Raw genomic sequence first — 113,918 nt, forward strand, 5'->3', positions numbered from 1 at the left:
GGAACCATAGGTGGCCGTTACCGCAGCAATGGATATGTACACCGACAGGCCGCCATCGGGAGCAAGCCCCCTCCCACATTCGAACACCGTCAAATCCCGCATAGGTTGCGCAACAAACCGGTGTCCAAGTGCTGCTCTACCAAGTCCGCGAGCCGCTCGATATCACGCTCACGCAACCCGTGATAATCCACCTCCTGCACATCCTGCAACCCAGCCCAACGCAACAACGCACTGCACGCCGCCGGCGCCTCGAACAGCCCATGCAGATAGGTACCAAGAATCTGCCCATCAGCACTCAGTGCCCCATCGCTGCGCCCATCGTCCAGCAGCACGGCCGCGCTCAATAGGGCCTCACCCGACGTCACCCCCGCATGAATCTCATACCCACTGACCTCCGCATCCTCGAGCACCAAGCGCCCGCGTACATTACGCAGCTGCTTCTCCACCTCCAGCGTCGTAGTAAACGCCAGCAGCCCAAGACCAGCACTCGACCCGGCCACACCCTCCAGCCCAAGCGGGTCATGCACCTGCTCACCCAGCATCTGCAACCCACCGCAAATCCCCAGCACCTTGCCGCCATAGCGCAAATGCCGCGCCACGGCCGTATCCCAACCATTGGCACGCAAGAATGCCAAATCGCTGCGCACGCTTTTCGACCCCGGCAGAATGATCAAGTCAGCCGCAGGAATCGCCTGGCCCGGCCCGACAAACTGCAAATCCACCTGGGGGTGCAGGCGCAACGGGTCGAAATCCGTATGGTTGCTGATACGCGGCAACACCGGCACCACCACCTTGAGCACCTGGGCGGCCTTGTCGACCTGGCGCTGATCGATACCGTCTTCGGCCTCCAGATGCAGGTCCATCACATAGGGCAACACCCCCACCACCGGCTTGCCGGTGCGCGTCTGCAGCCAATCCAGCCCAGGCTGCAGCAGCGCGATATCACCGCGAAAACGGTTGATGATGAAACCCTTGACCCGCGCCTGCTCACTGGGCGAAAGCAGCTCCAGCGTGCCGACCAGATGGGCGAACACGCCGCCGCGATTGATGTCGGCGATCAACAGCACCGGGCAATCCACTGCTTCGGCAAAGCCCATGTTGGCAATGTCGTTGGCACGCAGGTTGATCTCGGCCGGGGAGCCCGCGCCCTCGACCATCACCACCGGGTAGGCTTGGCTCAAACGCGCGTGGGAAGCCAGCACCGCTTGCATCGCGATAGCCTTGTAGTCGTGATAGGCCACGGCATTCATGCTGGTCACGGCGCGGCCATGGATGATCACTTGGGAACCGGTATCGCTGTTGGGCTTGAGCAACACCGGGTTCATATCGGTGTGGGGCGCCAGGTTGGCGGCCTGGGCCTGGACCGCCTGGGCACGGCCGATTTCGCCGCCTTCGGCGGTGACGGCGCTGTTGAGCGCCATGTTCTGCGGCTTGAACGGCACCACCGCCACGCCCTGGCGCACCAGCCAGCGACACAGCGCAGTCACCAGGGTGCTCTTGCCGGCATCGGAGGTGGTGCCCTGCACCATCAAGGTACTCATGTGGCGTCCTTGTAGGCGGCCAGGGCCTGGTCGAGTCGCAGCCAATCGGCGTCGGTATCGGGCAGGCCGAAACGCACGCTGCTGTCATGCACAAACAGGCGCAGCAGGATGCCGCGCTGGGCCATGAACTCGTGCAGGCGCTCGGCGTGCGGCGTAATCAACCACTGGAACAACGCGCAACCGCCGTGGGGCTCAAAGCCCCGGCTTTCAAGCAGTTCGAACAAGCGCTGGCCGGCGTCGATGCAGCGCTTGCGCTGGCGGGTGTGCCCGGCGGTATCGCGCAGGCACACTTGGCCCAGCACCCGTGTCGGCCCGCTGACGGCCCAGGGCCCGACCTGTTCGGCGAGCAACTTGAGCAACTTGCGTTCGGCCAGCACAAAGCCCAGGCGCACACCGGCCAGGCCGAAGAACTTGCCGAATGAACGCAGCACGATCAAACCGACCTCATGGGTATGGCTGGCCAGGCTCAACTCTGGGGTAACGTCCATGAAGGCCTCGTCCACTATCAGCCAGCCACCGCGCTGGGCCAGCCGTGCATGCCAGTCCAGCAGGCGCTGCGGTGGCAGGCTCAGGCCGGTGGGATTGTTGGGGTTGACCACCACCAGCACGTCGAGGCCGTCAAGATAGAAATCGACCTCCTGCTCCTGCACTTCGCGCACCACGTAGCCGGCGCGACGCCAGGCTTCGGCGTGCTCGGCATAACAGGGCGAAAGCACGCCGACCTTGCCGGAACGCCGCAGGCGCGGCAGCAACTGGATCGCGGCCTGGGAGCCCGGCACCGGCAACAACTGGGCGGTACCGTAATAGTCGCTGGCGGCCTGCTCCAGGCCGTCGTCGCTTTCCGGCAGGCGCGCCCAGGCACGCAACGGGATCTCGGGGATCGGCCACGGCCAAGGCGCCAGGCCACTGGACAGGTCGAGCCAATCCGCCTCGGCAATCCCATACTCAATCGCGGCCTTTCGCAGCCGACCACCGTGTTCAAGCATAGATGTGTGCCCCTATGCACAGGACCAACAACCACAACCATACGCCGCGTTGCACCAGTTGCCAGCCGCGATCAATGGAATCGGCATCGGCCGGTAGACCTTCACCCAACGGCGGGCGCTGATGTACCTCGCCGTGATAAATCGCCGCACCGCCCAGCTCGACCCCCAGTGCACCGGCACCGGCGGCCATCACCGGCCCGGCGTTGGGGCTGTCCCAGGTCGGGCCCTGGACGCGCCAGCATTTGAGGGCCAAGCGGGTTTTGCCCAATAACGCGTAGGTCAAAGCCACCAGGCGCGCAGGAATATAGTTGAGCACATCGTCTATCTTGGCGGCCGCCCAGCCAAAGCGTTCGAAGCGTTCGTTGCGATAGCCCCACATGGCATCCAGGGTGTTGCTCAGGCGATAGAGCACCACCCCTGGCACACCGGCCACCACGAACCAGAACAGCGCGGCGAATATCGCGTCGCTGCCATTTTCCAGCACCGACTCAGTGGCGGCGCGGGCGACTTCAGTGCGGTCCAGTTCGCTGGTCTGGCGGCTGACCAGGTAGCTCACGCGTTTGCGCGCCTCGTCCAAGTCATCCCTGCGCAGAGCCTGGGCCACCGGGATCACATGCTCGCCCAGGCTGCGCATGCCAAGGGCGCAGTACAACGCCAGGATTTCCACGAGCCAGCCAATCAACGGCGCCCAGGACAAAGCCGTGGCCAGCAGGGTCAGCGGCACCACCGCGATAAACCACGCGGTCACGCCATGGCTGCGCCAGCCGCGTCCACCGGTATTGAAACGCTGCTCGATACGCCCGGCGAAATTGCCGAACGCCACCAGCGGATGCCAGCGCCTGGGCTCACCCAGCAGCGCATCCAGCGCCACCGCAGCGACACACAGCAAGGCCACACTCATTGACTCACTCCCCACTTGTTTTCATACAGCATGTCACTCAGCGGTCGCGGCTCGGTCCAGCCTTCAAGCTGCAACATCGGTGCCGGATAGAATTGCGCCACCGGTCCCAGGCATAACACCGCCAGGGGCTTGGCACCGGGCGGCAAGCCCAGCAGCTCGGCCAGGGCCTGGGGTTCGAACAGCGAGACCCAGCCCATGCCCAAGCCTTCCACGCGCGCCGCCAGCCATAGGTTCTGGATGGCACAGGATAACGACGCCATGTCCATTTCCGGCAAGGTACGGCGCCCGAAAATGTGGCGCTCGCGGTCGTCCATCAGGGCAGCCACCAACACTTCGGCACAGTCGCTGATACCTTCGACCTTGAGCTTCATGAACGCATCGGAGCGCTCGCCCAAGGCCTCGGCGGTGCGCACGCGCTCTTCTTCCACCAGTTGTTGAATCTGCCCACGCAAAGGTCGGTCGCTGATGCGGATAAAACGCCAAGGCTGCATCAGGCCGACGCTGGGCGCCTGGTGCGCGGCCTGGAGCAGGCGCTGCAGCAGTTCCGGGGCGACGCTGCCGCCGGTGAAGTGGCGCATGTCGCGGCGTTCGGCGATGGCGCGGTAGACAGCGTCGCGGTCGGCCTTGGGGAAGGCGTTGTCAGTCATGGCCTCATCGGGGGCAAGCCCCCTCCCACATTGGATTGGGTTTCAACTCGGTCAACTGTGGGAGCTGGCTTGCCTGCGATAGCGGTCTCAAGGTCTGGCGCAAACAACGCGGCGACCGCGCGCGGGTTGGACGGGAAATAAAAGTGCACGTAGGACGCGGTCATCCGCCCTTGGCGATACACCGCTTCGGCACCGCGCCCACCGTTGGGGCTCAGGCCGCGGGCAATCGGCGCCCATTCGGTGTTGGTCAGGGAATGGTGGTAGGTGTGGCCACGCAGGACACCTTCCGGCAGTTCGACGCTTTGCAGAGCCAGGGCTGCAAGTTTCTTTTGCATCACTGCATCGCCCTGCAGCAGGCCCACCAGTTCGGCACGAGAACCGTGCACATCGGTGAGCGAATCGAGCAGGTAGAGCATGCCACCACATTCAGCAAGCAGCGGTTTACCGGCGGCGTGATGCGCACGGATGGCCTCCAGCATCGGGATGTTGGCCGACAGGGCTTGGTGGTGCAATTCCGGATACCCGCCGGGCAGATACAGACTGTCAGCTTCCGGCAGTTGCCGATCATGGATCGGTGAGAAAAAGCTCAGCTCGGCGCCCATCGCCCGTAACAGGTCAAGGCTGGCGCCGTAGGTAAAGGCAAAGGCTTCGTCACGGGCTACGGCGATGCGCACGCCGGCGAGCAACGGCTCGGCCTCGATCACGGCGGGCGCGGCAAAGGTCACGGGCGGCGGCAAGGCCACTTCACAACTGCTGCCCAAGGCCTGGGCGGCGGCGTCCAGGCGCACATCGAGGTCATTTAATTCACTGGCTTGCACCAAGCCCAGGTGGCGGCTGGGCAGTTCGATGCCGGTCTCCCGGGACAACGCGCCGTACCAGCGCAAGCCCTCGGTGAGGCTGCCTTCAAGCAACTGGGCATGACGCAAAGTACCGACGCGGTTGGCCAGCACGCCAGCAAACGGCAGGTCGGGTTGATAACGTGCCAGGCCCAGGGCCAGGGCGCCAAAGGTCTGGGCCATGGCGGTGCCATCGATCACGCCCAGTACCGGCACGCCGAAATGCCGCGCCAGGTCGGCGCTGGAGGGCGTGCCGTCGAACAAACCCATCACGCCTTCGATCAGGATCAGGTCAGCCTCCCCTGCCGCTTCCCAGAGCAGACGGCGACTTTCCTGCTCGCCCACCATCCACATGTCCAGTTGATACACCGGCGCACCGCTGGCGCGCTCGTGGATCATCGGGTCGAGAAAGTCCGGCCCGCATTTGAACACGCGCACCTTGCGTCCCAGGTTGCAATGCAAACGTGCGAGCGCGGCGGTGACGGTGGTTTTGCCCTGGCCGGACGCCGGAGCGGCGATCAATACGGCCGGGCAATGACGGGGCTGATTCAAAGTTCGACGCCTTTCTGGGCCTTGATACCGGCCTGGAAGGCGTGCTTGAGCATGCCCATTTCGGTGACGGTGTCGGCCATTTCAATCAGTTCGGGCTTGGCGCCGCGGCCGGTGACCACCACATGCTGCATCGGCGGGCGGGCTTGCAGGTCGCTGAGTACCTGGTCCAGGTCCAGGTAACCGTGCTTGAGGGCGATGTTCAGCTCGTCCAGCACCACCAGGCCGATAGAGGCGTCTTGCAACATTGCACGGGACACGGCCCAGGCCGCCTCGGCGGCAGCGATGTCGCGCTGGCGGTCCTGGGTTTCCCAAGTAAAACCTTCGCCCATCACATGGAAGCGCACCTGCTCGGGAAAGCGTCGGAAGAACAGCTCTTCGCCGGTGCTGTTGCGGCCCTTGATGAACTGCACCACACCGCACTGCATGCCATGGCCCATGGCGCGGGCCAGCATGCCGAAGGCCGAGCTGCTCTTGCCTTTGCCATTGCCGGTCAATACCAGCAACAGGCCGCACTCATTCGGCGAATTGGCGATGCGCTCGTCGATCACGGCTTTCTTGCGCAGCATGCGCGCCAAGTGGCGTTCGTCGCGGTCGGGGGAATCGGTCATGGCAGCTCTCCGTTGGGGCTGGACAAAAAACGGCGGGCAGGAAAAAGACAAAACAGACAGCCAAGCATCGCCCACCGTGATGCTGTTGAATGTTCAAGGCCGGTCTCCGGACTCATGAGTGGCGCGTCTTATCGAAGCAGCCGAGGGCGCGCCTTCCCATATCGCAGGCGATACAGTGGCAAACAGCACCGTCTTGACTCATTTACCGTTGCGGGGGCAGCGCCGGAATCGTGGCAGCACTGTGTATAAATGCGCTCACTCACCGGCTTCCCTGTTTCACTCTGCCGACGCGCACGCCACAGAGCACCTGGAACAAGCCGCGAAGGTTAGTGGGTTGGGGGTGGAGCGTCAATTAAAGCTGGGCCTGTACTTGAACCATCCGTACACCCTGCTTCTCTACCCTTACAGGTATCAAGGAGAAAACCATGCATAAAACCCGAGTCGCCTTACTGATCATGCTCGCCGGTGGCCTCGTCGCCTGCGGTGAAAGCTCTACCTTGCAGGTCTCCGACGGCACCGGGCCCGCGCCCAAGCTGCCGGAACCGAACAAGACCCTGATCCCCACCGTCAATATCGCCCCGGCCATTGGCTGGCCGGAGGGCGCCAAGCCAACCGCCGCTGCCGGCACTCAGGTTGCCGCCTTCGCCGAGGGCCTGGATCACCCGCGCTGGCTCTACGTGCTGCCCAACGGCGACGTGCTGGTGGCCGAGACCAATGCACCACCCAAGCCGGACGATTCCAAAGGCGTGCGTGGCTGGGTAATGGAAAAAGTCATGGGCCGTGCCGGTGCCGGCGTGCCGAGCCCGAACCGCATTACGTTGCTGCGTGATGCCGATCACGATGGCGTGGCCGAAACCCGCACAGTGTTTCTGGAGAATCTCAATTCGCCCTTTGGCATGACGCTGGTCGGCAACGACCTGTATGTGGCGGACTCGGATAAGTTGCTGCGCTTCCCCTATCAGCCGGGTGAAACCGCGATCAAAGCCCAGGGCACTACGGTCGTGGACTTACCGGGCGGGCCTTTGAACCACCACTGGACTAAAAACGTGGTGGCCAGCAAGGATGGCAGCAAGCTGTATGTGAGCGTCGGTTCCAACAGCAACGTCGCCGAAAACGGCCTGGAGGCAGAGCAGGGCCGCGCCGCAATCTGGGAAGTCGACCGCGCCACCGGCAAGCAGCGCATTTTCGCCTCCGGGCTGCGCAACCCTAACGGCATGGCCTGGGAACCGCAGAGTGGCAAGCTGTGGACGGCAGTCAATGAACGCGATGAAATCGGCAGTGACCTGGTGCCCGACTACATCACCTCGGTCAAGGATGGCGGGTTTTATGGCTGGCCCTTCAGCTATTACGGCCAGCATGTGGATGTGCGTGTCACACCGCAAAACCCTGATCTGGTCGCCAAGGCTATCGCGCCGGACTATGCGGTAGGCCCTCATACTGCGTCGCTGGGGCTGACATTCGCCGAGGGCAACAGACTGCCCGCGCAGTTCAGCAACGGTGCGTTTATCGGCCAGCATGGTTCATGGAATCGCAAGCCGCACAGTGGCTACAAGGTGATTTTCGTGCCGTTTGAAGGGGGCCAGCCAAAAGGACAGCCGGTGGATGTGCTGACGGGGTTTCTCAACAGCGATGAGAAAGCCATGGGCCGGCCGGTGGGTGTGGTGATCGACCAGCAAGGGGATTTGCTGGTGGCTGATGATGTGGGGAATAAGGTTTGGCGGGTTTCGGCAGCCAAATAACCCCTCTTAAAAACACCACAAAAACAATGTGGGAGGGGCGGTGCGACGATTCGACTTGCTCCCGATAGCGGCCTGTCAGCTGAGTATGTGCTGACTGTTACACCGCTATCGGGAGCAAGCCCCCTCCCACATTTGGATCTATGTACGACTTAAGGGTTGCGTGCCAGATTCCCGGGCAGCACTCGCTTTGCGCTCAGGTAGGCATTTTGCCAATACGCTTTGGATAGCGTATCCAGCTTCACCGTACCGCCGGTTTGCGGCGCATGCACAAAGCGCCCTTCGCCGACATAAATCCCCGCATGGCTGACCCGTGAACCACCACCGGTGGCAAAGAACAGCAGGTCACCGGTTTGCAGGTTCTGCTCGCTGACGTCCTGGGCACGCATCACAATCAGCTCGCGGGTAGTGCGCGGCAGGGAGATCCCGGCGGCATCGCGGAATACAAAGCCAATCAGGCCGCTGCAATCAAAGCCCGAGTCCGGCGTGTTGCCGCCCCAACGATAAGGCGTGCCGACCAGGCCCAGGGCGCGGAAGAGCACGTCTTCGGCAGCGGGCGAGAAATTCTGGGTAGCGTAGTTGAACACCGGCTTTGGCTTGACCGCTACAGGCGCGGGCGGCGGTGGGCGGCTCGCGCAGGCGCTGAGCAGGGCGGCGCAAACAATAAGAATCAGGCGGGCCGAGGTCGACATGTGCAGAACAATCCTGGACTGGATGCGGCTTTCGCTGCCGAACGTTGAAAACCAGAACGCGCAAGCAAAGCTCGCGCGAACGGATGACAACAATGTTCAGGGATTCTAGCGCTTACACGTCAAACTTCAAGTATCACTTTAACTTTACTTACTAGCGGTAACCGTAGTCGGGGCCATGGCGAGTGCGCGCTTGGCTTCGATGAAGGTTTTGCTCCAGTAGCTGTCACCCAGGTTATCGACCCGGACACCACCACTGCGGCGGCTGCTGGAGTGAATAAACTGGTTATCGCCCAAGTAGATACCGGCGTGGCTGACACGCCCACGACCACTGGTACTAAAGAAAAGCAGATCGCCCGGCTTGAGGTTGTTGCGTGCGACCAACGGTGCATCCACGTTGATCATTTCGCGCGTCGAGCGAGGCAGATTCATGCCGGCTTCTTCACGGAACAGGTAGCCGATGAAGCCGCTGCAGTCGAAACCAGCTTCAGAGGTACCGCCAAAGCGGTAACGTGTACCGATCAGGGACTTGCCGCGTTCAAGAATGCTGTCGGCCAGCAAAGGCAGCTGATAAGGCTTGCTGCCAGAGAAATCGGCCAGTTCCTTCTCAGTAGCCAGCTCTTCCTCATAAACAGTGGAAGACTGTGCGGCGACGAATTTTTGTTGAGTCTGTGGTTGTGGCTTCTGCTGCTCTACCACCTGCTGAGGGTGGGAGGCGCAACCAAACAACAGGGTAACGAGTGCGAGAGGCACGAGGGGTGCGAAGCGATTTAGCATGGGCACGACCGTGGCTGATGTGTAAAGAAGCCGAGACTATGCCCTCTATCACATCGATTTGCAAATTCAATCGCGATCTATGTGACTTCTGGTTTCGACTATCACATCTAAGCCGTAATTCCATTTATCGCTGCTACTGCGTGGCCTGCTTGGCTCAAGCGCAGGTTTTCTGACGCCTGAAAAGTGCCGAACCACGGCAAATCAATCACTTACCAACCCAAGGTTTCTTTCAGGAAAGGGATCGTCAATTTCCTTTGCGCCTGCAAAGAAGCCTGGTCGAGCTGTTCGAGCAAATCGAACAACGCGCTCATGCTGCGGGTGCCACGGGTGAGGATAAAGTGCCCGACCTCGTCGGTCAGGTGCAGGCCGCGACGGGACGCACGCAGTTGCAGGGCACGTAACTTGTCCTCATCGGACAACGGGCGCATTTGGAAGATCAGCGCCAGGGTCAGGCGAGACTTGAGGTCAGCCAGCTTCACCGGCAGCTCACGCGGTGAAGTCGATGCGGCGATCAGCAGGCGCCGGCCGCTGTCGCGCAGGCGGTTGAAGAGATGAAACAGCGCTTCTTCCCATTCCGCTTTGCCGGCCACTGCCTGCAAGTCGTCGAGACACACCAGCTCGTACTGCTCAAGATTGTCGAAGATGCCGATGCCGCGATCCATCAACTCAGCCAGGGGCAGGTACACCGCCGGCTCCCCCATCTGCTCGAAACGCAGGCAAGCGGCCTGCAACAGGTGGGTACGCCCCACGCCATGCTTGCCCCACAGGTAGATCAGGCTTTCAGTCCACCCGGCGTCGGCTTCGCAGAGCCGCTCGACATAGCCGAGTGCAGCGGCATTGGCGCCTGGGTAGTAGTTGATAAAGGTAGCGTCATCACGCAGACGCACACCTAGGGGCAGCTGAATCGGTTTCATGCTGACTGAACGGCTCCCATCGAACCGTTAGTGGCCTCTATGTAAAGTTTGCAAAGTTTATACCCGTGACGCCGGGCGCACAATGCAGCAGACCACAAGCAAAATCAAAGGTTTGCGTTAACCTGGCGAATTTACGCGGATTGTTTGACGCACCCGCCGCCATAAACGACAAACCCGGCCTGAGCCGGGTTTGTGACATCACGATTACAAATCAGGCTCATCAATGCCCGTGTACACGTCCGAATCCTTATACAAGTCGTGTACGTGCCGTACCAGCACCATGATCACCGCCGCCACCGGCAGCGCGAGCAGGATGCCGGTAAAGCCGAACAACTCGCCACCGGCCAGGATCGCAAAGATCACCGCTACCGGGTGCAGGCCAATCCGATCACCCACCAGCAGCGGCGTCAGCACCATGCCTTCCAAGGCTTGGCCAACCATGAATACCGCGACAATCCCCAGCATCGGGTAAAGGTCGCCGCCAAACTGGAACAAGCCCGCCACCAGCGCCGCACCGATGCCAATCACAAAGCCCATGTACGGCACGATAGCCGCCAGGCCCGCGATCAGGCCGATCAACAGCCCCAGCTCCAGGCCGATCGCCATCAGACCGGCAGCGTAGATAACCCCCAAGGCCAGCATCACCAGCAATTGGCCGCGGACAAATGCACCGAGCACCTCATGGCATTCTCCCGCCAGCGAGACGATGCGTTCTTCACGGTCACGGGGCAGCAGGCTACGGATCTTGGCCATCATGATGTCCCAGTCACGCAGCAGGTAGAACGCCACCACCGGGATCAGCACCAGGTTGGTCAACCAACCGATCAGCGCCAGGCTTGAAGCGGTCGCCTGGCTGAGCACCACGCTGACGATGTCGGTGGTCTTGTCCATATGTTCGCTGATGGCCGCCTTGACCTTGTCGAACTTCCAGAAACCATCCGCCAGCCCAAACTTGGACTGCGCCCACGGCATTGCCGTGTGCTGCAACCAGTCGAGCATCTGCGGCGCCAGTTCATAGAGGCGAAACAGCTGCTTGGCCAACATCGGCACCAGTATCAGCACCAGCGCCGTGATAATCAGCGTGAACAGCGCAAACACCGTGACCACACCCCAGGTGCGCGACATACCGGCTTTTTCCAGGCGATCCACCACGGGATCGAACAGATACGCGAGCAGCAGCGCCACCAGAAACGGCGTCAGGATCGAATGCAGCAAGAACACAAAACCGCACAGCAGGACAATCCCGCCAAGCCACACCCAACGACGCGTATCCGCCATAAACCACTCCATCTGTTATCTATCTACGCCCTCCTTCTATATAGAAGGAGGAACATCATTTACCAACGAAAACGCAGTTGCGCCTGGGGCTCAGGTGTAGCCGCCGGTTGCGTGCCATCCACCACCGGTTGTTGAACCGGGGCTTCACCTGCGGGAATTTCCTGCAACTTGGCAAGGCTCAATTGAGTACGCAGCTGCTCGGCGCTGCCATTGACGCGATACACGATGCGATTGCCGTCCACTAATTGCGGTTGACCACCAAAGGGTTCCAGCAAGCGGCCCAGTGCGGCGTAGCGCTCCAGGTTCATGCCTTGCACCTCAAGCAGCTGCTCGCTGCTCACCCCCGGCTTGACCGCAAAGCGCGGCGCCAGCGTTTGGCTGACCGCCAGCAATACAGCATCGGCCAGTGCGGCAGTGTCAGCGCCCTGGGCAGTGCCCTGCTCGGCCTTGTCGCCCAGCCACAGGCGCCATTTGGCTTGCCACTGATTGCCTTCCTGGCGCGCGTGCACAGCGAGCAAAGCATCGGCGCCGTAGCGCTCGGAGGCTGCGCGCAAGGGTGTGGCGTCGGCACTTTCCAGGTTTGGCGCAGTGGCAACCACCTGCTCATCCAGATCGCCCAGTGGCAGACGCAGCGGCAAGCCACGGTGTTGCGCGGCCCGGCGCAGCGCCTGGGCAACCGTCTGGCCATCGCCGACCAGGCTGCTGCCTTCGGTGGAATCGTTCAGCCACCAACCGAGGATCGACGGCCGATTGCTGCCCCAGATCGACAGACCCGCGTCACGCAAGGCGCGATCAGTGCTGACCGGGTCGAAGTCCACTTGCAGGCTTTCCGGTGGGCCTGCGTCGTAGCCGTACTGACTGATGATTTGTTGCGGGTCCTTGCGGATCGCCGCCAGCCCAGGGCCGTCAGCGGCCTTGGCGTCGCCGGTCAGGCGGATCACCAGGGTCTGCACGGCACGCTGGGTGGCCTGGTCGCGCTCTTGGGGCGACTGGCTGCTGACGGGCTCGAGTACTTGATAGAGGCCATTGAGGGTTTCGGCATGGCTCGCCAGGCTGACCAACGACAAGCAGCCTACAAAGAAGAATTTACACAGACGCATGGAAGATTCCCGAACGACAAATTAGCGGCTGGAACAGACCGTGTGAAACCGGTTTAGCCAGGCTGTGACCACGCCAGCCAGCAAAACATTCACAGGGGCCTCGATAAGTTTTGGTGCTGTCATAACGATTGCGGATCCAAGGCTATACCTTAACAGCCACCCAGGCAGAGCCGATCAGGATTTTTTCAGCGGTTTTCTACCTATATGGCCCTGCCCGTCGGCCCGAGGATGGCCGCTGCCCCTCAAGCCTGATAAAATCGCGCGCCTTCGCAGACCGTCAACGGCTGGGCCTTTTACCAAAAGCGCCTGCCCGCTCGGTCGTTACCCAGAAATCCCCCCTAAAGGCCTGGATCATGAGCAAGCAACCCTCCCTGAGCTACAAGGACGCCGGTGTAGACATCGACGCCGGTGAAGCATTGGTCGAACGCATCAAGAGCGTCGCCAAGCGCACTGCGCGCCCCGAAGTCATGGGCGGCCTGGGCGGTTTTGGCGCCCTCTGCGAAATCCCGGCCGGCTACAAGCAGCCTGTACTGGTGTCCGGCACCGACGGCGTGGGCACCAAGTTGCGCCTGGCGCTGAACCTGAACAAGCACGACAGCATCGGCATCGACCTGGTTGCAATGTGCGTCAACGACCTGGTGGTGTGCGGCGCCGAGCCGTTGTTCTTCCTCGACTACTACGCCACCGGCAAGCTCAATGTCGAGACCGCGACCCAGGTCGTGACCGGCATCGGCGCCGGCTGCGAACTGTCGGGTTGCTCCCTGGTCGGCGGCGAAACCGCTGAAATGCCAGGCATGTACGAAGGCGAAGACTACGACCTGGCCGGCTTCTGCGTCGGCGTCGTGGAAAAGGCCGAGATCATCGACGGCTCCAAGGTGGCGGCCGGCGACGCCCTGCTCGCCCTGCCATCGTCCGGCCCGCACTCCAACGGCTACTCGCTGATCCGCAAGATCATCGAAGTGTCTGGCGCCGACATCGAGAACATCCAGCTCGACGGCAAGCCACTGACCGACCTGCTGATGGCCCCGACCCGCATCTACGTCAAGCCGCTGCTCAAGCTGATCAAGGACACTGGCGCAGTCAAGGCCATGGCCCACATCACCGGCGGCGGCCTGCTGGACAACATCCCGCGCGTATTGCCAAAAGGCGCCCAGGCGATTGTCGACGTGGCCAGCTGGCAGCGCCCGGCGGTCTTCGATTGGCTGCAGGAAAAAGGCAACGTCAACGAAACCGAGATGCACCGCGTGCTGAACTGCGGCGTGGGCATGGTCATCTGCGTGGCGCAAGAGCACGTTGAAACCGCGCTGAACGTGTTGCGTGAAGCCGGCGAGCAACCTTGGGTCATCGGCCAGATCGCCACTGCTCCAGAAGGCGCAGCCCAGGTTGAACTGAAGAACCTCAAGGCTCACTGATGCCTTCGACCTGTGATGTCGTGGTGCTGCTGTCCGGCACCGGCAGTAACTTGCAGGCCCTGATCGACAGCACGCGTACCGGCGACAGCCCGGTGCGCATCGCTGCGGTGATTTCCAACCGCAGCGACGCCTACGGCCTGCAACGCGCCAGGGACGCGGGTATCGATACCCGCTCCCTGGATCACAAGGCGTTCGATGGTCGCGAAGCCTTCGACCGCGCCTTGATCGAACTGATTGACGCCTTTGAGCCAAAACTGGTGGTGCTGGCCGGCTTCATGCGCATCCTCAGCGCTGATTTCGTGCGGCATTACGAAGGACGCCTGCTCAATATCCACCCTTCCCTGCTGCCCAAGTACAAAGGCATGCACACCCATCAGCGCGCCCTTGACGCCGGTGACAGCGAGCATGGTTGCAGCGTGCACTTTGTCACCGAGGAACTCGATGGCGGGCCTCTGGTCGTACAGGCAGTGGTTCCGGTAGAGTCAGGCGACTCAGCGCAGACCCTGGCGCAACGGGTTCATACCCAGGAACACAGGATTTACCCGCTGGCTGTTCGCTGGTTTGCCGAGGGGCGGTTGATTCTCGGTGACCAAGGTGCATTATTGGACGGTCAGTTACTCGCGGCCAGCGGCCACTTGATTCGAACCTAGGAGATTTTATGCGTCGCGCCCTGCTCTTCGCTTTTGCGCTGTTCGCTTTGCCTGCCGTACAAGCGGCAGACCTTCACCCGTTCTCCGTCAGCTACACCGCCGACTGGAAACAGCTGCCCATGAGTGGTTCGGCTGAACGCAGTCTGGTCAAGAATGGCGACGGCACCTGGACCTTGAACTTCAAGGCCTCGATGATGATTGCCAGCCTGACCGAAACCAGCGTGATCCTGTTCGACAAGGACACTCTGCAGCCCAAGAGCTACAGCTTCGAGCGTGGCGGGCTGGGTAAGGCGAAGAAGGTCAACCTGGATTTCGACCAGAGCGCCAAGAAAGTCACCGGCTTTGAAAACAAAGACCCGGTCAATGTCACCCTCGAAAGTGGCATGCTCGACAAGTCCACCTACCAGCTCGCCCTGCAGCGCGACGTGGCCGCCGGCAAGAAAAGCATGAGCTACCGTGTGGTTGAAGGCACTGATACCGACACCTACGACTTCCGCGTGATTGGCCCGGAAAAAGTCCAGACCAAGGTAGGCTCGATCGATGCGATCAAGGTCGAGCGCGTGCGTGACCCGTCGCAGAGCAAGCGCATTACCCAGATGTGGTTTGCCAAAGACCAGGGCGGCATCCTGGTAGCCCTGCGTCAGGTTGAGACCGATGGCAAGGAATACAACATCATGCTGCAGGATGGCACTGTTGATGGCCAGGCCGTCAAGGGCAGCTGATTGCTGATGTGCTGGAAAAGAGCCTCGCTGAATGCGGGGCTTTTTTTTGCCTGGAAATTTTGCTGTGAAGCTTCTGACGCTATCGGGGGCAAGCCCCCTCCCATATTTGAGGCTCACTGGCAGGCTCGAACATGAAACTTTTGTCATAAAACTCATGAGCCTGCGACCGAATGTCACGGTTTACGCGGCCTGCAGGATTGTTGCGTTTCCTGCAAAGAATTGTTGCGCGCAAAAGTCGTTTACTTAGCAAGCTAACAAAATATATAACAAAGGCCTGCGACGACTTGCCGCAGATCAACCAGAGATTGGAGCAAGCAGATGACTGTAAAAGTAACTGAACGCGACGATGCACATATGTCCCACGAAGCACTGGGCCATGGGATTCACATCTGGGATGTACACCAACAAGATTTGCTGGTCGGCATGTTTCACAACGAGAGCGACGCTCATAATTATAAAAACGAGCTTGAAACTCTTGAACTGCAACGCCAGGCACAAAGCTCCTGAAACCCTGACATCCGACAGCCACCCCAGCCCCACGCAGCTGGAGTGCCTGCAAACAAAAACCCCGCCTTTTCGAGCGGGGTTTTTCATATCTAAAGGTTTACCACATCAGATCATCCGGGATCTGGTAGGCGGCGTACGGATCATCCTCATCCGGCACCTGGCTTTCAGTCAGGATATTGAGCTGCACGATACGCTCAGGCGCGCGCTCCTGGATCTTCAACGCCGCCTCCCGTGGGATCACCTCGTAGCCGCCACCGTGGTGCACGATAGCCAGGGAGCCGTTGCTCAGCTTGTTGCGCATCAACGTGTTGACCGACAGGCGCTTGACCTTCTTGTCATCCACGAAGTTGTAGTAGTCCTCAGTGGTCAGCTTGGGCAGGCGCGAGGTCTCGATCAGTTGCTTGACCTGCGCAGTACGGGCCTTGGCCTCAGCTTTTTCCTGTTGCTGACGGTTCAGCTCCTGGTCCCGCTTGACCTTCTCGGCGTGGGCCTCGGCGGCCAGGCGTGCCTGGGTGTCGTCGACTTCGGCCTGGCCCTTGTGGACCAGGCGCTGCTGCTTCTGTTTCTCTTTGCCGACCTGCTTGGCCTGCTTTTGATTGACCAGACCTGCTTTGAGCAACTGGTCGCGAAGGGAAAGGCTCATGGTGCTTACTCACTTAGGCAACTGCTCAACCGCAGTTGGACACATTCTTTTCCTGGCGTTTTGCTTCGCCCCACAGGGCGTCCAACGCTTCGAGGGTGCAATCTTCTATGGGTTGGTGCGTATCGCGCAATGCCTGTTCGATAAAACGGAAACGTCGCTCGAACTTGGCATTGGCGCCGCGCAACGCAGTTTCCGGGTCGACCTTGAGGTGACGAGCCAGGTTGACCGCGGCAAACAGCAGGTCACCGACTTCATCGGCAATGGCCTGCGGATCATTATCGGCCATGGCTTGCAGCACTTCGTCCAACTCTTCGCGCACGTTATCCACCACCGGCAAGGCGTCCGGCCAGTCGAAACCGACCTGGCTGGCGCGTTTTTGCAACTTGGCGGCCCGGGACAACGACGGCAAGGCGGTTGGCACATCATCGAGCAGGGAAAGCTGCTCCGGAGCGTCGGATTTTTCCGCGCGTTCCTCGGCCTTGATCTGCTCCCAGCGTTCCTTGACCTGCTCTTCGCTCAATTGCGGGATATCCAGCGGCGCATACAGGTCGCCGGTTGGGAACACGTGAGGATGGCGCCGGATCAGCTTGCGCGTGATGCTGTCGATCACCCCGGCAAATTCGAAGCGCCCTTCTTCACGCGCCAACTGGCTGTAATACACCACCTGGAACAGCAGGTCGCCCAGCTCACCTTGCAGATGGTCGAAGTCGCCGCGTTCAATGGCGTCAGCCACCTCGTAGGCCTCTTCCAGGGTGTGCGGCACGATGGTGGCGTAGGTTTGCTTGATGTCCCACGGGCAGCCGTATTGCGGGTCCCGCAGGCGGTTCATCAGGTGCAGCAGGTCATCTAGTGAATACATCAATCTCTTTCCACTGAAGATCCAATGTGGGAGGGGGCTTGCTCCCGATAGCGGTGTTTCAGTCACCAGATGTATCAACTGATAGGCAGCTATCGGGAGCAAGCCCCCTCCCACACTTCAAACGGCGTTCACCCAGTTACTCATGGGGTGCGGTTGCGCCGCGTCTCGATGATGTTCGGCAACTGGGAAATCCTCCCCAGCAACCGTCCCAGCGCATCCAACCCAGGAATCTCGATGGTCAGGGACATCAACGCCGTGTTGTCCTCTTTGTTCGAACGGGTATTGACCGCCAGCACGTTGATCCGCTCGTTAAGCAACACTTGCGAGACGTCCCGCAGCAAACCGGAACGGTCGTAGGCACGAATGATGATGTCCACCGGGTAGGTGAGCACCGGCACCGGGCCCCAACTGACCTGGATGATCCGCTCCGGCTCGCGCCCGCCCAGTTGCAGCACCGAGGCGCAATCCTGGCGGTGAATGCTCACGCCACGGCCCTGGGTGATGTAGCCGACGATGGCGTCGCCCGGCAGCGGCTGGCAGCAACCGGCCATTTGCGTCATCAGGTTGCCCACGCCCTGGATCTGGATATCGCCACGCTTGCCCGGCTTGTAGCCGGTGGCCTTGCGTGGGATGAGTTCCAGCTGTTCGTTGCCGCGCTCCGGCTCGACCAGTTGCTGGGCCAGGTTGACCAGTTGCGCCAGGCGCAGGTCGCCGGCACCGAGGGCGGCGAACATGTCTTCGGCGATCTTCATGTTGGCTTTTTCGGCCAGCTTGTCGAAGTCCACCTGGGGCAGGCCCAGGCGCGCCAGCTCGCGTTCGAGCAGGGTCTTGCCGGCAGCGACGTTCTGGTCGCGTGCCTGCAGCTTGAACCAGTGGACGATTTTCGCCCGCGCCCGCGAGGTGGTGATGTAGCCCAGGTTCGGGTTCAGCCAGTCGCGGCTCGGCGTGCCGTGCTTGCTGGTGATGATCTCGACCTGTTCACCGGTTTGCAGGCTGTAGTTGAGCGGTACGATGCGCCCGTTGATCTTGGCGCCGCGGCAGTTATGGCCGATTTCGGTGTGCACGCGGTAGGCGAAGTCCAGCGGCGTGGCGCCCTTGGGCAAGTCGATGGCATGGCCGTCAGGGGTAAAGATATAGACCCGGTCCGGCTCGATATCCACGCGCAGTTGATCGGCCAGGCCGCCGATGTCGCCAAGTTCTTCGTGCCATTCCAGCACCTGGCGCAGCCAGGAGATTTTCTCTTCGTATTGGTTGGACCCGGCCTTGACGTCGGTGCCCTTGTAGCGCCAGTGCGCGCACACGCCCAGCTCGGCCTCTTCGTGCATGGCGTGGGTACGGATCTGCACTTCCAGCACCTTGCCCTCGGGGCCGATCACCGCGGTGTGCAGCGAGCGATAGCCGTTTTCCTTGGGGTTGGCGATGTAGTCGTCGAATTCCTTGGGGATATGCCGCCACAGGGTGTGGACGATACCCAGCGCGGTGTAGCAATCGCGCATCTCTGGCACCAGCACGCGCACGGCACGCACGTCGTAGATCTGGCTGAAAGCCAGGCCCTTGCGCTGCATTTTGCGCCAGATTGAATAAATGTGCTTGGCGCGGCCGCTGATGTCGGCATCCACGCCGGTGGCCTGCAACTCGGAACGCAGCTGGCCCATCACGTCGCTGATAAAGCGTTCGCGGTCCAGACGCCGCTCGTGCAGCAGCGTGGCAATCTGTTTGTATTGGTCGGGTTCCAGGTAGCGGAAGGACAGGTCCTCCAGCTCCCACTTGATATGGCCGATACCCAGGCGGTGGGCCAGCGGTGCATAGATATCGAAGACTTCACGGGCAACGCGGTTGCGCTTCTCGTCGTCAGCAGTCTTTACCGCACGGATCGCGCAGGTACGCTCGGCCAGCTTGATCAGGGCGACGCGCACGTCGTCGACCATCGCCACCAGCATCTTGCGCAGGTTTTCCACCTGGCCCTGGGTGCCCAGCACCATCGATTGGCGCGGGCTGAGGCTGGCACTGATGGCCGCCATGCGCAGCACGCCGTCAATCAGCTTGGCCACCACCGCGCCGAAACGCTGGCCAACGGTTGCCAACGGAATATGCCCTTCACGCACGCCGCGATAGAGCACGGCGGCAATCAGCGAATCCTGGTCCAGCTTGAGATCGGCCAGGATCTCGGCGATTTCCAACCCGGTGCGAAAGCTTGAAGTGCCTTCGGCCCACAGGTTCTTGGCCGCATTGTCTTGCTGCTCAGACTCACGAGCGAACTCGCAGGCTGCCTTCAAGGCTTCACGGTCCAGTGCCGGGTCGACACTGACGGCATGATCCAGCCATGCCTCGAGATTGATACTGCCGTCGGTGTTGATCGGCTGGTGTGCTCTCACCTGTACCATCTTGCTTACCTTCCCTACGACGCACCTTCAGTGCGCCAATGAATCATCGCTGACCTTTTGCAGCAAACTCCCTGGCGGATCAGGGCCTTGGAGAATGCAGGCCAGTCGGATTAAACGGGCATCCTAGCCCGCTTCAAATAACGCCATGGCCTCGACATGCGCGGTCTGCGGAAACATGTCGAGGATCCCGGCACGCTTTAGCCGGTAGCCTTGCTTGACTAACTCAACCGTGTCCCGCGCCAGCGTGGCCGGGTTGCAGGACACATACACCAGGCGCTTGGCCCCCAGGGTGGCGAGCTTGCGCACAACCTCCAGGGCACCATCGCGGGGTGGGTCCAAGAGTACCGCAGAAAAGCCCTGTTTGGCCCATTCCGCGTCCGTCAAAGGCTGGGACAAATCCGCCTGATAAAACTGTGCGTTATGCACATTGTTGCTTGCAGCGTTAAGTGCGGCGCGGTCCACCATGGCCTGCACGCCCTCCACCGCCACCACTTCGCGTGCTTGGCGAGCCAATGGCAAGGCAAAGTTGCCCAGGCCGCAAAACAGATCGAGCACCCGTTCGTCGGACTGTGGCGCCAGCCATTCCAGGGCCTGGGCAACCATCGCCTGGTTGACCCCGGCGTTGATTTGCACGAAGTCTCCAGGCCGGTAAGCCAATTCCAGATCCCAGGCGTCAAGTCGGAAACCCAGGGCCCGGCCGGGTTCGACGGGCTCCGGTTGCCCTTCACCCTGCAGCCACAATTGGGCGTCATGAAAGCTGCAGAATTCTTTCAGCACCAGCATGTCAGCCTCGGACAGCGGCGCCATATGCCGCAGCAGCACGGCGATCGACGAACCACTGAACAATTCCACATGCCCCAGCGCCTGTGGCTTGCTCAAACGACGCAGCATGTTCGGCAGACGCTGCATGATCGGTTGCAAAGCCTGTACCAGCACCGGGCACTGATCGATGGCGACGATGTCTTGGCTGGCCACGGCGCGAAAACCCACTTCGAGTTGCTTTGCCTTGGCGTCCCAACGCACCGCCACACGGGCGCGACGCCGATAACCGAACTCCGGCCCGCTCAAAGGCGGCGCCCATTCTTGCGGTTCGACACCGGCCACCCGCGACAGTTGCTCTGCGAGCATGCGCTGTTTCAGGGCAAGCTGCTCATCGTGCGGCAGGTGCTGCACGCTGCAGCCACCACAACGACCAACATGGATGCAAGGTGCAGGGCGACGCAGTTCGCTGGCCTTGAACACCCGCTCGGTGCGGGCTTCGACCACTATGCCGTGGGTGCCCAACACCCGCGCTTCAACTTCTTCGCCGGCCAGCGCACCATTCACGAACCAGGTACGGCCTTCAAGGAACACAATGCCCCGGCCATCGTTGGCCAGGCGCTCGATGGTCAAGCGCTGCTTCTTGCCTACGGGAATCTGTGGGACCCGGCTGCCGCCCGTCGGCTGGAAGCGCAGGCCTCTCTCGTGCTTGGCCATCAGTTGGGTTCGTCGAAAATGCCGGTCGACAGGTAGCGGTCGCCTCGGTCACAGATGATCGCGACGATCACCGCGTTTTCCACCTCTTTGGACAAGCGCAACATACCGGCCACGGCGCCACCGGAGGACACGCCACAGAAGATGCCCTCTTCACGGGCCAGGCGGCGTGTGGTGTCTTCGGCTTCACGCTGGGCCATGTCGATGATGCGGTCCACCCGCGTGGCGTTGTAGATCTTCGGCAAGTACTCTTCGGGCCAGCGGCGGATGCCCGGGATGGCCGCACCTTCCATCGGTTGCAGGCCAACGATCTGGATCGCCGGGTTCTGCTCCTTGAGGTAGCGCGAGTTGCCCATGATGGTACCGGTGGTGCCCATGGAGCTGACGAAGTGAGTGATGGTGCCCTGGGTCTGGCGCCAGATTTCCGGACCGGTGCTGGTGTAGTGCGCCTCGGGGTTATCACCGTTGGCGAACTGGTCCAGCACTACGCCACGGCCTTCGGCGGCCATGCGCTCGGCGAGGTCACGGGCGCCTTCCATGCCCTCTTCCTGGCTCACCAGAATAAGCTGGGCACCGTACGCGGTCATCGCTGCCTTGCGCTCGGCACTGCCGTTGTCGGGCATGATCAGCACCATCTTGTAGCCCTTGATCGCGGCGGCCATGGCCAGGGCGATCCCGGTGTTACCGGAGGTGGCTTCAATCAGGGTGTCGCCGGGCTTGATCTGCCCACGCAGCTCGGCGCGGGCGATCATCGACAGCGCCGGGCGGTCCTTGACCGAGCCGGCCGGGTTGTTGCCTTCGAGCTTGAGCAACAGGGTATTGCTGGTTTCACCCGCCATGCGTTGCAAGCGGACCAGGGGCGTGTTGCCGACGCAATCGGCGATTGTTGGGTACTGCAAGGTCATGGCGTATTCGCAATCCAGACTGCGGGGGCGAACATCATACCGGGAAAGGCCGGCGGGCCATATCACGCAAAGTGTGGTGCTTATGGCTTATAGGAATAAGCGAAAAAAAAGTGGCGACTGTTCGGACGCCATCGGGAGCAAGCCCCCTCCCACATTCGACCGCATTCTCATGATGGAACGCGATCAACTGTGGGAGGGGCGGTGCGACGATTCGACTTGCTCCCGATGGCCGCACCTCGATAAACCTGCTACTCCTGCCGTCCGCCGCCATGATTTCTCTGAAAAACCTCTTCCCCCATCGCCGCAATCTGCCCTTCGATCAGCGCTTCAAAGGGTTTGAGCAGCGGCTCGAACGATACCGGCACTTCCAGTACCTGCAGCGCTTGCACGATCGCTTCGAGCGTCGACAAGGCTCCAGGCTCCGGCGCCTTGCGCAAGCGATACCGGGAGACGCCGCCGTTGGCCAATGTCACCCGGGGCAACGCCGCCAGCAACGGGTTGAGATGCAGCAATTTGCGCGCCTTGCGCCAGGTGCCATCGGGCACCACCAGCAACAGCGGCTGGTCATCGGGCGCATAGGCTTGCAACGGCTGGGCATCATCGGCAGGAAACAACAGCCGCACCTGATACCCAGGCGCACTCAATAACGTCGCCAGGTCATCAAACACCTCGCCCACCAGCAACTGCGCATTATTCAAGCCCAACGCCGCCAACCGCGCGGTATTGAGCGCATGGTTGACCTCGCTCGGATGCTGCAACAGCAACACGCGGGTACGGCTGTCGAGGTGGGGGATCAGCGCACAGAGACAGTGAGTGGTCGGCCGCAGGCAGCGCGGGCATTGGGGTCTGGACATGTGTTTTCAGGCCTGGTTGAGCTGGGTCTTGAGCAAGTCGCGGAAAGTCTGGATCAGCGGTTCACGGCTGCGACCGCGGCGCATGATCATCGAAAACGGTGCCTGGTAGCCAAACGTGGCGGGCAGCAATACACGCAGGTCGCCCTTGTCGGCCCACGCCTGGGCATAGTGCTCGGGCAGGTAGCCGATGTATGCGCCGGACAGCACCAGGATCAGTTGAGCCTCCATACTTTCCACCGTCGCGGCACTGTGCTTGAAGCCGTGACGCGCCAGCTCGGCCTGGCTCCAATAGCCACGGCCGACCATGCGCTGCTGGGTGATCACTTGTTCAGGGATACGCCGCTCATTGAACAGCGGATGCCGGGTGCTGCAATACAGCCAGTGCTGTTCGCGGTACAGCGGCATGTAGACCAGCCCGCTCATGCGATTGGAAAACGCGCCGATGGCCAGGTCCAGCCGGTTGTCCTGTACACCCAGTTGCAGTTCATAGGGGCTCATCACCGACAGGTGCAGGTGCACTGCCGGGTGCTCCAGGCTGTAGGCGCCGATCACCTCGGCGAAGGGCAAGGCCTTGTCGCTGACGGTGGAGTCGAGCACGCCCAGCTTGAGCGTGCCGCGCAACTCGCCTTTGAGCGCGGCGGCGTATTGCTCGAAGCCCTCGAGCTCGCCCAACAGGCGCAGGGTTTCCTGATGAAACAGCTCACCTTTGCTGGTCAGGCTGAAGCCGCCACGTCCTCGATGGCACAGCACCAGGCCCAGCGTGGATTCGAGTTGGCTCATATACGTGCTGATGGCCGACGTCGACAGGTTGAGTTCGTGTTGGGCATTGGCGAACCCCTGGTGGCGCACGACGCTGGCGAAGATGCGCAGGAGTTTCAGGTCGGGCAAGGCGTTGGCCATCGGGCCTCCAGAAGCTTCAACTAACTGTAGGAGCGAGCTTGCTCGCGAAAAACCTGAGGTCGCCGCGTACATTCTGGATGCCCGCATCATCGTTGACGCTTTTCGCGAGCAAGCTCGCTCCTACAGGATCTGGGAGTTTACCTCAGGCTTTAGTTTAGAAAAATCTGAACTAAGTATTTGCCCCAGCCGATTCTTCCTACGCCAGGCTTTTCGCAGAATCGGCCACTAATAAACAAAACAATGATGAGGCAATCCCGTGGACAAGATTTTCCACCAACCACTGGGCGGCAACGAAATGCCGCGCTTCGCCGGCATCGCCACCATGATGCGTCTTCCTCACCTGCAAACGGCCAAGGGCCTGGACGCCGCCTTTATTGGCGTGCCCCTGGATATCGGCACCTCATTGCGCGCCGGTACGCGATTCGGCCCACGGGAGATCCGTGCCGAGTCGGTGATGATCCGTCCGTACAATATGGCCACCGGCGCTGCACCGTTCGACTCGCTGTCGGTGGCCGATATCGGCGACGTGGCGATCAACACCTTCAACCTGCTCGACGCCGTGCGCATCATCGAAGAGGCCTACGATGAAATCCTTGAGCACGATGTGATCCCCCTGACCCTGGGCGGCGACCACACCATCACCCTGCCGATCCTGCGGGCGATCCACAAGAAACACGGCAAGGTCGGGCTGGTGCACATCGACGCCCACGCCGACGTCAACGACCATATGTTCGGCGAGAAAATCGCCCACGGCACCACCTTCCGGCGTGCCGTGGAAGAAGACTTGCTCGATTGCGACCGCGTGGTGCAGATCGGCCTGCGTGCCCAGGGCTACACCGCCGAAGACTTCAACTGGAGCCGCAAACAGGGCTTTCGAGTAGTACAGGCCGAAGAATGCTGGCACCACTCCCTCGCGCCGTTGATGGCCGAAGTACGCGAGAAAGTCGGCGGTGGCCCGGTGTACCTGAGCTTCGACATCGACGGCATCGACCCCGCCTGGGCGCCCGGCACCGGCACCCCGGAAATCGGTGGGCTAACCACCATCCAGGCCATCGAGATCATCCGCGGTTGCCAGGGCCTCGACCTGATTGGTTGCGACCTGGTAGAAGTTTCGCCGCCCTACGACACCACCGGCAACACCTCGCTGCTCGGCGCCAACCTGCTGTACGAGATGCTTTGCGTACTGCCTGGCGTGGCGCATCGCTGATGAGCGCGCACGAGGTATGAAAATAACAAGAACCGTCTTTACACACTGACAACCAAGGGGGTCGTAGAGCCCCCTCCTCGATATACCTGACTTTTGCTCGCGTGTTTACGGAGCCGGCTGCCGCCTGATCGACCATAAAAAATATAATCGGAGAATCACCGCCATGGCTTTGGATTTATTCGTCGTACTCCTCTACGCCGCCGGCATGCTCGTGCTCGGCTACTACGGCATGCGCCGTGCCAAGACCCACGAAGACTACCTGGTGGCCGGCCGTAACCTCGGCCCGTCGCTGTACATGGGCACCATGGCCGCCACAGTTCTGGGCGGCGCGTCTACCGTCGGCACCGTGCGCCTGGGCTATGTGCACGGCATTTCAGGTTTCTGGCTATGCGCCGCGCTGGGTGCGGGGATCATTGCGCTGAACCTGTTCCTGGCCAAGCCGCTGTTGAAGTTGAAGATATTCACCGTCACCCAGGTCCTGGAAAAACGCTATAACCCCATGGCGCGCCAGGCCAGTGCGGTGATCATGCTGGCCTACGCGCTGATGATCGGGGTGACTTCGATCCTGGCCATCGGCACTGTGCTGCAAGTGCTGTTCGACCTGCCGTTCTGGGTGTCGGTATTGGTAGGCGGCGGCGTGGTGGTGGTGTATTCGACCATCGGCGGCATGTGGTCGCTGACCCTCACCGATATCGTGCAATTCGTGATCAAGACCGTCGGCCTGATGTTCATCCTACTGCCGATCTGTTTGTACCGCGTCGGCGGCTGGGACGAACTGGTTGCCAAGCTGCCAGCGTCGAACTTCAGCGTCACCGCCATCGGCTGGGACACGATCACCACCTACTTCATGATCTACTTCTTCGGCATCCTGATCGGCCAGGATATCTGGCAGCGGGTGTTCACTGCCCGTGATGAGAAGGTCGCCCAATACGCCGGCACGTTCGCCGGTGTCTACTGCATCCTCTACGGCTTGGCCTGCGCGCTGATCGGCATGGCCGCCCATGTGCTGATACCGAACCTGGACAACGTCAACAATGCCTTCGCCGCCATCGTCAAAGCTTCGTTGCCGGATGGCATTCGTGGCCTGGTTATCGCCGCCGCACTGGCCGCGATGATGTCCACCGCCAGCGCAGGCCTCCTCGCCGCCTCCACCGTACTGACCGAAGACCTGCTGCCACGGCTGCGCGGTGGCAAGCAATCGAGCTTGCGCATCAACCGTTTGTTCACCCTGCTGACCGGCGTTGCCGTATTGGGTATCGCCCTGGTGGTGAACGATGTGATCAGCGCCCTGACCCTGGCCTATAACCTGCTGGTAGGCGGTATGTTAGTGCCATTGATTGGCGCGATTTTCTGGAAACGTGCGACGACCTCCGGGGCGATAACGTCCATGACCCTGGGCTTTGTGACCGCGTTGGTATTTATGTTCAAGGATGGACTGGACGCAAACACGCCGATTTACTACAGCCTGGCGGTCGCGCTGGTGAGTTTTGTGCTGGTGAGCTTAGTGTCGCGCCGACCGGATACAGTGGCGGCTCGGACGGTTTGAGCTATAAAAGGATTTAGCGAGTTTCTTCAGCGGGCGCGACGTCGGAGGTCGCGCCCGTTTTTTTCGCCTTGAACAAACAAGTGCGAGAGCGAGTAATTAGCGGCGACGTGGCCGACGCTGCTCATCATCCGTACGGATCGGCACCGGTTGCAGCGGTGGCTCGATCAAGCCCAGCGCAACGCCAAGGTCATGGAGCCAGTTCTGGATTTTCTCTTTCATGGTTGCCCCCTTTGAGGGTAGTGCTGGTCGGCGTGAGTTCTGTCGCCGTTTCCTACAGTGATAGTAGCCCTAAGTCCTAGGTATTGCTTGAACGAAACCACAACGAACTATTACTGGATTGATCTGAATCCTGACGGATCGTTCAAGCAATCGCACGGGTATCTGGCAAAGACTCGGCCCTACCCTCTTGCTGCAGGTCGATCCATGCGTTGAGGTTAGCGCCGAGCATACCCTTTCGCCACATCAGCCAGGTGGTTGCAGTGGCAAAAGGCCCAGTCAGCGGATGAACGGACACGCTGTCCTTGCCTGGCAGGCTGTCGAGCATGGATTCGGACATCAACGCCACGCCGGAACCGGCGATCACGCAAGCGAGCATGCCTTGGTAGGACTCGATCTCGATCGCCCGCCCCATGGCGACGCGATCATGGGAAAACCAGGTTTCCAGGCGGGTACGGTAGGCGCAGCTGCGTCGAAAAGTGAACACCGAACGGCCAGCCACATCCTGTGGACCGCGCACCGGCGGGTGATCAGCCTCGCAAATCAGCACCAGGCGCTCTTCGCATAAGGGCACGCCATCCAAGGTGGCGATAGTCATCGGACCGTCCACAAAAGCTGCGTCCAGACGTCCAGTAATCAAACCTTCCAGCAGCTCCCCGCTGGGTGCCGACTGCACCTGCAGGTTCACCATGGGATAAGTCTTGTGATAACGCGCCAGCAGTTTCGGCAAGTGGACTGCCGCGGTGCTGTACATGCTGCCCAACACAAAGTCACCGGCCGGTTGCCCGCCTTGTACGGCGCCGTGGGCTTCGTCATGCAGCGCCAGCAGCCGAGTGCTGTAGTCCAACAGCACCTTGCCCGCAGGAGAAAGCTGCAAACGCTGGCGTTCGCGAACGAACAGCTCGATGCCGAGCTGTTCCTCCATCTGCTTGAGCCGGGTCGAGAGATTCGAAGGCACGCGGTGCAGACGCTCAGCCGCACGGGTAATGGAGCCCTCTTCGGCCACGGCCTGGAAAATCCGCAATTGACTGAACTCCATACCTTTCTCCAAAACTGAATAAGTTACTCACTATTATTCATTTTTACAGAAAGTCAATCCGTCTTAGCCTGCAAGTCATTCGCTTTTTTGCAGGAACCCTGAACATGTCACCGCTGATTCGTTTACTCGCCAGTTTCATCGCACTGATGATGGCCATGGGTATTGGCCGCTTCGCCCTTACCCCACAAATGCCACATTTGCTCAGCGAAGGTCAGATCGACCTGACCGGCGCCGGGCTGATCGCAGCCGCCAACTACCTGGGCTACTTCGTAGGCGCGGTGGACTCGATCTTTGCCCGCAGCCACCACCATGTACGCGGGCGCCTCTACGGCGGGCTATGGCTCTGCGTATTGTTGACCCTGGCATCGTACTGGGCCAACGGGTTCTGGCCGCACCTGCTGTTGCGCTTCGGCACCGGCGTGGCGAGCGCCTGGGTATTGGTGATGATCACCAGTTTGAGCCAACCTCTGGCGATTGCCGCCGGCAGACCACGCCTGGGCGCGTTGATCTTTGCCGGGCCAGGGCTGGGGATCTTGATGACAGGTTTGCTGGCGCTGGGCTCGAACCTCAGGGGGCAAAGTTCTGCCACGCTGTGGTTGATTTACGGCGTGGTGGCGCTGCTGATGCTGCTGGCGATCCTGCCGTTTTTACCGAAGCCGACCCTCGCACCTGCACAGGCCGCCAGCCCAGGTAATAACGGCAGCATCGCGCACCTGTGCTGGATCTACTTTTTATTCGGCCTGGGCTACATCATCCCGGCGACCTTTCTCTCGCAGATGGCCAACGCACAGTTCAAAGGCGCCTGGCAGGCCGATCTATTCTGGCCCTGCTTTGGCCTGGCGGCCGCACTGGGTGTGGGGGTGGCAAGCTTGCGCCGCAAGGACCCGCACACCACCCGTCACTGGCTGATGGCAACCTTGTGGCTGCAAGCAGTAGGCGTGTTTGCCTGCCTGCTCGGCAATAGTTGGGGCCTGGCGCTTGGTGTATTACTGTGCGGTGCGCCGTTCCTGGCCTGCATGCAATTGGTGATGGCACGCTTGCGGGAAGTCGCGCCCCACGGCTACCAACGCAGCACCGGGCTGTTGACCGCCAGCTTTGCCATCGGTCAACTGAGCGGGCCATTGCTGGCGTCGGTGAGCAGCCACCTCAGTGGTGGCCTGCAACCGGCGCTGGTCATCGCCGGTGTCGGTTTGTTATTGGCGGGCTCAGTCTTGATCAACCGTCGATTACCGACGCAGCCGATGTGCACACAGATGGCCGACGGTGCAGCACATCGCGGTTAGGCAGGTGCCCCACGCCATGTCCATCACTGCCAGCCCGGCTGACCAGCCTTCAAGCGTGGCCCAGTTGCTCAGGTCATAAGTGCCATAGGCCACCAGGCCAAGCAAGGCGCCCAAACGCGCAGCGCGTTGCCACGTTGCGCTGGGCAAGATCACCAGCACCACACAACCGAGCACATACAGCAGATAGAACAATACCGCCGGCAACAAGCGCGGCTGATCAAGCATCAGCGGGCCGAGCAAAGATTTGTAGGTGGGCCCCATGAGCACGCCCAGCCACAGGCCGTCGAGTACCAGGAAGGCGATCAAGGTGCCAAGGTAGGCAAAAAGCGTTCTCTTGAACATGACACAAGCCTTTGTAGGAGCGAGCTTGCTCGCGAAAAACGTACATCCGACGCCACGCTGCGCCTGGAATATTTTCGCGAGCAAGCTCGCTCCTACAAAGAGCCAGGCACACTCAGCTTAGTTCAATGCGATCGGCATGAATCACAATCTGGCCCTGCTTGTAGAGCGCACCAATAGCCTTCTTGAAGTTGCCCTTGCTCACGCCGAACAAGTTGCTGATCACGGCCGGATCGCTTTTATCGCTGACCGGCAGGGTGCCATTGTTGTCGCGCAACTTGGCGAGGATCTTGGAGTTCAGGCTGGAGGCCGCTTCCTGGCCGACCGGTTGCAGGCTCAGGCTGATGTTGCCATCGGCGCGGATCTCCTTGATAAAACCTTTTTCTTCCTTGCCCGGGCGCAGGAACTTGAACACTTCGTTCTTGTGGATCAGGCCCCAGTGCTTGTTGTTGATGATTGCCTTGAAGCCCATGTCGGTGGCTTCGGCCACCAGCAGATCGACTTCCTGGCCCACTTGGTAGTTAGCTGGCGTCTTGTCCAGGTAGCGGTCAAGACGTGCGGTGGCGGTGATGCGCTTGGTGTGCTTGTCGAGGTAGACATGCACCACGCAATACTCACCCGCGGTCAATTGGCGTTTTTCTTCCGAATAGGGCAGCAGCAGATCCTTTGGCAACCCCCAATCGAGGAATACACCGATGCTGTTGACCTCCACAACTTTCAAACTGGCAAATTCGCCGGCTTGAACTTTGGGTTTTTCGGTGGTGGCGATAAGTTTGTCATCGCTGTCCAGATAAATGAAAACGTTAAGCCAGTCTTCATCTTCACTGGGAATATCTTTAGGGATATACCGATTAGGCAAGAGGATTTCCCCATCTTGCGCACCATCGAGGTACAAACCGAAGTTAGTGTGCTTGACTACTTGCAAGCTGTTGTAGCGCCCGACTAAAGCCATTTCCAATACCCTCATTGCGTGGGCGGCATTCTACCCGAGTTGCGCCTTGCACGCGCGCAGGCCTGAAAATTCACAAGCTGGCATGGCGTTTCACTGGCAACACTCCACTCGTCTGATCAATCGGTTGAGTTTTGCCCTGTCATCAACCCCGGCCCGCCCAATGGTTTCGAGCTAAAACAGCAAGTTAGCGCTTTATTTCATCGATTAACTGAGATTATTTCGGATCTCAGCACTTATTCTCCGGGGATATTTGCCAAGCAATTGTCAAGTATTTCCTGTACGATGCCTGGCCAAGTTAATTTTCTACAGGTTAGTGGCCGCCATGCGCGTAAAAGCATCCAACAGCAAAGCAAAGCCAGCTCCCGCCGTTGAAACCAGCGAATCGATCAACAGCCAGATTGCTGCGTTCCTCAAGTCCGGTGGCGAAATCCAGCAGATTGCCAAGGGCGTGAGCGGCCAGACTTTCGGCCCGTCCAAGCAGATCAGCCTGGGCAAGAAGTAATACCTGCGCACTGCATCTGGTCCCTAAGCGTCTTGCCCTCAAGGCGCTAGGACTAGAGTTTGAAACACCCTCGCACCGCATCCAATATCAAGCTAATCGACGAACGGGTCTCAACACCTGGCATTCGCCGGTATCCTTGCACACGTCTAGCACGGGCATCTGCTCGAACCCATCCGTTACTGCTCCTCGCTTTTCATGGAGTGAAGCATGCTTAAACGCTGCATTTTCCTGGTCAGTATCCTGGTCGCCAGCCCATTGGCCGAAGCGCAGATTTTCCAGCGCGAACTGGGTGACTTCGACCTGAAATTGGGCACCACCCCCAGCCGGAGCATGGCCCAGGGCCTGGTCAAGCCGACCTCCCCTGGTAGCGACTCGTTCCACGGCGGCCTGGACTTGAGCCACGACAGCGGCCTGTATTTCGGCCAGTTTTCACCGAACATGGGCCTTTCCTCACCCAACAATCTCGAAGTCGACTCCTACCTGGGTTTCAAACGCCCTTTCGACCAGACCCTGGGCTATGAAGTGGGCTTGATTCACTATAGCTACCCCAAGGTCAGCCCCCTCGACAGCCAGGAGGTCTACGGCGGCCTGAATCTGTTGGGCAACCGCTTTGGCGTGTCTTTCAGCAACGACCCCGACCGCCAGGACAGCACCCTGTTTGCCGACCTCGGCGGCACCCAGCCTTTCGGTATCGGCGTCAGCATGAAGTACACCACCCACCAATTGGGCACACCGGTCTCGGTGGAAAACGGCGCCATCAGCAGTTTCAGCGATTGGTCGGTGCAATTTTCCCGGGCGTGGAAAGGCATTGACCTGGACCTGATCTACAGCGATTCCAGCCTCAGCGGCGGTGACTGCTCGGCCTACTCCGGACACAATTCGCAATGTGACGGTCTGTTGACCTTGAAGGCTGTCCGGCCGTTTTATTGATGGGCTGAACTGTCGCACCCCGCGCAGGTTCACATGCATTAACCCCATCCGTGCAAGGACTCGCCCATGTTGCGCCGGCTCAAACTCCTGATGGTACTGTTGACCCTGAGCCTGGTGCTCGCCGGCTGCAATCGCGTGGGCCTGGCCTACCGTAATCTCGACGTGATCATCCCCTGGACCCTCAACGACTACCTGGACATGAACGCCGGGCAAAAGAGCTGGTTCAACGATACCCTCAAGGAACACCTGGCCTGGCATTGCACCACACAATTGCCGGGTTATCTGGACTGGCTGGACCGCCTGCAGCAAATGGTCGACAGCAACCAAATCACTGACGCCGCGCTGCAAACCCGAACCGTCGAAGCCAAGCAGGCGATTGCCGAGATCGCACGGGAAATCACCCCGTCCGCTGTGCAGTTGCTGCAAGGTCTCGATGATCAGCAGGTCAAGGACATGAGCGAGGCCCTTGCCAAGGACCTGCGCAAACGCCAGGACGAATACCTCAAGCCACCGCTGGCCCAGCAGGTCAAGGAGCGCGCCGAGCGCATGAGCAAGCGCCTGGACGCCTGGATCGGCCCGCTGAGCGCCAGCCAGCAACACCGCGTAACGGCCTGGTCCATCGCCCTGGGTGAACAGAACCAGGCGTGGATCGGCAACCGCGCCCATTGGCAGGCGCAGTTTATCGAGGCCGTCGAGCACCGCCACGACGCCGACTTCCCGCAGAAGATGCAACGTTTGCTGGTGGACAGGGAGAGCTTATGGACGCCTGAATACCGTGCTGCATATGCTCAGACCGAAGCGGCAGCGCGCAGCCTGATCGTGGACCTGATGGCTGAGAGCACGATGCAACAGCGGCAGAAGCTGAAGCAAAAAATCGACGGCGTACGGAGCGATTTCAAAGCACTCAAATGCCTCAAGGCCGGCGCAAATCAATAGGGAAGGGAGCAGGGCTCCCACCCACATTGGATTCGGGGGTTAGATAGCGCCACCGGCAATCGCAGCTTTGGAAGAGACTTGATCGAAGGTCGCCTCCTCCAGCGCGTCCTCCTGCTCGTCCATCACTTGACGGGGGTGCTCATTGCCAGGAATCGAACTGTCGATCAACGCCAGCAGGCTTGCGCCCCGCGGGGTCAAGATGAAGTTCTCACCGTTGCCGCCCTCCTCTTCGGGACGCGACTCAATGAACCCGCGCTTGAACAGCAGCGCCTCGTAGTCCGCAGCAGTCTTTTTCAGCGCATCCAGATTCCCGGTGTCCTCGCCAGCCGTCGCTTTATCAGCAGCTTCCTGTTCGGCGTATTTACGCGGGGCAAAGCTACCCTCGCCGTTCTGCACTTCATGCAGCAGACGTTCGATCAGATCCCAGTTGTAAGTCGTCATCCTGATTCCTCCTGCAGGCCGATGGAAAATTAGCCCGTCATAGGTAGTGACACGTGCGGGCACTGGCCGTTCACCCGGATAGACGGGCGTCATTTCTCTGAACTTTCCAGACGTTCGCCGCCTCAACTGCCTATACCGCCAAGGAGGTCCGACCATGAAAACCCTGAGAAACCTGGCCATCGCCGCCACGTTGCTTGCCGCCCTGCCCGCCTGGGCTTGTACGCTCGACGAGGCCACGGCCAAGCGCGAAGAACTGGCCAAGGAAGTGACCAAGCTCACCGAGCAGAACCCAACCAAGGCCAAGGAGATGAATGACGAGTTGCAGAAAATGGATCTGGATACCGAAAGTGCCGAGTTTCCGGACAAGTGCCAGTTGATTGATGCCCGGCTTAAGGAATTGAAGGAAGCGGCCGCCAAAACAGAAAACTGATGGCGAAAAAAAACCGGACATCGTCCGGTTTTTTTATGCCCAGCTGCTTATTCGGCAGCCGGTGCTTCTGGCTTGCGGCGCTTGAGCGGCGCCATGCCGTCCTTGCTGACCAGCGACAGGTTGTCGGTCTTCGGCCGGTTGGCGATCTTGCGCTTGGTCGGCGATTTGGCGCCGGCCTTTTTCTTGTCACCCTTGGCGTCGGTCTTTTTCTTCTTCACGCCCACGGCCTTGCCCGAAGCCTTGACCTTCTTCGGCCCGGTGTAGGTGCCTTTGACTTCCTTGATGATGCGGCGCTCGAACGACTGCTTGAGGTAGCGCTCGATGCTCGACATCAGGTTCCAGTCGCCGTGGCAGATCAGCGAGATGGCCAGGCCATCGTTGCCGGCACGTCCGGTACGGCCAATACGGTGTACGTATTCGTCGCCGCTGCGAGGCATGTCGAAGTTGATCACCATGTCCAGGCCGTCCACGTCCAGGCCGCGGGCGGCGACGTCGGTGGCCACCAGGACCTTCACGCCGCCAGCCTTGAGGCGGTCGATGGCCAGCTTGCGGTCCTTCTGGTCTTTCTCGCCGTGCAGCACGAACGCCTTATAGTCCTGCGCCACCAGGCGACCGTAGATGCGGTCAGCCGCGGCCCGGGTGTTGGTAAACACGATGGCCTTCTGATAGGTCTCGTTGGCCAACAGCCAGTTGAGGATCTGCTCTTTGTGCACGTTGTGGTCGGCGGTGACGATCTGCTGGCGCGTGGTCGCGTTGAGATCGCTGACGTTGTTGACCTGCAGGTGCTCGGGGTTGTTCAGGACCTTGGCGACCATGTCGCGCAGGGTCGAACCGCCAGTGGTGGCGGAGAACAGCATGGTCTGCTGGCGATTGACGCACTCGGCCACCAGGCGCTGCACGTCATCGGCGAAGCCCATGTCGAGCATGCGGTCGGCTTCGTCGAGCACCAGCACTTCGACTTCCTTGAGATCAAGGTTACCGGCATTGAGTTGCTCGATCATGCGCCCCGGAGTGCCGATCAGGATGTCCGGCACCTTGCGCAGCATGGCGGCCTGGACCTTGAAGTCTTCGCCGCCGGTGATCAGGCCGGACTTGATGAAGGTGAACTGCGAGAAGCGCTCCACTTCCTTCAAGGTCTGCTGGGCCAGCTCGCGGGTCGGCAGCAGGATCAAGGTCTTGATGCTCACACGGACTTTGGCCGGGCCGATCAGGCGGTGCAGGATCGGCAAGACAAAAGCAGCGGTCTTGCCGCTGCCGGTTTGAGCCGTCACCCGCAGGTCACGCCCCTGGAGCGCGAGCGGGATGGCCGCTGCTTGCACAGGCGTAGGCTCGACAAATTTAAGCTCGGCCACGGCTTTGAGCAGGCGTTCGTGCAGGGCGAATTGGGAAAACACGGGTGCTACCTCGAAGAAATACAAAATATCAGCGGCATAGGTTACCGGTTTCGCGCGTCCAAACCGAGTTTCTTTACGCGAACAGGGCTAATCAGCTGCTTTTTTGTCAGCGTATTTGTCTAGAACGTCAACTTTGTTGCACTTAAATGCTCTAATCCCCCCGTCTCGCCTTACAGAAGAATCGGTTTCATTCATGGATATCAAACAGCTCTGGCTCAACGCCCAGGACCTCTGGGGCACCCTCGATGAACATCCGCTGCTGCACGCCGGCCTCGGCTTGCTGGTGTTGCTGGTGATGGCCCTGCTACTCGGACGGGTAGCACGCTACCTCATTATTCACGCCATCAAATTGCTTGGCCGGCAACCGGCCCTGCACTGGCTCAACGACCTGCTGCACAACAAAGTCTTCCATCGCCTGGCGCAGATGACCCCGTCCCTGGTGATCCAGTTCGGCCTGTACCTGGTGCCGGGCCTGAGCAAGACCGCCATCCTGTTTATCGGCAATGTGGCCCTGGCGATCACCATTCTGTTCCTGGTGCTGGCCATGAGCGCGCTGCTCAATGCCCTGCTGGACATCTACGCCCGTACCGAACACGCGCGCACCCGCTCGATCAAGGGCTATGTGCAACTGGCGAAGATGGTGTTGTTCGTGTTTGGCGCGATCATCATTGTCGCTACGCTGATCGACCGTTCGCCGCTGCTGTTGCTGTCGGGGCTGGGTGCCATGTCAGCGGTGATCCTGTTGGTGTACAAGGACACCCTGCTGTCATTCGTCGCCAGCGTGCAGCTGACCAGCAACGACATGCTGCGGGTCGGCGACTGGATCGAAATGCCCCAGGTCGGCGCGGACGGTGATGTGGTGGATATCACCCTGCACACGGTCAAGGTGCAGAACTTCGACAAGACCATCGTCTCCATCCCCACCTGGCGCCTGATGTCCGAGTCGTTCAAGAACTGGCGCGGCATGCAGGCTTCCGGTGGGCGGCGCATCAAGCGCAGCCTGTATATCGACGCCAGCGGCGTCCGTTTTTTGCGCGATGACGAAGAAGTGCGCATGACCCAGGTGCACCTGCTCACCGGCTACATCGGTCGCAAGCAGGCCGAACTCAAGGCCTGGAACGAAGCCCAGGGCCACAGCGCGCAACTATCGGCCAACCGCCGGCGCATGACCAACCTCGGCACGTTCCGCGCCTACGCACTGGCGTACCTGCAAAGCCACCCGGACATCCAGCCGAACATGACCTGCATGGTGCGCCAGATGCAGACCACCGCCCAGGGCGTGCCGCTGGAGATCTACTGCTTTACCCGCACCACGGCGTGGGGCGATTACGAGCGGATCCAGGGGGATATCTTTGATTATCTGTTGGCGGTGTTGCCGGAGTTCGGGTTGAGCCTGTATCAGCAACCGAGCGGCAATGACCTGCGCGCCGGCGTATTGCCTGCCTTGGTCGGAGCCACCCAGGTGTCCAACGTCGAAACGGTGTGATGTGACCCAAACGGGATTACGGCAGTGATGCCGTAATCTCTTTGCGGCACACCTCAAGCACTTCATCGGCGAGGGCGGAATCATCCGGACACGCCCGCGACAGCATAATGGCGCCGATGGCGTGGGCCATCCTGTTGAGCATTTTCGCGCGCACGTCTTCCTGTGGTTCGTCCTGCGCCGCGTTGTACTTTGCCTGCAGGGCCTGCAGCGTGTTTTCCAACCCGTTGGCGAAGGTCTCCTTGAGCGTGTCCGATTGACGCGCAGCATCTGCACACAACGCCGCCAAGGTGCATCCGCCGCCGCGGTGGTCGCGGTGCTGCCTGGACAGGTACACCTCGAAAAACTGCTCCACCTCCAGGTGTTTGCTGTCGGCAAGCGACTGCGCCAGGCTGTTGGCGGCCGCTTCTGCCATCAAATCCGCCTTGGAGCCGAAATGCTTGTAGAAGCCGCCCTGGGTGAAACCGGCGGCAGCCATCAGTTCGGCCACACCCACACCATCGAAACCGCGTTCACGAAACAGCTCGGAAGCCGTCGCGACGATATGCGCTCGATTGCTTTGTGATTGTGTCTTGGTGATCTTCATTTTTTGCGCTCCTGCTGCCCTGCGATTGCCCTGCAATATAGGCATCTTACTATGATGTTGATCGTAATCAAAACCGTTGACAGTTTTGATTATGATCGACATCATAAAACCTCATCGCATCCACAGAGCATCACACCATGAGCACTTCCACTACCGTTCTCATCACTGGCGCCTCGACCGGCATTGGCGCCGCCTACGCCGAGCGTTTTGCCCAGCGCGGCCACAATCTTGTATTGGTCGCCCGTGACACCCAGCGCCTGGAAGCGCTCGCCGCCCGCCTGCGTGAACAGCACGCCATCAGCATTGATATCCTCCCCGCCGACCTGACTCAAAGCGCTGACCTGGCAGCGGTTGAAGCGCGCCTGCGCGAGGACGCCAGCATTGGCACGCTGGTGAATAATGCCGGGGCCGCGCAGTCCGGCAGCTTTATCGAACAGTCCAGCGACAGCGTCGCTCAGTTGGTTGCGCTCAACACCACGGCGTTGGTGCGACTTGCCAGCGCCATTGCCCCGCGCCTGGCAGCAGCAGGTGACGGCGCTATCATCAACATAGGCTCGGTAGTGGGCCTGGCGCCGGAGTTCGGCATGACGGTGTATGGCGCCACCAAGGCGTTCGTACTGTTCCTGTCCCAGGGTATGAGCCTTGAGCTGGCTCCCAAAGGCGTCTATGTGCAGGCCGTGCTGCCGGCGGCCACGCGTACCGAGATCTGGGAGCGGGCTGGCATTGACATCAATACCCTCACGGACGTGATGGAAGTGGGTGACCTGGTCGATGCGGCGCTGATCGGCTTTGACCGTCGCGAGCCCGTGACGATCCCGCCGTTGCAGGACGGCGCTCGCTGGGATGCCTTGCAGGCAGCGCGACAAGGCTTGCTGGCGCAGATCAAGCAGTCCAAGGTGGCTGACCGCTACTTGGTCAAAGCCTGATCAACCCTTTTGCAGGCGTGCTGTGCTACTGCGATGCATAGGCGCCTGCCCTTCCCGTCGAAGCGATGAGCGTTGAACCATGAAGGCATTTTCAATCGAGCGTTACGGCAAGCACACAGGCCGCATCACCGAAGCCCCGGCACCGGTGGTGGGTGAACATGACGTGCTGGTTCAAATACATGCCAGCAGCATCAATGTGCTGGATGCAAAAATCGCCAAAGGCGAATTCAAACTGATCCTGCCGTATGCGTTGCCGTTGACACTGGGCAATGACTTGGCCGGTGTGGTGCTCAGCGTGGGGTCGGCGGTACGACGCTTCAAGCCGGGTGACGAAGTCTATGCTCGCCCTCCCCAGCAGCGCATCGGCACGTTCGCCGAGCTGATTGCGGTACGCGAAGACGCAGTGGCACGCAAACCTGCAAACATCACAATGGAGCAAGCCGCCTCCCTACCCCTGGTCGCGCTGACCGCGTGGCAGGTGCTGGTTGAAACGGCGAGGCTGAAAAAAGGCCAGAAGGTCTTCATTCACGCCGGCTCCGGTGGTGTCGGCAGTATCGCCATCCAGCTCGCCAGGCATTTGGGCGCTTTTGTCGCTACGACCACCAGTACCGCCAACGTCGAGTGGGTCAAGGCGCTGGGCGCGGATGTGGTGATCGACTACAAGCAGCAAGACTTCGAAACCGTGCTCAACGACTACGACGTGGTCATGAACAGCCTCGGCCCGGATGCGCTGGCAAAGTCACTCGACATTCTCAAGCCGGGCGGCCAGCTCATCTCCATCTCAGGGCCACCGACGCCGGCATTCACTCGCGAGCAAAACCTGTCGTGGGGATTGGGCTTGGTCATGGGTGTCTTGAGCAGTGGCATTCGCCGCAAAGCGCGCAGAAAAAACGTCCGTTATGACTTCGTCTTCATGCGCGCCAGTGGTGCCCAACTGGATGAACTCACCGCGCTGGTTGAGTCCGGCATTATCAAGCCGGTGATCGACCGTACCTTCCCTTTCGAGTCGACGGCCGAGGCCTTGAGTTATGTCGAACAAGGCCGGGCCAAAGGCAAAGTCGTGATCACGATAAAGGAGACGATACCGCCTGACGCACACCCAGCCGGCTGATCCACACCGCCGCCAGAATCACCAGGCCGCCCAAGGCCAAACGCCCCAGCGGCTCGTGCTGGTTCCAGATCAGCAGGTTCAGCAGCAGCCCCACCGGCACATGCAAGTTGTTCATCACCGCCAGGGTGCCGCCATTGACCAGGCAGGCGCCCTTGTTCCACCAGTACATGCCCAGCGCGGTGCTGACCACTCCCAGGAACACCAGCACGCCCCATTGCAGCGGCGCTTGCGGCAGGAAATCAGCCTTGCCGAACAGCAGGAATGCGGGCAACACCACCAGCAGGGCGCCCAGGTAGAAATAACCGAAACGCCGGAAATGCGGTTGGTCACTCGGATAACGCGCCACCAGGTGCTTGTACATGACTTGCCCGGCCGCGTAGGTGAAGTTGGCCAGCTGCAACAGCAAGAACCCCATCAGGAAGTGGGGCGTGATCTGATCAAAACGAATCACTGCCGCACCGCTCACCGCCACCAAGGCTGCGACCAGCGCCCAAGGGTTGAAACGGCGATTAAGCGCGTCTTCGATCAGGGTCACGTGCAACGGCGTGAGGATGGTGAACAGCAGCACTTCCGGCACCGTCAGCACCCGAAAGCTCAGGTACAGGCACACATAGGTCACACCGAACTGCAATGCACCGATCAGCAGCATGCCGCGCATGAACGCAGGCTCCACCGAGCGCCAGCGGGTCAGCGGGATAAAAATCAGCCCCGCCAGCACCACGCGCACCAGCACCGCAAAGTAGCTGTCGACGTGACCGGCGAGGTATTCGCCGATCAAGCTGAAGGAAAATGCCTGAATCAGGGTGACAACCAGTAGATAGCCCATGCGCGCCTCATGTCGAATGGTCGCGACATTAAAGCTTTTCGCGGTTTGAAGAAACTCGACGCAAAAAAAACCCGACCTCGCTCAAGCGGCAGTCGGGCAGGAGCACTCAGGAGCTACAAGTGCAAAGGGAGGTTCGATACGCGTACTTGAAGGGTTTGCGTGGCGCTATATAAACAGCGCGGGATTATCTGGCGATTAACGCTTCACGCCACCTGCGCCAGCAGTGCTTTAGCCTGATTGACGCCCTTCTCCTGGAAGCCCGCCCCCAGGTTCACCCCTTCGGCGTGAATGAAGGTCACGTCGTGGATGCCGATAAAAGCCATGACCTGGCGCAGGTACGGTTCCTGGTGATCCGAGGTGGCGCCGGCGTGAATGCCGCCACGAGCAGTGAGTACGATGGCACGCTTGCCGGTCAACAAACCCTGTGCCCCGGTGGCGGTGTACTTGAAAGTCACACCGGCCCGCAACACGTGATCCAGCCAGGCTTTAAGGGTGCTGGGGATGGAAAAGTTGTACATCGGCGCAGCCATCACCAATACATCGGCAGCCAGCAGTTCGTCAGTCAATTCATTGGAACGGTCCAGGGACACCTGTTCATCGTCGTTGCGCTGCTCGGCGGGTTTCATCCAGCCACCCAGCAGGTTGGCGTCCAAGTGGGGAACGGGATTGCGCGCCACGTCACGCAGGGTGATGCGGTCGGCCGGATGGGCTGCTTGCCATTGACTGATGAACTGTTTGGTGAGCTGGCGGGAGATCGAATCCTGCTGGCGCGCACTGCTTTCGATGATCAGGACATTGGACATGGCTTGGTAGGCTCCATCGGTAATTGCTGTAAGTCGATGGAGCGAAGGTTAACCAGGGCCTATTCGATAAAAAAGCGCAAAAAACTGCTATAACCCATCTAGAAATTTGTTGTTAAGCGGAGTATTCCTGTCTGGCATGCTCCGCTGCTTTATTTTGGAGCGCAGTCCAAAGCAATACGCATTTTGATAATCGCGCGGTTGAACTTGGCCGTGGTGTTAGTGCTTTTGCCGGCGGGTACGGTCACGGTGCGACGGCGCGGCGATTCCGGGCCGTTGGTGAAGATTACCGAACACAGCACATCGTTGGTGCCGTAGTTACTCAACTGGATCGAACTGATGTCGGCGTCCACATCGGATGCGGTGTAGTCCACGCTTACGCCGTTGATCTTTTTAGTCACGTCGATGGGGTAGGCAAACGCGCTCATCGGCAGCAGCGCCAGCAACACACAACAGAATTTTCTCATTCGGCAGTCTCCAATAAGGACCGCCAGCTTAGGACAAGAGGAGCTCATCTTGAAAGCGCCCCGCGTTACCCTCGATCAATGGCGCACATTGCAAGCCGTGGTCGACCACGGCGGCTTCGCCCAGGCCGCAGAAGCGCTGCACCGTTCACAGTCCTCGGTGAGCTACACCGTGGCCCGTATGCAGGACCAACTGGGTGTGCCGCTGCTGCGCATCGATGGGCGCAAGGCGGTGCTTACCGAAGCCGGTGAAGTGCTATTGCGCCGTTCCCGCCAGTTGGTGAAGAACGCCAGTCAATTGGAAGACCTCGCCCACCATATGGAACAGGGCTGGGAAGCTGAAGTGCGCCTGGTGGTGGACGCTGCCTACCCCAACGCGCGCCTGGTGCGCGCCCTCACCGCGTTTATGCCCCAAAGCCGCGGCTGCCGCGTGCGCCTGCGCGAAGAAGTGCTGTCGGGGGTCGAGGAGCTGCTCATGGAAGGCGTGGCCGACTTGGCGATTTGCGGCTTCAGTATCCCCGGTTACCTGGGCACGGAAATGAGCGCGGTGGAATTCATTGCCGTCGCCCATCCCGAGCACGCCTTGCACCGTATGGGCCGCGAACTCAGCTTCCAGGACCTGGAAAGCCAGATGCAGGTGGTGATCCGCGACTCCGGCCGCCAGCAACCGCGGGATGTTGGCTGGCTCGGCGCCGAACAGCGCTGGACCGTCGGCAGCCTGGCCACCGCCGCAGCCTTCGTCAGCAGCGGCCTGGGTTTTGCCTGGTTGCCCCGGCACATGGTCGAGCGCGAACTGAACGAAGGGGTGCTCAAGCAACTGCCTTTGGCACAGGGCGGCAGCCGCCACCCGACGTTCTACCTGTATTCAAACAAAGATAAACCCCTGGGGCCGGCGACGCAGATCCTCGTGGAACTGCTGCGCACCTTTGACACCGCTCCCCTGGACGCGCCCTTTGCCGCGCCCCTGCAAGCCTGAAACGGAGTTCATCCATGGCCTGGTTCGAGCATGAAGGCTGCAGCCTGCATTACGAGGAATACGGCCACGGCAACCCGCTGATCCTGATCCATGGCCTGGGCTCAAGCAGCCAGGATTGGGAGCTGCAAGTGCCGGTACTCGCCCGGCACTATCGCCTGATCGTGGTCGACGTGCGCGGCCATGGCCGCTCCGACAGACCCCGCGAGCGCTACAGCATCCAGGGGTTCACCTTCGATCTGATTGCCCTGATCGACCACCTGGACCTGCCTGCGGCCCATGTAGTGGGGTTATCCATGGGCGGCATGATTGCCTTCCAACTGGCCGTAGATGAACCCGCACGGGTCAAGAGCCTGTGCATCGTCAACAGCGCGCCCGAGGTCAAGGTGCGCAGCGCTGGTGACTATTGGCAGTGGGCCAAGCGCAGGACCCTGGCCCGCGTGCTCAGCCTGAGCACCCTCGGCAAGGCCCTGGGCGAACGGCTGTTCCCCAAACCAGCGCAGGCCGACCTGCGGCGCAAGATGGCCGAACGCTGGGCAAAGAACGACAAACGTGCTTATCTCGCCAGCTTCGACGCGATTGTGGGCTGGGGCGTGCAGGAACAACTTTCGAAGATTACCTGTCCAACCCTGGTCATCAGCGCCGACCACGACTACACCCCCGTGGCGCAGAAAGAAATCTATGTAAAACTGCTGCCCGATGCGCGGCTGGTCGTTATTGAAGATTCCCGCCATGCCACGCCCTTGGATCAACCCGAAGTCTTTAACGCGACCTTGCTCGATTTTCTAAAGACCGTCGAAACCACTACCCAGGATCACTGACCCATGCTGAAAAAAATCGCCTTCTTTGCCGGTTCCGTTCTGTTCGCTGCCAACCTGATGGCGGCCGAACCTGCCAAGGCGCCCCACGTATTGATCTCCACTACCAACGGTGACATCGAAATCGAACTGGACCCGGTCAAGGCGCCGATCAGTACCAAGAACTTCCTTGCCTATGTCGACAAGGGTTTCTATACCAATACGATCTTCCACCGCGTGATCCCGGGTTTCATGGTCCAGGGCGGCGGCTTTACCCAACAGATGTCGCAAAAACCGACCGAAGCGCCGATCAAGAACGAAGCCAGTAACGGCCTGCATAACGTGCGTGGGACCTTGTCGATGGCGCGCACCAATGACCCGAACTCGGCCACCAGCCAATTCTTCATCAACGTCGCCGACAATGCCTTCCTCGACCCGGGTCGTGATGCCGGTTATGCCGTGTTCGCCAAGGTTGTCAAAGGCATGGACGTAGTCGACATCATCGTCAACTCCCAGACCACCACCAAGCAAGGCATGCAGAACGTGCCAATCGATCCTGTCCTGATCAAGTCGGCCAAGCGCATCGACTGAGGTCAGCAGCAAGCTTCGCGCGCAGCCCACAAGGCAGCGCGCGCATTTGAAAGGAGAGCCCGCACGGCGGGCGTCAAGCCTAATGCTCTATCGTCGTTTTGAACAACTGATCGATATTTTCCGCGACGCGCCCAGCGCCGCGCCTCCCGATAAAGTCCTGCCCTTCTATCTCTACTACCTGCGCCAGGTGTGGCCGCATTTCGCCGCCCTGCTGGTGGTGGGCCTGATTGGGGCGCTGATCGAAGTCGCGCTGTTCAGCTATTTGAGCCGCATCATCGACCTGGCCCAGGGCACGCCGCCCGCCGATTTCTTCCAGATCCACAGCACCGAGCTGATCTGGATGGCCGTGGTCGCCCTGCTCTTGCGCCCGATTTTCGGCGCCCTGCACGACCTGCTGGTACATCAGACCATCAGCCCCGGCATGACCAGCCTGATTCGCTGGCAGAACCACAGCTACGTGCTCAAGCAGAGCCTGAATTTCTTCCAGAACGACTTCGCCGGGCGCATTGCCCAGCGCATCATGCAAACCGGTAACTCACTGCGCGATTCCGCCGTGGCGGCGGTGGATGCGATCTGGCACGTGGCGATCTACGCCATCAGCGCCCTGGTGCTGTTCGCCGAGGCCGACTGGCGCCTGATGATCCCGCTGGTGAGCTGGATCATCTGCTACAGCCTGGCACTGCGTTACTTCGTGCCGCGTGTGAAGGAACGCTCGGTGATTTCCTCCGAAGCACGCTCCAAATTGATGGGCCGCATTGTCGACGGCTACACCAACATCACCACCTTGAAACTGTTCGCCCATACCCAATACGAGCAGCAGTACGCCAAGGAAGCAATCATCGAACAGACCGAAAAAACCCAGTTGGCCAGCCGCGTGGTGACCAGCATGGACATCGCGATTACCACCATGAACGGCCTGCTGATCGTCACCACCACCGGCCTGGCGCTGTGGTTGTGGACCCACTCGCTGATCTCGGTGGGCGCGATTGCCCTGGCCACCGGCCTGGTGATCCGTATCGTCAACATGTCCGGCTGGATCATGTGGGTGGTCAATGGCATCTTCGAGAACATCGGCATGGTGCAGGACGGCCTGAAAACCATTGCCCAGCCGCTGGCCGTGATCGACCGCGACAACGCCCCACGCCTGAGCGTGCCCCAGGGTGAAGTGCGCTTCGAACAGGTAGATTTCCACTACGGCAAGAAGAGCGGAATCATTGGTGGCCTGAACCTGGAGATCAAGGCCGGGGAGAAGATCGGCCTGATCGGCCCGTCCGGAGCGGGCAAATCGACCCTGGTCAACCTGCTGCTGCGCCTCTACGACCTGCAGGGCGGACGCATCCTGATCGACGGCCAGAATATCGCCGAAGTCGCCCAGGAAAGCCTGCGCGAACAGATCGGCATGATCACCCAGGACACTTCGCTGCTGCACCGTTCGATCCGCGACAACCTGCTGTACGGCAAGCCCGACGCCACGGACGAAGAGCTCTGGGCCGCGGTGCACAAGGCCCGCGCCGATGAGTTCATCCCACTGCTGTCGGACTCCGAAGGCCGCACCGGGCTGGACGCCCATGTGGGTGAGCGCGGGGTGAAACTCTCCGGCGGTCAGCGCCAACGTATCGCCATCGCCCGCGTGCTGCTCAAGGACGCGCCGATCCTGATCATGGACGAAGCCACCTCGGCGCTGGACTCGGAAGTGGAAGCGGCGATCCAGGAAAGCCTGGAAACCCTGATGCAGGGCAAGACGGTGATTGCCATCGCGCACCGGTTGTCGACCATTGCGCGCATGGATCGCCTGGTCGTGCTGGAGAAAGGCCAGATCGCCGAGAGCGGCAGCCATTCCGAATTGCTGGCACATGGAGGACTTTATTCGCGGTTATGGCAGCATCAAACCGGAGGGTTTGTCGGTATAGACTGATTTTATTGGGTAAACCGCCGTTCAATTCCGAACAATTCTGACAGCTTTCTCCATCTGGCTGGTCGTGCGACACAATCCTGCTGTACTGCAATCAGGCCCCAGGAGGGCCCTGATTTAAGGCGGCAGGGAAGCCACACAGACCGTTAATCAGATAGAGCAATCTAAGGAAGTGTTCATGTCACTGTTCAAACGTTCCGTAACGGAAGGACTGGGTACGTTTTGGCTGGTGTTAGGTGGCTGCGGGAGTGCGGTGTTGGCCGCAGCGTTCCCCAACGTCGGCATCGGCCTGCTCGGCGTGTCCCTGGCCTTTGGGCTCACAGTGCTGACCATGGCATTTGCCATCGGGCATATCAGCGGTTGCCACCTTAACCCGGCCGTCTCGGTGGGGCTGGTGGTGGGCGGCAGATTCCCGGCCAAGGAATTGCCAGCCTATATAGTGTCCCAAGTGATCGGTGGCGCCATCGCCGCCGCACTGCTGTACTTCATCGCCAGTGGCAAACCCGGGTTCGAACTGGCCTCCGGGCTGGCAAGCAATGGTTATGGCGAGCATTCACCCGGTGGTTATTCAATGGCGGCAGGCTTTGTCTGCGAGCTGGTGATGACAGCGATGTTCGTGCTGATTATCCTTGGCGCCACCGACCGCCGTGCCCCGGCGGGCCTCGCGCCTATTGCCATTGGCCTGGCGCTGACGCTGATCCACTTGATCTCGATCCCGGTCACCAACACGTCGGTCAACCCAGCCCGCAGCACGGGGCCTGCGTTGATTGTCGGCGGTTGGGCAGTCCAGCAGCTATGGTTGTTCTGGCTCGCACCGATCCTCGGCGCGGTGATCGGCGGCGTGACCTATCGATGGCTGGGCAAGGATGAAGGGGCCTAAGGCAAACGGATCAGCCCTGCCGATAAGGCAGGGCTGAATTCAATTCAATGTTGCTCAACCCTGATGGGCCTGCATGTATTGACGCAACAGTTGATTGATACGTGTCTGGTATCCAGTACCTTGCCCCTTGAACCACTCGAGAACGTCGGCATCCAGTCGAATAGTCACCGCCTGCTTCACCGGGACACGAAGCTCGGCACGCCGGAAAAATTCGGCGTCCAGCTCGGGGATATCACTGGTATCGATTTCTTCTTCATTCATCTTGGCCAAGCGCTTCCAATCAGTTTTCGATGTTTGCGTCATAGTATTTGGCCTCCTTCTTGGTTGCTTTTCGGGCCCAGATGATACGGATCACATCACCACGCCGCTCGGTATATACGACCACACCCATTAACAATTTGATCTAGCCAATACTGATCCAACGCTCTTCGCCATAATCCGCCCGATCATCGCGCTAGGCCAGCATTGGGTGTCTAAAAATATCAGGGACGTCGTTAAAATCGATGCCGTGCTTAGAAATATTGGCTTTGTTCTTGGCTTCATCCCACTCAAAATGCATGGCACATCCTGTATGTACTTTTGTACATACAGAATAGCGATTTGACCGTTCACCTGCAGTACTGCCAGACCGATGCTTTAGCCCTGCCGATAAGGCAGGGCTGACCTCGCCTCTTCGGCATACGCCAGAATCCCCACCCGTTCACGCTCAAGAAAATCCTCCACGGCACTCTTCAACCCCGGATGGCGCAGGTAGTGCCAGGACCGTGTAATCACCGGCTCAAACCCGCGAATCAATTTGTGCTCGCCCTGGGCACCGGCGTCGAAGCGTTGCAGGCCGTGGGCGATGGCGTAGTCCATGCCCTGGTAAAAACAGGTTTCGAAGTGCAGTCGGTCGAATTCCGCCAGGCAGCCCCAGTAGCGGCCGTAGAAGCTGTCGCCACCGATCAGGCTGAAAGCCATGGCTACCGGGCGCGAGCCTTGTTTGGCCAGCACCACGCGGATGGCCTCGGGCATGCGTTCGGCCAGCAGGCTGAAAAACGCACGGGTCAGGTAGGGCGATTGGCGGCGGACTGCATAGGTGTTGGCGTAGCAGGCATAGACAAAATCCCATTGAGCTTCGCTCAGTTCATGGCCTTGCAGCCACTCGAACTCAATGCCCTGCCCTGCCACTTGTTCGCGCTCCTTGCGCATCTGTTTACGCTTGCGTGAACTCAAGGCATCGAGAAAATCCTGGAAGTCGCGGTAGCCGCGGTTCTGCCAATGAAACTGGCAGCCCAGGCGTTGCATCCAGCCCGGCTGCAGGGACAACGCCTCATCGGCCAAGGCGTCAGTGAAATTGATATGGGCACTGGAGAGCCCTTCGATCTCCAGGTAGCCCGGCAGACTCTTGAGCAACTCGAAGCCGTCCTCGGCATTGGCGGCCAAAATACGTGGGCCGCTGACGGGACTGAACGGCACCGCCGTCAGCAGCTTGGGATAGTAGTCAATACCGGCGCGCTCACAGGCATCGGCCCAGCCATGGTCGAACACATACTCGCCGTAGGAATGCCATTTGCGATAGCTCGGCAGTGCCGCCACCAGGCGCTGCCCTTCCCAGTGCAGCAGATGCTCCGGCTGCCAGCCCGATTGCGGCCTCAGGCTGGCGCTGTCCTCCAGCGCGCTCAAGAACCCATGCCGTACAAACGGCTGGGCCTGCGGCACCAGGGCGTCCCAGACCTCTGGGGCGATTTCGGACAGGCTGTCCAGGCGTTGCAACGGCATCGGCATCCTCACTGATTCTTGGCGTTAAAGCCTGGCGAGTATCGCTTATCGCAACCCAGTGCACACCTTGAAAACACGCTGACAGACTTGGAAATAAATAGTTCCAACCTCAGCCCATTTGTCATCTAGATGAAATCACTTAGCCACTACTCCGTCATAAACGGTCGCGATACTGACGCCAGTTTTTAGAGCGCCTGGGTCTACCGGGTGACATTTTTTCCGTCCGTCATTGGTCGGTTGTGTCCTGGATGGTTTGCCATCCCTCCTCACTTTCGGAGATTGATATGCGTCTTGCTTCCACTAAAACTGCGGCGGTCCTGTGTGGCGGCCTGTTGCTGGCCCTGAGCCTACCGGCCAGCGCTGCAGTCGACGCTAAATTGCTCGACATGCTCAAGGCCAACGGCCAGATCACTGCGGCGCAGTACAGCGAACTGCAAGCAGAGCTGGCCAGGGACCAAAAAGAACAGCAGATCGCACGGCAAGCTCAACAAGAGACCAACGAGCAGATCGCGGCCACCGCGAAAAAAACCAACGAGCTGAGCAGCTTCGACCAGAAGCTGGCCTGGGCCGCCAAAACCCAGTTCAAAGGTGACGTACGCTTCCGCCAGGAAACCATCAAGATCGATGGCGAGCCCAACAACGGCGGGCGTGACAAGGACCGTCAACGTATCCGTGCCCGCCTGGGTGCCTACACCGAGATCAACCCACAGGTGGACACCGGCATCCGCATCGCCACCGGTGGCGGCGACGACGCTCGTTCCACCAACCAGGATCAGGATGGCTACTTCGATAAAAAATCGATCTGGCTGGACCTGGGCTACATCGACTACCACCCGGACCAGATCAAGAACCTGCACGTGATCGGCGGCAAGATGCTCCAGCCATGGGTGAGCATGGGCGACGTGATCTGGGATAGCGATATCAACCCGGAAGGCCTGGCCGTTACCTACAAATACCCACTGGGCAGCAGCGCCGAACTGTTCGGCAGCCTTGGCAACTACAACCTCAAGGACAACGTCGACGGAGACGGCGTGCAGTTCCGCCACGACCTGCGCCTGACATCCGGCCAGCTGGGTACGCGTTTCTCGGTCACCGACAACCTGAAAATGACCTTGGGCGGCAGCGTCTACGCCTACAAAAATGACGAGGACAGCCGCTGCACAACCACCACCACGCCTTGCGCGTTGGCGGTCAACGGCAACTCGGCCAACAACGAATTCCGCCTGTATGAAGGTTTTGCCCAGGCAGATATCGGCGGCCTGGCAGTGCCCCTGGCGTTCTACGGCCAGTACGTGAAGAACAACGATGCTGTGACCGACCAGGACACCGCGTGGTTGCTGGGTGCCAAGTCCAAGGTGTTCGGTTTCAACCTGGACTACAACTACCGCGACGTTCAACGTAATGCCGTCGTAGGCGCCTTCACCGATTCGGACTTCGCCAACGGTACCACCGGTTCGCGCGGCCACAAGATGAAGGTCAGCTACGACATCGACAAGAACTTTGCCCTCGGCGCCACGTACTTCCTGACCAAGGCTGACTACGCCAGCCGCACGCAGCGTGATGCCAATACCAACACCTTGCAGTTGGATGCTGAAGCCAAGTTCTAACCCCCCCGTTGTAGGAGCGGGCTTGCTCGCTCCTACAGATCTTTCAGCCGTTCGGCTGCCAATCGTTCAGCCAGCGCATCGACATCCTTTACCGGCTCCTGCGGCAGGATCTTCAGCGTCGCCTGCATCAGGCGCATCTGACGGATAAAGCGTCGGCAGTTCGGGCAGAACATCAAGTGATGACGCACGAGCAGACGCTCGCGAAAGGTCAATTGCCCATCGAGATAATCACTGGAGCGAGCGACTTGTTCCTTACAGGTCAACATTCTCCCGTTTCCTCAAAATGCTCCACCGTGGCGAAGACTTTAAGCCGCGCTCGATGCAACAGCACACGTACATTGGAAAGTGAAAGGCTCAGAAGATTACAGATTTCTTCCAACTCCAATCCCTGGCGTTCACGTAGCACCAGCACACTGCCCTGCAATTGGGACAAGCTCAGAATCGTGTGCTCCAGGCATTCGCGCAATTCATCCTCGGTCAGCAGCGCTTCCGGGGTGTCCTGGTGCCAGGCATACGGCGCGACTGCCCAGTGGCCGTCATCCGGGCTGAATCGCTCATCACCAATGGTGCCATGGGGCGAAGGCAAATCGTCGAGCAGCACTTCCCGGCGATTCTGTTTATAACGCCCTTTGGCGGAGTTGGCGGTGATGGTCAGCAGCCAGGTCTTGAGACTGGAGCGTCCTTCGAACCTGGCCAGGTTGCGCACCACCGAGAGCCAGGCGTCTTGCACCACCTCGTCGGCGTGGCGCTGGCCGACAATGGCATAGGCCACCGCGCGCATTGCGCTCTGGTAAGTGCTGACCAATTCCTTGTAGGCCCGCTGCTCTCCCTTGAGCAAGCGTTCAAGCAGGTGCGCGTCGTCCGCTGCAGCCATTCAAACCTCGATCTTGCTGAAAATACGGCCAGTTCTTACAGATCAGCGCTTGCGCAGGATCACGCTGCCAATCGAATACCCGGCGCCGAACGAGCTAAGCACCGCCACGGTGCCCTTGGGCAAGTCGTCCTGATAGGTGTGAAACGCAATCACCGAACCGGCGGAGCTGGTATTGGCATACGTATCGAGGATCACCGGCGCTTCTTCCACCGACGCGTCGCGCCCCAGCAGCTTTTTCACGATCAGGTGGTTCATGCTCAGGTTGGCCTGGTGCAGCCAGAAGCGCTTCACATCGGTGACGTCCAGCTGGTTTTCCGCCAGGTGTGCACCAATCAACTCGGCCACCATCGGGCAGACATCGCGGAAGACCTTGCGGCCTTCCTGCACGAACAGCTTGTCAGGGGCGCCGACACCTTCTTCCGCCGTGCGGTTGAGGAAGCCGAAATTGTTGCGGATGTTGTTGGAGAACTTGGTCAGCAGCTTGGTGCTCACCACCTCGAACTGGTGCTCGGACGTCGCCAGGTCAGCGCGCTCCAGGACCACCGCGGTGGCGGCATCACCAAAGATGAAGTGACTGTCGCGGTCACGGAAGTTCAGGTGGCCGGTGCAGACTTCCGGGTTGACCATCAGGATCGCCCGGGCCTGGCCCAACTGGATGCTGTTGGTTGCATTCTGGATGCCGAAGGTGGCCGAGGAGCACGCCACGTTCATGTCGAAACCGAAGCCCTGGATACCCAAGGCTTCCTGGACTTCGATAGCAATCGCCGGGTAGGCGCGCTGCAGGTTGGAGCAGGCGACGATCACGCCGTCGATATCCGCGGCAGTCTTGCCGGCGCGTTGCAGGGCCTGTTCGGCAGCGCCGACGGCCATCTGGCAGAGCACCGACCATTCGTCGTTGCTGCGCTCGGGCAAGCGTGGGGCCATGCGCTGAGGGTCGAGGATGCCGTCCTTGTCCATCACAAAACGGCTCTTGATACCGGACGCTTTCTCGATGAATGCCGCGCTCGACTCCGTCAGCGCTTGCACATCGCCACGCTCGATGGCGGCAGCGTTGTCAGCATTGAACTGTTGTACGTAGGCATTGAAAGACTGCACCAGCTCTTCGTTGGAGATGCTGTTGGCCGGGGTATACAGGCCGGTGCCGCTGATGACGACGTTATGCACGGTCGTTCCTCTAAATCTGTCAGGCAGAAGATATTGGTACCGTCGTACCAAACTGTAAGTCGTTTGAGTCCATCAGGCGGGCATCAAACTGGCAATTCGTTATTCAATCTTGTGACCGCGAAGTTTGCCACAATGCCGGGGATTTGGCGCCATAGGCCACACAAACACCTTGAATGTGGGACCTGCCCAGTTCGGGAAACCGGGAAGGTTCAGGGCTCTACCTGGCTCCACTGCTTGCTCAAGCGTTTATCGGAAATCGGCACCTTGGTGCCCAACTGCTGGGCAAACAACGACACACGGTATTCTTCCAGCCACCAGCGGTACAGCTCCAACTGCGGGTCGCGCTTGCCTTCCTGGGTGTGTTTGTTCAGGCGGTTCTGGTATTGCGCCCACAGGCCGCCCAATTCGGTACTCCACACCCGGTCCTTCTGCACCTGGCTCGGCAGTTTTTCCAGGCGCAGCTCGATGGCCTTGAGGAAACGCGGCAGTTCCTTGAACCATTGCGCCGGGGTTTCCCGTACAAAACCCGGGTACACCAGGTTGCCCAGTTGCTGCTTGATATCGTTCAAGGCTACCGCCTGGGCCAGGTCGATCTTGCCTTTGAAGCGCTTTTGCAGGCCGTGCCACAGCTTCAGCACGTCCAGGGTCAGGCGCGCCAGGCGTTCGGCGTGTTCGGTCCAGCTGCCGCGCTTGCGTTCCGCCAAAGCCGCCAGGCCGGCGCCATCACGAGGCAGGCTGGCTTCGCCCTCCAGTACGCAGGTGTCGAGGCTGGCCAGCAGGATGTCTTCCACCAGCGCGTCGATACGCCCCAGCTCGCGGTACATCAAACCCAACTCGGTCAGGCCCGGCAATTTGCCGCGCAGGAATTTCGCCGGCTCGGCCAATTGTTGCATCAGCAGACGCTGCAACGCGCGGCGATGCTGGAACTCAGCCTCGGCGGCGGTAGAGAACCGGCCTTCCTTGACCGTACCATTTTCTTCCACCAGCGCCGGGTACACCGTCATCGACAGGCCGGCGATGTTTTGCTGGGTCTTTTCAGCAACCGCCGCGAACACCTTGGCTTCCACCGGCTGCTGGCTTTTCGCGGTCTGCGGCACGGCCAATGCGGCATGGCTGGCTTCGGCAAACCGTGCGGTCAGCTCGGCGAGGTCGCGGCCTTCGCCAAGGAACTTGCCCTGGCCGTCGACCACCTCCAGGTTCATCTTCAGGTGGCTTTCCACCTGCTGCGCCGCTTCGGCCCAGGCTTCATCGCTGACCCGCGCACCGGTCATGCGCAGCAGTTCGCGCCCCAGCGCCTGGGGCAGCGAGCCCTGGCCGAATTCGATGCGTTGCAGCGCCGCCTTGACGAAGTCCGGCACCGGCACGAAGTTCTTGCGCAATGCCTTGGGCAGGTTGCGTACCAACGCGATGCATTTGGCTTCGATCACGCCCGGCACCAGCCACTCCAGGCGCTCGGCCGGCAACGCCGGCAGCAACGGCGCCGGCACGCGCAGGGTGACGCCGTCGCGGGGGTGATTGGGTTCGAAGTGGTAACTCAAGGCCAGGGCCAGGTCGCCCAGGTGCAAGGTGTCCGGATAATGCGCGGCGGTGACTTCACTGGCCTCACGGGCCAGCACGTCTTCTTCGCGCATGATCAGCAATTGCGGGTCTTTCTGGCTGTTGACCTTGTACCAGCTGTCAAAGGTGGCCGTCTGGTGGATCTCCGCCGGCAAGCGTGCGTCGTAGAAGGCGTAGAGGGTTTCTTCGTCGGCGAGGATATCGCGACGACGGGCCTTGGCTTCCAGTTCGTCGAGTTGCTCCAGCAGGCGCTGGTTAGCTGTCAGGCACTTGGCGCGGGACTGAATCTCACCGCGTACCAGGCCTTCCCGGATAAACAACTCGCGGGACACCACCGGGTCAATCGGCCCGTAATGCACCGGCCGACGTCCGACTATGATCAACCCGAACAGAGTGATCTGCTCAAATGCCACCACCTGGCCGCGCTTCTTCTCCCAATGGGGCTCGAAGTGATTTTTCTTGATCAGGTGCCCGGCCAGCGGCTCGATCCAGTCGGCGTCAATCTTCGCCACCATGCGCGCATAGAGCTTGGTGGTTTCCACCAGCTCGGCAGTCATCAGCCATTGCGGGCGCTTCTTGCCGATGCCGGACGAGGGGTGGATCCAGAAACGCCGCTGCCGCGCACCGAGGTAATCGCCGTCTTCGGTTTTCTGGCCGATCTGGCTGAGCAGGCCGGACAACACTGCCTTGTGCAGCTTGGGGAAATCCGCCGGCTCTTTATTGACGCTCAGCTGCATGTCGCGGCAGATCAGGCTCAACTGGCGATGGGAGTCGCGCCACTCGCGCAGGCGCAAGTAGTTGAGGAAGTTCTTGCGACACCAGTTGCGCAGCGGGCTGGCGGTCAGTTCCTGGCGCTGCTCTTCAAAGCCACGCCACAGGTTGACCAGCCCGGCGAAGTCCGAATCCGGATCCTTCCACTGAGCGTGGGCCTGGTCGGCGGCCTGTTGACGCTCCGGTGGGCGCTCGCGCGGGTCCTGGATCGACATGGCGCTCGCGACGATCAGTACTTCCTGCAAGCTGCCCAGCTTGGCCGCTTCGAGCAACATGCGGCCCATGCGCGGGTCCACCGGCAGGCGTGCAAGCTGGCGCCCCAAGGGGGTGAGCTGGCTGTTACGGTCCACCGCCGAGAGTTCCTGCAGCAGGTTGAAACCGTCGCTGATCGCCTTGCCATCCGGCGGTTCGATAAACGGGAAATCGGTGATCTCGCCCAGGCGCAGGTGCAGCATCTGCAGGATCACGGCGGCCAGGTTGGTGCGCAGGATTTCCGGGTCGGTAAATTCCGGGCGGCCGATAAAATCCTCTTCGCTGTACAAGCGAATGCAAATGCCCGGCTCGACCCGGCCGCAACGGCCTTTACGCTGGTTAGCGCTGGCCTGGGAAATCGCCTCGATCGGCAGGCGCTGCACCTTGGCGCGGTAGCTGTAGCGGCTGATGCGCGCGGTGCCGCTGTCGATCACATAACGAATGCCCGGTACGGTCAGCGAGGTTTCCGCGACGTTGGTCGCCAGCACCACGCGCCGACCCGGGTGGGATTGGAAAATGCGCTGCTGCTCGGCCGGCGACAGGCGCGCATACAGCGGCAGGATCTCAGTGTGCTTGAGCTGGGCCTTGCGCAGCATGTCGGCGGCGTCGCGGATCTCACGCTCGCCCGGCAAAAACACCAGCACATCGCCGGGGCTGCGGCGTTCGCTGCGCTCGTAAGCGGCGATTTCATCGAGGGTGGCGAGGATCGCCTGGTCGACAGTCAAGTCGTCCTCGACGCGGTTGCCCTCTTCGTCCTGTTCCAGGGTCAGCGGGCGATACCAGGTGTCCACCGGGAAGGTGCGGCCCGACACCTCGACAATCGGCGCGTCGTCGAAGTGCTTGGAAAAGCGCTCCAGGTCGATGGTCGCCGAGGTGATGATGACTTTAAGGTCGGGGCGACGCGGCAGCAGGGTCTTAAGGTAGCCGAGCAGGAAGTCGATGTTCAGGCTGCGTTCGTGGGCTTCGTCGACGATGATCGTGTCGTAGCGTTCCAGGTAACGATCATTCTGGGTTTCGGCCAAGAGGATGCCGTCGGTCATCAGCTTGATCAGGGTGTTGGAATCGCTCTGGTCCTCGAAGCGCACCTGATAGCCGACCAACGCGCCCAATGGCGTGGCCAACTCTTCTGCCACACGGCTGGCGACACTGCGCGCTGCAATCCGGCGCGGTTGGGTGTGGCCGATCAGGCCGTATTGGCCGCGGCCGATTTCCAGGCAGATCTTCGGCAACTGGGTGGTCTTGCCCGAGCCGGTCTCGCCAGCAATGATCAATACCTGGTGCTTGAGCAGCGCGTCCTTGATCTCATCGCGCTTGGCGGCAATCGGCAGGCTGTCGTCATAGCGAATCACCGGCAGGCTGGCGCGCCGTGCCGTGACCTGGGCACAGGACGCTTGCATGCGCGCCACCCACTGCGCCAGCTTGTCCTCATCGGGCTTCTTACGCAGCTCGAGCAACTGCCGGCGCAAGCGGTGGCGGTCGGCGAGCATGGCGTGATCGAGGGTTTTGAGCAGTTGGTCGATGGTGGGTGCTTGGTCAGTCATCAGCTACTTCGACGGTCATCTATGTTATGCGCGGCCGGCAAGTGTGGCAGAAAAGCGACTCATCTGGCAGGTCAAACATGTGGGAGGGGGCTTGCTCCCTCCCACACCGGGATGCGTTATAGCGGGTCCTTTCTGCGATAGGGGAACACATCGATGACCTTGCCGGCGCGAATCGCATCTTGCAGGCCCTTCCAGTAGTCGGCGTTGTACAGCTCGCCATGCAGCTCGTCGAACAGCTTGCGCTGGCCGGCGTCGGCAAACAGGAACGGCGGGAATTCCTCGGGGAACACATCCAGCGGGCCGATGGAGTACCAGGGCTCGGAGGCCATTTCATCCTCGGGGGTGCGCGGTGCGGGGATATGCCGGAAGTTGGCTTCGGTAAGGAAACAGATCTCGTCATAGTCGTAGAACACCACGCGGCCGTGACGGGTGACGCCGAAGTTTTTCAGTAGCATGTCGCCGGGAAAGATATTCGCCGCTGCCAGTTGCTTGATCGCCAGGCCGTAGTCTTCCAGGGCTTCGCGTACCTGGGCGGGGTTGGCGTTGTCGAGGTAGAGGTTGAGCGGGGTCATGCGCCGTTCGGTCCAGCAGTGGCGGATAAGGACCGTGTCGCCTTCGACCTGGACCGTGCCGGCAGCGACTTCCAGCAGCTCGGCCAGGCACTCTGGCTCGAACTTGCCCAGGGGGAAGCGAAAGTCGGCGAACTCCTGGGTGTCGGCCATGCGCCCGACCCGGTCGACACTCTTAACCAGGCGATACTTCTCGATCACCGTGGCGCGGTTGACGTTTTTCGACGGCGAAAAGCGGTCCTTGATGATCTTGAATACGGTGTTGAAGCCCGGCAGCGTAAACACGCTCATGACCATGCCGCGCACGCCGGGGGCCATGATGAACTGGTCATCGGTGGTGGCCAGGTGGTTGATCAGCGCACGGTAGAACTCGGATTTGCCGTGTTTGTAGAAGCCGATCGAAGTGTATAGCTCGGCAATGTGCTTGCCCGGCAGGATGCGCTTGAGAAAGCCGATGAATTCGGCGGGCACCGGTACATCGACCATGAAATAGGAACGGGTGAACGAGAAAATGATCGACACGTCGGCTTCGTCGGTAATCAGCGCATCGATCTGGATGCCACGGCCTTCGCGGTGCAGCAGCGGAATGACCAGGGGCCATTGTTCGTCACGTGTGTAGATGCGCCCTACCAGGTAGGCACCTTTGTTGCGGTAGAGCACCGAGGAAAACAACTCGACGTTGAGGTCCGGGTCTTTGCATACCCAATCCGGCAGGTTTTCCCGCAGTTGGGCTTCGAGGCGTTGCAGGTCTGCCGGCAGGTCGGCGTAGGGCTCGCTGAAACTGTAGTCAGCAAACACCTGCGCGAGCATCTGCGCAATATTACCGGTTGGCGTGTAGATCCGGGTTTGCGCCGCCCTTGCACGGCGCTGGCTTGGTCGAGTGGTGTGGATGAACATGCAGCGGTCACTGATCAGGTCATGACTGAACAGGCCGCAGAAGATCGAGTTGTACCAAGTCTCGGACAGTTCATCGTCAAAGCGCAGGTCGATCAGGTCGATATAGGCGCTTTTCACCTGTGGCCACAGGTCGATGTCCAGCAGCGCGACCGCTTCGCAGCTGGCTCGCAGGCGCGCGGTGACCTCGGCGACTTTCTCTTCATAGAGGTTGATACGCGCCGCCGAGGCGGCCTGCCCCTGCTGCCACTGCGCCTTCTCGAATCGTTCGCGGGCGCCATCGGTGATCAGGCGAAAGTGCTCACGGTAATCATCAAAACCGTCGAGGATCATCCGGGCGATAGCGAGGGCGGGCTGCGACATGCGGGAAACCTCGAGCGGGTAGCTGGAAGCCCAGAGCTTAGCCAGTGAACGGTGGCAGGAGAAGGAAGATTTTTCACGGGCCGCGGTACTTAGAGATTGTGTCGACCAGGACGCTGGGCAACACTCCCCCGCCTGATTGGCGTAGGAGTTTTCCGTGAGACCTGTTGATACCCTCTACTTGCTGGGACTGGCGGCCATCTGGGGCGCGAGTTTCCTGTTCATGCGCATCATCGCGCCGGAAATCGGCACCGTGCCGACTGCGTTTTTCCGCGTGTCGATTGCCGCCGCGGGGTTGTTGGTGATCTTGGCGATGATGCGCGTGAGCTGGGATTTCCAGGGCAAGTTCAAGACGGTACTGCTGCTGGGCGTAATCAACTCAGGGATCCCGGCGACCATGTACTCGGTGGCGGCCCAGGTATTGCCGGCGGGTTATTCGGCGATCTTCAATGCCACCACGCCGTTGATGGGCGTGCTGATTGGCGGGCTGTTCTTCAGCGAACGCCTGACACCGTCGAAAGTCGCGGGGGTAGCCCTGGGGCTGCTTGGCGTAGCCGTGCTCACGCGTGCGGGGCCGGTGGCCTTTGATCTGCAATTGTTGATGGGCGCACTGGCGTGCCTGCTGGCGACCACCTGCTATGGCTTTGCCGGTTTCCTGGCGCGGCGCTGGCTGGATCAGCGCGGCGGGTTGGACAGTCGCCTGTCGGCTCTGGGCAGCATGCTGGGCGCTACATTGTTCTTGCTGCCGTTTTTTGCCTACAGCGCCATCAGCCAGCCACCGGCGAGCTGGGGCGGCTGGCAGGTATGGGCGTCGTTGCTGGGGTTGGGGCTGGTGTGCACGGCATTCGCCTACATCCTGTACTTCCGCTTGCTATCGTCCATTGGCCCGGTCAAGTCGATGACCGTGACCTTTATGATCCCGCCGTTCGGCGTGCTATGGGGGGCATTACTGCTCGATGAACCGCTGTCCATGGCTCACCTGTATGGCGGGGTGTTGATTGCCGGGGCATTGTGGTTGGTGCTGCGCCCGGCCAAATAACCACCTCACTGTAGGAGCGAGCTTGCTCGCGAAAAACCCGAGAGCACCTCATTGATTCAGGATGCCCTCGTTATCGTTGACGTTCTTCGCGAGCAAGCTCGCTCCTACAGGGGTGGGTTTCAGTTTTTACGGAACACAAACACCAGGCCGACGATGATCAACCCCATCCCCAACAGGCTCAACACGGCCAGCCGGTTGCCGAAGATCAGGTAATCCATCACCGCCGTCACCGCCGGCACCAGATAGAACAGGCTGGTGACATTCACCAGGTTGCCGCGGGCGATCAGACGATACAACAGCAGCGTTGCCAACACTGACACCACCAACCCCATCCACAGCACCGGCAGGTAAAAGCTCGCATTGTGCTCGAAATGGAAGGGTTGGAACGGCACGAAAACCACGCACAACAACAGCCCGGCCAGGTATTGCAGCGGCAACGTGCCTAACGGATTGTCGGTGATGCGCTTTTGCATGATCGAGCCAAACGTCATGCTCGCCAGCGCCAGCAGCCCGAACAGCATCCCGGCCAGGGACATGCCTGCTAGCCCGATACCCTGGTACACCACCATGATCAACCCGGCCAGGCCCAACCCCAGGCCGAACAACCGGCGCCCGGAGCGCTGGCGCTCCATCAGCACCACGGTGAGGATCGGCTGTACGCCCATGATGGTCGCCATCACCCCAGGAGTGACTTTGAGGTCCAGGGCCAGCAGGTAAAAAATCTGATAGGCACCCAGCAGCACCAGGCCCGTCGACACCGCATACAGCATGGGCTTGCCGGGACGTGGCAGCTGCAACTTGAGGATTGGCACCAGCACCACCAGCACGGCCAGGGCGATGGCAAACCGGATCAGCAGAAAGGCAAAGGGTGAAGCATGAGCCAGGCCCAGCTTGGAGAAAATCGCCCCGCTGCTCCACAGCAGGACAAACAGGCTCGTCGAGGCCGCCGCGGCCACGGATTGTTTCGAAATAACAGACATGAGTTACCACCTGTGATCAGGCAAAAAAGCCGACTCGGTAAATACCGAATTTCAGTAGGTTTTTTTCAGGTAGGCACAGGGCTACAGCGAACAGCTGATCAGCCCGAAATGCCAACACCCGGCGGTGATACGACTGCGTACACCGGCGTGCTACTGACAGGTGGCGGGTAGTGACTGATCTGCGCAGGCTGCTTGGCGCCGCACGGCACGACCACAGCGTTGACCGCTGAATCGACTACCGCTATGGGCTGGGAAGCTGGCATGTGCTGATCTTTTTGAAGGGATAAAGACGCGTCGACTATAACCAGCCGCAAACTTACTTGGCAATCCTTTCCCTACAAGCCTTTTTGCGTGGAGGAGTTTTCATGCCGCCGAACCAGGCCGCTCGCTATAATGCCGCCCAGTTTTTTTAGAAGGATTTCACATGATTGCCCTGCCCTGGCTGTACCTCACGCTGCTTTCCATTGGCTATGTCGTGGCCTTGCTCTATGGCCAACTGGGCCTGCTGGCTGCGGTGTCCGTGGCGCTGCTGCTGGTGGCCGGTTACGCCGTACGCCAGCAACGCAACCCCTGGGCCCGCTACCTGGGCCACGGGTTGTTCATCGTCCTGGCCCTGGGCCTGGCGATGCACTGGCTACCGGGTTTCTACAACGGCCGGGGCATCGCACCCCAGCGTTTTACCCCTGACGCCGTGCCCTTCTCGATGTACCTGAACCAGGACAAACCACTGATCGGCTTCTGGCTGCTATTGGCCTGCCCATGGATTGTGGCGCGACGGTCATTGCGCCTGTCGATCTGCGTCGCTGCACTGGCCTTGACCCTGACCGCCATCGCCGCCCTGGGTGGCGCTGCCCTGATGGGCATGATCAGCTGGGCGCCGAAATGGCCGGACCAGGCGTGGCTGTGGGTATTGAATAACCTGCTGCTGGTGACGCTGGTTGAAGAGGCGCTGTTCCGTGGCTATATCCAGGGCGGCCTGAGCCAACGCTTCAAACACCTGCCCTATGGCGAGAACCTCGCGCTGCTGCTGGCCTCGTTGTTATTCGGGCTGGTGCACCTGGGGGCGGGTTGGCAGTGGGTGCTGCTGGCGAGTATTGCCGGCGTCGGCTACGGCCTGGCGTATCGCTTCGGCGGGTTGGGGGCGGCGATTGCCACGCACTTTGGCTTGAATCTGCTTCACTTCGGGCTGTTCACCTATCCGATGCTGGCCGGCTGAGCTCTAACCCGCTCGTCCGGATTGTTGCAAAAATAAGTTAAATAAATGCCCGCCATGGCCGATAACCCCTGAAAGCCTTGCGGATTGAACAATCATGCGTAATAACCAACCCGTTACCCAGCGCGAACGTACCTTCCCCGCTCAGCAACGGTTGATCTCCACCACAGATGCCAAGGGTGTCATTACCTACTGCAACGACGCGTTTGTCGAAATCAGTGGCTTCACCCGCGACGAACTGACCCGGGCCCCGCACAACCTGGTGCGTCACCCGGATGTGCCGCCGGCGGTGTTCGCGCATATGTGGTCAACGCTCAAACAAGGCTTGCCATGGATGGGCATTGTCAAGAACCGCTGCAAGACCGGTGACCACTACTGGGTTAACGCCTACGTGACACCGGTCTTCGACGGCAACCAGGTGGTCGGCTACGAATCGGTGCGCATCAAGCCCACCGCCGAGCAGATCCGCCGTGCCGAAGCGCTCTATCAACGTATCAACCAAGGCAAGTCGGCCATTCCCCAGCGGGACAAGTGGCTGCCGGTGCTGCAGGACTGGCTGCCATTTATCCTGGTCAGCCAATTGAGTTTCATGATCGGCGCCACCCTTACGTCCCAATGGGGCTTCGCCTTGGCGGCGGCGCTGTCGGTGCCGTTGGGCCTGCTGGGCCTGAGCTGGCAGCAGCGCGGCCTCAAGCGTTTGCTGCGCCTGGCCGAGCAGACCACCTCCGACCCGTTGATCGCGCAGATGTACACCGACAGCCGTGGCGCCCAGGCGCGCCTGGAGATGTCGATCCTCAGCCAGGAAGCGCGCCTGAAGACCTGTCTTACACGCTTGCAGGACACCGCCGAACACCTCAACGACCAGGCGGCACGCTCCAACACCCTGGCGCACAACAGCTCCAGTGGCCTGGAACGCCAGCGTGTGGAGACCGAACAGGTAGCCACTGCGGTCAACCAGATGGCAGCGACCACCCAGGAAGTTGCCAGCCACGTGCAGCGCACCGCCGATGCTACCCAGGAAGCCAACCGCCTGACCGGTCGCGGTCGCGATATCGCCGGGGAAACCCGCGAGGCGATTCAGCGGCTGTCGGTGGCCGTGGGCGAGACGGGTGTGACTGTCACCCAATTGGCCAAGGACAGCGATGAAATCGGCGGCGTAGTCGATGTGATCAAAGGCATCGCCGACCAGACCAACCTGCTGGCCCTCAACGCCGCCATCGAAGCGGCGCGTGCCGGTGAAATGGGCCGTGGTTTCGCGGTGGTGGCTGACGAAGTGCGCCAGTTGGCCCAGCGGACTGCGGAGTCCACCGGGCAGATCCATACCCTGATCGCCAAGCTGCAACACACCGCGGCTGCGGCCGTGCAAACCATGGACGCCGGGCATCGCCAGGCTGAAGAAGGTGTGGCGCGGGTGATGGAAGCGGACCAGGCGTTGGTGGGTATCAGTGAAGCGGTGGCGAATATCACCGACATGACCACCCAGATTGCTGCGGCTACCGAAGAGCAAAGCTCAGTGGCCGAAGAGATCAGCCGCAATATCAGCACTATTGCGTTGTTGGCTGATCAGACTTCGGAACAAGCGATGAGCTCGGCGCAGTTGAGTGAAGAGCTGACTCATACGGCGAATACGCAGTATTCACTGGTGGAGCGATTTAATCGCTGAATATGGCTACCAGGAAAAAATCCTCGATAAGCATCGGGGATTTTTTTTGCCTCCGGCATCAAGGCCAACATTTGCCAAATCAAAAAAGGGCCGATGTCTACTGTCATTTTTGACAGTAGATGAAGTCTGGTTCGGGGTGTAGTTTTCAACAAACAAACTTGACCCCCAATGGGTCTTTATCGTTTGACTGAGAAGGAGTTCATCATGAGCACATATGACATCTACATCCCACCAGCCACTCATCGCCAGAGCGATGAGTATTTTAAATGGAAAATTGGCAACAATCCTGAGACGGAGGCGGAGCGCTTGGAATTTGGCTTGAGCAGAGATATACCAACCCACCGCTGGCTATTGTCGGGAATAACCGGAAGAACCGATGAACAAAACTATTATTCTTTTTCATTTCGGATTCCTTATATAAATGAAGATCCGATAGATCGGACTTACATATTTGAAAACAGCTTATTGTTTTCCCATGCTCACAGCATCCCTCCGGTCGGTGGCGCGGACGGTGTTCGCGTCATCCCAGCCGAGTGGGCCGAGGTCCATATCAAGCTTGATCCCCGTGCCGGTACGACTGAAGGAACCTTCTCCGCACGTTTCATAGCAGACGGCCTTCCTCTTGAACCCAAAGGAAGCTTCAATATGATCAGAGATGATGTACCAAACCGGCTCTGAAGTTATCAACCCACTGGATCAATCCTGTTGGCTAGGTTAAACCGTAGAAGTAGAGTAACAGCAGCAAATAGCTTTTATTGCACAGGTGCTCGCCGAGCGATGTAACTCAGCGAGCACCGCCAAACTTACCCCACCTGAAAATCAACGCCGCAGATACTCAACAACCTTGAGTGCCGCAGCCTCCAGATGCTGCTCATGACTGAACCCCGATGCCTTCAACGGCTTCAAGTCATGATCCCCCGCCACCAGCCACATCACCTCGATGCCCGGCGACAAATCATAGCCCTCCACCGCCGCCCGATTACCCAGCGCGTCGCGCTCGCCCTGCACAATCAATGTCGGTGTCTTCAACCCGGCCAGATGCTCAACCCGTGGCTTCTGCGGTTTACCCACTGCATAGAACGGATAACCCAGGCACACCAAGCCATCGGCCCCCAATTCGTCGGCGACCAAACTCGCCATGCGCCCGCCCATGGACTTGCCGCCAATCGCCAGCTTCCCAGCGACATGACGTCGCATCTCGCCATACACCTCGCGCCAGCACTCCAGCAGTTTCGGCGCCGGGTTCGGCGGGCGCTTGCCGCCGTCCACACGGCGCTGGGCCATGTACGGGAACTCGAAGCGCAATACGTTCACGCCATGCCCGGCAAGGCGTGTAGCCATGTCATCCATGAACGCCGAGTCCATCGGCGCGCCGGCGCCATGGGCCAGGATCAGGGTAACCGGCTCGCCCGAAGCCGTGCCCGTGGCGACATCCCACAGCCAGCCGCGTTCGCGCACACACTGCGCCCATTGATCCCCGTCAATACTGGCCTTGTGCTCTTTGCCCATGCTTGCCTCGCTTTTTAGTCTGCCTATAACTCCAGCCCAAGTGCCGCATCTGCTTGGGTTGAACCGTGGATGGGGAACCATGAACACTACTTTAAGTACCGCCTATAACTACAAGGTGGTCCGCCAATTCGCCATTATGACGGTGGTGTGGGGCATCGTCGGCATGGGGCTCGGGGTTTTTCTCGCCGCCCAATTGGTTTGGCCTGCGCTCAATTTCGATTTACCTTGGACCAGCTTTGGAAGACTGCGCCCGTTGCACACCAACGCGGTGATCTTTGCCTTTGGGGGCTGCGCGCTGTTTGCCAGCTCGTTCTACTCGGTGCAGCGCACCTGCCAGACCCAGCTGTTCGCGCCGAAACTGGCAGCGTTCTGCTTCTGGGGCTGGCAGCTGGTGATCCTGCTGGCTGCGATCAGCTTGCCGCTGGGGTACACCAGCTCCAAAGAATACGCCGAGCTGGAATGGCCGATCGACATCCTCATCACCATCGTCTGGGTCGCCTACGCCATTGTGTTCTTCGGCACCGTGGCCAAGCGCAACACCAAGCATATCTATGTGGGTAACTGGTTCTTCGGCGGGTTTATCCTCACCGTGGCGATCCTGCACATCGTCAACAACCTGGAAATCCCGGTCAGCCTGACCAAGTCCTACTCGCTGTACGGCGGTGCGACGGATGCCATGGTGCAGTGGTGGTATGGGCATAACGCTGTGGGCTTTTTCCTGACCGCGGGCTTCCTGGGGATGATGTACTACTTCGTGCCGAAACAGGCCGAACGTCCGGTGTATTCCTATCGCTTGTCCATCGTGCACTTCTGGGCGCTGATCACCCTGTACATCTGGGCAGGTCCCCACCACTTGCACTACACCGCGTTGCCGGATTGGGCGCAGTCCCTGGGCATGGTGATGTCGCTGGTGCTGCTGGCCCCTAGCTGGGGCGGCATGATCAACGGCATGATGACCCTCTCGGGCGCCTGGCATAAGCTGCGCAGCGACCCGATCCTGCGCTTCCTGGTGGTGTCCCTGGCATTCTACGGCATGTCGACGTTTGAAGGCCCGATGATGGCGATCAAGACCGTCAACGCCCTCTCCCACTACACCGACTGGACCATCGGCCACGTACACGCCGGTGCACTGGGCTGGGTAGCGATGATCTCCATCGGCGCGCTGTACCACATGATCCCGAAAGTCTTCGGACGCGAGCAGATGTACAGCCTCGGCCTGATCAACGCGCACTTCTGGCTGGCCACCATCGGCACCGTGCTCTACATCGCCTCGATGTGGGTCAACGGCATCGCCCAGGGCCTGATGTGGCGTGCAGTCAACGAAGACGGCACCTTGACCTACTCCTTCGTCGAAACCCTGGTGGCCAGCCACCCAGGCTTCATCGTGCGGCTGGTGGGTGGTGCGATCTTCCTCACAGGCATGTTGCTGATGGCTTACAACACGTGGCGCACCGTGCGTTCGGCGCAACCGGCCGAAGTCACCGCCGCAGCGCAGATGGCCTGAGGAGTCGATGATGAAACACGAAACGATTGAAAAGAACGTCGGCCTGCTGATGCTGCTGATGGTGCTCGCCGTGAGCATCGGCGGCCTGACCCAGATCGTCCCGCTGTTCTTCCAGGACGTGACCAACAAACCGGTGGAAGGCATGAAGCCCTACACCGCGTTGCAATTGGAAGGCCGCGACATCTACATCCGCGAAGGCTGCGTGCAGTGCCACTCGCAGATGATCCGCCCGTTCCGCGCCGAGACCGAACGCTACGGTCACTACTCGGTGGCAGGCGAAAGCGTGTGGGACCACCCGTTCCTGTGGGGCTCCAAGCGCACCGGGCCAGACCTGGCCCGCGTCGGCGCGCGCTACTCGGACGACTGGCACCGCGCGCACTTGTACAACCCGCGCAACGTGGTACCGGAGTCGAAGATGCCGGCCTATCCATGGCTGGTCACCGCCGCCGTCGACAGCAGCCACACCGAGACCAAGTTGAAAGTGATGCGCACCCTCGGCGTGCCCTACACCGACGACGACATCAATGGCGCGGTCGCCAGCCTCAAGGGCAAGACCGAGATGGACGCGCTGGTTTCCTACCTGCAAGTGCTCGGCACTGCCATCAAGAGCAAGAGGTGAGCCATGGGATTTGAATTCGATGCAGGCACCATCCGCGGCCTCGGCACGCTGGTGGTCGCCATCGCCTTTATCGGCCTGTCGCTTTGGGTGTTCAGCCCACGGCGCAAGTCGGAGTTTGACGATGCGACCATGCTGCCGTTTGCCGATGAACCCTCCCCAACCGACGCTCAAGCAGAGCCAGCAACAAGGAGCACTCGGCCATGACCACCTTCTGGAGTACATGGATCTGCGTTCTGACCCTCGGCAGCCTGATCGGCCTGACCTGGCTCTTGGTCGGCACCCGCAAGGGCGAAACCAAGGGCAGCGTTGACCAGACCATGGGCCACGCCTTCGACGGTATCGAGGAATACGACAACCCGCTGCCCCAGTGGTGGTTCATGCTGTTCGCCGGCACCCTGGTGTTTGCCGTCGGCTACCTGATCCTCTACCCGGGCCTGGGCAACTGGAAAGGCGTGCTGCCAGGTTATGAGGACGGCTGGACCCAGACCAAGGAGTGGGACAAGGAAATGGCCAAGGCCGACGCCAAGTTCGGGCCGATCTTCGCCAAATTCGCGGCGATGCCCGTGGAGGAAGTCGCCAAGGACCCGCAAGCGTTGAAGATGGGCGGCCGCCTGTTCGCCTCCAACTGCGCGGTGTGCCATGGCTCGGATGCCAAGGGCGCCTACGGCTTCCCCAACCTGGCAGACAGCAACTGGCGCTGGGGCGGTTCGGCCGAAGCGATCAAGGCCACCATCATGGCCGGTCGCCACGCAGCCATGCCGGCCTGGGGTGAAGTGCTGGGTGAGGATGGGGTGAAGAACGTCGCCGCTTATGTGCGCCACGACCTGGCCAAGCTGCCCTTGCCAGCGGACAACACCGCTGACCTGGCCGCCGGCCAAGCCGCATTCAGCACCACCTGCGTGGCCTGTCACGGCCCGCAAGGCCATGGCGTGGAAGCCATGGGCGCGCCGAACCTGACCGAACCAAGCGGGTTTATCTACGGCACCAGCCTGGCGCAGTTGCAGCAGACCATCCGCCATGGTCGCCAGGGCCAGATGCCGGCCCAGGAGGTGCTGCAGGGTAATGACAAGGTGCATCTGCTGGCGGCTTACGTGTATAGCCTGTCCCATAACGCTGATGGTGCAACGCCAGACAGCCAGACCGAGTAACCGCTCCGCTTTACTGTAGGAGCGAGCTTGCTCGCGAAGAACCTGAGTACACCGCATTTATCCGGAATAAACGCGGCGCTCTGGATTTCTTCGCGAGCAAGCTCGCTCCTACAGTGATCCAATGTCGTCTTCATTTGCGCGACCAAGTGTCGCACCCTCGCAACACCCAACTTTCCCCCCCTCATATTCGGGTCTACGCTTGTTCCCACAGTGGAGCAATTCTGGCGTAGGCGACGGTATTCGTCGCGCCCTCTAAAATTCCTGTCCACTTGATCAGCTTTCGATTTCGGATTTAATCCTTACGCCAAACATGGAAAGGGCGCAGAATCTGGCGTGGAACGCATTGATACAGGTCAGCCATTGCGTTGCAAAGGCCCCTCGCTTTCTACATACTTGCGACCGATTTTACCTATAAAAAAACCTAAACCGTGGAACCTTAGAATGAGCACAGCAATCAGTCCGACTGCTTATAACTATAAGGTAGTCCGCCAGTTCGCCATCATGACGGTGGTCTGGGGGATCCTTGGCATGGGGCTCGGGGTGTTCATCGCCTCGCAACTGGTCTGGCCGCAATTGAATTTCGACCTGCCATGGACGACCTTCGGTCGCCTGCGCCCGCTGCACACCAACCTGGTGATCTTTGCCTTCGGTGGATGTGCGTTGTTTGCCACTTCCTACTATGTCGTGCAGCGTACCTGCCAGACCCGCCTGATCTCCGACAGCCTGGCTGCCTTCACCTTCTGGGGCTGGCAGGCGGTCATCATCGGCGCCATCATCAGCCTGCCCCTGGGCTACACCACCACCAAGGAATACGCCGAGCTGGAATGGCCGATTGCGATTTTGCTCGCGATTGTCTGGGTGACCTACGCAGTGGTGTTCTTCGGCACCATCGTCAAGCGCAAGACCAAGCACATTTACGTGGGCAACTGGTTCTACGGGGCATTCATCCTGGTCACGGCGATGCTGCACATCGTCAACCACGCGTCCTTGCCGGTCAGCCTGTTCAAGTCCTACTCGGCCTACTCGGGAGCGACGGATGCGATGATCCAATGGTGGTACGGCCACAACGCCGTAGGCTTCTTCCTCACCACCGGTTTCCTCGGCATGATGTACTACTTCGTGCCGAAACAGGCCGAGCGCCCGATCTACTCCTATCGCCTGTCCATCGTGCACTTCTGGGCGCTGATCACCCTGTATATCTGGGCCGGTCCTCACCACCTGCACTACACCGCGCTGCCGGACTGGGCACAATCGTTGGGCATGGCGATGTCGATCATCCTGCTGGCCCCAAGCTGGGGCGGCATGATCAACGGCATGATGACCCTCTCGGGCGCCTGGCATAAGCTGCGCACCGACCCGATCCTGCGTTTCCTGGTGGTGTCCCTGGCGTTCTACGGCATGTCGACCTTCGAAGGGCCGATGATGGCCATCAAGACGGTCAACTCGCTGTCCCACTACACCGACTGGACCATCGGCCACGTACACGCCGGTGCACTGGGCTGGGTGGCGATGATCTCCATCGGCGCGCTGTACCACATGATCCCCAAACTGTTCGGCCGCGTGCAGATGCACAGCGTCGGGCTGATCAATGCGCACTTCTGGCTGGCCACCATCGGTACCGTGCTCTACATCGCCTCGATGTGGGTCAACGGCATCACCCAGGGCCTGATGTGGCGTGCGATCAACGATGACGGCACCCTCACCTACTCCTTCGTCGAAGCGCTGCAGGCCAGCCACCCGGGCTTTATCGTGCGGGCCCTGGGCGGAGCGTTCTTTGCCAGCGGCATGCTGTTGATGGCCTACAACGTCTGGCGCACCGTGCGTGCCTCTGACCCTGTAGAAGCCGAAGCCGCCGCCAAGATCGCCGTTGTGGGAGCCCACTGATGAAGCATGAAGTAGTCGAGAAGAATATCGGCCTGCTGGCCTTCTTCATGGTCATCGCCGTGAGCATTGGCGGCCTGACCCAGATCGTGCCGCTGTTTTTCCAGGACGTGACCAACAAGCCGGTCGAAGGCATGAAGCCGCGCACCGCCCTTGAACTGGAAGGCCGCGACGTCTACATCGCCAACGGGTGCGTAGGATGCCACTCGCAGATGATCCGCCCGTTCCGTGCCGAAACCGAACGCTACGGCCACTACTCGGTAGCAGGCGAAAGCGTGTGGGACCACCCGTTCCTGTGGGGCTCCAAGCGCACCGGACCGGACCTGGCCCGTGTCGGCGGGCGTTACTCCGATGACTGGCAGCGTGCGCACCTGTACAACCCGCGCAACGTGGTGCCGGAGTCGAAAATGCCGGCGTACCCGTTCCTCGTGGAAAACAAGCTCGACGGCAAGGACACCGCGAAGAAGATGGAGGTCTTGCGCACCCTGGGCGTGCCCTACACCGACGAAGACATCGCCGGTGCAGCGGCCGCCGTGAAGGGCAAGACCGAAATGGACGCACTGGTGGCCTACCTGCAAGGCCTTGGCACCATCATCAAAAGCAAACGGTGACCTGCATGGATATCGGGATGATTCGTGGCCTGGGCACCGTCGTGGTGATGGTGGCCTTTATCGGCCTGGCGTTGTGGGTGTTCAGCCCACGGCGCAAGTCGGAGTTTGACGACGCGACCATGCTGCCCTTCGCGGATGACCCCGAAGCCATCAAGCACGTCGAGCAAGCGTCTAGGAGTAACAAAGAATGACTACGTTCTGGAGTCTGTACGTCACAGTCCTGAGCCTGGGTACCATCTTCGCCCTGACCTGGCTGCTGCTGTCGACCCGCAAGGGCCAGCGCAGCGAACAGACGGACGAGACCGTCGGCCACTCGTTCGACGGCATCGAGGAATACGACAACCCGCTGCCCAAATGGTGGTTCATGCTGTTCGTCGGCACCATCGTCTTTGCCCTTGGTTACTTGGTGCTGTACCCGGGCCTGGGCAACTGGAAGGGCCTGCTGCCGGGCTACAACTACCTCGATAATGACAAGCAAACCTCTTTCGCCAACGGCCAGACCGGCTGGACCGGTGTGCATGAGTGGGAAAAAGAAATGGCCAGGTCGGACGCCAAGTTCGGGCCGATCTTTGCCAAATTTGCCTCGATGCCCATTGAAGAAGTTGCCAAGGACCCGCAAGCCTTGAAGATGGGCGGCCGCCTGTTCGCCTCCAACTGCTCAGTGTGCCACGGCTCCGATGCCAAGGGCGCGTACGGCTTCCCCAACCTGACCGACGCCGACTGGCGCTGGGGCGGCGAGCCGGAGACCATCAAGCAAACCATCATGCAAGGCCGCCACGCGGTGATGCCAGGCTGGGCCGAAGTCATCGGCGAGCAAGGGGTGGCTGACGTCGCGGGCTTTGTGGTGACCAACCTCGACGGCCGCAAGCTTCCGGAAGGCGCCAAGGCCGACGTAGCCAACGGTGAGAAACTCTTCGCCGCCAACTGCGTGGCCTGCCACGGTCCGGCCGGTAAAGGCACGCCTGCAATGGGCGCGCCGGACCTGACTCATCCGGGGGCGTTTATCTACGGTTCGAGCTTTGCCCAGCTGCAGCAGACCATTCGCTATGGTCGCCAAGGCCAGATGCCGGCGCAGGAGCAACTGCAAGGGAACGATAAGGTGCATTTGCTGGCGGCTTATGTGTACAGCTTGTCCCATGGGGATAAGAAGGCCGAAGAACAGTAAAACCTCGAAAACAACAAAGCCCCGCGCAGTGAAAACTGGCGGGGCTTTTTTGTAGATGGCTGTTACAACTACCTGTTAATGCTAAGCAGCGGCCTTTATCGAGCGTCCGGGCCGGCAGTTCTTTCCTCATGTTCAGTGAACAGCGCATCCTGGTAATTATGGATATCCTGCCGATCAAACTTGCGGTTACTCTCACCTTTTTCGTCCAAGTCCAGGGAAGCCGCGAAGCCAGCGCGGTTGAGGACCTCAAGGACGAGGACCTGGTCCGCCAGGGTGAACTGGTTACCAGCCAAGCCCAAGGCTATGTACTGCAAATAATCCAGCGTCAAAAAACCCGGGGCTTCAGGGTCCACAAACCGCTCGAAGTTATCACCCAAGGTCCTGGCTAGCTCATACCGGTCCAGGCCGGCGTAAAGATTGGACATTTCACGCAACGTTGCACGTGTCTCGCTGGCAGGCAGGGGCGCAGGGCCTGGAACGTTATAAGTCGCAGGATTCGGAACGATAATCACGTGGTCACCTTACTGGTATGTAATCCCACTCCCACCATGGGCATTGGGTGATAAATGAGTGTTCATTTTCGTCGTTCCAGTTCCAGCCCATGCGTACAAGCCTACAGGGTGCTAAAAGGCGACCCCTGCCTGTTCTATCAAAATACTACTGTTCTAAAAAGCGCCCGCCGTGCGTTACGCAATGGCGCATGATAGATATCCAACTGCTCTAAAGTGCGCCTATCAATGATGCCATTCAAATTCTCCAAATCGACTTTATTAAAAACATTCATGCTATCAAGCTTACTCAAAAGACCGGGCATTATAAAAATCATTTTGGCCAGTTCAATGTTGTCGGCTGAGATGCCAGATTTACGCCCGCTGACAATATCCATCAGCGTACCCACCGTAATAGTTCCCGGGGAGCTGGGCTCTTCAAACACATTGAAATTACGCAATAGCCTTTCCACTACCTCGCCCTCTATCACCTTGGAATCCTGAGGTACCAGATTCCCCCCAAACGATGGCTGAGTGCGAAAACTTTCTAGCGTATTCGCGTAATGTGGCACACCATGATCGGGAGCCGGCAGCCCCAACGGCAAGTCGGCCAACCCAGTTAAATTAGCTGACAGCCGAGCAGCGTCATCAATAATCATTTAACACCTCAACTAAAATAATTTAGCCCATCGCACTCGATGGACAGTGAATTAGTTAAAACCCCCACCAAACAGTTCCGCCAGAAAAACGAGAACCTGTAAGCGTGTTTGTATCCATTAAACCGAGAACGTCCGTGGTGGACGAAGTTCAAACACAGGTACAAGTTAATTAAAAGCATCAACCGCAACCAGTGCGCATTGTAAGTGCTGGAAATTTCGCTGATGAACTGCATACATATTGAATGTGTCAGGCCAAACCGACGAACGTGATGCGCTGACCGCCGCCAAAGCGCTGCTTCGTGGGCATCACACGCAACGTCAACGACCTCAGCTTCAGGGGGATACCGATTAATCCATAGACGAATGACATGCCTGCCTGCAAAAAGCGTCCATACTTTACAAGTCAATTGATCCAGATCACGTACACCATCAATTGATTTCTCCCAACGCGACCAAAGGTCGCACCCCTTACATACCCTCGGGGGCGTATCATCAGGCCACTGCAACACCCCCCAATTTGACCCCGGCTGGCACGTACTGGCCGAGGCAAATCTCCACCGCCGTGGGATGCAATGATGAGCAACCAGATACCGGTACACGACGTTACCCCGCCTGCCAAAAACGCGAGCAACAGCGTCGACCTCTACGCCTCGCGAGAGAAAATCTACACCCGCGCCTTCACCGGGCTGTTCCGTAATTTGCGCATGCTCGGTGGCGCCGGCTTGTTCCTGCTCTACTTCGGCACGGTGTGGCTGAATTGGGGCGGCCACCAGGCTGTGTGGTGGAACCTGCCGGAGCGTAAGTTCTTCATTTTTGGCGCGACATTCTGGCCCCAGGATTTCATCCTGCTCTCGGGCATCCTGATCGTTGCGGCCTTCGGGCTGTTCTTTATCACCGTGTACGCCGGGCGTGTGTGGTGTGGCTATACCTGCCCGCAAAGCGTGTGGACCTGGATCTTCATGTGGTGCGAAAAGGTCACCGAAGGCGACCGCAACCAGCGCATCAAGCTGGACAAGGCACCCATGGGCGCCAACAAGTTCCTGCGCAAGTTCAGCAAGCACACTCTGTGGCTGTTGATCGGCTTCGCCACTGGCATGACCTTCGTCGGCTATTTTTCGCCGATCCGCGAGCTGGTGTTCGACTTCTTCACTGGCCAGGCCGACGGCTGGTCGTATTTCTGGGTGGGCTTCTTCACCCTCGCCACCTACGGCAACGCGGGCTGGCTGCGCGAACAGGTGTGCATCTACATGTGCCCGTATGCGCGCTTCCAGAGCGTGATGTTCGACAAAGACACCTTGATCGTTTCCTACGACCCACGCCGTGGCGAAGTACGCGGCCCGCGCAAAAAAGGCGTCGACTACAAGGCCCAGGGCCTGGGCGATTGCATCGACTGCACCATGTGCGTACAGGTGTGCCCGACCGGTATCGATATCCGCGACGGCCTGCAAATCGAGTGCATTGGTTGCGCCGCCTGTATCGATGCCTGCGACACCATCATGGACAAGATGGAATACCCCCGCGGGTTGATCAGCTACACCACCGAGCACAACCTGTCCGGGCAGAAGACGAATAAGCTGCGCCCACGGTTGATCGGCTACGCGCTCGTGCTGCTGGCAATGATCAGCCTGCTGGTCGGCGCATTTTTCATGCGCTCGCTGGTCGGCTTCGATGTCAGCAAGGACCGCGTGCTGTACCGCGAAAACGCCGAAGGGCGCATCGAGAACGTCTACAGCCTGAAGATCATGAACAAGGACCAGCGCGACCACACCTACGTGCTCGACGCCGCCGGCCTGCCGGACCTCAAGCTGCAAGGCCGACGCGAAATCAAGGTAGCTGCCGGCGATATCGTCAGCATGCCGGTAGAGCTGTCGAGTGCGCCGGAGCAGTTGCCGTCGAGCACCAACGAGGTGACGTTCATCCTCAAGGACGCCGATGACACCAGCGTTCATATTGAAGCCAAGAGCCGATTCATCGGCCCACAAGTCCGTTAACAGGGAATAGAACCAATGTCCTCAGCCACTGCCGCAAGCCCTTGGTACAAGCACCTCTGGCCCTGGATCATCATTGCGATCCTGGCCTGCTCGGTGACCCTGACCTTGTCCATGGTGACCATCGCGGTGAACAACCCGGACAACCTGGTCAACGACAACTACTACGAGGCCGGCAAAGGCATCAACCGCTCCCTGGACCGCGAACGACTGGCGCAGACCCTGCAATTGCGCGCCAGGCTGCATCTGGATGAACTGACCGGCGAAGTCGAACTGCAACTGACCGGCAACAGCGGCCCGGCGACCCTGGAACTGAACCTGATTTCCCCAACCCAGCCGGAGAAGGATCGCAAGATCGTCCTGGCCCGTAGTGACACTGGGCAGGGCCGCTATATCGGCCAGGTCGCCGACAAGGTCGAAGGCCGGCGCTTCGTGGAATTGCTCGGCGTCGAAGGTGACCAGACCTGGCGGATGTTCGAAGAGGAAGAGGTCAGCCATGACAAGGACTTGCTGCTGGGTGACGAGCCGTTGCAGGGTGCCGAAGACCTGAAGCAGTAAAAAAAGCCGCGCTACGCGCATCGCGGGCAAGCCCGCTCCCACAGGAGAACGCAACCGAATGTGGGAGCCGGGCTTGCCCGCGATGAGGCCCTCCCAGCCACCAAAGACCTTGAACCATGACCACCCCCTGCTACCACTGCGCCCTGCCCGTCCCCGCCGGCAGCCGGTTTACCGCCCAGATCCTCGGCGAGCGCCGCGAACTGTGCTGCCCGGGCTGCCAGGCGGTCGCCGAAGCCATCGTTGCCGGTGGGTTGGAAAGCTATTACCAGCACCGCAGCGAAGCCTCGGCCAACCCTGAGGCATTACCGGTGCAACTGGTGGATGAGCTGGCGCTGTACGACCGCGCCGATGTGCAAAAACCCTTTGTGCGCCACGAAGGCGACCTTGCCGAAGCCACCCTGTTGATGGAAGGCATCAGCTGCGCCGCCTGCGGCTGGCTGATCGAGAAGCACCTGCGCAGCCTGCCCGCCGTAGCCGAGGCCCGGCTGAACCTGTCCAACCACCGCCTGCAGGTACGCTGGGCCGATGGGCAATTGCCGTTGAGCCAACTGCTCAGCGAACTGCGCCATATCGGCTACGCCGCCCACCCTTACCACGCCGACCGCGCCGCCGAGCAATTGGCCAGCGAGAACCGCCTGGCCCTGCGCCAACTGGGCGTCGCCGGCTTGCTGTGGTTCCAGGCGATGATGGCAACCATGGCCACCTGGCCGGAATTCAATATCGACCTGAGCCCGGAGCTGCATGTGATCCTGCGCTGGGTCGCGATGTTTCTGACCACGCCCATTGTGTTCTACAGCTGCGCACCGTTCTTCAAGGGCGCCCTGCGCGACTTGCGCACGCGCCACCTGACCATGGACGTGTCGGTGTCCCTGGCGATTGGCGGCGCCTACGTGGCGGGCATCTGGACGGCGATCACCGGTGTGGGCGAATTGTATTTCGATGCGGTGGGCATGTTTGCGCTGTTCCTGCTGGCTGGGCGTTACCTAGAGCGTCGCGCCCGGGAACGCACCGCAGCGGCCACCGCTCAGTTGGTCAACCTGTTGCCTGCCTCCTGCCTGCGCCTGAAAAATGACGGCCAGAGCGAACGCATCCTGCTCAGTGAGTTGGCGCTGGGTGATCGCGTGTTGGTGCACCCCGGTGCGGTGCTGCCGGCGGATGGCGTGATTCTCGACGGCCAATCCAGCATCGATGAATCCCTGCTGACCGGCGAGTACCTGCCACAACCCCGGGGGATTGGTGACAGCGTCACCGCTGGCACTCTGAATGTCGAAGGCGCGCTGAGCGTCGAAGTGCGCGCCCTGGGCCATGACACACGGTTGTCCGCCATCGTGCGCCTGCTGGAGCGCGCCCAGGCTGAGAAGCCCCGCCTGGCGCAGATCGCCGACCGCGCCGCGCAGTGGTTCCTGCTGTGCTCGTTGATAGCCGCCGCGCTGATCGGCCTGCTGTGGTGGGAGCTGGACCCATCCCGGGCGTTCTGGATTGTATTGGCGATGCTGGTGGCCACGTGCCCGTGCGCGCTGTCCCTCGCCACGCCGACCGCCCTCACTGCTGCCACCGGCACCTTGCACACTCTTGGGTTGCTATTGACTCGTGGCCATGTGCTTGAGGGCCTGAACCAGATCGATACAGTGATTTTCGACAAGACCGGCACCCTCACCGAAGGGCGCCTGGCGTTGCGCGCCATCCGGCCCCTGGGCGCGCTGGACAGCGACCAATGCCTGAGCCTCGCGGCCGCCCTGGAGAACCGCTCGGAACACCCGATTGCCCGCGCCTTTGGGCGTGCGCCGCTGGCCGCCGACGAAGTGCTCAGTTCCCCCGGCCTAGGCTTGGAAGGTCGCGTGGGTGAGCGGCACTTGCGTATCGGCCAACCAGCGTTTGTCTGCGCGCTCAGTGGTTGCGCGATGCCGGCGGCGCCGGATGAAGCCGGGCAATGGCTGCTGCTGGGCGATCGTAACGGCGCACTCGCCTGGTTCGTGCTGGACGACCGCCTGCGCAGCGATGCACCGGCCTTGTTGGCCGCCTGCAAGGCGCGCGGTTGGCGTACGCTGTTGCTCTCGGGGGACAGTTCGCCGATGGTCGCCAGTGTCGCCCTTGAGCTGGGCATCGACGAAGCCCACGGTGGCCTGCGCCCTGACGACAAGCTGCGGGTGCTACAGAATCTGCACAAGGAAGGTCGCAAAGTGCTGATGCTCGGCGATGGCGTCAACGATGTGCCGGTGCTGGCCGCCGCTGATATCAGCGTAGCCATGGGCTCGGCCACGGACTTGGCGAAAACCAGTGCCGACGCGGTGCTGTTGTCCAACCACCTGGATGCCTTGGTGCAGGCCTTCAGCCTGGCGCGACGCACTCGTCGGGTAATCATTGAGAACCTGCTGTGGGCCGGGCTGTACAATGGCCTTATGCTGCCGTTTGCCGCCCTGGGCTGGATCACCCCGATCTGGGCGGCGATCGGCATGTCCCTCAGCTCATTGACCGTGGTGCTCAACGCCTTGCGCCTGACTCGCCTGCCGAGCGCGCCAGCCACCGGCACCACCTTGATAACCCGCCCGCTGCCGGCCTGAGCCGCGTGGGCATGGAGTGCAGATGCCAGCTCTATACGTGATGATTCCGGCGGCGCTGCTGTTAGTGGGTGTGGCGATCTACATCTTCTTCTGGGCCGTGGACAGTGGCCAGTACGAGGACCTCGATGGCCCGGCCCACAGCGTGTTGTTCGACGATCAGGATCCGAATCACCTGGCCGCCGTCGACGAAGCCAACGGCCCCGAGCAACCGCCCAAAGCCCCACCCCATGCTTGAGCTGGCGCCCCTGCTGGTCTCGGCGCTGATCCTTGGCCTGCTCGGCGGCGGCCATTGCCTGGGCATGTGCGGCGGGCTGATGGGCGCGCTGACCCTGGCGATCCCCAAGGAGCAACGCAGCCGCCGCTTTCGCTTGCTGCTGGCGTACAACCTGGGGCGCATCCTCAGCTATGCCTCGGCGGGGTTATTGATTGGCCTGGCCGGCTGGGCAGTGGCCAACAGCCCGGCGGCGATGTTCATGCGCGTGCTCGCCGGGCTGCTGCTGATCTGCATGGGCCTGTACCTGGCCGGCTGGTGGAGCGGCCTGACCCGTATCGAAAGCCTCGGACGTGGCCTGTGGCGGCATATACAGCCTGTTGCCAACCGTTTGCTGCCGGTATCCAGCCTGCCGCGCGCCTTGCTGCTGGGCGCGTTGTGGGGCTGGTTGCCGTGCGGGTTGGTCTACAGCACCCTGCTCTGGGCGGCGAGCCAGGGCAATGCGCTGGACAGTGCATTACTGATGCTGGCCTTCGGGCTGGGCACCTGGCCGGTGCTGCTCGCCACCGGGTTGGCGGCCGAACGCGTGACCGCGTTATTGCGCAAGCGCAGCGTGCGTGTCGCCGGGGGCGTGCTGGTAATGATCTTCGGTATCTGGACGCTGCCGGGCCCGCATCAGCACTGGCTAATGGGGCATTAAAGGCCATGTGGCATAGCGCCGCTCCCCGTTGATGCAAATCAAGATGCCTGCCCAGCCCTGCCCCTAGACTCGGCCCACTAGCCATTCCCGGGGACCGCCCGCATGCTCGACGCCATTCGTTGGGACACAGATCTGATTCACCGCTACGACTTGGCGGGGCCGCGCTACACGTCCTACCCCACCGCCGTACAATTTGACAGCCAGGTCGGCACCTTTGACCTGCTCCACGCGCTACGTGACAGCCGCAAGGCCGTGCGGCCCTTGTCGCTATATGTGCACGTGCCGTTCTGCGCCAACATTTGCTACTACTGCGCCTGCAACAAGGTCATCACCAAGGACCGCGGCCGCGCCCAGGCCTACCTGCAACGCCTGGAGCAGGAAATCCAGCTGGTGGCCTGTCACCTCGACCCCAAGCAAACGGTTGAGCAGCTGCATCTGGGCGGCGGTACGCCCACTTTTCTCAGTCACGACGAACTTCGCCAGGTGATGGCCTGCCTGCGCCAACATTTCAATTTGCTGGATGACGATTCAGGCGACTACGGTATTGAAATCGATCCACGCGAAGCCGACTGGGCCACCATGGGCCTGCTGCGCGAGCTGGGCTTCAACCGCGTAAGCATCGGCCTGCAAGACCTCGATCCCGACGTACAACGGGCGGTCAATCGCCTGCAAAGCCTGGAAGAAACCCGCGCGGTGATCGACGCGGCACGCACCCTGCAATTTCGCTCGATCAATATCGACCTGATCTACGGCTTGCCCAAGCAGTCTCCGCTGAATTTTGCGCGCACCGTGGAGGAAGTCATCCGTTTGCAGCCGGACCGCCTGTCCGTATTCAACTACGCGCACCTGCCAGAACGCTTCATGCCGCAACGGCGGATCAACATCGACGACCTGCCCTCGCCGGCTGAGAAACTGCTGATGCTGCAAACCACCATCGAGCAATTGACCCAGGCCGGCTACCGCTATATCGGCATGGACCACTTTGCCTTGCCAGACGACGAATTGGCCATTGCCCAGGAAGAAGGCAGGTTGCAGCGTAACTTCCAGGGTTACACCACCCACGGGCATTGCGACTTGATTGGGCTTGGAGTGTCGGCGATCAGCCAGGTCGGCGACCTGTACTGTCAAAACAGCAGTGATCTGAACCAGTACCAGAATGCCCTGGCGGGCGCGCAGCTGGCGACCAGCCGTGGACTGGTCTGTACCACGGACGATCGTCTGCGCCGGGACGTGATCCAGCAGTTGATCTGCAATTTCAGCCTGGTATTCGAAGGGATCGAACAGACCTACAACATCGATTTTCGCGGTTATTTCACCGAGCTATGGCCGCAACTGGAGACGATGGCGACCGATGGCTTGATCGAGCTGGATGCCCTGGGCATTCGTGTGCTGCCGGCCGGGCGCTTGTTGGTGCGCTCGGTGTGCATGGTGTTCGATGCCTATCTGGAGCACCAGAACAGGCAGCGATTTTCGCGGGTCATCTGACGGTGGTTACTTCATCGCCAGCCCGGCAGTCTTGATCGCATCGGCGCCGCTCATGTCTTTCATGGCTTTGGCCAGCGACGCCTGAGCGCTGGTCAACCCGGCCTGCAGTGCGCTCAACGCCGATTGCAGGCCCGAAAGCCGGGCACGTGCCTGTTCCGGCGAGAGGTTTTTATCAGCCATCACCGCCGCCATCTCAGCCTGTTTCTCGGCAATCTGTTTCTTGATCTCGCGAATCATCTTCAGCAGATTCTTGACGTTGTCCGCCAGGCCACTGTCATCGATATCACTGTTTGAGGTTTTCTCCGCCGCTGCAGCTTTCATCGCGGCACCAGAAATGGTCACTGAAACGGCAGGCTTGGCTGCATCCGTCGACGGGATCGCGGCAACATCGGAGTCTACCGCCTTCTTGGCTTCGGGCAGTGCCTGGACCTGGGTGCGCGAGGCGAGTTGAGTACTGAGGGATAACATGGTTTGAGCCACCCGCGTTCATATTCGATGGCAGTGCTATCGGCCGCCTCGGGCAAACCTTTATATTCCGCCAGGTTTTTTGTACATGCTGGCTTCGGTGCCCCCCAGTGCGTTACCCTTACGTCTTATGTGTGTTTTCCCACAAGGATTTAAGAAATGTCTGAGCCAGCCAAACTGCGCGCTCACAGCCAGGTTCACTGCAAGGATTGCAGCCTGGCTCCCCTCTGCCTGCCACTTTCGCTGAATCTGGAAGACATGGATGCGCTGGACGACATCGTGAAACGCGGGCGCCCGCTAAAAAAAGGCGAGTTCCTGTTTCGCCAGGGCGACAAGTTCGATTCGGTCTATGCAGTACGTTCGGGCGCGTTGAAGACATTCAGCCTAAGCGATGGCGGTGAAGAACAAATCACTGGCTTCCACTTGCCCAGCGAGTTGGTCGGGCTGTCGGGGATGGACACCGAGGTTCACCCGGTGTCGGCCCAAGCGCTGGAGACGACCTCGGTGTGCGAAATCCCTTTCGAACGCCTTGATGAATTGGCCCTGCAATTGCCGCAGTTGCGTCGCCAGCTGATGCGCGTGATGAGCCGCGAGATTCGTGACGACCAGCAAATGATGCTGCTGCTGTCGAAGAAAACCGCCGACGAGCGCATCGCTACATTCCTGGTCAACCTGTCGGCGCGCTTCCGTGCCCGTGGTTTCTCGGCCAACCAGTTCCGCCTGAGCATGTCGCGCAATGAAATCGGCAATTACCTGGGGCTGGCCGTAGAGACCGTGTCCCGCGTATTTACCCGCTTCCAGCAGAACCAGCTGATTGCCGCCGAGGGCAAGGAAGTGCATATCCTTGATCCGATCCAGCTGTGCGCACTGGCCGGCGGTTCACTGGAGGTCTGATCCAGACTGCGGCCGCGCCAATCGGCGAGGCCGCAGGTATACTTCGAGTCCGTTTTCCGCCCAGGACTCTGCGACGATGACTTTCGATTCGTTCGACATCAAATCCCTGATTCGCCCCGTCATCGACTTCCCCAAGCCTGGGGTTATCTTTCGTGACATCACTCCCCTGTTCCAATCGCCCCGCGCCCTGCGCATGGTCGCCGACAGCTTTGCCCAGCGCTATGTCGAAGCCGATTTCACGCATATCGGTGCGATGGATGCCCGCGGTTTCCTGATCGGTTCGATCATCGCCTACCAGCTCAACAAGCCGCTGATCCTGTTTCGCAAGCAAGGCAAGCTGCCGGCGGATGTGCTGGCCGAGGGTTACCAGACCGAATACGGCGAAGCCTTCCTGGAAGTGCACGCCGACAGCCTGTGCGAAGGGGATTCGGTGCTGATGTTCGATGACCTGATCGCCACTGGCGGGACCCTGATTGCCGCAGCGAATCTGGTGCGGCGCATGGGCGCGAAGATCTTTGAAGCCGCGGCGATTATTGATTTGCCTGAGCTGGGTGGGTCGCAGCGGTTGGAAGACATGGGGATTCCGACGTTTTGCCTGACGCAGTTTGGGTTGACTGAAAGGTAGTCTTTGTCAGGACTGGCCTCATCGGGAGCAAGCCCCCTCCCACATTTTGACTTGTGAACACAATCAAGAATGTGGGAGGGGGCTTGCTCCCGATGGGGCCCGAAAGAACACCGCCGGTCAAAGCCCCATCTGCTTGCTGATGATTTCGTTCATCACCTCCCGCGTCCCCCCACCAATCGACAGAATCCGATTATCCCGATACAGCCGCTCCACCAGGCTGCCACGCATATACCCCTGCCCACCCAATATCTGCACTGCGTCATAGGTCACCCGATCAGCCGTGTCAGTGGCCAGGTTCTTGGCCATGGAAATCTCCTTGATCACGCTCTTGCCAGCGGCCATCCTGGCGGCCTGGCGATAGGTGAACTCCCGGGAGACTTCCACGGCGGTGGCCATTTCCGCCAGCCGATGCTTGAGCACCTGGAATTTGCCGATGGGCTTGCCGAATGCTTCGCGCTGGGCGGCCCACTTGAGGCTCTCCTCCAGGGCCAGTTGCGCGGTCATGTTAGCCATCAAGGCCAGGGCCAGGCGCTCGCTCTGGAAATTGCCCATGATGCAGGCAAAGCCCATATTTTCAGCGCCGATAAGGTTGCCGGCGGGTACGCGGCAATCGTCGAAGAACAGTTCGGCGGTGTCCGACGCCCACCAGCCCATCTTTTTCAGCGGCTGGCCGACAGTGAACCCGGGCGTGTCTTTCTCAATCATCAGCAGGCTGATGCCGCCAAAGCCCGGGCCGCCGGTGCGCACCGCCACGGTATAAAAATCGGCACGGATGCCACTGGTGATAAAGGTCTTGGTGCCGCTCACTCGGTAATCTTCGCCCTCGCGTACGGCACGGGTCTGCAGGTTGGCCACATCCGAGCCGCCGCTGGGTTCGGTGACGGCCAGCGCAATGATCTTCTCGCCGCTCAGCACCTGGGGCGCCACGCGCTCACGTACTTCGGGCCTGGCCCATTTGACGATGGGCGGCAGGCCGATATCCAGGGAGCCCAGCCCCGCCACCACACCACCGGAACCACAGCGCATCAACTCTTCGCTGGCGGCCACCTTGGCGAACAGATCGCCTTCATGGCTGCCGCCTAGTGATTCCGGATAACCAATCCCCAGAATGCCCGCCGCGCCCGCCTTGAGATAGAGCTCGCGGGGAAAGCTCTCAGCCTCCTCCCATTGCTCAATACCCGGCAACATTTCGCGCTCGACAAAACGGCGCACGCTGTCGCGGACCAACTGGTGGCTGGGATCGAAGTATTCCTGATAGGCAGACATCGGCAAGCTCCATGGCGAGATGGAGCGAACTTACCAAGCGCTTGCTTGGTTATCAAGCCATACACAGTTATCACTGACACCACAAAACTACTGTGGGAGGGGGCTTGCTCCCGATAGCGGTGGATCAGCCAATAACTCTGTCGACTGACACACAGCAATCGGGAGCAAGCCCCCTCCCACATTTGATCCTGCTGCGGATGTTAGAGCGCGATCGGCTTGCGACCCGCGAACGAGTGGGCCAAGGTGCCACCATCGACCAGCTCCAACTCGCCACCCAACGGTACACCATGGGCAATACGCGAGGTGATCAAACCTTTATTGGTCAACAACTGGGCAATGTAATGCGCCGTGGCTTCACCTTCCACGGTCGGGTTGGTCGCCAGGATCACTTCGGTAAAAGTGCCCTGCGCTTCAATTCGTGCGACCAGTTGCGGAATACCGATAGCCTCCGGCCCCAGCCCGTCCAGCGGCGAAAGATGGCCCTTGAGCACGAAGTAGCGTCCGCGATAACCGGTCTGCTCCACCGCATACACATCCATCGGCCCTTCCACCACGCACAGCAAGGTGTCGTCACGGCGTGGGTCGGCGCATTGCGGGCAGAGCTCTTCTTCGGTGAGGGTGCGGCATTGGCGGCAGTGGCCCACGCCTTCCATGGCCTGGCTCAGGGCCTGGGCCAGGCGGGTGCCGCCGCTGCGATCACGCTCCAGCAGTTGCAGGGCCATGCGCTGGGCAGTTTTCTGGCCGACACCGGGCAGCGTGCGCAAGGCGTCGATCAGTTGGCGAATCAGGGGGCTGAAGCTCATGGGCGAAGGGTCCGACAAAACAACGAGACGCGGTTTATACCCGCGCCCCGGATTAGCGTCAAATACTCAATCCTGCGCGACGCGCACCACCAACTTGCCGAAGTTGCGCCCCTCGAGCAAGCCGATAAAGGCTTCGGGCGCCTGCTCCAGGCCATCGACCACGTCCTCGCGGAACTTGATCTTGCCATCGCGCACCCACGGCGCCATGGCGCTGAGGAACTCCGGCTGGCGGTCGCCATAGTCGTCGAACACGATAAAACCCTGGATACGCACGCGCTTGGTCAGCAAGGTACGCTGCAGCGCCGGCAAGCGATCAGGGCCGCTGGGCGCTTCGTGGGCGTTGTAACCGGCAATCAACCCGCACAGCGGCACGCGCGCCTTGGGGTTGAGCAGAGGCAGCACCGCATCGAAGACTTTACCGCCGACATTTTCAAAATAGATGTCCACGCCTTTGAAACAGGCCAGCGCCAGTTCCTGGGCAAAGTCCGCGCTCTTGTGGTCGATACAGGCATCAAAGCCCAGCTCATCCACCACATAGCGGCACTTGTCCGCACCACCGGCGATGCCCACCACACGCAAGCCCTTGAGCTTGGCCACCTGGCCCACCACCGAGCCCACCGCGCCGGACGCAGCGGCCACCACCAGGGTTTCCCCGGCCTTGGGCTGGCCGATGTCCATCAGGCCCATGTAGGCGGTCATGCCCGGCATGCCCAGCACACCCAACGCCATCGACGGACTCGCCAGGCCCTTGGGCACTGGCATGAGGTTGCTCCCATCGCAAATGCAGTGGCTTTGCCAGCCGGTTGCACCCACCACCAGGTCGCCTACCTCAAATTTCGGGTGACGTGATTGCTCGACACGGCTGACAGCACCACCGGTCATTACCTCGTCGATTTCCACGGGCGCGGCGTAGGACGGTGCGTCGCTCATGCGCCCACGCATATAGGGGTCCAGCGACAGATACAGCGTCTTCAACAACACCTGACCGTCTGCCAGCTCCGGCAGGCTCACACGTTCCAGGCGAAAGTTCTCCGGCGTGGGTGCGCCTTGAGGGCGTGAGACCAGGACGATGCGTTGGTTGAGCGTCATTTCTTGAGGCATCAGCGGGGCTCCTGTTATCGATGAGAATTCAACGGTATAAGGTGCAGACCATGGGTAACGGGTTGGGGTTCGATGTTTCGTCGGCCCAAAAAAAATGCCAGGCGCAATGCCCGGCATTTGAATCTAGCCAAAGTCTGTATCAGAACGGCAGCTTCATGCCCGGTGGCAATTGCATGCCAGCGGTCACGCCGGACATTTTGTCCTGGCTGTTGGCTTCGATCTTGCGCACGGCGTCGTTGACGGCCGCGGCGAACAAGTCTTCGAGCACTTCGCGGTCGTCGTCGCTGACGCCTTCCAGCAGGCTCGGGTCGATGCTCACGCGCTTGATGTCGTGACGACCGGTCATCACCACGCTGACCATATCGCCACCGGCTTTACCGGTGACTTCGGCGTTGGCCAGTTCTTCCTGCATCTTGGCCATCTTTTCCTGCATCTGCTGCGCCTGCTTCATCAGGCCGGCCATGCCACCTTTCATCATGGGAATCACCTCAAAAGTACGTGGATCAAGTTAGTAGCCCGGAATCATGACGCCTGGGACACCGGGGCTTCGACAGGTTCAATAGTATCGTGACGGACGACCGCACCGAACTGTTGCATCATTTGTTGGATCAGCGGATCAGCGTGGATCGAATCCTCGGCCTCGCGTTGACGGTTAAGGCGTCGACGAGTCGCCGCCTGGGCCGGAGTTTCCTGCTCGGGCTTGATCAGCTCGATGGCGATGGTCAGCGTGCGCCCATGGTACTGGTTGAGCGCATCGTTGAGCCGACGCTGCTGGGTGGCATTGAACAAGGCGCTATGGGCCGGGTCCAGGTGCAACAGCCAGTGGTCGCCCTCGATGGAAATCAGGGTGCAGTTGGCGGCGATACTGCCGGTCATGCCGGAGATCGGCAATTTCGGAAACAATTCCAGCCATTGCAGGGCCAGGCCGGTGGCCGGGGCCGCAGCCGGTTCTGCCTCGGGCTCGGGCGCTGGCTCGGCGGTGTGCTCACTGGCCAATTCGTCCAGGTAGCTGTAGGCCGAGTCCATGTCCGGCTCGATGTAGTCTTCATCCAGCGGCGGTTCATCGTCCAGGTCAATGCCTGGGGTTGCAGCCTCGACCTGGGCGACCGTCGGCTCGGGGACCGGTGCCGACACCCATTCAGGGGCATCCGGCACGACGCTGTCCGGGGTCGGCGCCGGCATCGGCGTCAGCTCGGGCTGCTCGCCGGCGGTTTCCAGCACGGGCTCCACGGCGGGTTGTTGCTCAGGCTCTGGCTCGGCTTCGACCGGGTCATTCCAGGGCAGGTCGACCACAGGCTCTGGCTCGACAACCGGCGCAGGTTCAACCACAGGCGCTGCTGCAACCGGCTCAGGCTCAGGCTCAGGCGTCGGCGCAACCGGTACGGGTGCAGCGACTACTGACGCGACAGCTGCCGCGCCAGCCACTGGTTTGGCGGAATCAACTGTGGCCTGGCTGATCCCCACTGGCTTTAGCGGCTGTCTCGGTGCGTCTGCCGAATCCGCCGGCCGGAACGCCAGCATACGCAGCAGCACCATTTCAAAGCCGCCGCGCGGGTCCGGCGCCAGGGGCAGGTCCCGGCGGCCAATCAGGCCCATCTGGTAGTAGAACTGCACATCCTCGGCCGGCAAGGCCTGGGCCAGGGCCAATACGCGATCGCGGTCGCCATGGCCGTTGTCGACGCCTTCCGGCAGGGCCTGGGCGATGGCGACGCGGTGCAGCACATTGAGGATCTCCGAGAGCACGCCGTTCCAATCCGGGCCTTGCTCCGAGAGGTGGCGCACCGCTTCGAGCAGCGCCTTGGCGTCGCCTTCAATCAGCGCATGAAGCACATCAAATACCTGGCCGTGGTCCAGGGTGCCGAGCATGGCGCGCACATCGGCAGCCATGACCTTGCCTTCGCCGAACGCGATGGCCTGGTCGGTGAGGCTCATGGCGTCACGCATCGAACCGTCGGCGGCGCGGCCCAACAACCACAGCGCGTCGTCTTCGAACGGTACGTTCTCGACGCCCAGCACGTGGGTCAAATGCTCGACCACGCGCTCGGGGGTCATGTTTTTCAGGGAGAATTGCAGGCACCGCGACAAAATCGTTGCAGGAAGTTTCTGCGGGTCGGTGGTGGCCAGGATGAACTTAACGTAGGGCGGCGGCTCTTCCAGGGTTTTCAACAGGGCGTTGAAGGAGTGGCTGGACAGCATGTGCACTTCGTCGATCAGGTAGACCTTGAAGCGGCCACGGCTCGGTGCGTACTGCACATTGTCGAGCAGCTCGCGGGTGTCTTCGACCTTGGTGCGGCTCGCGGCGTCGATCTCGATCAGGTCGACAAAACGCCCCTCGTCGATCTCGCGGCATACCGAACAGGTGCCGCAAGGCGTTGAAGTGATACCGGTTTCACAATTCAGGCACTTGGCGATGATGCGCGCAATCGTGGTCTTGCCCACCCCGCGGGTACCGGTGAACAGGTAGGCGTGGTGCAGCCGTTGGCTGTCCAAGGCATTGATCAGAGCCTTGAGCACATGGGTCTGGCCGACCATTTCGCGGAACGAGCGCGGGCGCCATTTACGTGCAAGAACCTGATAACTCATCGAAAACCGTCGCAACTGGGAAGCGGAAGCCGGTAATGCTAGCGGAGCAAGGGGGAAATTGCATCCGGCACGCTCGTCTAATCTGACGAAGGTCGCACGATTGGCCCCACAGCGGGCTTTTGCGCACGTCCTGCATGAACGATTGAACGCCAGTGGCCCTCCAGACTAATGGCGGCCACGCTGGCCAGCACGATCACCGCGCCCAGCACCACCTGCAGGGCCACATGCTCGCCGAGCAGCATTGCGGCCATCACCATGGCCACCGGTGGGATCAGGTACATCGCCACCGAAGCACGGCTGACCTCGACATGCTTCAACACATACCCCCAGGCCAGGTAGGCCAAGGCGCTGGGAAAAATGCCCAGTACCAGCACCGCAAAATTCTCCGGTAACGGTGCCTGTACGATGGCGGCGGGCAGGCCCGGCAGGTTCACGCAAAGCATCAAGGTGCCAGACCACACCATGTAGCACGCCAGGGTCAGCGGGCTGTAGCGATGGGCGTAATGCCGCGCGATGGCGAAATACACACTCCACGAGCACGCCGCCAGCAGGATCAGCAAGCCCCGAGGGTCGATGTCGCCCACGCCGTGGTCGCCCCAGATCACCACCAGCACGCCGGCCAGGCCCAATAGCACACAGGCCCAGCGCCAGGCACTGACCCGTTCCTTCAAGCAGAAAAACGCGATCAACACACTGAATAACGGCGCCGACTGTGCCAACACGCTGGACGCCGCCGCCGTCACCCATTGCTGACCGCTATTGATGCTGGTGTGGTGCAGGAACACCCCAAAGAAACCCAAGACCAGCAGCCAGGGAAGATCGCGCACCTGCGGGCGGCCGATACCGACCACCACCGCCACGCCCCCCATGAATACCGATGCAATCAGGAACCGCAGCAACGCCAATTGACCGGGGCTGTAGCTGTGCAGCCCCATGTGCACGCCAATCGGCGAATAGGCCCAACAGAGGATGACGCTGGCAATGACTAGCGTAAGCTTTAGAGGTGACGGGGTATTCATCGACGGCATCCACGCATTGAGAAGGCATGCCGTCAGTCTTGGCCCAGGCCGGGCCTAGGACAATTAAGTGTTTCTGACTTCTGAAATCACGGGAACTGAGCAATGGAACTGGCCCAACTGAAAATGGTGCGCGCCGTGGCACAAACCGGCAGCGTGGCCCAGGCTGCCTTGCAGTTGCACTGTGTGCCGTCCAACATCACCACGCGCATCAAGCAGCTGGAAAACGAGTTGGGCACGCCGCTGTTTATCCGCGCCGGCCGCGGGTTGGCGATCAGTGCTGCGGGTGAGATCTTCCTGGATTACTGTGAACGCATCCTGGCGCTGGTGGATGAGTCCAAACGTGCGGTGGATGCCAACGCCATTCCCCGTGGCACCTTGCGCATCGGTGCGGTGGAATCCAGCGCCAGCGGTCGCCTGCCACCCCTGCTGGCGGAATATCACCGACGTTACCCCGAGGTCAGCCTGGAACTGGTCACCGGCGCCTGGGCGCAATTGCTCGACGACCTGCAACACCATCGCCTGGATGTGGCCCTGGTGGCCGCCGGTGGCAAACGTACAAAGCTGGAGCAGAGTGTGGTCTACAGCGAGCGCCTGGTGTTGATTGCCAGCGCCTCCAGTGCACCTATCAACAGCGCCGAGGACCTGGCCGGCCGCACGCTGCTGGTATGGCCGCCAGGCTGCCCCTATCGCGCCGCCCTGGAAAACTGGCTCAAGCCCCATGACTTCAAGCCGGCGATTGCCAGCTACGCCAGTTGGGGCACAATCATCGGCTGCGTCAGCGCGGGGATTGGCGTGGCGCTAGCGCCCGAGGGCATTCTGGCGCGCTATGAGCAGGCCAATCAGCTGGCGTCCTATCGGTTCGACGAACTGGCGGCGGTGGACAACCTGCTGTTTTGGCACAAGGACACCCAGCGACACCTGGCACGGGATGCATTCGCCGGGCTACTGCGCGAGACCTTTGGCTGACACATTCCTAAATGTGGGAGGGGGCTTGCTCCCGATAGCGGTGGGTCAATCAATATAGGTGCTAGCTGACCCTTCCTCATCGGGAGCAAGCCCCCTCCCACATTTCAGAGCTTCTCAGAGCTTCGGCGCAACCAACCGTGCGTACTGGCCCTGGCTGATCCACCCCGTGAACGAACGGTCGTCAGCATTGATAAACTCCACCTGCGCCCAGCCATCCTTGAACGCCAGCACACCCACCACATCATCCTTGACGATGTAGGGACGCTTGGCGGCCTTCGCACCCGGGGTTTTCAACAGGTAAGCCTTGTCGGCGGATACGGTCACCAGGCCGATCCACTTTTTGCTGGCGGTCTGGGTCAGGTCCAGGCCGGTGGCGATTTCCGGCATCAGCACGTTGATACAGCCGGGGTGTTGACGGCCCTGCTCCACCGTCAGGATCACGCCGTCGGACGCCACAGCCACACTGCCAGGGTAGGCGGCGTCCAGCCAGGTGGTCAGCGCCTCAGGCTTGCCTTGCAGGTAGAAGCTGCAACGGCGGCTCACGCCCTCGCCCATCGCCTCGGCGTAGAAACCCTCGACCTGATGCCCAGGCGTTACCGCCAGCATCAACCCTTCGTACTTGCCCGAATGCAAGGTTGGCGAGCCAGCCAGTGCCGACGCCACCGTGCATAACGACAACACGCCCATCGCCAGAAAACGAATCATCTTATTTCTTCCCTTCAAAGGCTTCGTAGGCTTGTTTCATCAGCACGTCATAGTTGCCGTAGTCATCGCCGTTATAGTTGCGGGCCATGGCTGTGAAATCCTTGTTTTTCATCGCACTCATCAACGCCGTGCTCTTGCTGCAAAAGCTGATGTAGGCCTTGAGTTGATTACCGGCGTTCACTTTCAACGCTGCGACTAACTCAAACACCGTCTTGAAACCGCAGGATGCGAAGTTGAATCCCATGACCTGAAACATGCCCCAGGACGCCGACATCAATGCCGCCTCCTGGTCCAGGGCGAATGCGGTAGCCATGGTTTCCCAGGCCTTGACCTGGTCCTTGTTATTGGTCTGCCACTGCGGCCCGGCTTTTTTCTTGTAGACATACGACAGCAGCGGGTGCGACTGGTCGTAGATGTGATTGGTGTACTTGCGAAAGTGGTGCCCTTCGAAGGCGATGATCGGTAACTTTGCCGGCCCGAAACCCACCTTCCCGCCCGACTCCACGGTCGCAAAAGCCTTGACCACATTTGTCGAAATGCCGTTGCCCAGTTGCTTGGCGGCATTCTGGAAATCCGTATCGCTGAGCGTTGTGCCGCCGTCACAGGTGGCCTGGAGCATTAACTGGCGGTTGCGCCGCTCGGCCTCGATCACTGCACGCACCTGGCTCAGGTAGACGTTGACCGTGGCTTGCACCGCATCGACGTTGTTATTGCCCAATGCGTTGAGAAAGCTCGGAATGCGCATGGCCGGGAAGGCCCTCACGGGCACCTTCACCGCTTCTTCGATCAAGCTGTTGAACGTGCGCCCCGTGGGGTCGATCACACCATCGGGATGGGCGTATTTGAGATGGCGGAACTGATACTGGCTGATGCATTGCACCAACTGGCCGTCGCACTTGCCGTTTTCCTGCAAGGCAAAGCCCATCTTGGGAATGATCAAGTTAAATAGGTACTGGATGCACTGAACATCGGCGGGCAAGTTGCGGGCTTTACCGGGAGCGCCTACTGAAGCACTGATAAGACGAGGCAACCCTTGCAGGCTCTTCATGACAGACATCCTTGTGAGTGAAAGAAGTGATAGCACTTCAATATCAAATCCGTGCCCTTGTCATACTCTGAAACAAGTGGCTGGCGCAAGCTAGCAAGGCGGTATGCGAATTGTCCAGAGGGCGTTTTGAAAGTTGTGAAATGGCCCGGTTAAATCCGTCAGTAACCGTGCAACTCTCGGGTTTTCTGATACTTGTGGTAGTCGATCCATTCAACCACATCGTAGGGCAGATACAATTGCTGAGTTGCTCGGGAAATCGCGATATACACCGCACACAGTCGCTGGTCGAACGCATAGGCGTCTTGGAACTTCACATTGGTCAACAACTCGGGGGTAAGCAGCACCCGTTCGAACTCCAGCCCGCCCGCATCTTGCGCCAGCATCAGCAGGCAGCGCTCGTGCGGATGGCCGCTTAGCCGGTTCAAACGTGTAACGTCAGCCAGGTTAAAGCCTTTTTCCAACTCGGCCTCAACCCAAAGAAACGCCTCATCGAACTGACATGCCTCGCGCACTTGCTGCCAATCGGCCATATCGCTGAAAAAAGGATGAGGGCCACTGTCATTGAACTCGTTGCTATAGAAATCTGGCTTGAACAACGCGATGACCGTGTCCATGAAATACTTGAGTGACTGCTGCGCCTCTTTACTCGCCAGGCCGAATGCACAACGGGCGTCACTTAGTTGCATGGCCCACTTCATGGTGTCCCAATAGGACGCGGTCAGCACCACGCAACCTTGCGGCGGCACGAAACCCTGCGGATAAAACTCAATACCGACGTCGGCGTCCCGCGCGCCCTCAAAGAGCACTTTGCTTTTATCCGAATGCTGGCTGATCAAAGGGTTGACCAGGCGCTCGACGTTGCGTCCGGAACGCACGGAGTAGCAAATGTCCGTGTGGCGAACCTCACGGGCACGTTTGACCACCCCACCACTGGCCTGCTGGTACTCGTCGCCCAGGGTGACCAGCACCTGGCGGCCGCGCTCGATCATCTGCAGCAGCGGCGCCGGAATGTCCTGGCTCTCGTCGATGAGCACGTGGGTATAGCGCTCGGGCACCACACAGCCGGCAAGGCTGGCGCGCTTGATCATCAACAAGGCTTCAAATCCGGTCTGGCTGCCCCAGGCCGGATTCGCCTCAAGGTAGCTCCACAACCGGCTGGCGTATTCGAGCAGTGCCCGCGAGTCGACGACGGACAGCGGCTGCTTGAAATGCGGCAAATGCTTCGCCGACAGGCTGTATTCCCAGGAGCGGCAGTAGGCTTCCAGCACTTTGAGGCAGACATCCACCACCGCTTGCCCCTCCAAACGCCGGAAGCCGAAGATATTCAGCTCCCGAGCCAGTGCCTGCTTGCTCAGCGCCCTTGCTTGGCTATCCAGTGGTTTGGGCCTTGGGCCATGCAACAAGGTATGCGCAAAGGCGTAGAAGGTCTGGCCGGCCTTTCGCTCGCGTACGCCCACCATGCGCGTGCGGAGGGTTTCCAGTTTTGCCGGGGTACGCGCCAGCAACAAGGTTTTTTCCGGACGCAGGTGCTCCATCAAGGCCACCAGCAGATGACTCTTACCAATGCCCGCGTAGCCTTGGACATGCAGGTCTTCGTTCAAGTTGGCGCGGAAGGTCCTGATCAGCTTGTCTTGCTCGGCGCTCAACCAGCGTTCGCGGTGCCGGGGCGTGACCATCTGTTTGCTGAACGGGTCATTTGCCTTGAGGTGGCGCACTTTATATTCGACGTCCCACTTGCCGCTGGGCAACAGGTAGTCTTGCGCCTGTACCTCCTCCGCCAGCAGAAAACGCAGCTTGAGGCTTTTGACCACATTAAGACCGAAGTACAGCTTCCTTTGGTCGAACAGCCGCTGTGCTTCCGACAGCAGGGACACACTCGTCGAATGGCTGGCCTCTACCGCCCAGTCAATGAGCTTGGCCAAGACTTTTTCAGCGCCACTGGCGCTCAGGTCGCTTTCCGGCACCTGCGCCAGATTCTGGATAACCAGCACGGCCGCCAGCTCCGGCTCACTCAGGGCGACGAGCGCCCCTGCACCGTCGCCAGCCAACAAACCCGCACAGGTTTCATCGGTGATCGGCAAGAACACAGGGCTGGATAAATCAAAATGTTCCGAGTGCATATAGCCTCGTAGCCAGGGGAAAGAGACGCTTGGGAGTATGCCACTGGTCGAGAGATGACCGTCATGCGCTGTGCAACCGGCGTCACAGATGACTGGCAGGGCAGCAAATATGAATTGGAATCGAAGAAGGGACCGCAGGAGGGAGCGTTATGGAGGCAACCCCACCAGCCACACCCCGGCACACAATGTTCCCGCTGTGGCTGCTGCCTTCCGGCTCTGACCAGGTTCACGGGTAATCGTTGCGGGGGGACCGATGGGGTCACCATAACGACGCTGGCCTCTCGGCAAGCCGCGCCATTGTACCGTTCTCATCGGAAGTTACAACCGTAAAAAATGAGAAGCTTCAAGTACTTGCCATGGCGTTCAACAATTGCGCTATCCAATGTGGGGGCTTGCCCCCTCCCCACAGGGGTTAATCATTGTGCATGCAGGACCGCATCGGCCCTGCCGCCCTCTTCCTGGATGACCAGGTGAATAAAGTGCAACTTGGCAATCACCGCCGACGGCAGCACGAAGGGGTAGAAATCCGGCTGGCCCATGGCACGGGACAGTTCGTTGAGCATGCCGGCCAGTTCGATCCAGGCGTTGACGAACGAGAGAAATGCCGGGCCGCCTGGGTGTTCTGGATCGTACAGCGTCGTCAGGGCAAACGGCTGGTAATCCAGGTCCATCTCGCGGGCGCTCATACCAAAGCCCAGGGCAGTGTCCACCGCATCCATCATGTGCAGGTAGTGGGCCCAGGTTTCGGCCCAGTCTTCCCATGGGTGCATGGTGGCATAGGCACTGACGCAGTTTTGTTGCCAGTCAGGGCGCGGGCCGTTCTGGTAGTGCTGGTCGAGGGCGTCGGCGTAACTGGCGCGCTCGTCGCCGAACAAGGCTCGGAACGGTTCAAGCCAGTGGCTGTCGGCGATCAGGCGATCCCAATAGTAGTGGCCGACTTCATGGCGAAAATGGCCAAGCAAGGTGCGGTACGGCTCGTGCATCTGTACGCGGACTTTTTCGCGGTGGGCATCGTCGGCTTCCTTGATGTCCAGGGTGATCAGGCCGTTGGCATGACCAGTGGTGGGCGCGTTGCCTTGCAGGTCGATGCCGATGAAGTCGAAGGCCAGGCCAGTGTTTTCGTCGACACTCTTGGGCACCACTTGCAGGCCCAGGCTAATCAGCTGTGCCACCAACCGGCGCTTGGCGGTTTCGACCTTGCGCCAGCGTTCGGGGTTTTGCGCAATCGACAGGTCGGGAATGGTGCGGTTCAGGCTGCAGGCCAAGCACAGCGTCGCGGTACTGTGGGCCGGGACCAGCCAGTTGCAGGCGGCCGGGGTGTCAAGGTTGGCGCAGCGTCGAAAAGCACCGGCGTCGAGATGATCGTCCGCCAGCCAAGTGCCAACCACAGGGCCGGGTTGCAGGGAGGACAGGCGGCTTTGCTGCGGCAGGTAACCCAACACCGCCTGGCAGGCCAGGCACTGGCTGTTGCGGAAGAACAGCGACTGGCCGCAGCGGCATTGCCACACCTTGCTGTTGCGCGAGGGTTGGGCCATGAACGGCGCGGCGATGCGCGAACTGAGTTGCTCGAAGTAGCGAAACATCGCGGGTTCTCCCTGGGGTGACAGAGACTAGATCATTTCTCGCTCGGGATCGTTCAACACGCAAGGGATGACACCACTGCTCTTTGTAGGAGCGAGCTTGCTCGCGAAGATCGTTAACGATAACGCGGGGGGCCTGATTCACAGCGGGGCACTCCGGTTCTTCGCGAGCAAGCTCGTTCCTACAGGGGGCAAAAGCGTTTCAGACGCTGATGTTGTGCCCGGCCAGGAAGGCCACGAAAGCTTCTTCGTCCAGCACTTTGATGCCCAGCTCACTGGCCTTGGCCAATTTCGATCCAGCGCCCGGCCCGGCCACCACGCAGTGGGTTTTCGCCGAGACGGAACCGGCCACCTTGGCGCCTAGGCTTTCGAGCTTGTCCTTGGCCACATCGCGGCTCATCAGCTCCAGGGAGCCGGTGAGTACCCAGGTGTGCCCGGCTTCCGGCAAGCCTTCGACCACCTTCTTCTCGCTCTGCCAGTGCATGCCGAAGTCCTTGAGCTGTTGCTCGATGGCCAGGGCACGATGGGCGTTGTCGGCATTATCGAAAAAGTCGCGCACGGCCTTGGCCTGCTTCTCGGGCAGCGCCTGGCGCATGTCGAGCCAGTCGGCCTTGATTACGCCTTCAAGCGTGCCGAACTTGTCCGCGAGTTTCTGCGCGGCGCCCGGCCCTACGGAAGGCACGTGCAGCTTGTCGAGCAAGCCGCCCAAGGTGGTGCTGGCAGCGAATTCGGCGCTCAGGTCGCCCTGGTCCTGCAATTGCAGGCCGCATTCGTCCGCTGCCAACAGCGCACCGATCACTTCCTGGTTGTGGTCGTCTTCAAAGAAACTATGGATCTCATGGGCCACTTCCAACCCCACATCCGGCAAGTACGTCAGCACTTCCGGCAAAGCCTTCTGCACACGCTCCAGCGAAGCCAGGGAGCGCGCCAGCACCTTGGCGGTCTCCTCGCCCACATCGGGAATGCCGAGGGCATAGATAAAGCGCGCCAGGGTTGGCGCCTTGCTGTTTTCGATGGCGCTGATCAGCTTCTTGCTGGAGATGTCGGCGAAGCCTTCCAAGTCAATGATCTGTTCATACTTGAGCTTGTAGAGATCCGCCGGCGAGCCGATGAGTTTTTCATCCACCAGTTGCTCGATAGTCTTGTCACCCAGGCCGTCGATATCCATGGCACGACGCGAGACGAAATGGATGATCGCCTGCTTGAGCTGCGCGCCACAGGCCAGCCGCCCGACACAACGGTACACCGCGCCTTCACTGACGGTTTCCTTGCCCTTGCTGCGCTTGACCAACTGCGTGCGCTCGACATGGGAGCCGCACACCGGGCAGCTCTCGGGGATCTGCACCGCACGGGCGTGTTCCGGGCGACGCTCGGTGACTACCGAGACCACTTGCGGGATCACATCACCAGCGCGGCGGATGATCACCGTGTCACCGATCATCAGTCCCAGGCGCGCCACTTCGTCCATGTTGTGCAAGGTAGCGTTGGCCACGGTCACACCGGCCACTTTGACCGGTTTCAAGCGCGCCACTGGAGTCACGGCGCCGGTACGGCCGACCTGGAATTCCACGTCGAGCAACTCGGTCAACTCTTCCATCGCCGGGAATTTATGCGCGATGGCCCAGCGCGGTTCACGGGCGCGGAAGCCCAGCTCACGCTGGGCGGCGATGCTGTTGACCTTGAACACCACCCCGTCGATCTCATAGCCCAGCGCATTACGCCGCTCGCCAATATCGCGGTAGTAGTCCAGGCATTCCTGGATGCCCTTGGCCAGCTTCAGCTCGTGGCTGATCGGCATGCCCCACTTCTGCAACTGCTTGAGGTTACCAATATGGGTGTCACTGATATCTGCGGTCACCTGGCCGATGCCATAGCAGCAGAATTCCAGTGGACGGCTGGCGGTGATCTTCGAATCCAGCTGGCGCAGGCTGCCGGCCGCAGCATTGCGCGGGTTGGCGAAGGTCTTGCCGCCGACTTCCAGTTGCGAGGCGTTCAGGCGCTCGAAACCGGCCTTGGACATAAACACTTCGCCACGCACTTCCAGGGTGGCCGGCCAGCCGCTGCCGTGCAGCTTCAAAGGAATATTGCGCACGGTGCGCACATTGACGCTGATGTCTTCCCCCGTGGTGCCATCGCCACGGGTAGCACCGCGCACCAGTTCGCCATCCTGGTACAGCAGGCTGACCGCCAGGCCATCCAGCTTCGGCTCGCAGCTGTACTCCACCGCCGCGCCAGCGCCGAACAGATCGCCCACCGGCAGGTCGAGGCCCTCGGTGACCCGGCGATCAAACTCGAGCATGGTGGCTTCATCGAAGGCGTTGCCCAGGCTGAGCATCGGGATCTCGTGCTTGACCTGGGTGAACGCCGACAGCGCCGCACTGCCGACCCGCTGCGTCGGAGAATCGCGCGTCACCAGTTCCGGGTGCTCGGCTTCCAGGGCCTTGAGCTCGTGGAACAAGCGGTCGTACTCAGCGTCCGGAATGCTCGGCTCGTCGAGCACATGGTAGCGATAGTTGTGCTGATCCAGTTCAGCGCGCAGTTCGAGAATGCGGGTATGGGCGGCGGTCATGGGTGTTCTCTCATAAAGCAAAAGAGCAGCCGAAGCTGCTCAATATGTTAGTGCATGGATTCTACAGACAACGCTTATGATCGAACCTCAGCGTTTCTGTGTCAGGGCGCGACGCTCGAACTCGACGATACGCTGACGGTAGTGTTCGATGGTCTGGGCGGTCAGGACGCTGCGTTGGTCGTCCTTGAGCTCGCCGTTGAGTTCCTGGGACAGCTTGCGGGCCGCCGCCACCATCACGTCGAACGCTTGTTTCGGGTGACGCGGGCCCGGCAGGCCGAGGAAGAAACTCACCGCCGGGGTGCTGAACAGGTCGATATCGTCCAGATCGAAGGTGCCCGGCTTGACCGCGTTGGCCATGGAGAACAGCACTTCGCCATTGCCGGCCATGCTTTCGTGGCGGTGGAAAATATCCATTTCACCAAAACGCAGGCCGCTTTCAAGGATGTTCTGCAACAGTGCCGGGCCTTTGAAACCACCGGCATCGCGGCAGATCACGCTGATAACCAGCACTTCTTCGGCAGCCGGCTGATCGTTTACCGATTGGCGCGCTGCGCTCTTGGTCGGGGTCTCGTCGGGGAAATCGTTGTCACGGCTGCTGAAGCTCGGGCCATCATCGACGTCGAGGTTCAGGTCGCCCTGGTGCGGTTCGGCTACCGCTGCACTGCCACGCTTGCCGCGCTTGGACGACGGCTCGCGAGCTTCACGCACCGGCGCGCTCATCGACGGCAAGTCGTGCTCGTCCAGTTGCGGCTCTTTATGGGTATCCAGCACACGGGGCGGCCCCAGCAGCTCGGCGCTGCCGTCGTCGTCGGGCAGGTTGGACAGGTTTCGGTCCAAGCGGAACTTGAGCTTACCCTTGCCACCGCGCATACGGCGCCAGCCATCAAAAAGAATACCGGCAATGACAATAATGCCGATGACGATCAGCCACTCGCGCAGACCGATTTCCATGTAATCCCGTGCCTCTATAAAAAATGCTGAAAAATAAGGGGTTTAGCACCGTGCAAACCGCTTTAAAACGTGGCGCCAACTCTATGTTCTGGCTGACGTTTTGCCCACGCACACGAAAAATTGACATTAAACTAGCACGACCAAAGACAACTTTACACCGTCTGTCAAAATGCCTTGAACAAATATGTCCATTTGCCACTTTCGTTAGACCGGTAAACCGCCCTACATCGTGCTGAAAATTCTCTCTGCTGGCGTGGCTCAGGATTCCACCATCGCCATCGCTTCTTCCACATCCACCGCGACCAATCGCGAACAACCCGGCTCGTGCATCGTGACCCCCATCAACTGATCGGCCATTTCCATGGCGATCTTGTTGTGAGTGATATAGATGAACTGCACGGTCTGGGACATCTCTTTGACCAACCGAGCGTAGCGTCCCACGTTAGCGTCATCCAGCGGTGCGTCAACTTCGTCGAGCATGCAGAACGGCGCCGGGTTCAACTTGAAGATGGCAAATACCAGGGCCAATGCGGTCAGGGCCTTTTCGCCGCCGGACAACAAATGGATGGTGCTGTTCTTCTTGCCCGGAGGCCGCGCCATGATCGTTACCCCTGTATCGAGTAGATCTTCGCCCGTCAGTTCCAAGTAAGCGCTGCCACCACCGAAAACTTTTGGGAATAACGCCTGTAAACCGCCATTAATCTGATCAAAGGTATCTTTGAAGCGGTTGCGGGTTTCCTTGTCGATCTTGCGGATCACGTTTTCCAGGGTATCCAGGGCTTCCACCAGATCGGCGTCCTGGGCATCCAGATAACGTTTGCGCTCGGACTGCTGCTGGTACTCATCAATGGCCGCGAGGTTGATCGCGCCCAGGCGTTGAATGCGTGCGGCAATCCGTTCAAGTTCTTCTTCGGCGTCTTTCTCGTTGGCCTGAGCGGTCAGGGTGTTGAGCACGCCGTGCAGGTCATAGCCGTCTTCAAGCAACTGGTCTTGCAAGGTCTTGCGTCGCACAGTCAAGGCTTGCCATTCCATGCGTTGCTGTTCGAGCTGGCCGCGGATCAACTGGGATTGCTGCTCGGCCATAGTGCGGCGTTTTTCAGCATCGCGCAGTTCGCGGTCGGCATCCTCGAGGGCGATCTGCGCGGTCTTGAGTTCTTCGTCGACGGTCATGCGCTTATCGAGCAACTCTTCGAGCTTGAGGCGCAGCTCTTCCAGTGGCGCCTCGCCCTCCTCCAGGTTCAGGCTCAGTTGCTCGCGTTTTTCGGTCAGGCGTTCGGACTGCATCTCCAGGCGCTCGAGGGCCTGACGCGTGGAGTCGTGCTGGGCGCGCAACGAGCCGAGGCGCACCGCTAGCTGGTGGGCATGATCCTTGTGCTGGCGCGCTTCCTGGCGCACGCGGTCGAGGCGTTCGCGCAGGCTGTCGCGCTGGGCCAGCAGCAACTCGCGCTGCTCGGTGTCCAGGGCCATGCTGTCGAGGGCTTCCTGCAATTGCAGGCGTGCTTCGCCGATCTGCTCGTGTTCCAGGGCGCGCTGCTCGCCCATTTCGGCCACTTCTTCATCGAGGCGGGTGCGGCGCAGGGTCAGTTGTTCGACCTTGGCCTTGCTCGCCGACAGTTGGGCTTTCAATTCGCCCTGCTGGCGCGCTTCGTCCTGCAACAGCCGGCGCAGGTGTTCGCGACCGGTCTCCTGCTGGCGCTGGGTGGCGCGCAGGGTTTGCAGTTCGGTTTCCAGGCTTTCGAGGGTGGCTTCACGCTCTTCACGCTCGGCGGTCAAATTGACGATTTCCTGGCCACGGGCCAATACGCCGCTTTCGGCTTCACTGGCACGCCGTACCCGCAGGAAGTGGCGCCCGACCCAATAGCCATCACGACTGATCAGGCTCTCACCGGCCCCCAGTTGAACACGCTGGGCCAAGGCCTGCTCAAGCGACTCCACCGGCTTGACCTGGTCCAGCCACGGCGACAAGTCAATCGCCGCTTCAACCTTGTCCAGCAGACTGCCCGGCACCCGCGTGCCATCGGCGGCGGGGCTGAGCAGGCGCAAGTCGCCCTGGGCAAAGCCGGCCAGATCGAAGCCGCCAAAATCGTCCACCAGCACGGCTTGCAAATCGGCGCCCAAAACGGTTTCCACCGCCAGCTCCCAACCGGCTTCTACCTTCAAGCCTTCGGCCAGGCGCGGGCGCTCGGCCAAATGCTGGTCGCGCAGCCATTCGGCGGTACCGGTGCCAGGGTCCAACGCCGCTTGCTGGAGCGCTTCAAGGGATGCCAGGCGACCATTGAGACGCTGCAAATCCCCCTGGGCCTGCTGCTGCGCCTGGGTTGCCGTGTGCAATTGCTGACGCAGTTGCTCCAAGCGCTCCACTTGCTGTTCTTCGCTGGCCTCCAGCTCCTCGAGGGTCATTTCGCTTTCGGCCAGTTGCTCGCTCAACTGCATGATCGCCGCGTCTTCCGGGTCGGCGGCGAGCAATACGCGCTCTTCCTGCAGACGGCGCTGGCGCTCGGCCAGGCGTTCCATGCTGGTTTCCAGCTGCTGGATGCGTGACTGCTGCACCTCAGCCTGGCGGCGTGGCTCGGCGGAACGCAGGTTGAAGGTATCCCACTGTTCCTGCCAGGCGTGCATGGTGGTTTCGGCTTCTTCCAAGGCGGCGGCGGCTTCTTCGGCGGCAGCGTTGGTGATTTCCTGCTCGGGGGTGAGCATGTCCAGCTCTTCGCCGAGGGTCAGCAGCAAGGTGCGGTCATGGCCCAGATGCGATTCGGTTTCCAGGCGCGCGCGTTCGGCTTCCTTCAGGTCATCCTGCAACTGGCGCAGGCGCTGCTGACCGTGCTGGATGCTCTGCTCGACCCGGGCGATATCGCCGCCCACTGAATAGAAACGGCCCTGCACCAGATTGAAGCGTTCGGAGAGTTCATGGTGGCCGTCACGCAGGCGCTCGATGCTGGCGTCGGCGTTGCGCTGCTCGGCCACCAGCGCTTCGAAGCTGATTTCCTGGGTGCCAATGATCGCTTCGCGCTGGCCCACCTGGTCATTCAGCGCCTGCCAGCGCAGGGCCGAGAGTTGCGCCTTGAGCTGGCGTTCTTCGCCCTTGTATTCCTGATACTTCTCGGCGGCCTGGGCCTGGCGGTGCAGGCGCTCCAACTGGCGCTCCAGCTCTTCGCGCAGGTCGGTCAGGCGGGCGAGGTTTTCATGGGTGCGGCGGATGCGATTTTCGGTCTCGCGACGACGCTCCTTGTACTTGGAGATACCCGCCGCTTCTTCGATAAAGTTACGCAGGTCTTCGGGCTTGGCTTCGATCAGCTTGGAGATCATGCCCTGTTCGATGATCGAATAACTGCGCGGGCCAAGCCCGGTGCCGAGGAAGATGTCGGTGATGTCGCGACGACGGCACTTGGTGCCATTGAGGAAGTAGCTGTTCTGGCTGTCGCGGGTGACTTTGCGGCGAATCGAGATTTCCGCATAGGCCGCGTACTCACCGACCAGAGTGCCGTCGGAGTTATCGAACACCAGCTCGATGCTGGCCTGGCTCACCGGTTTGCGGCTGGTAGAGCCATTGAAGATGACGTCGGTCATCGACTCGCCGCGCAGGTTTTTTGCCGAGCTCTCGCCCATCACCCAGCGTACGGCGTCGATGATATTCGACTTGCCGCAGCCATTGGGCCCCACCACTGCCGCCATGTTGCTGGGGAAGTTCACCGTAGTGGGGTCGACGAAGGATTTGAACCCCGCCAATTTGATGCACTTGAGCCGCACGTCTAGGCGTCCGCCAACGCAGCGATGACCAGCGAGCTGCTGCGCTGGCAGTAAGCCGACAGCACCAGGCGAATTTGCACCAGGTCACGGGCCAGTACGGCGGCCAGTAATTGCTCGAACAACGCCAGGTATTCGCTCATGGACGCCTTGCGTTGGTCCAGGGCCAGGTAATAAGCGCGGTTCATCGCCGGTTGCAGGTTCTCGACGGTTTCCTGCAGATACGGATTGTTGGCGAAGGGGTAGGCGGCGCGCATCACATTGAAGCTTTCTTCGACGAAGGCGCGGATATCCTCACGCTCGTAACTGGCTTGCAGGCGTTGCTGGATCTGCAGGAACGGCGCCATGTCGGCCTGGGTCTGCCAGCCTTCGGCTACCGCATTGCCGAGCAGAATGTACATCTCGCCCATCAAGGTGCACAGGCTCTGCACCTTGTGCGCGGTGAGCTCGGTGACATGGGCACCCCGACGCGGCAGGATCGCGATCAGGTGGCGGCGCTCGAGGATCAGCAAGGCTTCACGCACGGAACCACGGCTGACGTTGAGCGCCAGCGTGACCTTCTGTTCCTGGATCCGCTCCCCAGGCTTGAGATCGCCGCGAATGATACGTTCGGCGAGGTGGTGAGCAATTTGCTCGGCGAGACTGTCCGGCGCCTTGAACGTCATGTTTTCCCTTCAAAATCTTCTATCGGTACAAGCGCGGCAGTGTAGCGCATTGGCCCGCTGATGGCGCTACGCCCACCGTGGCGAATTTGGCATGAAATAAGCAACGATGAAAGCCTGTACGCCGCCCAAAACGCTGGTTCCAGAAGACTGGACCATAATTGAAAGTGTTGCGATCGCATTTTCTTGACCCTTAAGTCAGAAAACCATTGACCGAAAAGTCAGACATGACTAGATTCGGCGCAAAGCGGTTAACAACAATAATGAGTCTGCGAGGCCTTCCGTGATCCAGTTTTTACTTAACCAGGAACTCCGTAGCGAGCACGCCCTGGACCCAAACCTGACAGTGCTCAATTATCTGCGTGAGCATGTGGGCAAGCCCGGTACCAAGGAAGGCTGCGCCAGTGGCGACTGCGGTGCGTGCACCGTGGTGGTCGGCGAATTGCACACCAACGATCAGGGTGCCGAGCAGATTCGTTATCGCAGCCTCAACTCCTGCCTGACCTTTGTCTCGTCGTTGCACGGCAAGCAACTGATCAGCGTCGAAGATCTCAAGCACCAGGGCCAGCTGCACAGCGTTCAACAGGCCATGGTCGAGTGCCACGGCTCGCAGTGCGGCTTTTGCACCCCGGGTTTCGTGATGTCGCTGTTTGCCCTGCAAAAGAACAGCGATGCCCCCGACAGCCACAAAGCCCATGAAGCCCTGGCCGGCAACCTATGTCGCTGCACCGGTTATCGCCCGATCCTCGCCGCCGCCGAACAAGCCTGCTGCAACAAGCCCCAGGACCAGTTTGACAGTCGCCAGGCCGACACTATCGCCCGTCTCAAAAGCATCGCACCGACCCAGACCGGCGAACTCAACAGTGGCGACAAACGCTGCCTGGTGCCGCTGACCGTCGCCGACCTGGCGGACCTCTACGATGCCTACCCCCAAGCCCGCCTGCTGGCCGGAGGTACCGACCTGGCACTGGAAGTCACCCAGTTCCATCGCACCCTGCCGGTGATGATCTACGTTGGCAATATTGAAGAAATGAAGCGCATCGAGGACTTCGACGACCGCCTGGAAATCGGCGCGGCCACTGCCCTCTCAGACTGCTACGCCGCGCTGCACCACGAATACCCGGACTTTGGCGAACTGTTGCACCGCTTCGCTTCCCTGCAGATCCGCAACCAGGGCACCCTGGGCGGCAATATCGGCAACGCCTCGCCGATTGGTGATTCGCCACCGCTGCTGATTGCCCTGGGTGCGCAGATCGTCCTGTGCAAAGGCAACACCCGTCGCACCCTGGCACTGGAAGACTATTTCATCGATTACCGCGTCACCGCCCGCCAGGACAGCGAGTTCATCGAGAAGATCATCGTGCCCAAGGGCCATGCACTGTTTCGTGCCTATAAGGTGTCCAAGCGCCTGGACGATGATATTTCCGCAGTCTGCGCCGCCTTCAACTTGAAGATCGACAATGGGGTAATCAGCGAAGCCCGTGTTGCCTTCGGCGGCATGGCCGCCACGCCAAAACGCGCAAAAAGCTGCGAGGCCGTGTTGGTGGGCGCTACCTGGAATAGCGCCACCGTGGAAAAAGCCTGCGTCGCCCTGGCCGAAGATTTCACGCCGCTGTCGGACTTCCGCGCCAGTAAGGAATACCGCCTGCTCAGCGCGCAGAACCTGCTGCGCAAATACTTCATCGAGCTGCAAACGCCGCACATCGAGACTCGGGTGACCGCATATGTCTAACCATCACGCCGTCGTAAAAACCCAGGCCGAACTTGCCGAGCTGTTTGCCCGGGACTTGACCTCCGGGGTCGGCCGCAGCGTCAAGCATGACAGCGCCGCCAAGCACGTCAGCGGCGAAGCGCAGTACATCGATGACCGCCTGGAATTTCCCAACCAGTTGCACCTGTATGCGCGCCTGTCCGACCGCGCCCACGCCCGCATCCTCAGCATCGACACTGCGCCCTGCTACGCCTTTGACGGCGTGCGCATCGTCATCACCCACGAAGACATACCGGGCCTGAAAGACATCGGCCCATTGATGCCCGGCGACCCGTTGCTGGCCATCGACACCGTGCAGTTCGTAGGTCAAGTGGTGCTGGCCGTGGCGGCCCGCGACCTGGAGACTGCGCGCAAGGCGGCGATGGCGGCAGTGATTGAATATGAAGACCTGGAGCCGGTGCTGGATGTAGTCGAGGCCTTACGCAACAAGCATTTCGTGCTCGACAGCCACACCCACCAACGCGGCGATTCGGCCGCGGCGCTGGCGAGCGCCAAGCACCGTATCCAGGGCACCCTGCATATCGGCGGCCAGGAACACTTCTACCTGGAAACCCAGATCTCCTCGGTGATGCCCACCGAAGACGGCGGCATGATCGTCTACTGTTCCACGCAAAACCCTACCGAAGTGCAGAAGCTGGTGGCCGAAGTACTCGACGTGTCGATGAACAAGATCGTGGTCGACATGCGCCGCATGGGCGGTGGTTTTGGCGGCAAGGAAACCCAGGCCGCCAGCCCGGCCTGCCTGTGCGCGGTGGTGGCGCGCCTCACTGGCCAGCCGACCAAGATGCGCTTGCCTCGGGTCGAAGACATGCTGATGACAGGCAAGCGCCACCCTTTCTATATCGAATACGACGTGGGCTTCGACGAAAACGGTCGCCTGCACGGCATCAACCTGGAACTGGCGGGTAACTGCGGCTGCTCGCCGGACCTGTCCAACTCGATTGTCGACCGCGCCATGTTCCACGCCGACAACTCGTATTACCTGGGCGATGCCACGGTCAATGGCCATCGTTGCAAGACCAACACCGCGTCCAACACCGCCTACCGCGGCTTCGGCGGCCCCCAGGGCATGGTCGCGATCGAGGAGGTGATGGACGCCATCGCGCGTCACCTGGCGCTGGACCCATTGGCAGTACGCAAGGCCAATTACTACGGCAAGACCGAGCGCAACGTCACCCATTATTACCAGACCGTCGAGCACAACATGCTCGAAGAGATGACCGCCGAGCTTGAAGCCAGCAGCCAATACGCCGAGCGCCGTGAAGCGATCCGCCTGTACAACGCCCACAGCCCGATCCTGAAAAAGGGCCTGGCGCTGACCCCGGTGAAATTCGGTATTTCCTTTACCGCCAGCTTCCTTAACCAGGCTGGTGCGTTGATCCACATCTACACCGACGGCAGCATCCACCTGAACCACGGCGGCACCGAGATGGGCCAGGGCTTGAATACCAAGGTTGCCCAGGTGGTGGCTGAAGTGTTCCAGGTGGACATCGACCGCGTACAGATCACTGCCACCAACACCGACAAGGTGCCCAACACCTCGCCCACTGCCGCCTCCAGCGGTGCGGACCTTAACGGCAAGGCCGCGCAGAATGCCGCCGAGACCATCAAGCAGCGCCTGGTGGAGTTCGCCGCGCGCAAGTACGACGTCAGCGAAGCGGACGTGCAGTTCCGCAACGGCCATGTGCGTGTTCGCGAACAAATCCTGACGTTCGAAACGTTGATCCAGCAGGCGTATTTCGCCCAGGTCTCGCTGTCGAGCACCGGCTTCTACAAGACCCCGAAAATCTTCTACGACCGTAGCCAGGCGCGTGGTCGGCCGTTCTACTACTTCGCCTTCGGCGCCGCCTGCTGCGAAGTGATCGTCGACACCTTGACCGGCGAATACAAGATGCTGCGCACCGACATCCTCCACGACGTGGGCGCCTCGCTGAACCCGGCCATCGACATCGGCCAGGTCGAAGGCGGCTTTATCCAGGGCATGGGCTGGCTGACCATGGAAGAGCTGGTGTGGAACGACAAGGGCAAGCTCATGACCAACGGCCCGGCCAGCTACAAGATCCCCGCCGTAGCGGACATGCCGCTTGACCTGCGAGTCAAGCTGGTGGAAAACCGCAAGAACCCGGAAGACACGGTGTTCCATTCCAAGGCCGTGGGGGAGCCGCCGTTCATGCTCGGGATTGCTTCGTGGTGTGCGATCAAGGACGCGGTGGCGAGCTTGGCTGACTATCGCCAGCAGCCCAAGATCGATGCGCCGGCGACGCCGGAGCGGGTGTTGTGGGGGTGTGAGCAGATGCGGCAGGTTCAGGCGGTGAAGGCCATTGAGGCTGAAACTGAGATGGCTTCGCTCTAGACCGCGGCGCTGCCATCGGGAGCAAGCCCCCTCCCACATTTGAAGGTATTCACAGAGCAAATGTGGGAGGGGGCTTGCTCCCGATGACGACCGAACTGACAACAGTAATGTTGAGGTGAACATGAACAACTGGATCAGCGCCCTCGCCACCCTGCAAGACCAGGGCGAACCCTGCGTCCTGGTGACCATCATCGAAGAGCTCGGCTCCACGCCGCGCAATGCCGGCTCCAAGATGGTAATCAGCGCCGCCCATACGTTCGACACCATCGGCGGTGGGCACCTGGAATACAAGGCGATGCAGATCGCCCGCGACATGCTCGCCCGCGGCCAGCAGAACACCCATCTGGAGCGCTTCAGCCTCGGTGCCAGCCTCGGACAGTGCTGCGGTGGCGTGACCGTGCTGCTGTTCGAACCCATGGGCCAGGTGCAGGCGCAGATCGCGGTGTTTGGCGCCGGCCATGTGGGGCGTGCGCTGGTGCCGTTGCTGGCGAGCCTGCCGTGCCGGGTGCGCTGGATCGACTCCCGCGATCAGGAATTCCCAGAGAATGTCCCCCAAGGCGTGCGTAAAATCGTCAGCGAAGAGCCGGTCGATGAAATTGCAGACCTGCCAGCGGGTAGTTATTGCATCGTCATGACCCACAATCACACGCTGGACCTGGAACTGACCGCCGCCCTGCTCAAGCGCAATGACTTCGCCTACTTCGGCCTGATCGGTTCGAAGACCAAGCGCGTGAAATTCGAACACCGCCTGCGTGACCGCGGCTTCGACACCGCGCAGTTGCAACGCATGCGCTGCCCCATGGGCCTCACCGAGGTAAAGGGCAAGTTGCCCGTGGAGATCGCCATTTCCATCGCCGGCGAAATCATCGCCACCTATAACGCCAATTTCGGCCAGCACACTGCCGGCGCCGAACCCATTGCCAAATTGCTGCCGGCTTCGCGCCGCAGCCAAGCTATCTAAATTGAGATAACCATGCCTTTGACTCGCAAAGCCTACCGTGCCGCCATCCTGCACAGCATCGACGACCCTGCCGTCGTTGGCATCGAAGCCTCCTACGAGTATTTCGAAGATGGCCTGCTGGTGATCGATAACGGTCAGATCAGCGCGCTCGGTCACGCCAGCGATCTGCTGCCGAGCCTGCCTGCCGATATCGACATCACCCACTACCAGGACGCGCTGATCACCCCCGGCTTGATCGACACCCATATCCACCTGCCGCAGACCGGCATGGTCGGCGCCTATGGCGAACAGTTGCTGGACTGGCTCAACACCTACACCTTCCCGTGTGAAAGCCAGTTCGCCGATAAGGCCCACGCCGAGGAAGTCGCGGATATCTTCATCAAGGAACTGCTGCGCAACGGCACCACCACCGCGCTGGTGTTCGGCAGCGTGCACCCGCAATCGGTGAATGCATTCTTTGAAGCGGCCGAGAAGCTCGACCTGCGCATGATCGCCGGCAAGGTGATGATGGACCGCAATGCGCCGGACTATCTGACTGACACGCCCGAATCCGGCTATCAGGAAAGCAAGGCGCTGATCGAGCGCTGGCACGGCAAAGGCCGCCTGCATTACGCGGTGACGCCACGCTTTGCCCCCACCAGCACACCAGAGCAATTGACGCTGGCCGGGAAACTGCTGGGGGAATACCCGGACCTGTACATGCAGACCCACATCAGTGAGAACAAGCAGGAAGTCGAGTGGGTGAAGGAACTGTTCCCGGAGCGTAGCGGCTACCTGGATGTGTACGACCATTACAAACTGCTGGGCGAGCGCTCGGTATTTGCCCATGGCGTGCACCTGTGTGATGACGAGTGCGCACGCTTGGCAAAGGCCGGCTCGGCAGTCGCATTCTGCCCGACGTCGAATCTCTTTCTCGGCAGTGGTTTGTTCAACCTGCCGATGGCGGAGAAACACAAACTGAACGTGGGCCTGGGCACCGACGTGGGTGGCGGTACCAGCTTCTCGCTCCTGCAAACATTGAATGAAGCCTACAAGGTCATGCAGTTGCAGGGGGCACGGTTGAGCCCGTTCAAATCGCTGTACCTGGCGACCCTGGGCGGTGCGCGGGCGTTGCGTCTGGAAGACAGGATCGGCACGTTGCAGCCTGGCACGGATGCGGACTTTTTGGTGCTGGACTACAACGCCACGCCGCTGCTGAGCTATCGCTTGAAACAGGCCAATAACATTGCCGAGACGCTGTTTGTATTGATGACGCTGGGGGATGATCGGGCGGTGTTGCAGACCTATGCGGCTGGGCAGTTGGTGCATCAACGCTGAACCCAGCCACAACACAATACCAATGTGGGAGGGGGCTTGCTCCCGATAGCGGTGTGTCAGTCAGCCTATCTGCTACTGACACTCTGCTATCGGGAGCAAGCCCCCTCCCACATTTTTATCCCCCAGTGAATCAGGGAGATTACAGTTTTACCGAGGAGCGCCCTGGCTTCCTGGTCTGTAAAAGGTGCGAGAACACCGCATGCAAATCATCCGACGCGCTTTCCTCATCGAGGTTGAGCTTGCTGTCGATATGGTCCATGTGATGCATCATCAAGTTCACCGCCAGCACCGCATCGCGGGCTTCGATCGCGTCGATCAACTGGGTGTGTTCATCATACGAACAGTGCGAGCGGTTGCCGCTTTCGTACTGGGCGATGATCAATGAGGTCTGGGACACCAGGCTGCGCTGAAAGCTGATCAGCGGCGCGTTTTTTGCTGCCTCAGCCAGTTTCAGGTGGAATTCGCCCGAAAGGCGGATACCCGCACCGCGATCGCCACGGGAAAAGCTGTCGCGCTCGTCGTTGACCATCTGGCGCAACTCGGCCAACTGCTCGGCGGTGGCGTGCTGCACCGCCAATTCAGTGATCGCCCGCTCCACCAGGCGCCGGGCCATGAACACCTGGCGCGCTTCTTCCACGCTTGGGCTGGCAACCACCGCGCCGCGATTGGGCCTCAGCAGCACCACACCCTCATGGGCCAGGCGCGACAGCGCACGGCGGATGATGGTGCGGCTCACGCCGAAGATTTCGCCCAGTGCCTCTTCACTCAATTTGGTTCCGGGCGCCAGGCGTTGTTCGAGGATCGCCTCGAAGATATGCGCGTAGACAATATCGTCCTGGGTTCCGCTGCGACCGGTCTTGCCGGCTCGCGGTTGTTTCTTGAGAGGTTGCAACTGTTCGTTCATGGGCACTCGGGTTTGGAGAACGGCGGCGAAATAACGGTAATACGGCAACGACGCTACGCTGGCAAGTATCACCTAAAAACAGGGCACATTGTACACAACCCGATGCGCCAACACACTGTACGGCTGTTTGCGGCCCCGGCTGTATTGCAATGACTCGTTACGTTTGAGTTTAGGCTTGATTCCACGATTTCCCATAAACGATATCGCACTGTAGGAGCGAGCTTGCTCGCGAAAACCCCGATAGCGCAGCAATCCTCCAGAAACCGCGCGTCATCGTTGGCGTTTTTCGCGAGCAAGCTCGCTCCTAAACTGTGCGTAGTCAGGTAAAAGGAATACCCCTCCATGACCGATGCCACCCAAGCGCCCTTGCGCCCGCTGGCCGACACTTCTGCATCGGCCGTCGTCGCCGGCTTTATCGCCATGATGACCGGCTACACCAGCTCCCTGGTGCTGATGTTCCAGGCTGGCCAGGCCGCCGGCTTGACCACGGCGCAGATTTCCTCGTGGATCTGGGCGATTTCCATCGGCATGGCGGTGTGCAGCATTGGCCTGTCGTTGCGCTATCGCACGCCTATCACCATCGCTTGGTCCACACCGGGCGCCGCGCTGTTGATCACAAGCTTAGGCGGCGTGAGTTATGGCGAGGCCATTGGCGCCTACATCACCTGCGCGGTGCTGGTAACGATTTGCGGATTGACCGGCAGCTTTGAAAAGCTGGTCAAGCGGATCCCGGCGTCGCTGGCGGCGGCGCTGCTGGCGGGGATCCTGTTCAAGATCGGCAGCGAGATTTTTGTCGCCGCGCAGCATCGTACCGGACTGGTGCTGGGGATGTTTTTCACCTATCTGGTCATCAAGCGTCTGTCCCCGCGTTATGCCGTGCTCGCCGCGCTGCTGATTGGCACCGCGCTGTCTGGGCTGATGGGGCTGTTGGATTTCAGCGGCTTCCACCTGGAAGTGGCGACGCCGGTGTGGACCACGCCGCACTTCTCACTGGCGGCGACCATCAGCATCGGCATCCCGCTGTTCGTGGTGGCCATGACCTCGCAGAACATGCCCGGCGTTGCCGTGCTGCGGGCCGACGGCTACAACGTCCCAGCGTCGCCGCTGATCACCACCACTGGCCTGGCCTCGCTGGTGCTGGCTCCGTTCGGCTCCCACGGCATCAACCTGGCGGCCATCAGCGCGGCAATCTGCACCGGGCCCCATGCCCATGAAGACCGCAACAAGCGCTACACCGCAGCGGTGTGGTGCGGGGTGTTCTACGGGATTGCCGGAGTATTCGGCGCAACGCTGGCGGCACTGTTCGCGGCGCTGCCCAAGGAGTTGGTATTGTCGATTGCAGCCCTGGCGCTGTTTGGCTCGATCATCAATGGCCTGAGCATCGCCATGAATGAGCCGAAAGAGCGGGAAGCGGCGCTGATCACCTTTATGGTCACGGCGTCAGGCTTGACGTTGTTTTCCATCGGTTCGGCGTTCTGGGGGATTGTGGCGGGGGTGTTGACGTTGCTGATTCTGAATTGGCGCAAGGCATAAAAAAACGGCGACCCTCAGGTCGCCGTTTTATTTAGTATCACTTGGCCGCGTTGATCGGCTTTTCCGGATACCACACGTCCAACAGCGGGCTGACTTCAGCCTTGGTCAGCTCGGAACGGGTTTTCAGCCAGGCTTCAACAGCAGCGCGCTGCTCTTCGGAAACCGAGCCACGCTTCTGCAGGCAAACCAGACCGTAGTCGTCGCCGCCGACATAGCCCAGACCGTTGGCTTCCATGGCTTCTTTGATGAATGCTTCGAGGAAAGCGTCGATAGCTTCTTCACTCAGGCCTTCGTTGAAGTCCAGGTTCAGTTCGAAACCCAGCTCTTGAAATTCATCAACGCACAGTTTTTTGCGCAGACGCTGGGAACGGTTAGTCGCCATTGGAACAATCCTCATAAGTAATAACGGGCGGCACTTTAGCAGTTTAAGGCGGCAATTGCCCGACTCTCTGGGACGGGCGGGCAAAAGCCGACAAAAAAACCACAATTAGCAGCTATCGTTGAGCTACAAGTGGTTCCAGCTTGGGGCATAATGCCGACACTTTCGTGACCATTGAGGGATTTTCTTTCATACCCCTCACCTTTTCACCCTCCTCAGCAGTAGGGTTTTACCTCTTATGATCAAATCTTTACGTTCAGTGTTATTCGCCGGTTTCCTCTTGCCACTGGCCTTCTGTGCCACTGCTGCTCCTATTAATACCACCCTGCCGCCCAGCGTTGCCCAGGCCCTGCAGAAAGCCAAGCTGCAAAACACCGCGCTGTCCCTGGTAATGCTGCCGCTGAACGGCCCCGGCACCCCCACTGTGTTCAATGCCGATGTTTCAGTGAACCCGGCCTCCACTATGAAGCTGGTCACCACCTACGCGGCTCTGGAAATGCTCGGCCCCAACCACCAGTGGAAGACCGAGTTCTACACCGACGGTACCCTCAGCGGCGGCGTGTTGCGCGGCAACCTGTACCTCAAGGGCGGTGGCGACCCCAAGCTGAACATGGAAAAACTCTGGTTGCTGATGCGCGACCTGCGCGCCAATGGCGTGCAGCAAGTCACTGGCGACCTGGTACTGGACCGCAACTTCTTCAACCAGCCGCAATTGCCTGAGTTCAATGACGACGGCAACGACGAAAACAAGCCGTTCCTGGTCAAGCCCGACGCCTTGCTGGTCAACCTCAAGGCCCTGCGCTTCGTGACCCGCAATGATTCTGGAAGGGTGATAGTGTCAGTCGAGCCGCCGATTGCCAGCATTCGCATCGACAACCAAGTGAAGGTCACCAACGCCAAGCAGTGCACCGGTGACGTGCGCTACAGCCCCGTGACTGCCGCCGACGGCAGTGTGACCGTGACTGTCAGCGGCCAACTGGCGGATGGCTGCAGCTCGCAGACCTACCTGTCACTGCTTGACCACGCCACCTACACCGCCGGTGCCGTGCGTGCAATCTGGAAGGAATTGGGCGGCACCATCCAGGGCCGTGATATCCAGGCACCGGTGCCCAAAGATGCCAAGGTACTGGCCCGTGCGTTCTCGCCGGACCTGGCGGAAATCATCCGCGACATCAACAAGTACAGTAACAACACCATGGCCCAGCAGTTGTTCCTGAGCCTGGGCGCGCAGTTTCGCAACGATGCCGATGGGGACGATGCCAAGGCCGCGCAACGCGTCGTGCGCCAGTGGCTGGCGAAGAAAGGCATTACCGCGCCGCACCTGGTGATGGAGAACGGCTCCGGCCTGTCCCGCGCCGAACGGGTCAGCGCCCGCGAGATGGCGGCCATGCTGCAAGCGGCCTGGAGAAGCCCCTATGCGGCGGAGTACATCAGCTCGATGCCAATCGCCGGCACCGATGGCACCATGCGTAAACGTTTGAAGACCACCGCCATGCGCGGCGAAGCCCATGTGAAGACCGGCACATTGAATACCGTGCGTGCCATCGCCGGGTTCAGCCGCGACAACAACGGCAACACCTGGGCGGTGGTGGCGATCCTCAATGACAACAAACCATGGGGTGCATCGTCGGTGCTGGACCAGGTGTTGCTGGACCTGTATCGCCAGCCGAAGGCGGTGGCGGCCGCGCCGGTTCTCTAAACCCTGTAGGAGCGAGCTTGCTCGCGAAAATCGTCAACGTTAACGCGTGTTTCCTGAGTAAACGCGGCGTCTACGGCTTTTTCGCGAGCAAGCTCGCTCCTACAGGCATTAGGGCTTGCCCACTCCCACA

General features: G+C 60.5%; 106 protein-coding genes, 1 other RNA gene, 1 pseudogene and 1 riboswitch (1 of these 109 running past the window's edge). Of the genes and pseudogenes, 48 read left to right on the forward strand and 60 right to left on the reverse strand.

Annotation, left to right across the window (positions count from 1 at the left end):
* Positions 1–89 precede the first annotated feature (89 nt).
* The 6 genes from ASD70_RS02795 to cobO are packed head-to-tail and all read right to left on the reverse strand — an operon-like array spanning position 90 to position 6,071.
* Positions 90–1,541, reverse strand: a complete 1,452-nt coding sequence (locus ASD70_RS02795; protein ID WP_046071753.1) for a cobyric acid synthase — start codon at positions 1,539–1,541, stop codon at positions 90–92.
* Positions 1,538–2,527 carry a threonine-phosphate decarboxylase CobD gene (gene cobD / locus ASD70_RS02800; RefSeq protein WP_046071752.1) on the reverse strand — a complete coding sequence of 330 codons (990 nt, stop codon included), beginning with the start codon at positions 2,525–2,527 and terminating at the stop codon, positions 1,538–1,540. The genes ASD70_RS02795 and cobD overlap by 4 nt, the downstream gene beginning before the upstream one ends.
* On the reverse strand, positions 2,520–3,428 hold the full coding sequence (cbiB, locus tag ASD70_RS02805) for an adenosylcobinamide-phosphate synthase CbiB (RefSeq protein ID WP_056845595.1): 909 nt from the start codon (positions 3,426–3,428) through the stop codon (positions 2,520–2,522). Before cbiB ends, cobD begins: the two co-directional genes overlap by 8 nt.
* Complete coding sequence (gene bluB / locus ASD70_RS02810) at positions 3,425–4,075, reverse strand: 5,6-dimethylbenzimidazole synthase (RefSeq protein ID WP_056845596.1); 651 nt, start codon at positions 4,073–4,075, stop codon at positions 3,425–3,427. Before bluB ends, cbiB begins: the two co-directional genes overlap by 4 nt.
* A complete protein-coding gene (locus ASD70_RS02815) occupies positions 4,072–5,463 on the reverse strand; it encodes a cobyrinate a,c-diamide synthase (RefSeq protein ID WP_056845597.1) in 1,392 nt (463 codons plus the stop codon). Before ASD70_RS02815 ends, bluB begins: the two co-directional genes overlap by 4 nt.
* On the reverse strand, positions 5,460–6,071 hold the full coding sequence (gene cobO / locus ASD70_RS02820) for a cob(I)yrinic acid a,c-diamide adenosyltransferase (RefSeq protein WP_043048925.1): 612 nt from the start codon (positions 6,069–6,071) through the stop codon (positions 5,460–5,462). Before cobO ends, ASD70_RS02815 begins: the two co-directional genes overlap by 4 nt.
* An 80-nt stretch (positions 6,072–6,151) precedes the next feature.
* Positions 6,152–6,397: riboswitch (cobalamin riboswitch) on the reverse strand.
* Between the two features lie 99 nt (positions 6,398–6,496).
* On the opposite strand from cobO, the gene ASD70_RS02825 reads away from it, so the two are divergent.
* Positions 6,497–7,810 (forward strand): PQQ-dependent sugar dehydrogenase, encoded by a 1,314-nt coding sequence (locus ASD70_RS02825; RefSeq protein WP_056845598.1) that lies wholly within the window; start codon positions 6,497–6,499, stop codon positions 7,808–7,810.
* 149 nt (positions 7,811–7,959) lie between these two features.
* Here the strand turns inward: ASD70_RS02825 and ASD70_RS02830 are convergent, their stop codons facing one another.
* The 5 genes from ASD70_RS02830 to ASD70_RS02850 all read right to left on the reverse strand — a co-directional run bounded on the left by ASD70_RS02830 (position 7,960) and on the right by ASD70_RS02850 (position 12,565).
* Entirely contained in the window at positions 7,960–8,499 is a 540-nt protein-coding gene (locus ASD70_RS02830) for a C40 family peptidase (RefSeq protein ID WP_034117134.1), read from the reverse strand.
* Between the two features lie 144 nt (positions 8,500–8,643).
* On the reverse strand, positions 8,644–9,273 hold the full coding sequence (locus ASD70_RS02835; protein ID WP_046071747.1) for a C40 family peptidase: 630 nt from the start codon (positions 9,271–9,273) through the stop codon (positions 8,644–8,646).
* Between the two features lie 209 nt (positions 9,274–9,482).
* Positions 9,483–10,187, reverse strand: a complete 705-nt coding sequence (hda, locus tag ASD70_RS02840) for a DnaA regulatory inactivator Hda (protein ID WP_003193052.1) — start codon at positions 10,185–10,187, stop codon at positions 9,483–9,485.
* A 204-nt stretch (positions 10,188–10,391) separates the two neighbouring features.
* Positions 10,392–11,465, reverse strand: coding sequence for an AI-2E family transporter (locus ASD70_RS02845; RefSeq protein WP_043048930.1), 1,074 nt, complete (start codon positions 11,463–11,465; stop codon positions 10,392–10,394).
* Between the two features lie 59 nt (positions 11,466–11,524).
* Positions 11,525–12,565: a DUF2066 domain-containing protein gene (locus ASD70_RS02850; RefSeq protein ID WP_056845599.1), complete on the reverse strand. Its 1,041-nt coding sequence runs from the start codon at positions 12,563–12,565 to the stop codon at positions 11,525–11,527.
* 353 nt (positions 12,566–12,918) lie between these two features.
* Between ASD70_RS02850 and purM the strand changes: the two genes are divergently transcribed.
* From purM to ASD70_RS02870, 4 genes are all read left to right on the forward strand, one after another.
* The gene (gene purM / locus ASD70_RS02855; RefSeq protein ID WP_005790182.1) at positions 12,919–13,977 is read left to right on the forward strand and encodes a phosphoribosylformylglycinamidine cyclo-ligase; all 1,059 of its coding nucleotides are present in this window, start codon (positions 12,919–12,921) and stop codon (positions 13,975–13,977) included.
* The gene (gene purN, locus ASD70_RS02860) at positions 13,977–14,627 is read left to right on the forward strand and encodes a phosphoribosylglycinamide formyltransferase (protein WP_056845600.1); all 651 of its coding nucleotides are present in this window, start codon (positions 13,977–13,979) and stop codon (positions 14,625–14,627) included. The genes purM and purN overlap by 1 nt, the downstream gene beginning before the upstream one ends.
* Before the next feature lie 8 nt (positions 14,628–14,635).
* Entirely contained in the window at positions 14,636–15,349 is a 714-nt protein-coding gene (locus ASD70_RS02865) for a DUF3108 domain-containing protein (protein WP_046071744.1), read from the forward strand.
* A 318-nt stretch (positions 15,350–15,667) separates the two neighbouring features.
* Positions 15,668–15,856, forward strand: a complete 189-nt coding sequence (locus ASD70_RS02870) for a hypothetical protein (RefSeq protein ID WP_043048934.1) — start codon at positions 15,668–15,670, stop codon at positions 15,854–15,856.
* A 97-nt stretch (positions 15,857–15,953) separates the two neighbouring features.
* Here the strand turns inward: ASD70_RS02870 and ASD70_RS02875 are convergent, their stop codons facing one another.
* The 7 genes from ASD70_RS02875 to ASD70_RS02905 all read right to left on the reverse strand — a co-directional run bounded on the left by ASD70_RS02875 (position 15,954) and on the right by ASD70_RS02905 (position 23,874).
* Complete coding sequence (locus ASD70_RS02875; protein WP_014719402.1) at positions 15,954–16,499, reverse strand: DUF2058 domain-containing protein; 546 nt, start codon at positions 16,497–16,499, stop codon at positions 15,954–15,956.
* Positions 16,500–16,524: 25 nt separating this feature from the next.
* Entirely contained in the window at positions 16,525–17,358 is an 834-nt protein-coding gene (mazG, locus tag ASD70_RS02880) for a nucleoside triphosphate pyrophosphohydrolase (RefSeq protein WP_056845601.1), read from the reverse strand.
* A gap of 140 nt (positions 17,359–17,498) precedes the next feature.
* A complete protein-coding gene (relA, locus tag ASD70_RS02885; protein WP_046071741.1) occupies positions 17,499–19,742 on the reverse strand; it encodes a GTP diphosphokinase in 2,244 nt (747 codons plus the stop codon).
* A gap of 123 nt (positions 19,743–19,865) precedes the next feature.
* Entirely contained in the window at positions 19,866–21,218 is a 1,353-nt protein-coding gene (gene rlmD / locus ASD70_RS02890; protein ID WP_056845602.1) for a 23S rRNA (uracil(1939)-C(5))-methyltransferase RlmD, read from the reverse strand.
* Entirely contained in the window at positions 21,218–22,120 is a 903-nt protein-coding gene (gene cysM, locus ASD70_RS02895; protein WP_005790197.1) for a cysteine synthase CysM, read from the reverse strand. Before cysM ends, rlmD begins: the two co-directional genes overlap by 1 nt.
* Before the next feature lie 248 nt (positions 22,121–22,368).
* A complete protein-coding gene (locus ASD70_RS02900) occupies positions 22,369–22,974 on the reverse strand; it encodes a tRNA-uridine aminocarboxypropyltransferase (protein WP_056845603.1) in 606 nt (201 codons plus the stop codon).
* Positions 22,975–22,980: 6 nt separating this feature from the next.
* Entirely contained in the window at positions 22,981–23,874 is an 894-nt protein-coding gene (locus ASD70_RS02905; protein WP_056845604.1) for a LysR family transcriptional regulator, read from the reverse strand.
* Positions 23,875–24,130: 256 nt separating this feature from the next.
* Between ASD70_RS02905 and speB the strand changes: the two genes are divergently transcribed.
* Complete coding sequence (gene speB, locus ASD70_RS02910; protein WP_056845605.1) at positions 24,131–25,081, forward strand: agmatinase; 951 nt, start codon at positions 24,131–24,133, stop codon at positions 25,079–25,081.
* Between the two features lie 163 nt (positions 25,082–25,244).
* Complete coding sequence (locus ASD70_RS02915) at positions 25,245–26,627, forward strand: sodium:solute symporter (RefSeq protein ID WP_056845606.1); 1,383 nt, start codon at positions 25,245–25,247, stop codon at positions 26,625–26,627.
* A gap of 96 nt (positions 26,628–26,723) precedes the next feature.
* Here the strand turns inward: ASD70_RS02915 and ASD70_RS29715 are convergent, their stop codons facing one another.
* Together ASD70_RS29715 and ptrR are read right to left on the reverse strand one after the other, a co-directional pair.
* Positions 26,724–26,846, reverse strand: coding sequence for a PA1414 family protein (locus ASD70_RS29715; protein WP_003193089.1), 123 nt, complete (start codon positions 26,844–26,846; stop codon positions 26,724–26,726).
* 142 nt (positions 26,847–26,988) lie between these two features.
* Positions 26,989–27,882, reverse strand: coding sequence for a putrescine utilization regulator PtrR (gene ptrR, locus ASD70_RS02920; RefSeq protein ID WP_056845607.1), 894 nt, complete (start codon positions 27,880–27,882; stop codon positions 26,989–26,991).
* A gap of 104 nt (positions 27,883–27,986) precedes the next feature.
* Here ptrR and ASD70_RS02925 point away from each other — a divergent pair, with 104 nt between their 5' ends.
* Positions 27,987–29,165, forward strand: coding sequence for an MFS transporter (locus tag ASD70_RS02925; protein WP_056845608.1), 1,179 nt, complete (start codon positions 27,987–27,989; stop codon positions 29,163–29,165).
* Here the strand turns inward: ASD70_RS02925 and ASD70_RS02930 are convergent.
* Together ASD70_RS02930 and ASD70_RS02935 are read right to left on the reverse strand one after the other, a co-directional pair.
* Entirely contained in the window at positions 29,109–29,507 is a 399-nt protein-coding gene (locus ASD70_RS02930; protein WP_056845609.1) for a DUF2177 family protein, read from the reverse strand. The two genes, ASD70_RS02925 and ASD70_RS02930, sit on opposite strands and share 57 nt — an antisense overlap.
* A gap of 112 nt (positions 29,508–29,619) precedes the next feature.
* Positions 29,620–30,456: a CvfB family protein gene (locus tag ASD70_RS02935; RefSeq protein ID WP_056845610.1), complete on the reverse strand. Its 837-nt coding sequence runs from the start codon at positions 30,454–30,456 to the stop codon at positions 29,620–29,622.
* Positions 30,457–30,778: 322 nt separating this feature from the next.
* Here ASD70_RS02935 and ASD70_RS02940 point away from each other — a divergent pair, with 322 nt between their 5' ends.
* From ASD70_RS02940 to ASD70_RS02950, 3 genes are all read left to right on the forward strand, one after another.
* Positions 30,779–30,958, forward strand: coding sequence for a hypothetical protein (locus ASD70_RS02940; RefSeq protein ID WP_003193095.1), 180 nt, complete (start codon positions 30,779–30,781; stop codon positions 30,956–30,958).
* A 207-nt stretch (positions 30,959–31,165) separates the two neighbouring features.
* On the forward strand, positions 31,166–31,888 hold the full coding sequence (locus ASD70_RS02945) for a TorF family putative porin (RefSeq protein WP_056845611.1): 723 nt from the start codon (positions 31,166–31,168) through the stop codon (positions 31,886–31,888).
* Between the two features lie 66 nt (positions 31,889–31,954).
* Positions 31,955–32,824 (forward strand): DUF6279 family lipoprotein, encoded by an 870-nt coding sequence (locus ASD70_RS02950; RefSeq protein ID WP_056845612.1) that lies wholly within the window; start codon positions 31,955–31,957, stop codon positions 32,822–32,824.
* 39 nt (positions 32,825–32,863) lie between these two features.
* Here ASD70_RS02950 and ASD70_RS02955 read toward each other — a convergent pair whose 3' ends face one another.
* Complete coding sequence (locus ASD70_RS02955) at positions 32,864–33,265, reverse strand: hypothetical protein (RefSeq protein ID WP_056845613.1); 402 nt, start codon at positions 33,263–33,265, stop codon at positions 32,864–32,866.
* 154 nt (positions 33,266–33,419) lie between these two features.
* Between ASD70_RS02955 and ASD70_RS02960 the strand changes: the two genes are divergently transcribed.
* Positions 33,420–33,695 (forward strand): hypothetical protein, encoded by a 276-nt coding sequence (locus tag ASD70_RS02960; RefSeq protein WP_056845614.1) that lies wholly within the window; start codon positions 33,420–33,422, stop codon positions 33,693–33,695.
* Between the two features lie 47 nt (positions 33,696–33,742).
* Here the strand turns inward: ASD70_RS02960 and ASD70_RS02965 are convergent, their stop codons facing one another.
* Positions 33,743–35,089 carry a DEAD/DEAH box helicase gene (locus ASD70_RS02965; RefSeq protein WP_056845615.1) on the reverse strand — a complete coding sequence of 449 codons (1,347 nt, stop codon included), beginning with the start codon at positions 35,087–35,089 and terminating at the stop codon, positions 33,743–33,745.
* A 193-nt stretch (positions 35,090–35,282) separates the two neighbouring features.
* Between ASD70_RS02965 and ASD70_RS02970 the strand changes: the two genes are divergently transcribed.
* Positions 35,283–36,575 (forward strand): mechanosensitive ion channel family protein, encoded by a 1,293-nt coding sequence (locus ASD70_RS02970; RefSeq protein WP_056845616.1) that lies wholly within the window; start codon positions 35,283–35,285, stop codon positions 36,573–36,575.
* Between the two features lie 16 nt (positions 36,576–36,591).
* Here ASD70_RS02970 and ASD70_RS02975 read toward each other — a convergent pair whose 3' ends face one another.
* The gene (locus ASD70_RS02975) at positions 36,592–37,158 is read right to left on the reverse strand and encodes a TetR/AcrR family transcriptional regulator (protein WP_056845617.1); all 567 of its coding nucleotides are present in this window, start codon (positions 37,156–37,158) and stop codon (positions 36,592–36,594) included.
* A gap of 137 nt (positions 37,159–37,295) precedes the next feature.
* On the opposite strand from ASD70_RS02975, the gene ASD70_RS02980 reads away from it, so the two are divergent.
* Both ASD70_RS02980 and ASD70_RS02985 read left to right on the forward strand, forming a co-directional pair.
* A complete protein-coding gene (locus ASD70_RS02980; protein ID WP_046071728.1) occupies positions 37,296–38,084 on the forward strand; it encodes an SDR family NAD(P)-dependent oxidoreductase in 789 nt (262 codons plus the stop codon).
* A gap of 79 nt (positions 38,085–38,163) precedes the next feature.
* The gene (locus ASD70_RS02985; protein WP_056845618.1) at positions 38,164–39,195 is read left to right on the forward strand and encodes an NADP-dependent oxidoreductase; all 1,032 of its coding nucleotides are present in this window, start codon (positions 38,164–38,166) and stop codon (positions 39,193–39,195) included.
* Here ASD70_RS02985 and ASD70_RS02990 read toward each other — a convergent pair.
* The 3 genes from ASD70_RS02990 to ASD70_RS03000 all read right to left on the reverse strand — a co-directional run bounded on the left by ASD70_RS02990 (position 39,149) and on the right by ASD70_RS03000 (position 41,288).
* Positions 39,149–40,021 carry a carboxylate/amino acid/amine transporter gene (locus ASD70_RS02990; RefSeq protein WP_046071726.1) on the reverse strand — a complete coding sequence of 291 codons (873 nt, stop codon included), beginning with the start codon at positions 40,019–40,021 and terminating at the stop codon, positions 39,149–39,151. The genes ASD70_RS02985 and ASD70_RS02990 overlap by 47 nt on opposite strands.
* A gap of 203 nt (positions 40,022–40,224) precedes the next feature.
* On the reverse strand, positions 40,225–40,824 hold the full coding sequence (locus tag ASD70_RS02995; RefSeq protein WP_056845619.1) for an FMN-dependent NADH-azoreductase: 600 nt from the start codon (positions 40,822–40,824) through the stop codon (positions 40,225–40,227).
* A gap of 149 nt (positions 40,825–40,973) precedes the next feature.
* Positions 40,974–41,288 carry a hypothetical protein gene (locus ASD70_RS03000; protein ID WP_056845620.1) on the reverse strand — a complete coding sequence of 105 codons (315 nt, stop codon included), beginning with the start codon at positions 41,286–41,288 and terminating at the stop codon, positions 40,974–40,976.
* A 49-nt stretch (positions 41,289–41,337) separates the two neighbouring features.
* On the opposite strand from ASD70_RS03000, the gene ASD70_RS03005 reads away from it, so the two are divergent.
* From ASD70_RS03005 to aqpZ, 5 genes are all read left to right on the forward strand, one after another.
* Positions 41,338–42,261 carry a LysR family transcriptional regulator gene (locus ASD70_RS03005; protein ID WP_046071723.1) on the forward strand — a complete coding sequence of 308 codons (924 nt, stop codon included), beginning with the start codon at positions 41,338–41,340 and terminating at the stop codon, positions 42,259–42,261.
* Positions 42,262–42,275: 14 nt separating this feature from the next.
* Positions 42,276–43,079, forward strand: a complete 804-nt coding sequence (locus ASD70_RS03010; protein ID WP_046071722.1) for an alpha/beta fold hydrolase — start codon at positions 42,276–42,278, stop codon at positions 43,077–43,079.
* A 3-nt stretch (positions 43,080–43,082) separates the two neighbouring features.
* Positions 43,083–43,646 (forward strand): peptidylprolyl isomerase, encoded by a 564-nt coding sequence (locus tag ASD70_RS03015; RefSeq protein WP_032879982.1) that lies wholly within the window; start codon positions 43,083–43,085, stop codon positions 43,644–43,646.
* An 82-nt stretch (positions 43,647–43,728) separates the two neighbouring features.
* Positions 43,729–45,561, forward strand: coding sequence for an ABC transporter ATP-binding protein (locus ASD70_RS03020; RefSeq protein WP_046071721.1), 1,833 nt, complete (start codon positions 43,729–43,731; stop codon positions 45,559–45,561).
* A gap of 175 nt (positions 45,562–45,736) precedes the next feature.
* Positions 45,737–46,438, forward strand: coding sequence for an aquaporin Z (gene aqpZ, locus ASD70_RS03025; protein ID WP_046071720.1), 702 nt, complete (start codon positions 45,737–45,739; stop codon positions 46,436–46,438).
* Between the two features lie 54 nt (positions 46,439–46,492).
* Here aqpZ and ASD70_RS03030 read toward each other — a convergent pair whose 3' ends face one another.
* The 3 genes and pseudogenes from ASD70_RS03030 to ASD70_RS03040 all read right to left on the reverse strand — a co-directional run bounded on the left by ASD70_RS03030 (position 46,493) and on the right by ASD70_RS03040 (position 48,199).
* Positions 46,493–46,741, reverse strand: coding sequence for a BrnA antitoxin family protein (locus tag ASD70_RS03030; protein WP_046071719.1), 249 nt, complete (start codon positions 46,739–46,741; stop codon positions 46,493–46,495).
* Positions 46,719–46,997 (reverse strand): annotated as a pseudogene (locus ASD70_RS03035) (BrnT family toxin). The gene ASD70_RS03030 and the pseudogene ASD70_RS03035 overlap by 23 nt, the downstream one beginning before the upstream one ends.
* Before the next feature lie 77 nt (positions 46,998–47,074).
* Complete coding sequence (locus ASD70_RS03040) at positions 47,075–48,199, reverse strand: GNAT family N-acetyltransferase (protein WP_056845685.1); 1,125 nt, start codon at positions 48,197–48,199, stop codon at positions 47,075–47,077.
* A 284-nt stretch (positions 48,200–48,483) separates the two neighbouring features.
* On the opposite strand from ASD70_RS03040, the gene ASD70_RS03045 reads away from it, so the two are divergent.
* A complete protein-coding gene (locus ASD70_RS03045; RefSeq protein ID WP_046071718.1) occupies positions 48,484–49,806 on the forward strand; it encodes a putative porin in 1,323 nt (440 codons plus the stop codon).
* A 32-nt stretch (positions 49,807–49,838) separates the two neighbouring features.
* Here the strand turns inward: ASD70_RS03045 and ASD70_RS03050 are convergent, their stop codons facing one another.
* The 5 genes from ASD70_RS03050 to aceK all read right to left on the reverse strand — a co-directional run bounded on the left by ASD70_RS03050 (position 49,839) and on the right by aceK (position 57,791).
* Entirely contained in the window at positions 49,839–50,072 is a 234-nt protein-coding gene (locus ASD70_RS03050; protein ID WP_046071717.1) for an anti-sigma factor family protein, read from the reverse strand.
* Positions 50,066–50,680 carry an RNA polymerase sigma factor gene (locus ASD70_RS03055; protein ID WP_046071716.1) on the reverse strand — a complete coding sequence of 205 codons (615 nt, stop codon included), beginning with the start codon at positions 50,678–50,680 and terminating at the stop codon, positions 50,066–50,068. Before ASD70_RS03055 ends, ASD70_RS03050 begins: the two co-directional genes overlap by 7 nt.
* A 42-nt stretch (positions 50,681–50,722) precedes the next feature.
* Positions 50,723–51,844, reverse strand: a complete 1,122-nt coding sequence (locus ASD70_RS03060; protein WP_056845621.1) for a beta-ketoacyl-ACP synthase III — start codon at positions 51,842–51,844, stop codon at positions 50,723–50,725.
* A gap of 209 nt (positions 51,845–52,053) precedes the next feature.
* Positions 52,054–55,965 (reverse strand): ATP-dependent RNA helicase HrpA, encoded by a 3,912-nt coding sequence (gene hrpA / locus ASD70_RS03065; protein ID WP_056845622.1) that lies wholly within the window; start codon positions 55,963–55,965, stop codon positions 52,054–52,056.
* Positions 55,966–56,081: 116 nt separating this feature from the next.
* Positions 56,082–57,791 (reverse strand): bifunctional isocitrate dehydrogenase kinase/phosphatase, encoded by a 1,710-nt coding sequence (gene aceK / locus ASD70_RS03070; protein ID WP_056845623.1) that lies wholly within the window; start codon positions 57,789–57,791, stop codon positions 56,082–56,084.
* 154 nt (positions 57,792–57,945) lie between these two features.
* Between aceK and ASD70_RS03075 the strand changes: the two genes are divergently transcribed.
* Positions 57,946–58,827 (forward strand): DMT family transporter, encoded by an 882-nt coding sequence (locus ASD70_RS03075; RefSeq protein ID WP_046071712.1) that lies wholly within the window; start codon positions 57,946–57,948, stop codon positions 58,825–58,827.
* Positions 58,828–58,946: 119 nt separating this feature from the next.
* Here ASD70_RS03075 and ASD70_RS03080 read toward each other — a convergent pair whose 3' ends face one another.
* Both ASD70_RS03080 and ASD70_RS29100 read right to left on the reverse strand, forming a co-directional pair.
* The gene (locus tag ASD70_RS03080; protein ID WP_056845624.1) at positions 58,947–59,807 is read right to left on the reverse strand and encodes a DMT family transporter; all 861 of its coding nucleotides are present in this window, start codon (positions 59,805–59,807) and stop codon (positions 58,947–58,949) included.
* A gap of 98 nt (positions 59,808–59,905) precedes the next feature.
* Complete coding sequence (locus ASD70_RS29100; protein ID WP_177342309.1) at positions 59,906–60,070, reverse strand: hypothetical protein; 165 nt, start codon at positions 60,068–60,070, stop codon at positions 59,906–59,908.
* Between the two features lie 161 nt (positions 60,071–60,231).
* Between ASD70_RS29100 and ASD70_RS03085 the strand changes: the two genes are divergently transcribed.
* From ASD70_RS03085 to ASD70_RS03095, 3 genes are all read left to right on the forward strand, one after another.
* Positions 60,232–61,023, forward strand: a complete 792-nt coding sequence (locus tag ASD70_RS03085) for a CPBP family intramembrane glutamic endopeptidase (RefSeq protein WP_056845625.1) — start codon at positions 60,232–60,234, stop codon at positions 61,021–61,023.
* A 94-nt stretch (positions 61,024–61,117) separates the two neighbouring features.
* Positions 61,118–62,683, forward strand: a complete 1,566-nt coding sequence (locus ASD70_RS03090; RefSeq protein ID WP_046071709.1) for a methyl-accepting chemotaxis protein — start codon at positions 61,118–61,120, stop codon at positions 62,681–62,683.
* A gap of 204 nt (positions 62,684–62,887) precedes the next feature.
* Positions 62,888–63,361, forward strand: a complete 474-nt coding sequence (locus ASD70_RS03095) for a hypothetical protein (RefSeq protein WP_056845626.1) — start codon at positions 62,888–62,890, stop codon at positions 63,359–63,361.
* Between the two features lie 141 nt (positions 63,362–63,502).
* On the opposite strand, the gene ASD70_RS03100 is transcribed toward ASD70_RS03095, so the two are convergent.
* The gene (locus tag ASD70_RS03100; protein ID WP_056845627.1) at positions 63,503–64,192 is read right to left on the reverse strand and encodes an alpha/beta family hydrolase; all 690 of its coding nucleotides are present in this window, start codon (positions 64,190–64,192) and stop codon (positions 63,503–63,505) included.
* Positions 64,193–64,271: 79 nt separating this feature from the next.
* Between ASD70_RS03100 and ccoN (ASD70_RS03105) the strand changes: the two genes are divergently transcribed.
* The 8 genes from ccoN (ASD70_RS03105) (at position 64,272) to ccoP (ASD70_RS03140) (ending at position 71,120) form a co-directional block, all read left to right on the forward strand.
* A complete protein-coding gene (ccoN, locus tag ASD70_RS03105; RefSeq protein ID WP_046071707.1) occupies positions 64,272–65,696 on the forward strand; it encodes a cytochrome-c oxidase, cbb3-type subunit I in 1,425 nt (474 codons plus the stop codon).
* A 10-nt stretch (positions 65,697–65,706) separates the two neighbouring features.
* Entirely contained in the window at positions 65,707–66,315 is a 609-nt protein-coding gene (gene ccoO / locus ASD70_RS03110; protein WP_003193159.1) for a cytochrome-c oxidase, cbb3-type subunit II, read from the forward strand.
* A gap of 3 nt (positions 66,316–66,318) precedes the next feature.
* A complete protein-coding gene (locus tag ASD70_RS03115) occupies positions 66,319–66,519 on the forward strand; it encodes a CcoQ/FixQ family Cbb3-type cytochrome c oxidase assembly chaperone (protein WP_043048991.1) in 201 nt (66 codons plus the stop codon).
* On the forward strand, positions 66,516–67,463 hold the full coding sequence (gene ccoP / locus ASD70_RS03120; RefSeq protein WP_056845628.1) for a cytochrome-c oxidase, cbb3-type subunit III: 948 nt from the start codon (positions 66,516–66,518) through the stop codon (positions 67,461–67,463). The genes ASD70_RS03115 and ccoP (ASD70_RS03120) overlap by 4 nt, the downstream gene beginning before the upstream one ends.
* Positions 67,464–67,904: 441 nt before the next feature.
* Positions 67,905–69,347 carry a cytochrome-c oxidase, cbb3-type subunit I gene (gene ccoN / locus ASD70_RS03125; protein ID WP_046071705.1) on the forward strand — a complete coding sequence of 481 codons (1,443 nt, stop codon included), beginning with the start codon at positions 67,905–67,907 and terminating at the stop codon, positions 69,345–69,347.
* Complete coding sequence (gene ccoO, locus ASD70_RS03130) at positions 69,347–69,955, forward strand: cytochrome-c oxidase, cbb3-type subunit II (RefSeq protein ID WP_003193167.1); 609 nt, start codon at positions 69,347–69,349, stop codon at positions 69,953–69,955. The genes ccoN (ASD70_RS03125) and ccoO (ASD70_RS03130) overlap by 1 nt, the downstream gene beginning before the upstream one ends.
* Positions 69,956–69,960: 5 nt before the next feature.
* Positions 69,961–70,146 (forward strand): CcoQ/FixQ family Cbb3-type cytochrome c oxidase assembly chaperone, encoded by a 186-nt coding sequence (locus ASD70_RS03135; RefSeq protein ID WP_003193169.1) that lies wholly within the window; start codon positions 69,961–69,963, stop codon positions 70,144–70,146.
* Complete coding sequence (gene ccoP, locus ASD70_RS03140) at positions 70,143–71,120, forward strand: cytochrome-c oxidase, cbb3-type subunit III (protein ID WP_056845629.1); 978 nt, start codon at positions 70,143–70,145, stop codon at positions 71,118–71,120. The genes ASD70_RS03135 and ccoP (ASD70_RS03140) overlap by 4 nt, the downstream gene beginning before the upstream one ends.
* Positions 71,121–71,215: 95 nt before the next feature.
* Here ccoP (ASD70_RS03140) and ASD70_RS03145 read toward each other — a convergent pair whose 3' ends face one another.
* Both ASD70_RS03145 and ASD70_RS03150 read right to left on the reverse strand, forming a co-directional pair.
* Positions 71,216–71,632 (reverse strand): hypothetical protein, encoded by a 417-nt coding sequence (locus ASD70_RS03145; protein WP_124401521.1) that lies wholly within the window; start codon positions 71,630–71,632, stop codon positions 71,216–71,218.
* A gap of 137 nt (positions 71,633–71,769) precedes the next feature.
* Positions 71,770–72,267, reverse strand: a complete 498-nt coding sequence (locus tag ASD70_RS03150) for a hypothetical protein (RefSeq protein WP_056845630.1) — start codon at positions 72,265–72,267, stop codon at positions 71,770–71,772.
* A 575-nt stretch (positions 72,268–72,842) separates the two neighbouring features.
* Between ASD70_RS03150 and ccoG the strand changes: the two genes are divergently transcribed.
* The 6 genes from ccoG to hemN all read left to right on the forward strand — a co-directional run bounded on the left by ccoG (position 72,843) and on the right by hemN (position 79,770).
* Positions 72,843–74,258, forward strand: a complete 1,416-nt coding sequence (ccoG, locus tag ASD70_RS03155; protein ID WP_046071701.1) for a cytochrome c oxidase accessory protein CcoG — start codon at positions 72,843–72,845, stop codon at positions 74,256–74,258.
* A 15-nt stretch (positions 74,259–74,273) separates the two neighbouring features.
* Positions 74,274–74,813: a FixH family protein gene (locus ASD70_RS03160; protein ID WP_046071700.1), complete on the forward strand. Its 540-nt coding sequence runs from the start codon at positions 74,274–74,276 to the stop codon at positions 74,811–74,813.
* Between the two features lie 116 nt (positions 74,814–74,929).
* Positions 74,930–77,374, forward strand: coding sequence for a heavy metal translocating P-type ATPase (locus ASD70_RS03165; protein WP_056845631.1), 2,445 nt, complete (start codon positions 74,930–74,932; stop codon positions 77,372–77,374).
* A 22-nt stretch (positions 77,375–77,396) separates the two neighbouring features.
* Positions 77,397–77,609, forward strand: a complete 213-nt coding sequence (gene ccoS / locus ASD70_RS03170) for a cbb3-type cytochrome oxidase assembly protein CcoS (protein WP_056845632.1) — start codon at positions 77,397–77,399, stop codon at positions 77,607–77,609.
* Positions 77,602–78,285 carry a sulfite exporter TauE/SafE family protein gene (locus ASD70_RS03175; RefSeq protein WP_056845633.1) on the forward strand — a complete coding sequence of 228 codons (684 nt, stop codon included), beginning with the start codon at positions 77,602–77,604 and terminating at the stop codon, positions 78,283–78,285. The genes ccoS and ASD70_RS03175 overlap by 8 nt, the downstream gene beginning before the upstream one ends.
* A gap of 102 nt (positions 78,286–78,387) precedes the next feature.
* Positions 78,388–79,770: an oxygen-independent coproporphyrinogen III oxidase gene (hemN, locus tag ASD70_RS03180; RefSeq protein ID WP_046071696.1), complete on the forward strand. Its 1,383-nt coding sequence runs from the start codon at positions 78,388–78,390 to the stop codon at positions 79,768–79,770.
* A 6-nt stretch (positions 79,771–79,776) separates the two neighbouring features.
* On the opposite strand, the gene ASD70_RS03185 is transcribed toward hemN, so the two are convergent.
* A complete protein-coding gene (locus ASD70_RS03185; RefSeq protein ID WP_056845634.1) occupies positions 79,777–80,238 on the reverse strand; it encodes a VCBS domain-containing protein in 462 nt (153 codons plus the stop codon).
* A gap of 156 nt (positions 80,239–80,394) precedes the next feature.
* Between ASD70_RS03185 and fnr the strand changes: the two genes are divergently transcribed.
* Together fnr and ASD70_RS03195 are read left to right on the forward strand one after the other, a co-directional pair.
* On the forward strand, positions 80,395–81,129 hold the full coding sequence (gene fnr / locus ASD70_RS03190) for a fumarate/nitrate reduction transcriptional regulator Fnr (RefSeq protein ID WP_046071695.1): 735 nt from the start codon (positions 80,395–80,397) through the stop codon (positions 81,127–81,129).
* Between the two features lie 76 nt (positions 81,130–81,205).
* Positions 81,206–81,754 carry an adenine phosphoribosyltransferase gene (locus ASD70_RS03195; protein WP_056845635.1) on the forward strand — a complete coding sequence of 183 codons (549 nt, stop codon included), beginning with the start codon at positions 81,206–81,208 and terminating at the stop codon, positions 81,752–81,754.
* Between the two features lie 117 nt (positions 81,755–81,871).
* Here ASD70_RS03195 and ASD70_RS03200 read toward each other — a convergent pair whose 3' ends face one another.
* The 6 genes from ASD70_RS03200 to ASD70_RS03225 form a co-directional block, all read right to left on the reverse strand.
* Positions 81,872–83,020, reverse strand: a complete 1,149-nt coding sequence (locus ASD70_RS03200; protein ID WP_056845636.1) for an acyl-CoA dehydrogenase family protein — start codon at positions 83,018–83,020, stop codon at positions 81,872–81,874.
* A gap of 200 nt (positions 83,021–83,220) precedes the next feature.
* Positions 83,221–83,823, reverse strand: a complete 603-nt coding sequence (gene recR / locus ASD70_RS03205) for a recombination mediator RecR (RefSeq protein ID WP_043047046.1) — start codon at positions 83,821–83,823, stop codon at positions 83,221–83,223.
* A 66-nt stretch (positions 83,824–83,889) separates the two neighbouring features.
* Positions 83,890–84,924 carry an NADP-dependent oxidoreductase gene (locus ASD70_RS03210; protein ID WP_056845637.1) on the reverse strand — a complete coding sequence of 345 codons (1,035 nt, stop codon included), beginning with the start codon at positions 84,922–84,924 and terminating at the stop codon, positions 83,890–83,892.
* Positions 84,925–85,063: 139 nt separating this feature from the next.
* Positions 85,064–85,402 (reverse strand): YbaB/EbfC family nucleoid-associated protein, encoded by a 339-nt coding sequence (locus tag ASD70_RS03215; protein ID WP_017527493.1) that lies wholly within the window; start codon positions 85,400–85,402, stop codon positions 85,064–85,066.
* A 44-nt stretch (positions 85,403–85,446) separates the two neighbouring features.
* Entirely contained in the window at positions 85,447–87,507 is a 2,061-nt protein-coding gene (gene dnaX / locus ASD70_RS03220) for a DNA polymerase III subunit gamma/tau (RefSeq protein WP_056845638.1), read from the reverse strand.
* A 77-nt stretch (positions 87,508–87,584) separates the two neighbouring features.
* A complete protein-coding gene (locus ASD70_RS03225) occupies positions 87,585–88,526 on the reverse strand; it encodes a DMT family transporter (protein WP_056845639.1) in 942 nt (313 codons plus the stop codon).
* A 102-nt stretch (positions 88,527–88,628) separates the two neighbouring features.
* Here ASD70_RS03225 and ASD70_RS03230 point away from each other — a divergent pair, with 102 nt between their 5' ends.
* On the forward strand, positions 88,629–89,492 hold the full coding sequence (locus ASD70_RS03230; protein ID WP_046071689.1) for a LysR family transcriptional regulator: 864 nt from the start codon (positions 88,629–88,631) through the stop codon (positions 89,490–89,492).
* 114 nt (positions 89,493–89,606) lie between these two features.
* On the opposite strand, the gene ASD70_RS03235 is transcribed toward ASD70_RS03230, so the two are convergent.
* The 9 genes from ASD70_RS03235 to ASD70_RS03270 form a co-directional block, all read right to left on the reverse strand.
* Positions 89,607–90,197 (reverse strand): hypothetical protein, encoded by a 591-nt coding sequence (locus ASD70_RS03235; RefSeq protein WP_046071688.1) that lies wholly within the window; start codon positions 90,195–90,197, stop codon positions 89,607–89,609.
* Position 90,198: 1 nt separating this feature from the next.
* Positions 90,199–91,245: an N-acetylmuramidase family protein gene (locus ASD70_RS03240; protein ID WP_046071687.1), complete on the reverse strand. Its 1,047-nt coding sequence runs from the start codon at positions 91,243–91,245 to the stop codon at positions 90,199–90,201.
* A gap of 158 nt (positions 91,246–91,403) precedes the next feature.
* A complete protein-coding gene (locus ASD70_RS03245) occupies positions 91,404–93,365 on the reverse strand; it encodes a hypothetical protein (protein ID WP_056845640.1) in 1,962 nt (653 codons plus the stop codon).
* Between the two features lie 159 nt (positions 93,366–93,524).
* An RNA gene (gene ffs / locus ASD70_RS28055) (signal recognition particle sRNA small type) lies at positions 93,525–93,621 on the reverse strand.
* A gap of 160 nt (positions 93,622–93,781) precedes the next feature.
* A complete protein-coding gene (locus ASD70_RS03250) occupies positions 93,782–94,948 on the reverse strand; it encodes a zinc-binding metallopeptidase family protein (protein WP_046071685.1) in 1,167 nt (388 codons plus the stop codon).
* 199 nt (positions 94,949–95,147) lie between these two features.
* Positions 95,148–97,514 carry an NAD-dependent DNA ligase LigA gene (gene ligA / locus ASD70_RS03255; protein WP_056845641.1) on the reverse strand — a complete coding sequence of 789 codons (2,367 nt, stop codon included), beginning with the start codon at positions 97,512–97,514 and terminating at the stop codon, positions 95,148–95,150.
* Between the two features lie 87 nt (positions 97,515–97,601).
* Entirely contained in the window at positions 97,602–98,465 is an 864-nt protein-coding gene (gene zipA / locus ASD70_RS03260; RefSeq protein ID WP_046071683.1) for a cell division protein ZipA, read from the reverse strand.
* Positions 98,466–98,723: 258 nt separating this feature from the next.
* Entirely contained in the window at positions 98,724–102,212 is a 3,489-nt protein-coding gene (gene smc / locus ASD70_RS03265; protein ID WP_056845642.1) for a chromosome segregation protein SMC, read from the reverse strand.
* 2 nt (positions 102,213–102,214) lie between these two features.
* Positions 102,215–102,874, reverse strand: coding sequence for a GntR family transcriptional regulator (locus tag ASD70_RS03270; RefSeq protein WP_046071681.1), 660 nt, complete (start codon positions 102,872–102,874; stop codon positions 102,215–102,217).
* Positions 102,875–103,154: 280 nt separating this feature from the next.
* On the opposite strand from ASD70_RS03270, the gene xdhA reads away from it, so the two are divergent.
* From xdhA to guaD, 4 genes are all read left to right on the forward strand, one after another.
* Positions 103,155–104,603 carry a xanthine dehydrogenase small subunit gene (xdhA, locus tag ASD70_RS03275; RefSeq protein ID WP_056845643.1) on the forward strand — a complete coding sequence of 483 codons (1,449 nt, stop codon included), beginning with the start codon at positions 103,155–103,157 and terminating at the stop codon, positions 104,601–104,603.
* Positions 104,596–106,995 carry a xanthine dehydrogenase molybdopterin binding subunit gene (gene xdhB, locus ASD70_RS03280; RefSeq protein ID WP_056845644.1) on the forward strand — a complete coding sequence of 800 codons (2,400 nt, stop codon included), beginning with the start codon at positions 104,596–104,598 and terminating at the stop codon, positions 106,993–106,995. The genes xdhA and xdhB overlap by 8 nt, the downstream gene beginning before the upstream one ends.
* Before the next feature lie 121 nt (positions 106,996–107,116).
* The gene (gene xdhC, locus ASD70_RS03285) at positions 107,117–107,956 is read left to right on the forward strand and encodes a xanthine dehydrogenase accessory protein XdhC (RefSeq protein WP_056845645.1); all 840 of its coding nucleotides are present in this window, start codon (positions 107,117–107,119) and stop codon (positions 107,954–107,956) included.
* Between the two features lie 12 nt (positions 107,957–107,968).
* Complete coding sequence (gene guaD, locus ASD70_RS03290) at positions 107,969–109,273, forward strand: guanine deaminase (protein ID WP_046071677.1); 1,305 nt, start codon at positions 107,969–107,971, stop codon at positions 109,271–109,273.
* A 139-nt stretch (positions 109,274–109,412) separates the two neighbouring features.
* On the opposite strand, the gene ASD70_RS03295 is transcribed toward guaD, so the two are convergent.
* Positions 109,413–110,177: a GntR family transcriptional regulator gene (locus ASD70_RS03295; RefSeq protein ID WP_056845646.1), complete on the reverse strand. Its 765-nt coding sequence runs from the start codon at positions 110,175–110,177 to the stop codon at positions 109,413–109,415.
* Positions 110,178–110,519: 342 nt separating this feature from the next.
* Between ASD70_RS03295 and ASD70_RS03300 the strand changes: the two genes are divergently transcribed.
* A complete protein-coding gene (locus ASD70_RS03300; protein ID WP_043047064.1) occupies positions 110,520–111,710 on the forward strand; it encodes a benzoate/H(+) symporter BenE family transporter in 1,191 nt (396 codons plus the stop codon).
* A gap of 37 nt (positions 111,711–111,747) precedes the next feature.
* On the opposite strand, the gene ASD70_RS03305 is transcribed toward ASD70_RS03300, so the two are convergent.
* Positions 111,748–112,092, reverse strand: a complete 345-nt coding sequence (locus tag ASD70_RS03305; protein ID WP_003193255.1) for a YggL family protein — start codon at positions 112,090–112,092, stop codon at positions 111,748–111,750.
* Positions 112,093–112,327: 235 nt separating this feature from the next.
* On the opposite strand from ASD70_RS03305, the gene dacB reads away from it, so the two are divergent.
* The gene (gene dacB / locus ASD70_RS03310; protein ID WP_046071674.1) at positions 112,328–113,788 is read left to right on the forward strand and encodes a D-alanyl-D-alanine carboxypeptidase/D-alanyl-D-alanine endopeptidase; all 1,461 of its coding nucleotides are present in this window, start codon (positions 112,328–112,330) and stop codon (positions 113,786–113,788) included.
* 70 nt (positions 113,789–113,858) lie between these two features.
* Here the strand turns inward: dacB and ASD70_RS03315 are convergent, their stop codons facing one another.
* Positions 113,859–113,918, reverse strand: partial view of a sensor domain-containing diguanylate cyclase gene (locus ASD70_RS03315; protein WP_056845686.1) — the final stretch only. 2,367 nt of this gene lie beyond the right edge of the window; the window shows 60 of its 2,427 coding nt (coding positions 2,368–2,427); the start codon falls outside the window, past its right edge — the gene reads right to left on this strand; its stop codon occupies positions 113,859–113,861.

It is taken from the genome of Pseudomonas sp. Root569, assembly GCF_001427465.1.
Lineage (GTDB): Bacteria > Pseudomonadota > Gammaproteobacteria > Pseudomonadales > Pseudomonadaceae > Aquipseudomonas > Aquipseudomonas synxantha.

Bases quoted from the DNA above. Each gene is read 5' to 3' on its own strand.
- ASD70_RS03055 (WP_046071716.1), bottom strand. From the start codon at position 50,680: ATGGCTGCAGCGGACGACGCGCACCTGCTTGAACGCTTGCTCAAGGGA.
- ASD70_RS02925 (WP_056845608.1), top strand. From the start codon at position 27,987: ATGTCACCGCTGATTCGTTTACTCGCCAGTTTCATCGCACTGATGATG.
- ASD70_RS02950 (WP_056845612.1), top strand. From the start codon at position 31,955: ATGTTGCGCCGGCTCAAACTCCTGATGGTACTGTTGACCCTGAGCCTG.
- ccoP (WP_056845629.1), top strand. From the start codon at position 70,143: ATGACTACGTTCTGGAGTCTGTACGTCACAGTCCTGAGCCTGGGTACC.
- ASD70_RS02830 (WP_034117134.1), bottom strand. From the start codon at position 8,499: ATGTCGACCTCGGCCCGCCTGATTCTTATTGTTTGCGCCGCCCTGCTC.
- zipA (WP_046071683.1), bottom strand. From the start codon at position 98,465: ATGGAAATCGGTCTGCGCGAGTGGCTGATCGTCATCGGCATTATTGTC.
- ASD70_RS03250 (WP_046071685.1), bottom strand. From the start codon at position 94,948: ATGTTTCGCTACTTCGAGCAACTCAGTTCGCGCATCGCCGCGCCGTTC.
- ASD70_RS03020 (WP_046071721.1), top strand. From the start codon at position 43,729: ATGCTCTATCGTCGTTTTGAACAACTGATCGATATTTTCCGCGACGCG.
- purM (WP_005790182.1), top strand. From the start codon at position 12,919: ATGAGCAAGCAACCCTCCCTGAGCTACAAGGACGCCGGTGTAGACATC.
- ASD70_RS02985 (WP_056845618.1), top strand. From the start codon at position 38,164: ATGAAGGCATTTTCAATCGAGCGTTACGGCAAGCACACAGGCCGCATC.
- ASD70_RS03300 (WP_043047064.1), top strand. From the start codon at position 110,520: ATGACCGATGCCACCCAAGCGCCCTTGCGCCCGCTGGCCGACACTTCT.
- ccoG (WP_046071701.1), top strand. From the start codon at position 72,843: ATGAGCAACCAGATACCGGTACACGACGTTACCCCGCCTGCCAAAAAC.
- ASD70_RS03210 (WP_056845637.1), bottom strand. From the start codon at position 84,924: ATGCCTCAAGAAATGACGCTCAACCAACGCATCGTCCTGGTCTCACGC.
- ASD70_RS03150 (WP_056845630.1), bottom strand. From the start codon at position 72,267: ATGATTATTGATGACGCTGCTCGGCTGTCAGCTAATTTAACTGGGTTG.
- dnaX (WP_056845638.1), bottom strand. From the start codon at position 87,507: ATGAGTTATCAGGTTCTTGCACGTAAATGGCGCCCGCGCTCGTTCCGC.
- ASD70_RS02975 (WP_056845617.1), bottom strand. From the start codon at position 37,158: ATGAAGATCACCAAGACACAATCACAAAGCAATCGAGCGCATATCGTC.
- ASD70_RS03240 (WP_046071687.1), bottom strand. From the start codon at position 91,245: ATGAAGAGCCTGCAAGGGTTGCCTCGTCTTATCAGTGCTTCAGTAGGC.
- ASD70_RS03085 (WP_056845625.1), top strand. From the start codon at position 60,232: ATGATTGCCCTGCCCTGGCTGTACCTCACGCTGCTTTCCATTGGCTAT.
- ASD70_RS03030 (WP_046071719.1), bottom strand. From the start codon at position 46,741: ATGACGCAAACATCGAAAACTGATTGGAAGCGCTTGGCCAAGATGAAT.
- ASD70_RS03195 (WP_056845635.1), top strand. From the start codon at position 81,206: ATGACTTTCGATTCGTTCGACATCAAATCCCTGATTCGCCCCGTCATC.
- ASD70_RS03235 (WP_046071688.1), bottom strand. From the start codon at position 90,197: ATGATTCGTTTTCTGGCGATGGGCGTGTTGTCGTTATGCACGGTGGCG.
- ASD70_RS02875 (WP_014719402.1), bottom strand. From the start codon at position 16,499: ATGAGCCTTTCCCTTCGCGACCAGTTGCTCAAAGCAGGTCTGGTCAAT.
- recR (WP_043047046.1), bottom strand. From the start codon at position 83,823: ATGAGCTTCAGCCCCCTGATTCGCCAACTGATCGACGCCTTGCGCACG.
- ASD70_RS02845 (WP_043048930.1), bottom strand. From the start codon at position 11,465: ATGGCGGATACGCGTCGTTGGGTGTGGCTTGGCGGGATTGTCCTGCTG.
- ASD70_RS29100 (WP_177342309.1), bottom strand. From the start codon at position 60,070: ATGCCAGCTTCCCAGCCCATAGCGGTAGTCGATTCAGCGGTCAACGCT.
- ASD70_RS02825 (WP_056845598.1), top strand. From the start codon at position 6,497: ATGCATAAAACCCGAGTCGCCTTACTGATCATGCTCGCCGGTGGCCTC.
- ASD70_RS03050 (WP_046071717.1), bottom strand. From the start codon at position 50,072: ATGTTGACCTGTAAGGAACAAGTCGCTCGCTCCAGTGATTATCTCGAT.
- cbiB (WP_056845595.1), bottom strand. From the start codon at position 3,428: ATGAGTGTGGCCTTGCTGTGTGTCGCTGCGGTGGCGCTGGATGCGCTG.
- ASD70_RS03115 (WP_043048991.1), top strand. From the start codon at position 66,319: ATGGGATTTGAATTCGATGCAGGCACCATCCGCGGCCTCGGCACGCTG.
- mazG (WP_056845601.1), bottom strand. From the start codon at position 17,358: ATGTATTCACTAGATGACCTGCTGCACCTGATGAACCGCCTGCGGGAC.
- ASD70_RS02970 (WP_056845616.1), top strand. From the start codon at position 35,283: ATGGATATCAAACAGCTCTGGCTCAACGCCCAGGACCTCTGGGGCACC.
- ccoS (WP_056845632.1), top strand. From the start codon at position 77,397: ATGCCAGCTCTATACGTGATGATTCCGGCGGCGCTGCTGTTAGTGGGT.
- hemN (WP_046071696.1), top strand. From the start codon at position 78,388: ATGCTCGACGCCATTCGTTGGGACACAGATCTGATTCACCGCTACGAC.
- ASD70_RS02995 (WP_056845619.1), bottom strand. From the start codon at position 40,824: ATGTCCAATGTCCTGATCATCGAAAGCAGTGCGCGCCAGCAGGATTCG.
- ASD70_RS02870 (WP_043048934.1), top strand. From the start codon at position 15,668: ATGACTGTAAAAGTAACTGAACGCGACGATGCACATATGTCCCACGAA.
- ASD70_RS03015 (WP_032879982.1), top strand. From the start codon at position 43,083: ATGCTGAAAAAAATCGCCTTCTTTGCCGGTTCCGTTCTGTTCGCTGCC.
- ASD70_RS03270 (WP_046071681.1), bottom strand. From the start codon at position 102,874: ATGACGTTCAAGGCGCCGGACAGTCTCGCCGAGCAAATTGCTCACCAC.
- rlmD (WP_056845602.1), bottom strand. From the start codon at position 21,218: ATGGCCAAGCACGAGAGAGGCCTGCGCTTCCAGCCGACGGGCGGCAGC.
- ASD70_RS03245 (WP_056845640.1), bottom strand. From the start codon at position 93,365: ATGCACTCGGAACATTTTGATTTATCCAGCCCTGTGTTCTTGCCGATC.
- ASD70_RS02905 (WP_056845604.1), bottom strand. From the start codon at position 23,874: ATGGCCAACGCCTTGCCCGACCTGAAACTCCTGCGCATCTTCGCCAGC.
- cobO (WP_043048925.1), bottom strand. From the start codon at position 6,071: ATGACCGATTCCCCCGACCGCGACGAACGCCACTTGGCGCGCATGCTG.
- ASD70_RS03100 (WP_056845627.1), bottom strand. From the start codon at position 64,192: ATGGGCAAAGAGCACAAGGCCAGTATTGACGGGGATCAATGGGCGCAG.
- hrpA (WP_056845622.1), bottom strand. From the start codon at position 55,965: ATGACTGACCAAGCACCCACCATCGACCAACTGCTCAAAACCCTCGAT.
- ASD70_RS03200 (WP_056845636.1), bottom strand. From the start codon at position 83,020: ATGTCTGCCTATCAGGAATACTTCGATCCCAGCCACCAGTTGGTCCGC.
- ASD70_RS02955 (WP_056845613.1), bottom strand. From the start codon at position 33,265: ATGACGACTTACAACTGGGATCTGATCGAACGTCTGCTGCATGAAGTG.
- ASD70_RS03215 (WP_017527493.1), bottom strand. From the start codon at position 85,402: ATGATGAAAGGTGGCATGGCCGGCCTGATGAAGCAGGCGCAGCAGATG.
- ASD70_RS02990 (WP_046071726.1), bottom strand. From the start codon at position 40,021: ATGGGCTATCTACTGGTTGTCACCCTGATTCAGGCATTTTCCTTCAGC.
- ASD70_RS03000 (WP_056845620.1), bottom strand. From the start codon at position 41,288: ATGAGAAAATTCTGTTGTGTGTTGCTGGCGCTGCTGCCGATGAGCGCG.
- hda (WP_003193052.1), bottom strand. From the start codon at position 10,187: ATGAAACCGATTCAGCTGCCCCTAGGTGTGCGTCTGCGTGATGACGCT.
- purN (WP_056845600.1), top strand. From the start codon at position 13,977: ATGCCTTCGACCTGTGATGTCGTGGTGCTGCTGTCCGGCACCGGCAGT.
- aqpZ (WP_046071720.1), top strand. From the start codon at position 45,737: ATGTCACTGTTCAAACGTTCCGTAACGGAAGGACTGGGTACGTTTTGG.
- ccoN (WP_046071707.1), top strand. From the start codon at position 64,272: ATGAACACTACTTTAAGTACCGCCTATAACTACAAGGTGGTCCGCCAA.
- ASD70_RS03095 (WP_056845626.1), top strand. From the start codon at position 62,888: ATGAGCACATATGACATCTACATCCCACCAGCCACTCATCGCCAGAGC.
- ASD70_RS02945 (WP_056845611.1), top strand. From the start codon at position 31,166: ATGCTTAAACGCTGCATTTTCCTGGTCAGTATCCTGGTCGCCAGCCCA.
- ccoO (WP_003193167.1), top strand. From the start codon at position 69,347: ATGAAGCATGAAGTAGTCGAGAAGAATATCGGCCTGCTGGCCTTCTTC.
- ASD70_RS03045 (WP_046071718.1), top strand. From the start codon at position 48,484: ATGCGTCTTGCTTCCACTAAAACTGCGGCGGTCCTGTGTGGCGGCCTG.
- ASD70_RS02915 (WP_056845606.1), top strand. From the start codon at position 25,245: ATGGCTTTGGATTTATTCGTCGTACTCCTCTACGCCGCCGGCATGCTC.
- ASD70_RS02935 (WP_056845610.1), bottom strand. From the start codon at position 30,456: ATGGCTTTAGTCGGGCGCTACAACAGCTTGCAAGTAGTCAAGCACACT.
- ASD70_RS03185 (WP_056845634.1), bottom strand. From the start codon at position 80,238: ATGTTATCCCTCAGTACTCAACTCGCCTCGCGCACCCAGGTCCAGGCA.
- ASD70_RS03230 (WP_046071689.1), top strand. From the start codon at position 88,629: ATGGAACTGGCCCAACTGAAAATGGTGCGCGCCGTGGCACAAACCGGC.
- aceK (WP_056845623.1), bottom strand. From the start codon at position 57,791: ATGTCGCAGCCCGCCCTCGCTATCGCCCGGATGATCCTCGACGGTTTT.
- ASD70_RS03160 (WP_046071700.1), top strand. From the start codon at position 74,274: ATGTCCTCAGCCACTGCCGCAAGCCCTTGGTACAAGCACCTCTGGCCC.
- ASD70_RS02940 (WP_003193095.1), top strand. From the start codon at position 30,779: ATGCGCGTAAAAGCATCCAACAGCAAAGCAAAGCCAGCTCCCGCCGTT.
- fnr (WP_046071695.1), top strand. From the start codon at position 80,395: ATGTCTGAGCCAGCCAAACTGCGCGCTCACAGCCAGGTTCACTGCAAG.
- ASD70_RS02850 (WP_056845599.1), bottom strand. From the start codon at position 12,565: ATGCGTCTGTGTAAATTCTTCTTTGTAGGCTGCTTGTCGTTGGTCAGC.
- ASD70_RS02795 (WP_046071753.1), bottom strand. From the start codon at position 1,541: ATGAGTACCTTGATGGTGCAGGGCACCACCTCCGATGCCGGCAAGAGC.
- ASD70_RS02980 (WP_046071728.1), top strand. From the start codon at position 37,296: ATGAGCACTTCCACTACCGTTCTCATCACTGGCGCCTCGACCGGCATT.
- ptrR (WP_056845607.1), bottom strand. From the start codon at position 27,882: ATGGAGTTCAGTCAATTGCGGATTTTCCAGGCCGTGGCCGAAGAGGGC.
- ASD70_RS03225 (WP_056845639.1), bottom strand. From the start codon at position 88,526: ATGAATACCCCGTCACCTCTAAAGCTTACGCTAGTCATTGCCAGCGTC.
- ASD70_RS03295 (WP_056845646.1), bottom strand. From the start codon at position 110,177: ATGAACGAACAGTTGCAACCTCTCAAGAAACAACCGCGAGCCGGCAAG.
- ccoN (WP_046071705.1), top strand. From the start codon at position 67,905: ATGAGCACAGCAATCAGTCCGACTGCTTATAACTATAAGGTAGTCCGC.
- xdhC (WP_056845645.1), top strand. From the start codon at position 107,117: ATGAACAACTGGATCAGCGCCCTCGCCACCCTGCAAGACCAGGGCGAA.
- ASD70_RS02900 (WP_056845603.1), bottom strand. From the start codon at position 22,974: ATGTCCAGACCCCAATGCCCGCGCTGCCTGCGGCCGACCACTCACTGT.
- ASD70_RS03010 (WP_046071722.1), top strand. From the start codon at position 42,276: ATGGCCTGGTTCGAGCATGAAGGCTGCAGCCTGCATTACGAGGAATAC.
- ccoO (WP_003193159.1), top strand. From the start codon at position 65,707: ATGAAACACGAAACGATTGAAAAGAACGTCGGCCTGCTGATGCTGCTG.
- ccoP (WP_056845628.1), top strand. From the start codon at position 66,516: ATGACCACCTTCTGGAGTACATGGATCTGCGTTCTGACCCTCGGCAGC.
- ASD70_RS02930 (WP_056845609.1), bottom strand. From the start codon at position 29,507: ATGTTCAAGAGAACGCTTTTTGCCTACCTTGGCACCTTGATCGCCTTC.
- xdhB (WP_056845644.1), top strand. From the start codon at position 104,596: ATGTCTAACCATCACGCCGTCGTAAAAACCCAGGCCGAACTTGCCGAG.
- ligA (WP_056845641.1), bottom strand. From the start codon at position 97,514: ATGACCGCCGCCCATACCCGCATTCTCGAACTGCGCGCTGAACTGGAT.
- bluB (WP_056845596.1), bottom strand. From the start codon at position 4,075: ATGACTGACAACGCCTTCCCCAAGGCCGACCGCGACGCTGTCTACCGC.
- ASD70_RS03305 (WP_003193255.1), bottom strand. From the start codon at position 112,092: ATGGCGACTAACCGTTCCCAGCGTCTGCGCAAAAAACTGTGCGTTGAT.
- ASD70_RS02835 (WP_046071747.1), bottom strand. From the start codon at position 9,273: ATGCTAAATCGCTTCGCACCCCTCGTGCCTCTCGCACTCGTTACCCTG.
- ASD70_RS02960 (WP_056845614.1), top strand. From the start codon at position 33,420: ATGAAAACCCTGAGAAACCTGGCCATCGCCGCCACGTTGCTTGCCGCC.
- ASD70_RS03135 (WP_003193169.1), top strand. From the start codon at position 69,961: ATGGATATCGGGATGATTCGTGGCCTGGGCACCGTCGTGGTGATGGTG.
- dacB (WP_046071674.1), top strand. From the start codon at position 112,328: ATGATCAAATCTTTACGTTCAGTGTTATTCGCCGGTTTCCTCTTGCCA.
- relA (WP_046071741.1), bottom strand. From the start codon at position 19,742: ATGGTACAGGTGAGAGCACACCAGCCGATCAACACCGACGGCAGTATC.
- cobD (WP_046071752.1), bottom strand. From the start codon at position 2,527: ATGCTTGAACACGGTGGTCGGCTGCGAAAGGCCGCGATTGAGTATGGG.
- ASD70_RS03040 (WP_056845685.1), bottom strand. From the start codon at position 48,199: ATGCCGTTGCAACGCCTGGACAGCCTGTCCGAAATCGCCCCAGAGGTC.
- guaD (WP_046071677.1), top strand. From the start codon at position 107,969: ATGCCTTTGACTCGCAAAGCCTACCGTGCCGCCATCCTGCACAGCATC.
- ASD70_RS03080 (WP_056845624.1), bottom strand. From the start codon at position 59,807: ATGTCTGTTATTTCGAAACAATCCGTGGCCGCGGCGGCCTCGACGAGC.
- ASD70_RS03165 (WP_056845631.1), top strand. From the start codon at position 74,930: ATGACCACCCCCTGCTACCACTGCGCCCTGCCCGTCCCCGCCGGCAGC.
- ASD70_RS03175 (WP_056845633.1), top strand. From the start codon at position 77,602: ATGCTTGAGCTGGCGCCCCTGCTGGTCTCGGCGCTGATCCTTGGCCTG.
- ASD70_RS02865 (WP_046071744.1), top strand. From the start codon at position 14,636: ATGCGTCGCGCCCTGCTCTTCGCTTTTGCGCTGTTCGCTTTGCCTGCC.
- cysM (WP_005790197.1), bottom strand. From the start codon at position 22,120: ATGACCTTGCAGTACCCAACAATCGCCGATTGCGTCGGCAACACGCCC.
- ASD70_RS03090 (WP_046071709.1), top strand. From the start codon at position 61,118: ATGCGTAATAACCAACCCGTTACCCAGCGCGAACGTACCTTCCCCGCT.
- ASD70_RS29715 (WP_003193089.1), bottom strand. From the start codon at position 26,846: ATGAAAGAGAAAATCCAGAACTGGCTCCATGACCTTGGCGTTGCGCTG.